The following is a 115,343-nucleotide window of genomic DNA, read 5'->3' as shown; positions in this document are numbered from 1 at the left end:
GGTCTGACCAAAGCAGAATAATGTTTATTCTCTCTTCAGAGAATTTCCTACAGGCATACAAACGTATTCAGTACATGAAGCAGTATGCCAATTTCAGGAAAATGCAGGCAGAAGAGCTTAAGGAGAAAATGGCTGAACTCGAAGCCCTGTTGGAAAAACTGAAAGAACAGAAAAAAGAAAAGGAAAACCTGCTCGCTGAAACAGAGAAACAGAAGAAAGAGCTTGAGGCTGATAAAAAGGGACAGGATGCGCTTGTTAAGGTAATACAGAAGGATAAAAAGAAATATGCCGCTGATATTAAGAAGAGGCAGCAGGACGAAAAGAAACTAGAGCAGCAAATACAGAAACTTATACGAGAGGCGATTGCTGAAGAAAACAGAAAGAGAGCTAAGGAAAACGGAAAAAGCACTGCTAATGTTTCTAATACAAAAATTGAGCTTACTAAAGAGGGTAAGATTATTTCAGATAACTTCAAAGCTAACAAAGGCCAGTTACCATGGCCGGTTGAAAGAGGTTATGTTTCTCAGCCTTATGGGCCTTACAGAGGGCAGGCAGATGGAGTAAAAGTTCACAGTAACTTTTTTAATAATGGTCTTGATATCGCTACCTCGAAAGATGCCGATGTTAGATCGGTATTTGGAGGAGAAGTAACCCTTGTAACACACGTTGGGACATTTGATAAGGTTTACACTGTTTTGGTGCGCCATGGTAGTTATGTTACTTCATATACTAATTTAAAAAGCGTTAATGTAGTTAAAGGTGATAAAGTGGGTATTAAACAAACTTTAGGTAAAGTTTGGACAAATGAAGCAACGGGCGAAACGGTGCTTAAGTTTTATATTATTCAGGATGTTAGCCTGTTAAATCCGCAACAGTGGCTTAATCCGTTAAAATAGTAGTAGGGAATATTAGATAAAGATAATAAGCAAAAAAGGAAGCCATTGGCTTCCTTTTTTTATTCTATAAATAATGCTTTCAGTTCGGTTGCATCATGCGGACTCATTTTTCCGGCAAGAACAAGGCTTAGTTGTTTTCTTCTTAATGCCGCTTCAAAACGTTGTTTTTCCAGTTCTGTTTGAGGTTCAATAGGAGCAATCTCTACAGGACGTCCTGTTTCATCAACAGCAACAAAGGTATAAATAGCCTCGTTTGCTTTTGCCCTAACGCCCGATTCACGGTCTTCTGTCCATACATCAATAAAAATCTCCATAGATGTTTTAAAGGTGCGTGAAACCTTAGCTTCAACGGTTACCACACTCCCTAAAGGGATAGATCTGTTAAATGCAACATGGTTAACCGATGCGGTAACTACAATTCTCCTTGAATGTCTCCTGGCGGCAATACTTGCAGCGCGGTCCATACGCGCCAGTAGCTCACCACCAAAAAGGTTGTTAAGCGGGTTAGTTTCTCCGGGTAAGACCAAATCGGTCATAATGCACATAGAATCAGAAGGATATTTTGCCTGCATGTAATTGTTTTTTGGCAAAGATAGTGCAGAAAAGGCAAAAAAAATCCCACGCTTTAGCATGGGACGGTATTTTTATAAATCTTTAACAAGAAGCCAAGCTTCTTTGTTATATTCCTTTCTTATTCTGTTAAGATTTTTATGAGCTGCCTCATAAGTGGTATGACTTTCATAAAGCACCGGGTATAAACCATACTTGTTTTTGTCCAGTTTTCTTGCTTTAAAGCCCTGAGCTTTTAATTGGTTTACCGCTTTATTAGCGTTAGCCTCACTACGAAAAGCATTGGCAACAATATGGTAATAAAGTTCCTCATCTGCTTCAGCAGTATCTTCCTTAACGGTAAGTTTTACTGCCGGCATAGGATCAAGGAAAAACGTTGCTGTTTGTATTTCCTGATTTACCTGTTCCTGTACATGCTGTTCGGCAATACGGGTTTCGGTTATTATCTTATTGTCGTAGTATACTTTAAAACCAGCACTTCCTATAGATAATGCTGCAACAAATACTGCTGCATATTTAAGGAAAGAGTAGTTTTTCTTTCTTTTTTCAGGAGTGAACAGTACCGGAACTTCTTCTTCAAGCTCTTCAATTTCTGCTTTGTAAACTTCACGTTTAATAGCAGGAGAGGTAAAGCTGCCTAAACCGAAAGAATCGGTAAGGTAGTTAACCGGAGTGTTAGGATAGAACACAAGGCTGCCTTCGTTGTTATAAGTAAGGTCACCAATGTTTTTAAGTATAAGCTTATCGCCGTTTTCAAGTTGGTCTGTCCAAACGGTAACCATCTTTTTAATGTCTTCTACAGCCTGTTCGTAAGAAATTTTTTCCTGTAAAGCGATATGGTTGGCTAAAAGCCCGTCATTATTCTTTAAATTCGCATTAAAAGAAATCAGCTTTTTAGGAGGATAGAACGTATTAGTAGCTGTATCTATGCTGGCCGACTTGGTTTCGGTTAAAAATGCACCGAAGCCCGGAACGATAACGCACTGGTAACGATATAGTAGCGCCGATATGTGTTTCTCTATCATCATAACAACAAATTTAACGAATCAACTGCAGTTGCAAAATTTTATTCACAAATTTTATTAACAATTGCGCCAAACCAATTTTATTCGCAACCTTTAAAATTACTAATGACTGACAACGAATTGTTTAACATACTGGCCCTGCTCAGGATTGATGGTGTGGGGGATATAGTGGCAAAAAAACTTATTAATCATTTGGGGAGTGCCCAGGCGGTTTTTGAGGCAAAAAAGCAACAGCTTACTGCTATAGAGGGTGTTGGCGAGGTGCTTTACAAAAGCCTCCAGGATAAGGAGGTTTTTAAGCTAGCCGAAGCCGAAATGAAATTTATACAGGAGGAAAAAATAACTCCTTTATTATATACAGAAAAGAAATATCCCGAGAGACTGAAACACTGCATAGACGGACCAGTACTGCTTTTCAGTTCGGGGAATATAAACCTTGAGGGCAGGAAAACCATAAGTATAGTAGGTACAAGGCAAATGACATCTTATGGTGCTGATTTTTGCCGTAAGCTTATTGAGGATATTGCTCCGCTAAACCCTGTAATTATAAGTGGGTTTGCTTATGGGGTAGATATTTTTGCACATCAGCTCGCTATGGAACACAACCTGCAAACGGTAGGAGTACTGGCACACGGACTGAACCAGATATACCCTAAAGTACACAAAAAGTACATGGCTAAAATGGAGGAGAACGGTGGATTTTTTACCGAGTTTTGGAGCAGTTCTAATCCTGATAGGGAGAATTTTGTAAAGCGTAACCGGATTGTAGCTGGATTATCTGAAGCGACTATTATAATAGAAAGTGCTGATAAGGGTGGTTCACTTATTACGGCAAATATTGCTAACGATTATAACAGGGATGTTTTTGCCGTGCCGGGACGTATAACCGATAAATATAGTGCAGGCTGTAACGACCTGATTAAAAGCCAAAGGGCGCACTTGCTAACCGGAGCTGCCGATTTGCTTTATATGCTTAACTGGGATATTGAAGAGCAGAAGCCTGCCGCTGTGCAAAAACAACTTTTTATTACCTTGGAAGATGAGGAACAGAAGGTGTATGACTTTTTGCAGAAAAACGGTAAGGAACTAATGGATATTATAGCGCTGGAATGTGGTATGCCAGTATTCAAACTTTCGTCACTATTACTTACTATGGAGCTTAAAGGTGTAATAAGACCGTTGCCCGGAAAACTTTTTGAGGCAATATAAGTCCGTATTCCGTTAGCCTGTCATTTCGACCGGAAGGAGGAATCTCTATAAAAAACAAAAGCCCGACATTCATCGGGCTTTTGTTTTATGTTGAAGTGTATTAGTTGAAACCTAATTTCTCACGTACTCTTCCAAGTACACCGTTTGCAATAACAGCAGCTTTTTCGGCTCCTGATTTTAGAAGAGCCTCTACTTCATTAAGGTTTTCCATATAGTATTTGTACTTCTCTCTTGGCTCTTTGTATTTCTCAACTATAAGTTCAAACAAAGCCTGTTTGGCATGACCATAACCATAGTTGCCTCCCAGATAGTTGCCTCTCATCTCTTCGGTTTGCTCTGGTGTTGCCAGTAATTTATAAATGGCAAAAACATTACAGGTATCAGGATTTTTAGGTTCCTCCAGTGGAGTACTGTCGGTCTCTATAGACATTATTTGCTTTCTAAGCGGTTTGTCTTCCTGGAAAATATTAATAATGTTGTTGCGTGACTTACTCATTTTTTCCCCGTCGGTACCCGGTATGATTTTAGTTTCCTCGCTCGAAATAGCTTCCGGTAAAACAAACGTATCACCCATTTGGTGGTTAAAACGTGAAGCCACATCGCGGGTAATTTCAAGGTGCTGTAGCTGATCTTTACCTACAGGTACAAACTCGGCGTCATACAATAATATATCGGCAGCCATAAGCATAGGGTAAGTAAACAGTCCGGCATTCACATCGGCAAGTCTGTCGGCCTTATCCTTAAAGGAGTGTGCCAGTGTTAATCGCTGGAAAGGGAAAAAGCAGCTAAGGTACCATGACAGTTCGGCTGTTTGAGGCACGTCGCTCTGGCGGTAAAAAATTACCTTATTTATATCAAGCCCAAACGCAAGCCATGTGGCAGCAACACTATACGTGTTTTCGCGCAGGGTTTTTCCGTCCTTAATCTGGGTGGTAGAGTGAAGGTCGGCAATAAATAAAAACGATTCGTTCTCTGGTTTGTTAGCCATTTCTATGGCTGGTATTATAGCACCTAAAAGGTTGCCTAGATGAGGGGTTCCCGTACTTTGGATACCAGTTAATATTTTTGCCATGATATGCTTTTAAAATTTACACAAAGGTAAAAGGTTTTACCAAAAAATAGGGATTGAATTCTTACATTTGGCAGCATGAAAATACTAAAGGTGATTTTTTGGATACTTTGGCGCATCTGGTTTTATATCCTGATGGGTGTTCCTATAATCATAATGTCGCCTTTACTTATACTTACCATCATTTCAGAGAAAACCTATCCGCAGTTTTTCAGGCTGGCTAGGGTATGGGCAAAAATCATACTTTTCGGGATGGGCTTTTACTACACCGTTAAGCGTGAGCAAAAGTTTGTAAAAGGGGAAAGCTACATGCTTGTGGCTAACCATACCTCTATGACCGATATAATGCTTATGCTTATAATCTCTAAAAATCCGTTTGTTTTTGTAGGGAAAAAGGAACTGGTTAAAATTCCGGTTTTCGGGTTCTTTTACAAGCGTACCTGTATATTGGTAGACAGGGAAAGTTCCAAAAGCCGTTTTGAAGTGTTTCAGCGTGCGCAGGCAAGGCTGCACCAGGGATTGAGTATATGTATTTTTCCCGAAGGCGGTGTGCCCGATGATGAGGATATACTTCTTGATGAATTTAAAGACGGAGCTTTCCGTCTGGCAATAGAACACCAGATCCCGATTGTGCCCATGACGTTTCCCGACAATAAAAAACGATTCTCGTTTACCTTCTTTAGTGGGACTCCAGGACTTATGAGAGCTAGGGTTCATCACTTTATAGAAACAAAAGGACTTACCCTTGACGATAAAAAACAACTGAAAGAGAGAACCCGGGAGGTGATTTACCAGCAGTTGCTTCAGTTTCAAAAACGAAAAGCTTAACACTTCGCTTAAAAAGTATTTGGCTAAAAAATATGTATCTTTGTAGTCAGTTTAAATAACTTTTTTAAAGAATAAATATATTATGTATCCAGAAGAACTAGTAAAACCAATGCGTGCCGAACTATCGGAAGCAGGTTTTGAAGAACTATATACACCAGACGCGGTTAAAGAAGCGATTTCTAAAGAAGGTACTACATTAGTAGTAGTAAACTCTGTTTGCGGATGTGCTGCCAGAAATGCAAGACCTGGTGTGAAAATGAGCCTTGATAACGGTAAAAAACCAAGTTCGCTTGTTACTGTTTTTGCAGGTGTAGACAGAGAAGCTGTTGATGCAGCGAGAGAACTTATGTTTCCTTTCCCTCCGTCATCACCAAGTATGGCATTATTTAAAAATGGTGAGCTTGTGCATATGCTTGAGCGTCACCATATTGAAGGGCGTCCTGCTGAAATGATTGCAGAGAACCTTAAAGATGCTTACGACGAACATTGCTAATAAAAGCTCTTTTAAAGTTTAAAGCCGCGCCCTTGGTGCGGCTTTCTTTTTTACATTAGTATGCCTGCATACTAAATGTTTTTATTATTAACCAAAAAGACTGTACTTTTACGCGAATTTTTTAAAAACATATATGGGCAAAATATTGTCATATCCTATATCGATACTATATTACCTGGTTTTTCTGCTGTTTCTACTGATATTTCATCCGGTGCAGTGGGTTTGCCTTAACGTATTTGGTTATCAGGCACATAAAAAGAGTGTTGATATACTTAACTTCTTTCTGGTAAGAACAACACATATATTAGGTACTAGCTACAAGTTTGAAGGGATAGAAAAAGTGCCCGCAGGTGTACCACTTATTATAGTGGCCAATCACCAAAGTATGTATGATATTCCTCCCATTATTTGGTTTATGAGGAAATTTCACCCTAAATTTATAAGTAAGAAAGAATTAGGGAAAGGAATACCAAGCGTGTCTTACAATTTAAGGCATGGGGGTTCCGTTTTAATAGATAGAAAAGACCCAAAGCAAGCCTTACCTGCCATAAAACAGATTGCTACCTACATTGAAAAGAATACACGATCGGCAGTAATTTTTCCTGAGGGGACCCGCAGTAAAAACGGGAAACCGAAAAAGTTTTCGGAAAACGGGCTTAAAATACTTTGTAAGTTCGCACCAAGTGCTTACATTGTGCCTGTTAGTATTAATAATTCCTGGAAACTGAACCGTTACGGTCAGTATCCGTTAGGATTAGGTGCCCGAGTTACTTTTACAGTACAGGAACCTTTTGCCATAAAAAATATTCCTTTTGAAGAGGTAATGGAGAGAACAGAGAACGCAGTTGTACAAGGAATAAAAAATTAGAAATTATGTCTATAAAAAACGTCCGCTTAGAAGTAATGCACTTTTTGGAAAAGAACATTGATTCTTTTGTGGAAAACTATCTTATACCGGTAGAGAAGATATGGCAGCCATCAGATATGTTGCCTGATACGCAGAGTGAGAGTTTTGAGGAAGACCTTAGGGAGCTTAGAGAGATCGCTAAAGATCTTCCGTATGATTTTTGGGTGGTATTAGTGGGTGACACTATTACCGAGGAAGCACTGCCTACCTATGAGTCATGGCTAATGGATGTGGAAGGTATTGAACAGGTAGAGAAAGGCCCGGGCAACGGATGGGGTAAATGGGTAAGACACTGGACTGGAGAAGAAAACCGCCACGGCGATTTACTTAATAAATACCTATACCTTAGCGGAAGGGTAAATATGCGTGAAGTGGAAATGACCACACACCACCTTATTAATGATGGTTTTGATATTGGTACCGACAGGGATCCGTACAAAAACTTTGTTTATACAAGCTTCCAGGAGCTGGCTACTTATATTTCACACAACCGTGTGTCGCAGCTGGCTAAAAAATACGGAGATAATAAACTGTCTAAAATGTGTAAGCTTATTGCGGGAGACGAAATGCGTCACCATATGGCATACAGTGAATTTGTAGACAGGATTTTTAAAGTAGATCCAAGCGAAATGATGTTGGCTTTCCAGCACATGATGAAGCTTAAGATTACCATGCCTGCCCATTTTTTAAGGGAGTCGGGTAATGCTTTAGGAAGTGCTTTTGAGCAGTTCTCTGATTCGGCACAGCGCATAGGGGTATATACTGCTATGGACTATGTGGATATACTTAGAAAACTGATTGCCAAATGGCAAATTGATAAAATTGACGGTCTTACTGCCGAAGCTGAGAAAGCAAGGGATTACCTTATGAAGCTTCCGGACAGGATGGCAAGAATATCTGAAAGAATTGTAATACCGGAGGAGTCACACATTTTTAAATGGGTGCAGCCTGCACTAATAAAATAACATATAAAGCTGCTTTCGGGCAGCTTTTTTATCTTATATAGTTTCCTGCCATGAGTAATCTTATAGAAAAAACAAAAACATTTGTAAAACAGCAATTACAGGGTGCCGAAGGCGGGCATGACTGGTTTCATATAGAGAGGGTGTATAACAATGCCCTGCTTATTGCAAAAGGTGAAAAGTGTGACCCTGTTGTTGTACAGCTGGGGGCTTTACTGCATGATATAGCCGACAGCAAATTTCATGATGGTGATGAAACCGTGGGGCCGGAAACGGCACGTAAGTTTTTACAACAGGAAAATGTAAGTGAAACTATAATCGACCAGGTGGTAGGTATTATAGAGAACATATCGTTTAAGGGTGGTAATTTTGATAAGAAATTCTCATCGGTTGAGCTGGATATTGTTCAGGATGCCGACAGGCTGGATGCGCTTGGTGCTATAGGCATTGCCCGAACCTTTAATTACGGAGGCTTTAAAAACAGGACGTTGTATGACCCTGACATACAGCCTAACCTAAATATGACCAAAGAGGAATATAAGGCCAGTACTGCGCCAACAGTTAATCATTTTTATGAAAAACTGTTACTGCTTAAAGATAGGATGAATACTCCAACAGGTAAACAACTTGCCGAAGAGCGCCACAGGTATATGGAAGATTTCCTGTCGCAGTTCTATGCCGAATGGAACGGTGAGAAATGATTGTTTATCAAACTAAGAATGGTAGGGTAAACCTGTTTTTTGTGTACGGTTGCCAGTAACCATCCTATAAAACTAAGTACGAATACATCACCACTTTCGGTAATGGCATGTTGGGTTAGTAAATCCAGTTGCTGTTTAAAGGTGTTGTTTTGTGCTATAGATTTGTCCAGTATATATTTCTCTACTAATGCTGCATATAGCAGTACCCTTTCTTCATTTACTTCCTTTAGGTATTTTTTGTAGCGTCTTTTAAAACCTTTTAGTCGGGAAAGGGCAAGTTCTGTATCTTCCAGTTCGGTATGCATTACAATTTCCACGAGGCTGCGTTTTATGGCCCAGTCCATACCCATTCTTTTTTCATACCAACTGTCACTATGGATAAACTCACGCATATACCTACGGGCTTCGCGGGCATTGTTGTGTTGTAACCAGTATATCACTGCAAAAAATATAAGGTCATTTCTGTCGGTAGGGTCGGCTTTTTTTGTTTCTGCCAGTGCTTTTGTCATCATTGCCAATGTAGTTTTGTCGTTTCCGCTGTAATTTTCATTAAGCAGATACAGCAAATAGTAGCGGGCAATAAAACGGCTGTAGTATTTTTTATTTTGTTTTTGCATTTCGGCAGCCATTATCTCCAGGTATTGCGAACACAACGTAAATCTCCTGTTTCTAAAATGGATGTTAGCCATAAAATACAATATGTATATATGGTAGTATAGGTGCTTTTGCGCCAGTTCCTGGCGGGTAATGATAAAACGGTAGCTTCTTTCCAAAAAAGGCTCTATTAGGCCGTAGTTGCTGTTTATGGAGGCATATTCGTTTGCAATAAAAAGCATTTGGTACAGCGATTTGAAAGTAAGCACTTCCCTTAACGATATCCCAAACGATTTCATGGTGCTGGTAATTAACTGTTGCAGGTCGGTAATTTTCCCTTTATGATAAATTTCGCCCAGTTCCCGGCGCATAACCGCATAGGCAAGATTAAGCTGTTCCTCGTTTCGCAGTTTTTTATTGTTGGCCGAAAAACCTGCGATTGCCTTATCCAAATTAAACGAGGGGTCAAAATGAGCAAATTGTATCTGGGTTTGGTAGATTTCGTTAAGCAGGGAAAAATGCTCGGTAGCCAGGGCTTTACTCTCGGCTTTGGCAAGGCACTTAAAGGCTTCTTTGTATAGTTTGTGTTCAAAAAATACTCTGCTAACCATAAGCAGGCGCATTATTTCGTGCTCATCATCGGTATTACTTTCAAAGCTTCGGTTAGCCATGAAACTAATAAGGCTGTCGTATACTCTTTTGCGTAACGCATGGTAGGCATCGGTGTTTTTTGAAGTGCCGTAAAGCTTTTTTTTAATATTTATATCATCAGTTTCAAGTAATTTAAACAAATCAGTGTTAAGGGTGTCTTTCCGTTTGTTTTTGTTGTTAAGATGTTTTATAAATGCTGATTTATCATCTGTTGACATTATAGATATAATTTCTCCTAATGCATTCATATTAAAATTACTTAAGCGGTTAGTGGTGTAAATATAAATAATATATCATCAGTTTTTGTTATTTTTTGGGTTTTGTACCCTGTTGTTTTATGTGAGATTTGCCTCATAATCAAAAACCAAAAATTATGGATCCGCTAAAAACAAACGAAGGGAACGATACCTTCACACAGGAAAACAAATTCAGGAAAACAACAACTGCACAAGGAGCAGCAAAACCAAGTAATGCCTTTGTGGGCGCCTCATGGTGTGCCCTTATTATAGGAATGGCTTCTTACTGTATAGGACTTTTTAATGCCGGGGCAATGCTGCTTAACGAAAAGGGATACTATTTTACCATATTGCTTTTCGGACTCTTCTCGGTAGTATCGGTACAAAAAAGTGTAAGGGATAGGCTGGAAGGCATCCCGGTAACCGATATGTATTATGGCATAAGCTGGTTTACCACATTTGCATCGGTAATACTATTGATAATAGGACTATGGAATGCCGACCTTGAACTTAGCGAAAAAGGCTTTTACGGAATGTCGTTTGCCCTGAGCCTCTTTGCTGCTATAGCCGTACAAAAAAATACCCGCGACTTAAAGACATTTGAAAAGGAGAATCCAAACGCTTAGCGGACGGCCCTGTGGTAGCTTTACCTTACCGAAGCTACTGCGGGGCTTAATTTTTTAAAACGATATTATGAAAAAACAAATTCTTATTTTATTATTCGGACTGGGTACGTTACTGTTGGCATCAGCATCTTTCTTAATGTATTTATGGTTTAGAGCCTGTGCACAATATGACAGTTTTGAAGACACCAAACAGGCTTATCTTGACAACTTCCCTGCATCATTGCAGGATGCGACCATAACAACCGGAATCACGATTTTATTACTATCGGGTTCTCTGGTATGTTTTATAAAAGCCATAAGCGCCAATTTTCTAAAGCCTGCAGCCGTTGTGTTTGTGGTGATTTCGGGTTTATTGTTGTCGTGGAATATCTTTTCGCTTATGTAAACTCATATAAAAACATTATGCTAACCGTTATATTTATTTCGTTTGGGGTTTGCTTCTTAATAGAGAGGTTTAACCTTGGCTGGAAGCTGCCGCAGGTGCCTACCTGGACAATTAGGGTTCTTGGAGTTAATTTTATTCAGCTTGGGGTTGTATTACTTGCCGGTATAAGTTGGGAAAAATGGCTTTCTTCCTCTTCCCTGTTTTGCCTTATAGATTATGTCTCTCCGGTTTGGGGAGGTATTATCGCATACTTTATTGCCACATTTATATTTTATTGGTGGCACAGATGGAGACACCGTATTGATTTTTTATGGACTCATTTTCATCAAATACACCATAGTCCGCAACGAATAGAGGTTATTACCTCCTTTTATAAGCATCCGCTTGAAATGTTAGTCAATTCCATAATAGGGAGTTTGTTGGTTTATACATTGCTGGGGCTAAGTTTAGAGGCGGTAGGGATATATACGGTTTGTACTGCCCTTGGAGAATTTTTTTATCATACCAATATTAAAACACCGCAATGGGTAGGTTATATTTTTCAGCGTCCTGAAATGCACCGCATTCATCATGAGTATAATAAACATACTAACAATTATGGGGATATAGTTTGGTGGGACATGCTTCTTGGGACTTATGAAAACCCTAAGGAGTTTAAAACTTCCTGCGGGTTTGACAACGAGAAAGAACAGCGGTTATTTGATATGCTGAAGTTTAGGGATGTTCATAAAGAATAAAAATCTTACTTTTAATTTAAAACCAATCACCTATGAGTTCTATAATTAAAGATTTGCCCGAACTGATAAGCAACAAGATTATCAGTGAACAAACGGCAAAAGACATAGAGCGGTATTATGCCGCAAAAAAAGAGGATCAGGGGAGTAACACCCTGATGATTTTTGGGAGTATTGGCGCCATACTTGTGGGGCTGGGCATTATTTTGATATTTGCCCATAACTGGGATAATTTTTCAAAATCCGTTAAAACCCTATTGGCAATAGCACCTTTATTGTTATGTCAGGTTGCTGCCGGATATGCTATACTCAAAAATAAGAGTCAGCTTTTTAAGGATATAGCAGGTATACTGTTGTTTTTTACGGTAGGTTCGTCAATAGCACTGGTGGCTCAAATTTACAATATACCCGGTGATCTTGAAGGTTATCTTTTAAGCTGGACACTGTTGTGTATGCCTTTAATGTACTTGTTGAGGTCTAATATGTTAGCCTTTTTGCATTTGGGCTTCATTACCTACTATGCCGTTGTAGCGGGCTATTTTGAAACCGAAAGACCATGGCCTTACCTATTACTATTAGGAGCTTTTATTCCGTTTTATTTAAGGAGGTTAAAAGAGCATCCATTTGGCAGGATAACATCGCTGTTTAATCTGCTTTTTCCATTAAGCCTTATCATAACCCTTGGGGCTTTTATTGCAGGGGCAGGAGAGTTTGGTTTCCTTATTTACATGGCATTGCTGGGCTTTATTTATAATACCGGACTTTTACCTAAACTGGAAAGCCGTAATGATTATTTAGGGCTGGGATCGGTTGGTATTGCCTTTATATTGCTGCTTTCTTCCTTTAAATGGATATGGGAAGCTGTGGAAACGCAACAGTTTGTAGACAGTTACTATATCATACTTTGGGTAATATTGTTTGCAGGAATGGTATATATGGCGATAATAAACGGAGGGAAACAGTTTTATAAAAATGCCTTTCAGGCTGTAACGGTACTATTTCCGGTGGTGTATCTTATAGGTATGGGAAACAGTGTACTGGCGGCAATATTAGATAATGTAATGGTTTTAGCACTTGGGGTAATAACCGTAAAACACGGTATTGATAAGGTTGATTTCAGGAAGCTTAATTTCGGGTTAACAATTATCGCGGCGCTTATCATCTGTCGTTTTTTTGATACTAATATGACTTTTGCCGTGAGAGGTGTATTGTTTGTTTGTGTGGGTGTAGGTTTTTTTGTAGCCAATTCCATGCTTGTTAAAAAGAAAAGAGCTAATGTTTTAAATACGACAGAAGATGAAAACTAAAAACATGTTTATAGTATTTGTGGTTGTGGCGGTGGTTCAGGCATTTGTTCCGCTAAAAATGATATATGATACTGAGAAGATAAATGATGAGGGTACGGTTTATAAATTTAAAACTGAACCCATTGATCCTAATGACCCTTTTAGGGGTAAGTATATCACCCTGCGTTTTGAAGCGGAAAATTTTAAAACCACCGATTCTCTTATGGATATGAGACAGGATGTATATGTTAGTGTTGAAAATGACAGTGAGGGGTATGCCCGGGTAAAGGAAGTTTTGAGAGAAGAGCCAGAAGAAGGAGATTACTTTAAAGCTAAAACAGGTTATTTGGTATCAGATGAACTACACCTTGATTTTCCTTTTGACCGCTTTTACATGGAAGAAAGTAAAGCGCCTCAGGCAGAAGTTACTTACAGGAAATACAGTGCTGCCGGAAACCCTAAACCTGCGTATGCATTAGTAGCCATAAAAGATGGTGAAACCTATTTAAAGGATGTTATTGTAGATGACAAACCCATAAGGGAATATGTTATGGAACAGCAAGAATAAAGAAGCCCCTCAATGAGGGGCTTTTTTATTATGGTTTGATTTTATAGATTTCCTGATAGGTATCTACTTTTCCAGAAGGATGTTGTTTTCTTTTGGACGAATAAAAGTAAATACTATTCTCACTGTTAGGTGTTGCTCCTACAAACGGATGAATATAACTTTTAACTTCGTTATGGTCTAAAAGAGTTTTATAGGTGTAATTCCCTTTTGCATCAAATTTTAAAACTGTAAAATCGGCATCTTCTGCCTTGTCTGCTGATATTTTAATTCTTCCGTTTTTAGCTACTTTAATTTCTTCAGTATTAAGAAATACATACAATTCATTATCCTTAAATAAAGTAGAAAAAGAAAGATGAGTACTACCCTTATGTCCGGATTGGGATTTTTGTATTCCTCTAAGCCAAATTAAATTCCCTTCAGAATCAATTCTTGCTGCATAGATATTACCATAAGACGTATAAAAATAGGGTTTAATAAGTCGGTTTTGTCCATCTGTCATATTGCTTTGAACTTTAGATCTGATTTCAAAAGTAATAAGGTTATCTCCGTTATCAGCAGTATGAACTCCTTTTATTAAATCTGGCCAATATATATGTTTATCGTTAATATCAACGTTAAGCTGAGAAGATATAGCTGAGAAATTACTTGATTTTACAGAAAATGAATTGCTGTCAATATTAAAGAAACATACTCCTTTTAAACGAAATTTATTTGTCTGGGAGTAAAAACCAAATAGTTTTATATTGTCATTTTCCTCAATCATTGTTAGTGTTCTTGGAGAGGAAGACCCGGTTGTGAGAATCTTTTTTTCAAACCCGGAAGAGGTTAAGCGTTCTATTTCATAATGCGAGTAACGGTTGTCATACCCATCTGTTTTTGTGCTAAACGGATTGTTTGGTCTTATTGTAATTTTGGCTAAAAGAATTGCCGTTTTCATATCATCTTTAAGAGTAAAGGCTTTATAATGATAAATAAACTTTTTATCATCCTCATCATTAAAAGTGTGTTCCAAAATCGGATCAAGAGTTTCGCTGCTGTAAATTATCAATTTACTCTTTGTATCATCATTTTTAGTATCACCAGGTGGTAAACAAAATGCAAAAGCAGAATGATCATTACTAACCACAAGGGCATTGCCTACCATCGATGATCTTACGGGAGTAGTATAATCTATGTCAATATCTTTTAATTCCTGAAAATGACCTACTTTGCCGGTAAATATTTTTTTTGATGTAAAATTAAGTGTATCTATATCTGAAGATGAAGCATAAATACTTGATGTTTTTTTATCGTAATGTATATATATAATGTAGATCTTGTTTTTAAAAGTGTAAAGAGAAATTAATTCATTATCTTCACCTATTGTATATTTTTCTTGTTTTATTAAGTTGTTATCTTCATCAACAATATAGAACACAATTTTTCTATAACCATCGCAAATAAACAATTTTTCTCCATTGGGTTTTTCAATTACCTCACGGGCATAGTATGAGAAATTTTTAGAATTGTTAATGTCTATTGTTTCAATAGCACAGTTAATATCCTGTGCGTTTAAGCATAGGGATAGTAATAGGGATAACCCTAATAAGATTTTTTTCATTAGTGATAATAAGTTGGTTTGTTGGTGAGGCAAAAATAATAAAATAAAAAAGCCCCTCACTGAGGGGCTTTTTTATTTTATAAGGAAAATTTAACCAGCTGTTTTTTTCTGCCTTTCCTACCTAAAAAGTAAATGTTGTTACCTTTTTTAGTAGTGGCTCCATATGCTACCATAAACGGAACTTCATTATCCTTATCATCAAGTATTTCCTTAAACTCAAATTCACCGTTATGATTAATTTTAATTACATTAAGGTTTGATTTTTTGGCTGATTTTTGTCCAAACTGTATCCTGTCGTTACGAAGTTTTTTTACCTTTTCTCCTGTATTAATAAAGAAATAGGTATCATTATTTATAATCATTGAGGTGTATGAAATGTAAGATTCGTCACCACTTGTTTGTTGACGCTTGTTAATATTTCTTGCCCAAAGTAATTCTCCGTCATGTGAAATTTTTGCTGTAACAATATCATCATAGTGATAAATATAATATACGCCTGTGCTCATGCCGTTTTGACCTGTTCTGTGATGGGTCGTTATATAATACTCTTCAGCATTAAATACAATGTCATTATCAGGGGTTAAAAATATATCCCTGTAAGAGATGTTTTTAAGCTCTTTTTCTTTTTTCTTTCCATATTTATCTATTAGAAACTGCTCTGTAAACTCATTGAATTTGGTGGTTTTTTTATCGAGGGTTACAGGATCCATATCAAAGTAACAAAGACCTTTAAAACGGTTATCGTTTCTGTCAGAATAAAAACCTACACAGGAAATTTTGTCGTTTTTATAAACCGTTTTAAGAGATTGTGCGTAATGCTCATCGGTGTCAAAAGTTTGTATTTTAGCATCGCTTGAGGTAATACGGGTAAGCTCATAATGGTATTTTTTGCTTCCGCCTTTTTTTCCTTCTTTTTTATCTTTTACCCTGCCCAAAACATAAACTACTTTTCCGTCTTCAGATATATCTATGTTTTCGTATTTATATTTCCTGTCTTTTACCTCTCTCTTAAATTCATGTTTAAGGGTAGGGTTAAGATTGTTGTCAAATACATGTATCAGGTGTTTTTCCTTATCATTTTTATCTTCAACATCAACAGTTACAGCAAAAGCGGTTTTGTCGTTATTTGTTATAAAGTTCGATATGTAATCATTATCAATACTTCCGAAATTAAATAACCCCGGAGTTTTAACTTCATCCCATTCCAGTGAGAAAAGTTCTTTTTTTGTAAACTTGAAGTCTTTAATATTGGCTGAATTAGCAGAACATACATATTGTTTTTTCTTTTTATCATAGCCATAATCAATCATGTGTACAATATCATTATTCACAACAATACCTATTAGTACACCTAGTTTAAGCTCATATTCATATTCTTTAATGAGTTGCAGATTGGCATTATAATGTTCAAAATAAAATCCACGTGTTGCTCCTGATAAAAGACTACCCTGATATGCACGTACAATAAATACCCCGCCGTTTGAATCTTCTTCTACTAACAGAATTTTTGAATGTTTGTATTCATCTTTAAATACATCGCTTTTCTTCACATTACAGGGAATGTCAGCTTCCTGAGCAGCAGTGTGAAAAATACTCACAATAAACGAAATAATTAGTAATATGTTTCTCATAAAAAAAATGTTAATACGCAAATATATTCTTACTTTTTTAAATAGGAAACAAAAAAACCAGACATTTGTCTGGATTTTTAACATAATTGATTTGTTTGTATTATTTTCCTGGAAATTCGGCTTTTCTCTTTTCAAGGAAAGCGGTAGTTCCTTCTTTAAAATCGGCAGTGCCAAACGCTTCACCAAACGCTTTTATTTCTGCTTTATATCCGTTAACACCGTCTGTGAAGTTAGCATTGATAGCCTTAATAGCTGCTGATATTGCAACAGGTGAGTTTTTCATGATTTTTGAAGCAATACCTTTACAAAAATCTACAAGCTCTGCCTGCGGCACTACGTGGTTTACCAATCCGTAAGCCTTAGCGTCTTCGGCACCTATCATTCCTGCTGTCATAATCATTTCCATAGCACGGCCTTTACCCACAAGCTGAGGTAAACGTTGTGTACCGCCATAACCCGGTATAACACCGAGAGATACTTCCGGTAATCCCATTTTAGCATTGTCAGACGCTACTCTGAAGTGTGCTGCCATGGCAAGCTCCAGCCCACCACCAAGAGCAAAACCGTTTACTGCGGCAATAACCGGAGTAGAAAGGTTCTCTACAAAATCGAATAACAGTTCCTGACCTTTAGCTGCTAGTTCGCCACCCTGAGCCACATCAAAATCGGCAAATTCCGAAATATCGGCTCCGGCAACAAAAGCCTTCTCTCCGCTTCCGGTTATAATAATGGCTTTTACTTCTTTATCAGCATCAAGGGCTTTAAAAGCTTCATGAAGTTCCTGTATAGTAGTCTTGTTAAGTGCGTTTAGTTTAGTAGGCCTGTTAATGGTAATTACAGCAAGCCCGTTTTCTTTTTCCGCTAAAATATTTTCGTAGTTCATTTGAGTTTATTTTAGTTATTGTCTGTTTCTTTAATAGGTAAATCACTGTCGGTAATCGGTAGGGAAACCATGAATTTGGTGCCTTTACCAAGTTCACTTTCAAAGGAGATGGTTCCGTGGTAATTTTCCACGATATTTTTAATAATCCCCAGTCCAAGTCCCATTCCGCTTGATTTGGTAGTGAATTTAGGTTCAAAAATACGATTTTTATTCTCTACGCTTATTCCCTTACCGTTGTCTTTAACCGTTATTTTTACAAAATTCCCTTCACGGTAAACACGTACCTGTACAATAGGATTGTGCTGATCTTCCGGTATGGCCTGTATTGCATTTTTAACCAAATTGGTAATAATACGTATCAGCTGGGTGCGGTCCATACGGGTAGTGATATCCGGTTCTTCGGTGACAAAGGAGATAAACCCTTCGTTAAATATTTCAAGTGCGAGCTGGACAATCTTAACGATATTAACCGTTTCGTTTTGCTGTGCAGGCATTGAGGCAAAGCTGGAGAACGCCGATGCCACCGAACTCATAGTATCTATTTGCTGAATAAGTGTTTTAGAAAACTCATCCAGTTTTTTCTTAATATCAGGGTCATTAGGGTCAAACCTGCGTTGAAAGCTCTGTACCGTAAGGCGCATAGGGGTAAGCGGATTCTTAATTTCGTGTGCTACCTGTTTTGCCATTTCTCTCCATGCCTGTTCCCTTTCGCTTTGTGCCAGTTTTGTGGCACTGTCTTCCAGGTCGTCTACCAGTGCGTTATATGATTTTACAAGCTGGTTAATTTCCTGTGGGGAATCGTCCATGTGTATTCTTTCGTTTGTCTGGCTCAGTCGGGTTTCGGCTATCCTTTCACTAATGGCCTTGAGCGATTTGGTGATAAAGCTGGAAAGGAAATAGGCTACAATTATAGAGATAAGCAACATGAAGGAGTATACCTGACCAAAGCGCATAAAGAAATTGCGCTGTTCTTTTTCATAATATCCTTCGTCCTTTATATAGGGAAGGTTAAGTATTCCCAGTGGTTTGAATTTGGTATCGTTAAGGTAGCTGTAAGAGGAACGGAACTTTTGCCCGTCAATATTTTTAAGATCTACATAGCGTTTTTCGGCAGTACTGCGCAGTACCCTCAAAATATTTGGAGGTATGGTAGTATTGTCTACAGTATCTACCGAGAATCCGGCTTTAGACGATTTTAATAAATGTCCGTTAAGGTCATAAATGTTTACTTCCAGCCCGTGGATATTTGCCAGTTCATGAATCCTTTCCCTGAAAATAAGCGGAAGGTTTTCGGTAGAAAGCGGGTAGGTAGTGGTAGAAAGGATGTAGTTAATATGCTCCTTTATGGCATTTTCCTTTCGCTCCAGTCTGTCTTCATGGTATTCTTTTGCCTCTTTTCCAAACTGATAAATGGAAACCGCAGCAATAAGTAGCGAGGCTATAAGGGTCACCAATATCATGGAAAGGAATATCCTCACCCTTAGCGACCATTTTCTTATCTTAAACTGCTGCTTCATTTAACGCATTACGAGTTGTTTTTCTCCCTAATCCTTTTATAAAACTTAAAACCAAGCATTATTAGTATGGAGAATAGTAAAATACCTACCACGCCATAAATCCAGTTTACGGCGTTTTTTAAAATTACTAAAAAAACAACGGCAAATAAAATTATGGTAGCCCCTTCGTTCCAAATACGCATAAAGTTTGAGGTATGTTTTATCTCGTCACGCTGCAGTTGTTTGAAAATGGAGTGACATTTTAAATGGTACAGGTATAACAGGAGTACAAACCCCAACTTAACATGCATCCAGGGTTGTGACAGCCAAGCGTTACCCGTAGGGGTAAAAAACAGCATCCAGTAGGCAAAAATACTTGCCAGTACTGCTGATGGCCAAGTGATAATATACCACAACCTGTAAGCCATAATCTTGTATTGTTTGATAAGTATTTCTTTTTCGGGCGAAGGCTTATCATTAGCCTCCAGGTGGTATACAAATAGCCTCACTATGTAAAAAAGCCCGGCAAACCAGGTAATTACAAAAATGAGATGCAGTGATTTTATGTAGTTATATTCCATTATTCTTTTTTAAGATGGTGTGTCATTTCCTGCCTTAAAAACAGTCCTGTTACTATGGTAGAGAGCACGTCTGCAATGGGGAATGAAACCCACACACCAAAAATACCAAAAAACTGTGGTAAAATAAGCACTAGCGGGATTAAGAAAAAGCCCTGCTTGGAAAGTGTTAGTAATAGGGCTTTTGTAGCCTTACCGGCTGCCTGAAAATAAGCCGCCCCTATAAGTTGTACCGCTATAATAGGCGATGCAGCAAATACCCAACGCAAAGCGCCAGGAGTATCAGCAATTACAACGGCATCAGTAGTGAATACCGATACTATAGGTTTGGCAAAGGTGAGAACGACTATAAAAACGATTACAGCAAAAAGTGCTGCATATTTTATAGAGGTAAAAATGGTTTCCCTAACCCTGCTGTAGTTTTCGGCACCATAGTTATATCCTGCAATAGGCATAAACCCTTGTGTAATTCCCAGTACCGGGAAAAGCGCAAACATTAGCATACGGCTTATAATACCATATACGGCAACGGCATGTTCGCCGCCTTCGGCATATAAGGTATGGTTAAGAATAATTGCCAGTATACTTATTACACCCTGCCTTGCAAAGGTTACAAAGCTTAAGGATAGTATTTCGCGGGCAAGTTTCTTATGGAAAACAAAATGCTTTAGTTCCAGTTTCAGTTCGCTTTTGTAAATAAAGAACCAAAGGATATATAAAAAACAAAGAAAAAAAGAGAATGAGGTTGCCAGTGCGGCACCAAACACGCCAAGGTTTAATACCTTTATGAATACAATATCGAGTATAATGTTTGAAACTGCCGAAATGATCATGGCCACCATAGCGTGGCGGGATTTGTCTTCAGCACGTATAACGTTGTTACCCGTCATACAGAATGCCTGAAAAGGTACGGCAAAAAGTATGGGTAAAAAGAATTCTTTAGCCGGAGCCATAATATCTCCGTTAGCACCAAAGGCAAAAAGTACCTCTTCACTAAAAAAGAAGCCTATAATTACAAATAACGATGCGATCCCAAAGGTCATCATGATTTGATGGGCAAAGGTGTTAAGGGCTTTTTCACGATTGCCCTTACCCAATGCACGGGAGAGTACAGAACTACCCCCTATACCGATGGCCATACCCATAGAGGATATGAAAAAGGTAATGGGCATAACAACCGAGAGGGCTGCTATGGCCAGCGCACCTATCCAACGGCCTACGAATATGGTGTCAATAAGGACATTAACTGTCATGAACAGGATACCTATGGAAGCAGGAACCGACTGCCTGAAAAGCAGTTGCTTAATGTCCTTATTGGCTAAATCCGTAGAGGTTATAGACATTATACCACAGGTTTTTCTGCGTTAGCCCACTCGTTTATCCAGTTTGCCACCACATCAACCCATTCATTATTATCATTAAGGCAAGGAATAGCATGGAAGTTTTCACCTCCGTGCTCTTTAAAGTCTTCGTTGGCACGCATGGCAATTTCTTCCAGCGTCTCAAGACAGTCTGCTACAAATGCAGGGGTAACCACGGCAAGGTTTTTAATTCCTTTTGCAGGCATCTTGTTTATTTCGATGTCGGTATAAGGTTCAAGCCATTTGTCTCCTGCCAGTCTTGACTGGAAAGTAAGCGAATATTTATCTTCAGGGATACCCAGTTGTTCTACTACCAGTCTGGTCGTTTCATAACACTGGTGACGGTAGCAGAATTTATGTGCTGCCGATGGTGTTGTACAACAGGTATCGTTTATTTTACAATGTGATTTGGTCACATCGGTTTTTCTTATGTGGCGTTCCGGTATACCGTGGTAAGAGAATAGCAGGTGATCATAATCAAAACCTTCCAGTGAACTTTTAATGGAGTTTGCCAGTACTTTAATATAGTCGGGCTTATTGTAAAACGCAGGGACATCGGTTAATGTCATTTGCGGGAATTTCTTTTTACGTATTTCTTCTGCCAATACTAAAATAGTAAGGGTAGAAGCCATGGCATATTGCGGGTAAAGCGGGAAAAGCAGTACCTCGGTCACACCCTGGTCTGCCAGTTGCTGTAACCCGGTTTCTATAGATGGTTTACCATAACGCATAGCCAGTGCTACAGGAAGTTCGGTTTTTTGTACCACTTTTTTGTGCATCCTTTCAGAAAGCACAATAAGCGGAGACCCTTCGTCCCACCATATTTTTTTGTAGGCTTCTGCCGAGTCTTCCGGCCTTTTTCTTAAAATGATACCCCTAACTAAAAGTGCTCTTAGTAAAAAAGGAACATCTATAACATACTTGTCCATAAGGAACTCGTCCAGATATGGCTTTACGTCTTTTGGTTCCGGACTGTCCGGAGATCCAAGGTTAACTAACAATACACCTTTCATGTTTATCTTACTGTTGTTGTTTTTAGTGTTTGTCCGGCAAAGGTCATCAAAAACCATGCTCGGAATATCAAAAATTTTATTTTTAACGAATGTTGAATGTTACGGTTTTAAAAATCGTAAACTGTAACAGCAATATCTTTTTCTGATAGTGCCGAAATGATTAATGGCTCAATTTTATCCCAGGTCCCTCCGGCAAGACCACAACCTATTCTTGGCATGTGTACAGAAGCATTTATTTGCTGAGCAAAAGCGCCGGTTTTTTCCAGTCCGCTTAAAACAGCTTCATAACGTATGGGCGGATTACCGCTTTCGTCTTTATTTATTTTATGCTGACCAATTATGTTGGCGACCCATGTGTTTTCGTTAGCCTGAACAAACTGGGCTTCACCTAAATTAAAATTCTCACCAGATTTGTGCCATTCCCTGTATTGTTTTTCCGGTTCGGGCCATCTTTTGGAAACAGCCATTACAAAACCTTTGCCCCATCCGCCTATATCATTACAAATGTGTACTATAATGCGGTTGCCTTCATCCTGAGGGCTAGTGGCATCGCCTTTTATATAATTTATATCTTTCATTGGTTTGTGTTGGTTGCAATTTTACTTTAGCGAATACTTAATTTTTAAAGTCCTTTGGGTTCGCTTCTATTAAATGACTTTTTATTGTTGTGCAAGTTTATTAAAACGTGCTTAAGCTCATCCTGGTTACAATAGTAATAATCTATTTCACCATAGACAGTGTATGATGATACATTAAATCCTTCCTCAATATCATTATACCAGATAACTTTTTTTCCAAAAATTGCCACAACCCAAAAACCACCACCCTCATTACCATATTTTGATTCCTGCCATTTTTCGGGTTCTGTTTTTATGAGTTCCCATAACTGTTTAACGGATAAATCAAATTCTTCCGGTTTAATAAGACTGTTTAATTCGGCTAAAGTTATTGGTGTCCACATTAGGCATTAGGGTTTATAGACATCAGGTATTTTTTAGGGGTAGTGCCAAACTTCTTTTTAAAAGCAGCGATAAAATGGCTGGCAGTACTGTAGCCTATTCGCAAACCTACTTCGTTTACATTATAAGTGCCGCTATCCAATAGCTTGCGGGCATATTCCATTTTATAGTCAAACAAAAAGCTGTACACACTATCGCCATAAATTTGCTTAAAGCCCATTTTTAGCTTTTTCAGGTTAATGCCTACCTGGTCTGCCAGTTCCTGCAGTCCCGGTGGTTCGGCCATGTTGGCAATAACAATATCCTTTGCTTTCCTTATTTTTATTACGTTGTCCTCGTCTACCAAAAACGGACACTGCTCGGTATTGGCATCCTCATTACGGTTAAAATACAGGCTAAGCAGCTCGTATACCTTTCCTTTAAAGTACAGTTTCCTTATGGACTGGTGCAGGTTAAAGTTAAAAAGCTGGTTTAGCGCAATGGCCATAGACGGGTTAATCTTATCGTCCTTATAGTATTTCTTGTCAATGTTCTCTGAACTCAGGAACGGAATATAATCGGCTTCTTCCGAGAAAAAACTGTGAAACTTTTTGATAGAAATAAGTACCGAAATTACCCACGAATGTGGTGCAATTTCAAGATGTACCGGCAGTTCTTTTTGCGGATTGTACAGAAAAAGAGATACCTCTTCCCTTAGGTCTAAGGCATAACGCCCCTGGTTGAATATAAACTTAGCCCTGCCTTTTAATCCAAAGTGAAACTGAATTAAATCGGTGTTTACATCCCTTTCAAAATGAGAGGTTTCGTCACTGTCGTTCTGGAAACGCAGTACAAAAAAATCATCCTCAATTTTAATTTCCTCGTGAGAACCCATAGCGATATTTTTTTAGCGGGATTTTTCAAAATATAAAATCCTTTTATTTAGAATTGTTCTAAACTATATTTTCGCAAAACATTGATTTCATTGCAAATTTAGGGTATTTAAGGATTAAAAATGCATTTTGGTCTAAAATATCCCACAGCGATACAAAAAGAACTTTGAGCGTTATTTTTTAATAAGCCTTAATGATAATTTTGTGATACTTTTAGGAAAGTGAGTACTATGGAGAATAATAACTTATCGAGGCACCTATACTTTTATGCAATAGGATTGAGCTACAAAAAGGCAGATGCCGAGATTAGGGGTAAGTTTAGCCTGGGCAACGAAGCAAAGACTGATGTGCTTGAGCAGGCTAAAAATGAAGGGATAAGCAGTCTTGTTGTAATATCTACCTGTAACAGGACAGAGATATACGGGTTTGCTCAGCACCCGTTCCAGTTAATCAAATTACTTTGCGATAACAGTCAGGGTTCTGTAGAGGAATTCCAGCAGGTAGCTTTTGTTTTTAAAGGTAAAGAAGCCATTAATCATATTTTTAGGGTAGGTACCGGGCTTGACAGCCAGATACTGGGAGACTTTGAAATTATAAGCCAGCTTAAAAGCGGCTTTGTGGAATCTAAATCAAAAGGACTTGCAAACGCCTTTATGGAAAGGCTGGTAAACAGTGTTATACAGGCAAGTAAGAAAATAAAGAATGAAACGGAACTTAGCTCGGGAGCCACTTCGGTTTCTTTTGCATCGGTTCAGTACATAATGAATAATGTGCAGGATGTTTCCAATAAGAACATACTGCTTTTCGGTACCGGGAAAATAGGCCGTAATACCTGTGAGAACCTTGTTAAGCATACCAAAAACGAACACATTGTTTTAATTAACAGGACCAAGGAAAAGGCAGAAAAGGTTGCCGGTAAGTTTAACCTCGTGGTAAAGGACTATGACGTGCTTCCGCTGGAAGTGCCAAAGGCCGATGTACTTGTTGTGGCTACAGGAGCACCTGTGCCAACCATAGATAAAGATATTCTGGTATTAAACAAACCGCTTTTAATACTGGATTTATCCATACCTAAAAATGTTCATGATAATGTAAGGGAGCTGGACAATGTTACTGTTGTGCATCTTGATGACCTCTCTAAAATTACTGATGGCACACTGGAGAACAGGAAAAGACACATTCCTGCTGCCGAACTGATCATTGAGGAAATTAAGGATGACTTCATTAACTGGATGAATGCCAGAAAGTTTGCTCCTACTATCCATGCCCTTAAAGAAAAGCTTAACTCAATAAAAGAGACCGAACTTAGCTTTCAACGCAAAAAAATAAGTAATTTTGATGAGGAACAGGCTGAGATAATCAGTAAACGATTAATTCATAAAATTACAACACATTTTGCCAATCACTTAAAAGACAACGATACCATGGTAGATGAGAGCATTGAGTGGATAGAGAAAGTCTTTAAGATTGAAAATACTTCGAAATGAACAAAGCCATCAGAATAGGCACAAGAGATAGTGAGCTTGCCCTTTGGCAGGCTCATACTGTAGAAAAGAAGCTGAATGATTTAGGATATGCTACCGAGATTGTAGCGGTAAAATCAGACGGCGACGTTGTTTTAGATATTCCCCTTTACGAGTTTGGGATAACAGGTATATTTACCAAAACCCTTGATGTCGCTATGATAAAAGGGCAGGTAGATATTGCTGTACATTCCATGAAAGATGTACCAACAGCCCTGCCAAAAGGTATAGTGCAGGCTGCGGTTTTAGAGCGTGCCAATGTGCGTGATATACTGGTGCATAAAGGGAACCTTGATTTTTTACACGATGCGGGTACTATTGCTACGGGCAGCCTTCGCAGGCAGGCACAATGGCTTAACAGGCACCCTAACCACAAGGTGACCGACCTGCGTGGTAACGTGAATACAAGACTTAGAAAACTTAGTGAGAATGACTGGAACGGTGCTGTATTTGCAAGTGCCGGACTGGAACGTATAAACCTGCTTCCTGAAAACCACCTGGTACTGGACTGGATGATACCGGCCCCTGCACAGGGTGCCATGCTTGTTGTGGCTATGGAGGAAGATGCCTACACAAGGGAAGCAGTTGCAAAACTAAACGATAATAAAACCGAAGTGGCTACCCATATAGAGCGTCAGTTTTTAAAGAAACTGGAGGGAGGCTGTACGGCTCCTATAGGTGCTCTGGCTACTATTGAAGATAACGAGATTCGCTTTGAAGGTGTACTGCTTTCTATAGACGGGAAGCAGAAAATACACGTTGAGAAAGCTATGGCGGTCTCGGGAGACTTTAGTAACTTTGGTAATGACTGTGCTGAAGAAGTGCTTGCGAATGGCGGAACGGATTTAATGGCGGAGATACGCGAAAAACTTAAAAAATAGGCAATGGCTAGAAACCTGTCATATACATTATCAAAAATATACGGTTTTATTGACATCCTCTTAATAGTCTTCCTGATTTTTGATTTTGGCTATGAGAATATCATAACAGACTGGCTTAATCATAAAACACTTTATTTAACCTTTTTGGTACTGCTCCTTATAGGTTTTAATGTGCTTAGGATTAAGCATGCTTACAAACCGGGCAGGCGTAAAATGTTTAAGGCCAATATGCTGGTGCTTGTAGTTACCTTTATACTGGCGTGTATAGCTTTTATAACCGGCGACGAGTACGGGCGGCTTAATGATGTAAACTTTATACTCGATACAGGCCTTATAATTTACTTCTTTTTAAGGCTTACCAATCTTATCCGTAAGTTATACGACATTTACTATAACCCTACCATCTTGTTTGTGGGGAGTTTTGCCATAGTAGGGCTTATAGGGGCTTTTTTATTAATGCTGCCTAATGCCACAACAAACGGTATAACCTTTACCGATGCCTTTTTTACCTCAATTAGCGCAGTATGTGTTACCGGACTCGTAGTGCTTGACACGGCAAAGGATTTTACCTTTATGGGTAAAACGGTAATATTGGTACTTATCCAGGTGGGTGGTATAGGGATGCTTACTTTTACCTCTTTCTTTGCTTACTTCTTTAAGCAGAGTTCTTCGTTTAGGGAGGGGATGAATGTGAGTAGTTTTGTGGAGAGCGAAGGGCTTCATGATGTAATGCGCCTGGCTATGCGTGTGGTGGTATTTACCCTTAGTATAGAGATAGTGGGTGCCTTTTTTATTTACTACAGTATTAATGATGTTGCCGAGATAAAAAACAAGTTTTTCTTCTCACTATTCCATTCCATTTCGGCTTTTTGTAATGCGGGGTTCTCTACGCTTTCCAGCGGACTGAACGATACATCATTGCAGGAAGCATACCAGTTCCAGTGGATTATAATGCACCTTGTTATACTGGGCGGATTGGGTTATAATATAGTATTTAACTTTTTGCGCTACATAAAACGATTTGTAATGAGTATGGTAGCAAACAGGAGAATGTATACCACAGTAAGGGTTATTACATTAAACTCCAAAATAGTGGTAATTACCACAGCCATACTGTTAACGGGAGGTACGCTGTTTTTCTTTTTTGCAGAGAAAGGACACCTGTTTCAAAACGAATCGTTTTACGGTAAGGTTACATCGGCGGCGTTTACCTCGGTTACAGCCAGAACTGCCGGATTCAATACTTTTGATTTTGCCGATCTTTCCATGCCGGCCATCCTTTTTGTTATCTTCCTAATGTGGATTGGTGCCTCACCGGGATCTACCGGAGGTGGTATAAAAACCAGTACCTTTGCACTGGCTACACTAAATATAGTGGCTATTGCAAAAGGTAAGGAACACATCGAATTAAGAGGCCGAAAAATAAACAATCAGTCGGTTAAACGTGCTTTTGCCATTATATGCATATCGTTAATGGTAATAGGTTTGGGTATTTTAATGATACTGTTTTTTGAGAAAGATTTTACCCTTATACAAATAGCGTTCGAAACGTTCTCGGCCTTTAGTACCGTTGGGCTTAGCCTGGGTATAACGGCAGGGCTTAGTGTAGGCAGTAAATATGTTTTAATATGTGTAATGTTCTTTGGTAGGATAGGTTTACTCAACCTTTTAATAGGTATGATGAAACGACTGCATACGCAAAACTATAACTACCCTGAAGAGAACATTTTAATTAACTAAAATAAAAGAATATGAAGATTATCATCTTTGGATTGGGAAATTTCGGGATGTCACTGGCGGTAAACCTGACAGACACCGGAAATGAGGTTATTGGGATTGATAATAAGATGGATAAGGTAAATATCGTTAAGGATAAAATTTCGCATGCCATATGTATGGATGCCACTAACGAGCAGGCCTATAAAGCACTACCTATAAAGGATGCCGATATTGCTGTTATCGCCATTGGTGAGAACGAGGGAGCAGCCATTATTGCTACAGCGGTAGTTAAAAAGCTTACCAATGCAAAAATCATTGGGCGTTCGCTATCTCCTATTCACGATACGGTACTTAATGCAATGGGTATTGAGAATATTATTCACCCTGAGCAGGATTTTGCCGACAGACTCGCTAAGAAAATCAACCTTAAGGGGATAGTAGATAACTTTAATATCGATAAGAACTATTCGATATCAGAACTTAAAGCCGGACCAGAATTTGCCGGAAAAACACTGGAAGAATTAAACTTTCAGGAAAAGTTTACGCTTAGGGTTATTACCATATTAAGGAGAAAAGTAAGAAAAACCATTTTGGGTACTACAAATTTCGTACAGCAGTCGGAAGGATTTGTAGATAAGAATACGGTTATAGAAGAAGGCGATATACTTGTGGTATTTGGTCTTAATAAGGATGTGGGCAAGTTTTGCAGCCGCAGGTAAAATAGTAAAGGTTTGGAAGGCGGTATCCGTATATTATCCACTAAAAAGCTGCAGGGAAACCACAGGCAGTACCTGCTTAATGCAGGGCTTAGTGTTTTGGAAGCCGACTTTATCACTACGGTAAACAAACCTTTTGAATTGGGTGATATACCCCATAACCTGATTTTTACCAGTCAGAATGCATTTAAAAGTTTCCTTCTTAACGGCAGGAGTACACAATATAAAAGGAGTAGTATTTTTTGTGTGGGAACCAAAACAGCCGAACTCGTAAAACAGCACGGATATACGGTTGAGGTTTGTGCCGATTATGCTAAAGACCTTTCCCGAATAATACTACAGCAGTATAAGGAAAGGGAGTTTGTATTCTTTTCGGGAAATCTGAGGCAGGACACTTTGCCGCTAGCCATTAAAGAGGCAGGAATAGCGTTTACCGAAATACAGGTGTATGAAACGGCACTAACGCCACATAAAATAAATGCAGAACTCAACGGAGTACTGTTTTTTAGTCCGTCGGGGATAGAAAGCTTCCTTCAGGAAAACGAAATAAGCAATACTGTTTGCTTTTGCATAGGCACAACCACTGCAAAGGCTTTACAGGGAATAACAGAAAATATAGTGGTCGCAAACCACCCTTCGGTGGAAAATGTGATTATACAATGTATTAATTATTATAAAGATAATCCTGCAAGGTTTTAAAAACCTTGTGAGAGGAAAAGTAATAAACAGAAAAAATGATCAAGAACGACTTATTTTTAAAAGCGCTACGCAACGAAACAGTAGAAAGGCCACCGGTATGGATGATGCGCCAGGCAGGAAGATATTTACCTGAGTTTCGTGCACTAAGGGACAAATATGACTTTTTTACCCGTTGCCAGACACCGGAACTTGCAGCCGAAATCACGGTTCAGCCAATACGTATCGTTAAGCCGGATGCAGCCATCTTATTTTCTGATATCCTTGTGGTACCACAGGCTATGGGTATTGAGGTGCTTATGAAAGAAAATATAGGTCCGTTTTTACCAAACCCTATACGTACAGCACAGGATGTAGAGCAGGTGCGCATACCGGATATTCATGAGTCACTTGGTTATGTTATGGATGCCATTAAGCTTACCAAAGAGATGCTTAATGATGAGGTGCCGTTAATAGGTTTTGCGGGATCACCATGGACCATTTTCTGTTATGCTGTAGAGGGTAAAGGTTCTAAAAGCTTTGATACGGCAAAAGGATTTTGTTTCTCTCAGCCGGAAGCTGCCCATGCACTGCTTCAAAAAATAACCGATACTACCATAGCTTATCTTAAAGAAAAGGTAAAAGCAGGTGTAAATGCCGTACAGGTGTTTGACAGCTGGGGAGGTATGCTTTCACCGGTAGATTATCAGGAATTCTCCTGGAAATACATTAACCAGATTGTAGAGGCTCTGGCTCCCGAAACTCACGTTATCGTGTTTGGTAAAGGGTGTTGGTTTGCCCTTAACGAAATGGGACAAAGTAAAGCTTCGGCACTTGGTGTAGACTGGACCTGTTCGGCACGTAATGCACGTTACCTTTCGGGTGGACAGATAACACTACAGGGTAACTTCGATCCTTCACGATTACTATCACCTATACCAACCATTAAGAAAATGGTACACCAAATGATTGATGAGTTTGGTAAGGACAATTATATCGTTAACCTTGGTCATGGTATATTACCAAATATTCCGGTAGATCATGCCAAGGCATTTATAGACGCAGTAAAAGAATATCGTTAATAGTAGTATTCAGGAACAGTAGCAGGCTTTAGGGCAGGCTACTGTACACTGATTACGAAACACCACAATGTTATGCCGCTTAGTTTAGGTTTAAGGGATGAAGACAACGAAAGGATTAATAATCAGCTTAAAAAACTGATATCCCTTGTTTTTGTGCCCGACGGATGGAGTGATGATGATGCAGATGCCCAGCTTGAAGGGATAGGTTTATCATTAGAAAAACTTAAAACCATTACTCCGGAAGCGCTTAATAACCATTTGACAGAGGCCGGTACAGACTGGCAGAATATGGAGCTTTTTGCCGACTTCCTGGCGAAGCTTTCCGAGAATGAAAACTACAGCGAACTAAAACAAAAGGCTGTATCTTTATATAGTTACATACAATCAGGGAGCAAAGTTTTTTCTTTTGATATTGCAAACAAAATATCCCGGTTAAAATAGCAGGCCATGGAAACCGTAAGCTGGAGAACAGACCGTATAGCACAAATACTTCCGCAGGAGTTTTTTAACCTTGTGGACAGGAACAGGGAGCACATACGCAAAACATTTCCAATTACGGCTTTTGCCAATTCTGATCTTGAGAAAACCGAACAGTTCCTCACCCAGGCACTGGAAACCGAACAGAAAAAGGAAGGTTATTACTTTTACCTGCGCAGTCCGCTTACTACAAAACTTATAGGTTATGTGGTGGTTAAAAATATTTCTGTAAGGACCAGTAAATGTGAACTGGCCTATTTTATAGATATGGATTATGAAGGTAAAGGGATAATAACCAAAGCGGTTGCTAATGCTGTTGATTTCTGTTTTACAGAAATAGGGATGAATAAGGTTTTTATATGTACCTCTCCGGTAAACAGGGGTAGCCAGCGCATTGCCGAAAAGAACGGGTTTGTAAAGGAAGGCATACTTAGACAGGAATTCAGGAACGGATATGGCGAGTTTGAAGATATTATTTATTTCGGACTATTAAAATCAGAGTACTACAATGGGAAATAGCAATTGCCTAAAAGGGTTAAATTTTTTCATGCTGGTTTTAATCAGTGTGGTTAATATACACGTTGTATATTCTCAGGATATGAAATCAGACAGCAGTAGGATTAACAGTATAATAGCCGATATAAGTATGGGGCGTGAGGCTACTCAGCTTTTTGTTATAACTGATAGAGAGAATGTGGCATTAATAAACCGTTACATTGATGCCCGAAACAGGGAAAAGGAAATAAAGGAAAATGAACTGAAGCTTGCTAAGGAAAATATGCTTGGTGAGCGTTATAAAAAAGGGGATAAAACAACTATTCCGCAAATTATCGCAATACTAAAAAGCCGTGACGTTATAGCAATTAGTGATTTGTTTAATGAGTTAGAACTGGAATATGATGCTACTAAGAGAACAACACTTTTTTTAGACGATTCAATTAAAAAAGAGCTGTTTCCTTTAATTGAAGAACCTGAGCTGGAGCATACAATAGTTCAGTTTTTAGGTTATAACAGAGTAGAGGGATATATTAAATTGTTTGAGGAAAGGTTGCTATCGGGAAAATCGACAAATGAAGACCGTATTTTATATTGGCTGGGTAGTGACGGAACAAGTGAAAAAACAGTAGACTATTGTATTAATCCTAATGAGGTAAAAAGCAGTGCTCTGTTTGGAGAAGACTTAAGTCTTTTCCTTCAAAACGGAACGCCGGAGATAAAAGTTAAAATCCTCAATTTTATGACGGAAATAGTTTTGAAAAATCCGGTAAAGGAAAGTTTTTTTTATGACACACCATCAGAAGATACATATCTTCCATCTGATTTTATAACGGTAGAAATTCATACTTCAGGAAAAACTTATACTATAACCGGCTTTTCACAAAAAAGGAAAGAGCTTCTTATTATGAATTGTATATCAGAAGTTTTTGCACATGGGAATACAGAACAAAAAGAAAAAGTAAAAAAGGCTTTTCTAAAAAGTATAGATAATTTTGAAAATGAGGAACTCAAAGCTACGTTGAAAAATAATTTTAAAATAACTTTTTTTGAAACGTATGACCCCTCAAAGCAAATTGAAATAATTGAGAATACGCACCAGTTTACTGTACTAAATAATTTTAATCGATTGTGTCATAAGATTTCTGAGGAGAAAAAGCTTGCACCGGAAGTATATGTAGCTCTTTTCAAAAAGTTTGATTTAATTGAAAAAATAAGACGAAAAGAAGCATGGTTTTTTACAGATATATTTAAGTATTTACCCAATTTTACAGAGTTGACCCAAGCATATATTGAAGACGATATTACAAAACAGGAAATGCTTGAGCGCTACGACAGGGTTAATCAAACAGAGGAGTATACAGATAAATATATTAGGGATATAGGTCTTGTTGACAATGATTTTGATGCTGTTGTTTTTAAGACAAATGATTTTTCTTATGATGATTTGGTTATATACAAAAGTTTATATAAAGCTGGTATAAGTATAGAATTTGATACGGAATCATCTGCTTACCCTGCAGATCACGACAACCTGATTTTAGAGTTTGTAAAACATACAAGGGGTAAATTATCAGGGGTAAAGGCTTATCAGGAAACCAGATTTAATGCTCCGAAAGACAGTACAGACACTCAGTTGTTTGTAACCTATAAGGATAAATGTTACGTTATGTTTCCCGAAAATTTCGGAGACTGGTATGACATGGATACTTTTTTGAATTTGTTAAATACCATTGTAAAAGAGGCTGGGATTAAAGAGGAATTTGTTGCTGTTTATACCGGAGACCAATATGCTAACTACATATTTGGAGAGAGAAAAAAAGTAGAAAAATTAAAAAAAGACTATAAACTAGATTATACTTACGAGGAAGAAGGTTATTAATCATGAAAGATAAATTTTACCAATACATACAGGATTTACAGGATACCATAACATCAAAGCTGGAAGCGGTAGACGGCAAAGCAAAATTTAGGCAGGACCTATGGGAACGCCTTGAAGGTGGCGGTGGTCGTACCCGTGTTATAGAAAACGGGAATGTGTTTGAAAAGGGAGGAGTGAATATCTCTGCCGTACACGGTCCGTTACCTAAGGCAATGCAGACTTATTTTAATGTAGGCGATGTTGATTTTTTTGCCTGCGGACTGAGTCTTGTAATACACCCTAAAAATCCGTTTGTACCTACAGTGCATGCCAACTGGAGGTATTTTGAAATGTATGATAAAGAAGGTAACCTGGTAAACAGTTGGTTTGGCGGTGGTCAGGATTTAACGCCTTATTACCTTTTTGAGGAAGATGCAAAACACTTCCACCAAACCTGTAAAACAGCCTGCGACAAGCATAATCCGGAATTTTATACTAAATTTAAGCAACAGTGTGACGACTATTTCTGGAATGCACACCGCAATGAGGCGCGTGGCGTAGGCGGACTGTTTTTTGACCACTGTAAGGCTACCGATAGCTTTAGTATGGAAAACTGGTATGGCTTTGTGACCGAAGTGGGTAACAGTTTCCTTGAGGCGTATGTGCCTATTGTTGAAAGAAGAAAAGATACAGAATATACAGAAGAGAACAGGACATGGCAGGAAATACGCCGTGGCCGTTATGTGGAATTTAACCTGGTACATGACAAGGGTACGCTTTTTGGGCTTAAAACCAATGGTAGAATAGAGAGTATCCTTATGAGCTTGCCGCCACATGTACAATGGGTATACGACCACCATCCTGAAAAGGGTAGTGAGGAAGAGAAATTGATAGAAGTATTAATGAAACCGGTTAATTGGGTATAAAAGGATTTATAGGGGCGCTATTGCTAACTGGCTCGGGTTGCTTTGCACAGGCCGACAGTATTACCAGTGCCTATATCCAAAAATTTCCAGATAAGTTATCGGTACAGCTGTTTACGCTCAATACCTCAAATCAGTTTACCCTTGATTATGAAGATATAGGAACAACTATAAATATGGTTCCTAATGAAAGAAGGACACTGGGCGTATCGGTTCAGTACGATTTTATATCGTTTAATTTGGGGTTTGCCCCTAAGTTCTTTGCAGAGAATAAGGATAACAGGGATAGTAAGATGACTTCATTCGGGCTTAACCTGTTTTTAGGGAAGTGGATGCAGCATTTTGACCTGTATTATCAAAAAGGTATTTCGCTGGAGGTAGATGATTATGAAAGCGTATACCTGTCGGGATTAAAAACCATAAAAATAGGCGGTAGCACCAGTTATGTGTTTAACGATAATTATTCGTTTAGGGCACTGGCTTTTCAAAACGAAAGGCAGCTTAAAAGTACGGGGAGTTTTGCGCCGTCACTAAGTTATTATTATACCGAGTTTAACGGTAGGAAAGAACCGCAACTGGGAGGTAAAAGTTATTTTCTGGATGTGGCACTATCTCCGGCTTACAATTACAACTGGGTAGTGGCAAAAAACATACTTATTGCCGGAGGCCTGTCGCTAGGTGCCGGGGTGACGTACACTAAAGACGGTAGTATTAGCGATACCGATTTTTTGACACAGGCAGGTTTAACACTATCATTGGGATATAATTCTGAAACCTTTTATGGCGGGGTTTATGCTAAAGTTTTAGCATCTAACCATAATGCCGATACGGCTGTAAATATGGACGATACTATTGCTTACGGCACGGTGTTTTTTGGTTACAGGTTTGATCCGCCAAGATTCCTGAAGGAAAAAACAGAAGAGATAAAAGAGAAAATAAAAATTTAAATATACAAATACATGTTCCCTATACACAGAAACAGGAGATTAAGAACAACCGAAGCCATGCGTGCGCTGGTAAGGGAAACAGTTCTTACACCAAACGATTTTATGTTCCCTATGTTCATTGCCGAAGGGCAAAATGTAGAAATCCCTATACCGTCTATGCCGGGTATTTTCCGTCGTTCCATAGATCTAACGGTTAAGGAAGTAAAAGAGCTTTGGAGTCTTGGGGTAAAGGCAGTAAATATTTATGTAAAGGTTAGCGATAACCTTAAAGATAATACCGGTAAGGAAGCCTGGAATCCAGACGGACTGATGCAGCAGGCCATTAAAGCTATAAAAGATGCTGTGCCGGGTATGGTAGTTATGCCTGATGTGGCTCTTGATCCATATTCTATTTACGGTCATGACGGTATTGTGGAGAACGGAGAGATACTTAATGACCCTACCGTTGATGCACTTACCCGTATGAGTTTAAGCCATGCCGATGCTGGTGCCGATTTTGTTGCACCAAGTGATATGATGGACGGTCGTGTGCTGGCTATCCGTAAGGCGCTGGAAGAAAATGGGCATCACAATGTGGGTATCATGAGTTACAGTGCTAAGTATGCTTCATCATTCTACGGACCGTTTAGGGACGCACTTGATTCTGCTCCCGGGTTTGGAGATAAGAAAACCTACCAAATGGATTATGCCAACCGTATTGAGGCTATTAAGGAAGCCTTGCATGATGTGGAAGAAGGAGCCGATATTGTAATGGTAAAACCGGGTATCGCTTATCTTGATATTGTACGCGAGGTTAAAAATGCGGTTAATGTTCCGGTATCGGTATATCAGGTTTCGGGAGAGTATGCCATGGTTAAGGCTGCTGCCGAAAAAGGCTGGCTGGACCACGACAGGATAATGCTGGAGCAACTGCATTGTATTAAGCGTGCAGGAGCCGATATTATTTCGACTTATTTTGCTAAGGAAGCCGCTATACTTTTAAACAAATAACATTATATTGCCTCATCACAACCTGTTGGGGCATATTTTTATACCATGAAAAAATTACTACTACTGCTATTAACTGTTTCGCTGTTTTCATGTAAACAGGAAGAGAAAAAAGAAACTATTGTTACCACTAAATCGTCTGATGAAGGAGCTGAAGCTGCGGGTATATCCCAAGACCCTTCAGTAGCTTTAGGGCGTGATATTTTTAACGGCAAGGGGAATTGTTTTTCCTGTCACAAACCCGATAAAAAAGTGATTGGGCCAAGCATAGCTGAAATAGCCCGGATATATAAAGAGAAAAACGGAGATATGGTTCAGTTTCTAAAAGGAAAAGGAGAACCATTGGTAGATCCGTCACAATATGAGGTAATGAAAACCAACTTTTTAATTACCAAAAACTTTTCAGACAAAGAGCTGAAAGCACTGGAAGATTATATGTACAGTATTATTGAAAAGTAATACAGGTATTGGTGTTCGGTAATTGCTGTGCCGGTTATCGAACACTGATTACTACTCGGGGGCTACCAGTTTAAACCCTATTCTTGGTATGTTCTCTATACGGATGCTTTCATCTTCACGGAAAATTTTCCTTAATCGGGAAATAAACACATCCATACTTCGTCCCATAAAATAATCATCTGTACCCCATAGCGATTTGAGTATCACTTCACGTTTCAGTATGGTATTTTTATGTTCTATAAACAGTTTTAGTAGTGCCGATTCTCTTTCGGTTAGCATTATGGTTTCTTTCCCTTTGGTCAGGGCATAATTTTCAGGATCAAATACAAAAGCACCAATGGTGTGGGTACTATTTTTTGCTGCCACGTGCTTTTGGCTACGTTGCAGGAACACTTCAATTTTTAAGATAAGCTCCTCAATACTGTAAGGCTTTACAAGATAATCGTCGGCGCCCAGTTTAAGTCCCTTAATACGGTCTTCCTTAAGGGTTTTTGCCGAAAGGAAAATAATAGGGATTTCCACATCCAGTTCGCGTATTGCTGCAGCGAGGTCAAACCCGTCCATTCCCGGTAACATAATATCCAGTACACACAGGTCGAAAGCATTTTTCTTAAAAGCTTCAAAAGCCTCATTTCCGTTAGCGAAGTGTACCACTTCATAATGCTGTTCCAAATTGTCTGATGTGAGGAAAGCCAGAGTGTTATCGTCTTCTACGTAGAGTATTTTTTTCCTGCTCATAGTATGCTCTTTTTAGGTATGGCAATGGTTACGGTAATACCTTTATCAGGGTTGTTTATAATACTGATTTTCCATTTATGAAGATCACATATTTTTTTTACATAAAATAATCCGAGACCAAAGCCTTCAACCTCCTCTTTGTTTTCACGCGGTACACGGTAAAATCGGTCAAAAACATAATCCAAATGGCTTTTAGGGATACCCGGACCGTTATCGGTAAAACGTATTTCCAGTTTTTTAGGTGTTTCCACAAGGTTAATATTTACCTGTGTACTTCCGTTAGGACCATATTTTACAGCATTTTCCACTATATTAAAGGCTATATTATAAAAGTGGAATTCATCGGCATATATATTGTAATCGCCCCTAGCGCTGTTAAGATTTATGGTAGCATGATTGTATTTAAGCAGGGCATTATCTTTAACCAACTGTAGGGAGTCCATAATGTTGAATTCCTTTTTATGAATACCGCGGTGCATTCCGTCAGACTTCGCCACGTTCAATACCTTCTCCACATGTTGGTTGAGCTTGTTGCTTTGCTCAATAATAATGTCTAAATATTTATTGAGCTTTGGGTTAGCTTCTATTTCCGGTTGTTTTACTGCATAGTTAGACGCAATAAGTATGGACGACAATGGCGTTTTAAATTCATGCGTCATATTATTGATAAAGTCCTTTTGGAGCTCGCTGTACTTTTTTTGCTTCAGCATTAGGAAAACGGAATATACATAAATAACCAGTACCAGGAACAGTACTCCTGTGTATATCCAGTATTGCTGTAGTGACGAAATATAACTGTATTTAAGATCGGGGAAACGCACGGCAAAGTAATATACCAGCCCTTCTTTTTTAGTAAAGCAGTTTTCACACTTCTTTTCGTTTTTGACCGAAGTGCCGTTGTCTGTAATATATTCTCCATAAACCATCTCGTCTGACGCGCAGTCGTAAATGGCATATTCATAATCCATGTCCAGTTTTACCTTTTGGAACTCCAGGTTAAGATAGTATTCCAGTATAGGAGCCTCAAAGGCATCATCTACGTTTACCACATAATAATCTTCCGATACTTTTTTAATAGGAGAAGCAGCAGGGAGGTCACTGTTATTGTCGCGGTATATTTTATTTACCACATCCTGCAGGGCAAAGTGTATTTTTTCGCCAATTTCCTTTTTCTCAAAAGTATAGGCCTGATTTAGCATAAGCAGCTGCATGATTAGTACCCCGGCTATGGCGATAAATCCTATAAATACGACTATATTTAGTTTGCTGAATTTCAAAACACCCATTTTATAAGGTCGATATTACTCTAAAAAACGCTACTGTACAACACGTTAACATGTTATTAACAAGAGTTTGAAGCTGATTAACAAATTTGTGGATTTTAGTAAATATATTTGTGATATTACAAAGCGAAAAACAGTATTAACCAAATTTAATAATTCAAATTATGAAAACATTAAAACTTTCATTATTTGCAGTGGTAGGAGCGTTATTTTTTGTTTCTAACTCAGCAAATGCTCAAACAGCGACTGCTAAAAAAGTGACGAACCTTACAGAAGCTAAAACTTCTGAACCATCAAAAATCACCTGGACTGAAGACGTATTCAACTTTGGTGAGGTAGAAAAAGGTCATCCTGCATCTCACGAGTTTACATTTAAAAACACTACAGATCAAACTATATTAATTACTCACGTAAAAGCATCTTGCGGATGTACAGCTACTAACTATACTAAAACTCCTATCAAACCGGGAGAAACAGGTAGCGTAACTGCAACTTACAATGCAGCTAATCCGGGTAACTTTACTAAAACTATTACAGTTACTACTAACGATAGCGACGTGAAAAAAGTACTTACGATTAAAGGTAAAGTTGTTGCTCAGCAATAACTAAGTTTTCATAGCAATTCGATAAGAAACCATCAGGGAACTGATGGTTTTTTTTACCCCATAATGTAAAGTTTGTTTTACATTATGAAAAATTTGTTTTACATTTGGTTCTTAACTTAAAATCAATCAACATGAAAACGAACTATTTATTTCCGTACAGGCTAAAAAAGATTAGTGGTATTATTTTCCTGATTTCCTTTATTGTTTTAACACTGCTTTATTTTTTAGATGGGTTTGAAAAGTTTCCTATAAAGACAAAGGTCTTTGCTATAGTTGCAGATTACGGACTATTAGGTGAAACAAAAAACTTTGGCTGGATAGAAGACTCTGTTACAGATGAAATACTTGTTATACTTACAATTGTATTTGGTATAATATTCGCCTTTTCTAAAGAGAAATATGAAGATGAAATGGTAACATCTGTACGTTTACACAGTTTGGTATGGGCCACAATAATAAACTATGCTCTTATTGTATTGAGCTATATGTTTATTTACGGAATGCCATTTCTAACAGTGATGAGTGCCATTATGTTCTCACAGCTTCTTATCTTTATCATCCTGTTTCGCTACAATATTTATAAACTTAACAAGGCAGGGACAGATGAAGAATAATATAAAAGTACAACGCGCTATACATAATTTTACACAACAGGATCTTGCCGATAAAATAGGTGTGAGCAGGCAAACCATTAATGCTATGGAAAAGGGTAAATATGTACCTTCAACCGCATTGGCATTAAAGCTGTCACAGTTGTTTAAAATAAGTGTAAACGAAATATTTGAACTGGAAGCCGAAGATTAAGTAGGTTTCCTTAATCCTTTAAATATCCTTATCATGGCAGAAGCATATATAGAATCACCTCTTGGTATTACCCTTATAGAAGGGGATGTAGAGGGTGTGTCTAAAATTTCTGTTCTGGATGATAAGGATATCAAACAATCTGAAACCATACCGCAGGAACTACAAGAGGTAGCCCGGCAGCTACAGGAATATTTTAACGGCACGCGAACTGATTTTAGTTTTAAGCTCAACCCTCACGGTACCGATTTCCAGAAAAAGGTATGGAATGCCCTGCTGGAAATACCTTTTGGTAAAACCACTTCTTATCAGGATCTTTCCATAAAACTGGGAGATATAAAAGCTATAAGGGCAGTGGCGAGTGCTAATGGTAAAAACCCGTTATGGATAGTAGTACCCTGCCACCGTGTTATAGGGAGCGATGGTTCACTTACAGGGTATGCGGGCGGACTGTGGCGTAAAAAATGGCTGCTGGAGCATGAAAATCCTGTAAAGCAACAGTCCCTTTTCTAACTCGGTTTTTTCTTAACACAATCCGTATACCGGTTTGGTGCTATGGTAGCAAAAATTATGTAAATTCGTAACCATAGTCATTAAAACCAACCTAATGAGATTTCTTAAAAAATTCATTATATGGCTTGTTGTAGTCATTGCAGCCATAGTAGCATTACTATATATATTTAATGTAGATTATTTAATAAAAGCGGTAAGGGTAGTTTACCTTAACGGTAAAACCACCGCCTTTTTAGATGATTATGAGTACTTTGATAACCGTGTGGTGGAAAACGGTACAGGGCAACCCTGGGCAACCCACATAGATTATAACAAAGTTCCTGCAACCGAAAGACTGGAGGATACCCACCAAAAACTGGGGACGGTAGCCTACCTAATTATTAAAAACGACAGTATTTGGCATGAAAGCTATTACGACGGTTATGGTAAGGACTCCAAGACCAATTCGTTCTCCATGGCAAAAAGTATTGTTTCGGCAGCACTTTTTAAAGCCATTATGGAAGGAAAGATAAAAGGTGTTGACCAAAAGGTGTCTGATTTTTATCCTGAATATAAAGAAGGTTATGCCGCCGAACTTACTGTGGGCGACCTTTCGTCTATGGCTACAGGTTTGGACTGGGGTGAGCAGTACAGCAGTCCGTTTTCGGTAACTACCCGTGCCTACTTTGATGACAACCTTCCTAAAACGGTGCTTGATGTTAAAGTAACCCAGGAGCCGGGTAAAGAATTTGTGTATGTAAGTGGTGCAACCGAACTGCTGGCCATGGTGATTACCAAAGCTACGGGGCAAACACTGTCTGAATATGTGTCGGATAAATTCTGGAAACCTATGGGTGCAGAAAATCCTGCGTTATGGCAGCTTGATGAACCAAACGGAATTGAAAAAGCCTACTGTTGTTTTGCCAGTAATGCGCGTGATTTTGCCCGTTTTGGTAAACTGTTTCTGCATGAAGGGAACTGGAACGGTAACCAGATTATCGATTCGGCTTACGTGAACAAAATGGTAACACCGCGCTTCCCGCAGTCACCACAATACGGTTATGGTTGGTGGATAAACCAGTACCTAAATAAAAAAATGTATTACATGCGTGGACATTTGGGGCAGTTTGTAATTGTAGTACCACAGGATAATGTGATTATCGTACGCTTGGGGCATACAAAAGGATTACAAACAGCACAGGACCCACATAGTAACGACTTTTATGTGTATGTAGATGAGGCTTATAAAATGATGGGAATGCTTAAACCTGACGAGGGTAAAGGCAACAGCCTGCAAATGACTATGGAAGAAGCCCAAAAGGAGGAATAATTTATGATAGAGAGGATAAACCTTGAAAATATACTTTTTTTAGATATTGAAACCGTTCCTGAGGAAAGGCACTTTGGTTTGCTGGACGAGGAAACACAATCGCTGTTTGAACAAAAAACAGCTTACCAGCGTAAGGATGAATACACTCCCGAGGAATTTTATGACCGTGCCGGTATTTGGGCTGAGTTTGGTAAGATAGTTTGTCTTTCGGCGGGGTTCTTTACTTTTCGTGGTGACATAAGGCATTTTAGGGTTACTTCCTTTTTTGGGGAGGAAGATAAGATATTAAAGGATTTTAGTAACCTGTTAAACAATCATTTCAGTCAGCCACAACACATTATGTGCGGGCACAATGCTAAGGAGTTTGATTTTCCCTTTATAGCCCGAAGGATGATAATAAACGGAATCACCATCCCTAACAAACTGAACCTTTTTGGTAAAAAACCGTGGGAAGTACCACATTTGGATACCATGGAGTTGTGGAAGTTTGGTGATTATAAAAGTTTCACCTCATTAAAACTGCTTACCAAAGTATTGGGTATACCCTCTCCAAAAGGAGATATAGACGGTAGCCAGGTAGGCGAGGTGTATTATATAGAAAAAGATATAGACCGTATTGTAACCTACTGTGAAAAGGACGTTATTGCGGTAGCACAGATATTACTGCGTTTCCGTCGTGAGGACCTTTTAATAGAAGAGGAAATAATACACGTATAAAAGGTTACTTTTGTTACAAACCCATTTTTAGGAAACCTTTAATTTTACCACATGAGCGATAGCCTGCTAAATATAAACCATATTACAATCTCGGCCAGAAAAGAAGGACAATGGACGCCCATTGTGCACGACAGTACCTTTACATTGGAACAAAACGAGATACTGGGTATAGTGGGCGAGTCGGGTAGCGGTAAGTCGGTTACCTCACTGGCAGTGATGGGACTGCTGCCCAAAGGCATACTACAGGTAACACAGGGAAGTATTGCTTTTGAGGGCAGGGACATTTCGCAGTTAACCACACGTGAGATGAGGAATATAAGAGGTAATGATATAGCCATGATATTCCAGGAACCGATGAGTTCACTTAACCCGTCGCTTAAATGCGGTTATCAGGTAGAGGAAATATTCAAGGAACATACTTCACTCTCAAAAAGAGAAATTAAGGCTACGGTGCTTTCCCTTTTTGAAAAGGTAAAACTCCCAAACCCCGAAAAAATATACAACCGTTATCCGCACGAGATTTCGGGAGGGCAAAAGCAAAGGGTCATGATAGCTATGGCTATTGCCTGTAAGCCCAAAATACTTATTGCCGATGAGCCAACAACGGCGCTCGATGTTACCGTACAAAAAGAAATAATACTATTGCTTAAAGAGCTGCAACAGGAAACCAAAATGAGTATTATATTCATTTCGCACGACCTGTCGCTGGTATCTGAAATTGCCAATAGGGTACTGGTAATGTACAAAGGTAATATTGTGGAGCAGGGAGTAGCAACAGAGATATTTGAGAACCCGAAACATACCTACACTAAAGCGCTTATAAACTCGAGGCCATCGCTGGATGTACGCCTTAAAAGACTGCCTACCATTCAGGATTATCTTGAAGGGACAGTTGATAAAACCGAGGTGACTCCGCAACAGCGTACGGAAGAGCACGAAAAGCTATACAGCAAGCCACCATTACTAGAGGTAATTAATGTGGAAAAGGAATATGTATCATCATCCGGACTGTTTGGTCGTGATGTAAAATTCAAGGCGGTGAATAATGTAAGCTTTAAAATTTATGAAGGCGAAACATTGGGATTAGTGGGTGAGTCGGGTTGTGGTAAATCTACACTTGGTAATGCCATACTGCAACTGGATAAGGCCACTGCCGGAAGTATTCTCTATAAAGGACAGGATCTTACCAAACTCAGTGCATCTGCGATAAGGGAACTCCGCAAGGAAATACAAATTATATTTCAGGATCCTTATTCGTCCCTAAACCCAAGGATAACTGTGGGTAAAGCCATAATGGAACCTATGAAGGTACACGGGCTGTATAAAAATGATAGGGAACGAAGGGAAAAAACCATCGAAATACTTAAAAGGGTAGGACTGGGAGAAGAACATTTTAACCGTTATCCGCACGAGTTTTCGGGAGGGCAGCGTCAGCGAGTAGGCATTGCGCGTACCATTGCCCTGCAACCTAAACTGATTGTTTGTGACGAGTCGGTTTCCGCGCTCGATATTTCGGTGCAGGCACAGGTGCTTAACCTGTTAAACGAACTTAAAGAGAATTTCGGGTTTACCTATATTTTCATTTCACACGACCTTGCTGTGGTTAAATATATGAGCGACCAGGTACTGGTAATGAATAAAGGACAGATTGAGGAAATGAATGAGGCCGATGCCTTGTATGAACATCCGGAAAAGGAATACACTAAAAAGCTTATTGAAGCTATACCAAAAGGAAACTGATAATGACTACCGAATTTGACAGAAAGAAACACTGGGAAAATATATATACTACAAAACAGCTTAACGAGGTAAGCTGGTACCAGCCCAATCCCGAAACGGCTTTGGGTTATGTACAAAAATTCAATTTACCTAAGGACGCAAAGATTATTGACATAGGCGGAGGAGACAGCTTTTTTGCCGATGCGCTTTTGGAGTTGGGGTATACCAATATTACGGTTTTGGATATTTCTGAAGCCTCTTTAGAAAGAGCAAAGGAAAGATTAGGTGAGAATGCCGGTAAAGTGAACTGGATAGTAAGTGATATTACCGAATTTACCCCTGCCGAAAAATATGATTTTTGGTTTGATCGTGCCGCTTTTCATTTTCTGACCAATCATAATGATGTTGCTAATTATATTAGCAATGCTGTGAAAGCCATTGCTGATAATGGTATTGTAGTTATCGGGACTTTTTCGGAAAACGGACCTTTAAAATGCAGCGGTATCGAAATTAAGCAATACTCCAAAGAAGGTTTGGCTTCACGTTTTGAACCTTATTTTGATACTATAGAATGTATTAACCTGGATCATAAAACTCCGTTTGATACAATACAGAATTTCACCTTTTGCAGTTTCAGAAAGAAGTAATTCTTAGGACTCTGACACAAGATTTTAATTAGTATTCAATTTTATGATTTTGAAATTGAATTTCTTTAAATAATCTTGAGCCATGTAGGTCGTAAATACATTAGGAGAAGGGTCTAGTTCTTCATTATTGGCAAATACATTTGCATAAGATATTATTAATTTACAAGGATATATCTTATGGTTATATTCAACAGCCCACTTTCTTTCTTTTCTTTTAGAATCTATGATCTCACTATCTATACGTTTTATCGCTGATAGTATATGGTCTTTAGTGATGTTTTTAGGAATCATTGAATAAAAATTTAAACCCTACAACTTTAATAAAAACTGTAGGGCTATTTTAAATATTAGTCTATTACCATTTCAGGAATATCACCTTCAACAATCAGGGTTCCTTCGGTAGCGTTTTTAATATCTTCAACAGTTACGCCGGGAGCACGTTCCAATAGTTTAAAGCCTTCCGGTACTATTTCTAGAACAGCAAGCTCGGTAACAATTTTCTTAACGCAGCCTACACCGGTTAACGGTAGCGAACATCTTTTTAAAAGTTTAGATTCACCAGCTTTGTTAACATGCATCATGGCTACGATGATATTTTCGGCAGAAGCTACTAAGTCCATAGCACCACCCATACCTTTTACCATTTTACCCGGGATTTTCCAGTTGGCAATATCTCCGTTTTCAGCTACTTCCATAGCCCCTAAAATAGTAAGGTCTACGTGCTGGCCGCGGATCATACCAAAACTCATTGCCGAATCAAAAAATGAAGCGCCCGGTAATGTGGTTATGGTTTGTTTACCTGCATTGATAACATCGGCATCTTCCTCTCCCTCATACGGGAAAGGACCCATGCCCAGTACACCGTTTTCACTCTGGAATTCTACCGATATATCTTCCCTTACATAATTGGCAACAAGGGTTGGGATACCAATACCAAGGTTAACAAAGTATCCGTCTTTTACTTCTTTTGCTATTCTTTTAGCGATTTGCTCTTTACCTAATGCCATGATTAATTACGTTTTCTGGTTGTACGTTGCTCAATTCTTTTCTCGTATTTTTCTCCTTTAAAAATACGCTTCACAAATATTCCCGGAATATGTATTTGGTTAGGGTCAAGCTCACCTGCGGGAACCAGTTCTTCCACTTCGGCAACAGTTATTGTTGCTGCCCCTGCCATACAGGAGTTAAAGTTTCTGGCAGTGCCTTTAAAAATAAGGTTACCCGCTTCGTCACCTTTCCAGGCTTTTACTATAGCAAAATCGGCTTTATAGGCCTCTTCAAGAATATGCATTTTACCGTTAAACTCTCTCGCTTCTTTACCTTCTGCTACTTCGGTACCATATCCGGCAGGAGTATAGAATGCAGGGATACCTGCCTGCGCAGCACGGCATTTTTCTGCCAGTGTTCCCTGTGGAGTAAGTTCAACATCAAGCTCACCGCTTAACATTTGTCTTTCAAACTCGGCATTCTCACCCACATAAGAAGAAATCATTTTTTTGATTTGCTTTTTCTGTAGTAATAGTCCCAGACCAAAATCATCCACTCCGGCATTGTTTGAAATACAGGTTAGGTTAGTAGTGCCTTTTTTTACCAGTTCGGCAATACTGTTTTCAGGAATACCGCTAAGGCCAAAACCACCCAGCATTATAGTCATCCCGTCTTTTATATCGCGTAAAGCTTCCTCAACGTTTTGTACTTTTTTATTAATCATACAATGTATTTTAGTTTTGAGGGATAAATATATAAAAAAACGCCCTCTTGAAGGGCGTTTTTTTATGAGATTTAGAATTCGCTTAAATCTATTTGTTTTACTGCGGTGGAATCTACTTCTGTTTCTTTCTTCTCTTTACAGTCTACATCTATGGTTAGATTCTCCGGACGTTCAAAGTCTTTATCTGAAACAACAAGGTCAGCATTATTGTAACATTTTTTCATGTATAATGCCCATATTGGCAGTGCCATGGTAGCACCCTGACCGTATGTAATAGACCTAAAGTGGGCAGCGCGGTCGTCGTTACCTACCCAAACCCCTGTTGCTAAATCGGGTACCATACCGATAAACCAACCGTCCGACTGGTTTTGTGTTGTACCTGTTTTACCTGCAATAGGGTTAGAGAACTGGTACGGATGTCCTGTTATACGTTTATAAACCTCGGTGTTTATCTTACCAAATCGAAGCCTTCTACCAGATCCGCTTTGGGTAACACCTTCAAGAAGTTTAATAACCGTATAAGCAATATCTTTATTAAATACCTCTACCGGTTTTGCTACCGGCTGGTAAAGTACCACTCCGTTTTTATCTTCAATACGAGTAATTACTATTGGTTTGATGTATAGTCCCTGATTTGCAAAAGTACTGTAGGCAGCAACCATTTCGCTTACGGTAACATCTACGGCACCCAATGCAATAGCAGGCTGTTCAGGGATGTTTGATGTAATACCCAGACGATGGGTAAGATCTACCACTGTTTTTGGACCTACACGTTCCATAAGTTTTGCCGAAGCCGTGTTTACAGAGTTTGCAAGTGCTTCACTATACGGAATCATACCTCTGTATTTTCCGTCAGAGTTTCTTGGGCTCCAGGGTTGCTCAATACCAAACTTACCTTTTGGCATGGTATAAGGCGAATCATTAATAGAGTCACAAGGCGATATGTGCAACTGCTCTATAGCTGTAGCATATACAAATGGTTTGAAGGTAGAACCTACCTGTCTTGCTCCCTGCGCTACGTGGTCGTACTGAAAGTATTTATAATCTATACCGCCTACCCATGCCATAACATGGCCGGTTTGTGGTCTCATAGACATCATACCGGTTTGAAGGAAGTTTTTGTAATACCTTATGGAATCCATAGGAGTCATAATGGTATCTTTCTCGCCTTTCCATGTAAAAATCCTCATTTTGGTTTTTACATCAAATGACTTGCGTATTTCTTCATCGCTTTTCTCTTCGGCCTTCATCATTCTCCAGCGGTCAGAGTTTTTTGCGGCCCTTTCCATTATCCTTTTTGTCTCTTCCTGAGAGATGTTTCTAAAAGGAGCGTTTTTATTGTTTTTGTTATCAATAAAAAACTGTTCCTGCAGGTTGGCAAGGTGTTCCTGTACTGCTTCCTCAGCATACTTTTGCATGCGGGAGTCAATGGTTACATATATCTTTAAACCGTCTTTGTAAATGTTATATTCGGTTCCGTCTTCTTTAGGATTATCCTTTACCCATTTACCCATAAATTCCCTTAGGTATTCACGGAAGTAAGTAGCAATACCTTCGTTATGCGTTTCCGGGCTATAGTGTAGTTCAATTGGTTTAGCCTGTAATGCTTTTTTCTCCTCCTCGGTAATAAAATCGTTTTTTGCTAACTGATGGAAAACAATGTCTCTTCTGTATTTAGATCGGTCAGGATGTGATTTAGGATTAAATCGGGAAGGGTTGGTAAGCATACCTACAATTACAGCCGACTCTTCTACTGTAAGGTTTTTAGGTTCTTTACCAAAATATATTTTTGCAGCCGAACGTATACCTACGGCCTGATTAACAAAATCTACCGTGTTAAGGTACATGGCAAGAATTTCGTCTTTAGTATATTGTTTTTCCAGTCGGGTAGCAATAACCCATTCTTTTGCTTTCTGGATTATCCTCATGATAAGGTTTTTGGAACCTTCTCCATGAAAAAGGTTTTTGGCAAGCTGTTGGGTAATAGTACTGGCACCACCATCACGTCCTAAAAACACAACGGCTCTCATAGTACCCCTGGCATCAATGCCCGAGTGATCGTAGTAACGCTCATCCTCTGTTGAGGTTAATGCATCAACAAGATTTTGTGGCAAATCGGCAAACTTTACCGGAGTACGGTTTTGGGTGTAGAATTTACCCAGTGTTTCACCATCTGAAGAAATAATCTCGGTAGCAACGTTAGACTCCGGATTTTCCAGCTCCTCGAAGGTAGGCATGTGACCAAACAGCCCCCACGAAGCAAAAAGGAAAAAGAATACAGCCATCAGTACCCCAACGATGTATATCTTCCAGAATGTTTTAATGTACTTGGAGAAATTTTCCGGTTGCTTACTGTTATTTGCAGCACCCTTTTTATTTGTTGCCATAACTATTTTTTTATTCTTCTTTAGATTCTATCCTGAAACCCACTTCGGTAATACCTTCCAGTTCCTCTACACCAGGTATGCTGCCCGCTTTTCTAACCGCCTGCTCAATGCTCACGGTGTAGTTACCGGCCTTAGGGAAATTATAATCTCCATCAAAGCCCTTGTACCAAAGCTTACTTTCCTTAACATCAGAGAAACCTTTACCCATAAGCGAACCGTCTGGGTTTGCCATCATGTATTCCAGCGTATCGGTAACCGTAACACCGTTTGGTTGTTCCAGGTTTACAATAAGGAATATATTATTAAACGGGTAATTGTTGTTGTTTCTTATGTTAACAAACATATTGTAAGGAGAAACGGTATCGTTTTGCTCAAACTGAAACGAAACGATACTGTCTTTATTCCATGTGCCGTTAAAGGCCTTGTAGTCGTCAAATACGCGCTTTTTGTCGCAAGATGCGGTAAGGAAAAGCAGTCCTAAGGCTATAAGGCTATTTCTTATCAGCATTTTTATTATCAGATGATGGTTTATTATTGTTGTTGTTAGAAGGTTTTTTCCTCCTGTTATTATTACCTCCCTGTTTGTTGTTTGGCCTGTTACCCCCCTCTTTAGGAGCGCCGCCTCCCTGTTGTTTGTTAGCAGGTTTATTATTGCCGCCGTTACCGTTGTTACGGTTTTGGTTAGGTTTAGCTGCTTTAGCAGGCTTTTCTGTTGCCGGAGCGTCAGCCGTAACCTTTTTCTTTTTGGAAGAAGGTCTTTTCTTTTTGTTTTTCGGTTTGTCAAAACGCGTAAGACTGTCCTGACCCACCACATTCTGGAAGCTTTTCTCAATACTATCCTCGCTTGTAGTGTCTGGCTCAACAGCATAATCTTCTAGCGCGGCAATACGCTTGTGTTCCTTATTAAGGTCTACAATTTCCTTAACCTGATCGGCACTAATAACATGCCAGTGTGCCATATTGTTAGTATAGGCAAACCACATAAGTCCTTTAAAAATGTCTACCTTCTGGCAAATAGCATCACCTTTTTCGGTATACAGCTTAGTGTCAAGATCCGGTAGCTCTTTAAGTGCATCAAGATAAGTGTCCAGCTCGTAGTTAAGGCAGCATTTAAGCTTACCACACTGCCCGGCCAGTTTTTGCGGATTTAACGAAAGCTGCTGGTAACGCGCTGCAGAAGTGTTTACACTCCTAAAGTCGGTTAACCATGTAGAGCAGCAAAGTTCCCTACCGCAGGAACCGATACCTCCAAGCCTTGCTGCTTCCTGACGGAAACCAACCTGCTTCATCTCGATCCTGATACCAAACTCCCTCGCATAATCTTTAATTAGCTGACGGAAGTCCACACGGTCGTTAGCGGTATAGTAGAACGTAGCTTTAGAACCGTCGCCCTGAAACTCGATATCTGATATCTTCATTTCAAGATTAAGCTTAATAGCCAGCTCGCGGGCAATAACCTTCATAGGTTCTTCCCTGTTGCGTACTTCGCTCCATATATCAATATCCTTTTGGGTTGCTTTGCGGTATATTTTAAGTACCTCCCCGTTAGGATCTACATTCTTTTTTCTCATTTGTACCTTAACCAGTTCTCCGGTTAGGGTTACAATGCCTATATCGTGACCCGGCGAAGCTTCGGTAGCGACAATGTCGCCCATGCTTAGCGTAAGTTTATCGTTATTTCTGTAAAAGTCTTTTCTTCCGTTTTTAAAGCGAACCTCCACACAGTTAAATACCTCTTCACCACCCGGTAGGCTCATATTAGAAAGCCAGTCAAAAACACTAAGTTTGTTACAACTGTCCGTCCCGCAAGTCCCATTATTTTTACATCCTTTGGGCGTTCCGTCTTTGGAGCCCGTAGAACAGTTTGTACATGCCATAATTTCTAAAATATATATTGATCGCGGATGAAACCGCTACTGATTCTTAAATGATTTTGTGTGTAAAGATAGTATTTTTAACCTAATATTTCGTGAATGTAATCATAAAGCGCAAAGCCTGTTGTGAAGCCTGATTATCAGTGCCTGCAATAAAAAAGCCCGCACATTGTGCAGGCTTTTATATGTATTTGGTATATGTTTTATTCTGTTACCTTAAACAGCTTGTCTGAAAGGCGTATCCTGAACGGAACCTCAAAGGTAATTCTGTCACCTTTTACCGCAGTATTACCCTCTTTACCGTTAACAAACATTTTGTTTAAAACCAGTTCCTGCTCCCCTGTGCTAGGGCCAACAATCATGATTTTATCTCCGGTGTTAAGTTCGTGGTTCTCTATGGTAAACTGAGCGATAGACGCTTTTGTGAAGTAGTGGTCTCCCTTACCTACAAGTACTTTTCTTACCTTTTTAACCGTTTTTGCCTTAGCAAGCGGTGTGCTGGTTACGGCATCGCCGGTTTTCTTATAAGTCAGTTTCTCTGATTTTCCTTTTTTGAAGATCATGTTACCGTTCATAATACCGCGGCGAAGTGCTTTTTGCTCCTCTTCCGGCATGTGTATTACTTCTTGGCAGGCTTCGCTACAGCAGTTTTCGCTGGCAGCCTTACACTCGTCACACTGAATAAACAGCAGGTGGCACGCTTCGTTAGCACAGTTGGTGTGGTTGTCACACGGTTTACCGCACTGGTGGCACTGCGATACAATGTCATCGGTAATACGCTCGCCCAAACGGTGGTCAAATACAAAGTTTTTACCTATGAATTTGCTTTCTATACCTTCGGCTTTTACCTGACGGGTGTACTCAATAATACCGCCTTCAAGCTGGTATACGTTTTTAAACCCTTTGTGCTTAAAGAAAGCACTTGCCTTTTCACAACGGATACCCCCTGTACAGTACATTAACAGGTTTTTATCGTCTTTATGCTCGGCTAACTGGTTTTCTATAATTGGCAGGGATTCCCTAAAAGTATCAACATCGGGCTTAATAGCGCCAACAAAGTGACCTATTTCGCTCTCGTAGTGGTTACGCATATCCACCACTATGGTGTTAGGGTCGCTAAGCATGGAGTTAAACTCGTTTGCTTTAAGGTGTACCCCTTTATTGGTTACGTCAAAAGTATCATCGTTAAGGCCATCGGCAACAATCTTACTACGCACTTTGATGGTAAGTTTCAGGAACGAAAGGTCGTCCTGCTCTACCGCTACATTTAGCCTAATGCCTTTCATGAAAGGATAGGTTTCTATAAAGTCCTTAAACTCATAAAAATTATCGGCAGGAAGCGAAAGCTGGGCGTTAATACCCTCTTTAGCCACGTATATCCTACCTAAAACCTCCAGTTGGTTCCAGGCCTTAAACAGGTCGTCTCTAAATTGTTGCGGATCTTGAATGTGCGCGTAAGCGTAGAAAGACAGCGTAAGGCGCTGCTTGCCCGATTGCTCTATAAGCTCGGCTCTTTCTTCGGCGCTTAAAGTGTTGAACAGTTGCATGCTATACAAAAATTTAAGTTTCAGAAAGTTATGTGATATCTATGTATCTATATTCCCGGCTCTAAATGGAAGAACCGGGCGGCAAAGATAGGGAAAATCAGTTAATTGGCAAATTATGCTATTTTTTGAGCGAATTAAGTGAATCAAGTATGTTTTTTACACTTGGAAGGTTTTCAAGATGTGGTTTTACTTTATTCTCTAGTTCAGTAAAACTTGAAGTTCCGTTTAATACTTTTAATGAATATTCTAAAGGATATAAGGTGATTAAAGCCCCGTCTTTATCAAATTTTAAGTTCATGCCACGCAAAGGCGTTTCTGTTTCAGTGTCCTGATAGAGCTCAAAACCGTATTGTTCATTCATGTAACGGCTAAAATTAACAGCTAAAAAAAATAAGATTTCTTTATCTTCCAGTTTGAGACCCTGGCAGTAAAAATGAAACCCTAATCCTTCGTTAACGGCTTTGTCTAAATTTTCGGGGTAATAAATTGGAACATTGGCAGGTTCAATATGCATATCAATGAAGTAGCCTTTAACCATTTTCATCGAGCCCTCTATAATCTCTTCCTCTATTGTATGTTTTAAATATCTTTTTTCGAAATACTCATCAGTCATTATCTCTTTAGGGAATACTGGTTTTTTTTCATCATTTTTTTTATTGGAAGAAAATATTTTTTTAAAGAAGCTCATAATATAGGGTGTGATTTAAGTTTTGCTAAATGTACAAAAAAAAGTCTAACATTTTTAAAAGAAAATTTTCATATAAGATTTTTTTCTATTAATATTGCTACGACAAAAAAAAGCACTAATTTTACTGGAAATTAATAAGCAAAACATGAGCGGAGATAAAGAAGCCAAATTAAAGGCACTGCAGCTAACGCTGGATAAACTGGACAAGGCATACGGTAAAGGTACGGTAATGAAACTGGGCGACCAGGCCGTAGAGGAAGTGGAGGTTATCCCTTCGGGATCGCTGGGTGTAGACCTTGCCCTTGGGGTAAACGGGTACCCGCGCGGAAGGATAATAGAGATATACGGTCCGGAATCATCAGGTAAAACAACCCTTACCCTGCACGCTATTGCCGAAGCGCAAAAAGCCGGTGGTATTGCTGCGTTTGTGGATGCCGAGCATGCTTTTGACCGTCATTATGCCGAAAAATTAGGAGTAGATATTGAGAACCTTATCATATCACAGCCGGACAACGGGGAGCAGGCACTGGAAATTGCCGAAAACCTTATCCGTTCGGGTGCTATTGATATTGTGGTAATTGACTCGGTTGCGGCACTTACGCCAAAAAGTGAGATTGAAGGAGAGATGGGAGATTCAAAAATGGGTCTGCATGCACGTCTTATGTCACAGGCGTTACGTAAGCTAACCGCTACCATTAGTAAAACACACTGTACGGTATTCTTTATTAACCAGCTGCGTGAAAAAATCGGAGTTATGTTTGGTAACCCTGAAACCACTACGGGTGGTAACGCACTTAAGTTTTATGCTTCGGTAAGGCTGGACATTCGTCGTTCGTCACAAATTAAAGACGGGGAGAATGTAATAGGTAACCGCACTAAAGTTAAGGTTGTGAAAAACAAAGTGGCACCACCGTTTAAAACTGCCGAGTTCGACATTATGTATGGCGAAGGGGTAAGCAAAACGGGTGAGATACTGGATCTTGCGGTTGAGTTTGACATCGTTAAGAAATCAGGTTCGTGGTTTAGCTATGGCGACACCAAACTGGGGCAGGGAAGGGATGCTGTGAAGTCCCTGATTAAGGATAATCCGGAACTCGCCGATGAGCTTGAAGAGAAAATAAAAGAGGCAATTAAAGCAAGTGTTGCCTAAATAAAGTTAAAAACCCGAATTTTTTCGGGTTTTTTTTATGTTTAAACGCAACCTTTTGTGCATTTTAGCATCATATTTGTATAATAGAATTGAAAAGGTTTTTATGAGAAAGCTGGTTTTGTTTTTTGTTGCTTTATTTTTAATCACTTCATGCTCAATGGACGAGGATAATCCGCAGTTCCATGTGCAGTTTGTACCTGCCGTGGAAGTAACTATGCCGGAATACTTTGTGCATGGGGAAACCTATGAGATAAACGTAAAGTACAAAAGGCCTACAGACTGTTATTTTTATGATGGGTTCTATTATAGTCAGGATGGTAATGCGCTTGTAATAGCCGTGCAAACACTGGTTATTGAAGATGCCAATTGTGAAAGCCTTGAAAGTTTAGACCCTGAAGAGGCCTCATTTACGTTTTCATGCAATCCTGATTATAACGGAACTTCGTACCTGTTTAAGTTTTATACAGGTAAAAATGCCGACGGACATAACACCTACATGGAGATGGAGGTACCGATAGCACAGTAGTAATAATTGCTAAAATATAAACCTATTGGGGCTTGAGCAGATAATACAGGATTGCCAAAACAACAGTATTAAGGCACAGGAGCAGCTTTACAGGCTTTTTGCCTCAAAGCTGTTTGCAGTATGTCTTAAATACTCGCGCAATTATGAGGATGCTCAGGATAATTTGCAGGACGGGTTTCTGCTTATATTTAAAAAAATAGGCCAATACCGCTTTCAGGGCTCATTTGAGGGATGGGCAAAAAGGGTAATGGTAAACAACGTTCTTCAAAAATACAGGACAGAAGGTGTTGTAGAACTGGTTAACGAAAACATTCCTGACGAGGAAGACAGCCTGGAGATTGAAGATGATTCGGTATCCATGGATTTTCTCCTTTCAATAATACAGCAGTTGCCCGACCGGTACAGGATGGTTTTTAACCTATACGTGACAGACGGTTTTTCGCATAAAGAAATAGCAGAGATGCTCAGTATTACAGTGGGAACCTCTAAATCAAACCTTGCCAGGGCAAGAATAATATTGAAGGAAAAAATTGAAGCTCACAAGAGCGGGACTAAAGCACAGTCGGCAAAATGAGTGAAAAGAAACACATAGACAGATTATTTCAGGAGAAGTTTAAAGACTTTGAGGTAGCTCCGCCCGACGAGCTATGGGGAAAAATTGAAGCCGAACTTCAGCCTGAGAAAAAGAAAAGAAGGGTTATACCTATCTGGTTCAGGATGGGTGGTGTTGCTGCTGCCCTTATAATAGGTATGCTGCTTACGCTTCCGTTATTTACCGGAGGGGATAAAGATGGTAATGGTATTGATACTAATACCAACAAAGTTGTATTAGACGGCGCCAAACAAAATAAACAGGATAATAACAATAATAGCATAGTGCCTGCCACCGATGCTGAAAATGCTGTTGTTACCACAAGTGATGCCACTGATAATACTACGCTAAACCAGAACGGGCAAAATGGTTTTGGTTCTCAAAACAATACGGCTACCGGACAACAGAGGGGCAGTGATTTAAACCCTACAAATAGTAACAATAGCCTTATTAATACCGATAATCCTGTAATTACCAACAGGAGTAACAGTCGTAATAATGCTGTTGCTTATGATGATAACACAGCAAACAAAGCTGGTAATAATACAAATCAGACTTTAAACACTGATAAATCAGGGAACATCACTAACCGTAATGCGATTATTACAGAGAACGGTATGCCTGCCACTCAGCAGGGTGCTAACCGTACTGTTGCACAACACAACAACAATAGCAGGACTTCAGGTTCGGGTAATGATATTGGAGGTGTTTCTCCTTCAAACCAGGAGAGGAATAATGGTAACCTGACCGATACTAATGGTATTATCAATAGCGGTAATGATACCGAAGTTGCGGCTAATAATGAAACACAAAATCAGCAAAATACTAGTGGTATTGTATCGGGTAGCGATACAAACGGAAATACTGTTGGCAGAGAAAATAATCTTATAAATACCCAACAGGGTGAAGATTTACTGAACAATCAGATAAATGCACAAAACAGCGAGTTGGCAGATGCTACTGATGAAACAGATACAACTGCAGTTGCTGCCGAAACGGAAAACGAACTGGATAAAATACTTCGTGAACAACAGGAAGGTAAAGATGAGGATGAAGCTATAGCCGATGCGGTTAAAAACTACAAATGGAACATTAAGCCACAGGTAGCACCGTTATTTTATAGCTCCATGTCTCAGGGTTCGCCTATCGATGCGCAGTTTGCCTCAAACAGTAAAAACTATGATGCCGATATGAGTTATGGTGTAGGTATTGACTATGCTATTACCGACAGGCTTTCGGTACGTTCGGGGATTAATACGGTAAATCTTAGCTACGCTACAAATGATGTAGCCTATTATGCTTCTATGGATGGAGGTACTAATAATATTGCAGCAGCAGGAAGGGCTGCTAACATTGTGGTACAAAGCCAGAATGTAGCGCCTAATAACGGAGATGTACAGGGTGTTATTGCTAGTGGTCCGGGTGCGGGTACATCAATTACATTTGCATCCAATATTTTCTCTAACCAAAGTTTTGAAGGACAAATGGTACAGAAAATGGGTTACATAGAGGTGCCGCTTGAGATGTCATACAAATTATTGAAAAGCAAGTTTGGAATTAACCTAATAGGTGGATTCAGTACGCTTTTCCTTAACGATAATAACGTGAGTGTTATATCCAATCAGGGGTATAGTACTGAGGTTGGTGAAGCAAGTAATGTAAACAGTGTAAACTTTAGTACTAACTTAGGAGTAGGGTTTAAGTATAATTTCTGGAATTCGTTTGAAGCCAGCTTTGAGCCAACATTTAAATATCAGGTAAATACCTTTAGCGGAAGCTCGGGTAACTTCAAGCCTTATTTTATAGGGCTGTACTCGGGTATCAGCTTTAAATTCTAAAATATATTTCTGAGGAGGGCCTTTACAAAAAGGCCCTTCGGGCATGTAGCAATTACCATCAGCTCTTCACTAAGGGAGGTTTCCTCATCCAGAAACTTAAATATAAGTGAGGCTTTCCCTTTTTTAAACATAGCCGAAAATATACTACTGCCCTTTTCATTGTTGCGGTACAGTATATCCAGTAACAGTAAATCATAAAACCAAAAACGGTTCTTTTTATAAAATTTCCTGAAATCGTTTTCTTTTTCCAGAAAAGCAATTAGTTCCTCTGTTTTCTTATCGGTATTCTTAAAGGTATAGCCCGTGCTGGCTTTGGTCCATCCTCCGGCGCTGCCTATATTCAATATGTTTTTGGTATTGTTTTTCCAAAACGGATAAGACGTCATAGGGATACAGCCTTTTTCGGTTTCGGTAATTTCATAATCGGTAATACCAAGGCAGGTAAGGTATTCCTCTATAGCTGTATCATATTCCTCCTCCGGTAAAAGATGTTCAGAGAACAGGGTGTATTCCAGTAAGGCTGTAGTAGGGGAGCTGGGTAGTACATACATAAACCTTGTGTTACCCTTTTGCGGAATACTAAAATCCATAAACGTTGCTTTACTATCGTCAAAAAAAGGAGTTTTTGTTTTTATAAACCAGCCTTTAAAATGTTGCTGTAAAACCGGATATTTTCCTTTTGCTGCGGTTTCAGGACTGTAAATACTATTAAACAGTTTGTCGCAGGTGTAGTTTTCTGTTTCTGTATTTACCTGTACATGGGTATCGTGATCGGTAAAGTCAATAACCTTTTGCTGTACAATAGTTATGTTGCTAAGATCAGTTAGTTTAGAAAGTATATGGCTGTAAAAGTCAATCCCTTTTACCATTTTGTATTTATAACTCCCAAAATCCAATTCCTTTTTAAAATTACTGCCATGAAACCACGCACTGTCCCATTGCTTGCTTACAATGGTATTCCATTTGCCGTTTCCGTTTTCCCAAAAACACCAGGTGCGGTCGTTGTGCTGTTTACTGCTACTGTCTAAAAGTAAAATAGGTTTATCGGTTAGCGTTCCTGCCTGTGCCATTTTATAAACGGTCATGAGGGCAGAAAGTCCGTTTCCGGCAAAAATGTAATGGTAATGTTTCATAAAAAGGCTTATCACGATAAAAGTATGAATTTATCCTGATAAGCCCTGAATGTTATTTGGAGGAATTATAACAGATTGGTCCCTATTTTAAGGCCAACAAATATGGTTCTTGGTCGGCCCGGGCCATAAATGTAACTGGCATCACGGTTGGTGCCAAGGTCAAAATCCTTTTGGTAGGCGTTGAATATGTTTTGTATACCGGCACTCGCCTGTAGCTGAAAGCCGTCCTGCAAATCAAAAGTATAGGAGCTTTTCCAGCTTACCTCAAAGAAATCTTTTGATTTGTACAGTTCATCACTGGCAATATATCCGGCATAATGGGGTACATACATGCTTCCGGTATATACTGTTGTAAGGTTGTTTTGGAAATGTTTTACCGGGGCGTAAGTAGCAATCATGTTACCGTAAAAGTTTGGGGAACGGAAGAAATTTTTATTAGTATTGTTTGCTGTATCGCTCCAGTCTACCGCTTTTTCATACATGGCTTTTTGAAGGGTTACCCCTGCCTGAAACTGCCATTGCTCGTGCGGAGCCAGTTTACCTTCAAGGTTTATACCATATACATTTGCCCCGGCACCGTTTCGTTTTTCCCAAATGGTTTCCTCTACTTGTTCCAGTATAAAGGGGTTGTTCAGTCGGGTGTAGAATAATTCAAAAGTAGCACCTGCTTCAAGATGCTCGGTAACTTTACTCCAGTCAAGAGAGGTGAGAAAGCTGTGTGATGTTTCCGATTTCAGACCGTCTGAGAGTCTGATAAGACTAACTTCTCCTGCAGCGATACGGGCGTGAATATCCTCTGAGAAAACCTGTGGAGCCCTAAAGCCTTTGGCGTAGCTCGTACGCCATTGCAGGTTTTTTTTAATATCATATAATATATTAACACGCGGGTTTATAATCACATCTTCCTGAGCTGCATTATGGAAGTCGGCACGTAAACCTCCCAGTAACTTTAGCCTTTTATTTACCTGCCATTCTTCCTGAGCATAAATACCCAGTATGTTTAGCTGCTGATCTACAAAAGCATTATACCCTGGTTTACGGTCGGTCATGTGTTCACTTTTATATTCAGCACCTGTGGTAAAAGTACCCCTTCCGCCTAAAAAGCCCGGTTGGGTATGTATCCACTGTCCCCCGGTAATATAAGTGGTTACCTGAGTGTTTCCAAAACCTCGAATACTTTCCTCATAATCTATATTTCCGAATGCATCATCTACCCTTCCACCATAAAAATTTTCATTTTTTGATTGCTGTGCATTGGCATATAGAGAGAAACTGTTATCCAAGTTTTCGTTAGTAAATTCGTAAGTTAGCCCGCAACCTGTCATTTTAGAACGTATCTGTTCAGTAATATCCGACTGGAAAGGCTGTAGGTCTAACTCATTACCCCCACGCCTAAACTCATTAATGGTGTGGAAATCTATGGTAAGCTTTCTACGATTGAGGTAACGGTGAAAGGCTTTAAAACCAAACGTTCGGTTTTCCATACGGGTAATTTCGGTAAAGCCGTCATCATTGGCATCATATGGATTCCTATCGCGTAACATCCCGAAAAACTGCAGGCCAAGTGTAAGGTCTTCATTAAGCACGGTTCCGTTAAGTGATAAAGCCTTATCGGGTTGTTTGCCATCTATAAGCCCGAAGTGGCTGTTTACTTCGAAGTTATTCTCTACGGGGTCTTTAGTTATAATGTTTATAGTGCCTGCAATAGCATTAGAGCCGTATAGTGCCGAACCGCCACCACGTACTACCTCAATGCGTTCAATCATATTAGCAGGAATCTGATCCAGTCCGTAAATGCCGTTAAGTGCCGAAAATACAGGGCGGCTGTCCAGTAATATCTGGGAATAGGCTCCGTCCAGCCCGTTCATTCGTACCTGACTGAAACCACAGTTTTGGCAATTGGTTTCCATACGTAGTCCGGGTTGGAAATTCAATCCTTCCGAAAGGCTTATCGATTCGGTTTTCTGTAATATTGCTGAGTTGGTAACCGTAACAATAACGGGTGCTTCCTGTCGTCTTTGCTGTGTTCGGCTGGCGGTAATCACTACCTGATCCAGGTTAAGGGACGAGCTTTCCACGTCCACATTCAACACAGTATCAGTATTAGCGGTTATACTAATGTTTCTCTCTTTGGTTTTATATCCTACAGATGACACTATTATAGTGTAATTCCCTTCCGGTAGTTTAAAGCTGTATTTACCATTTTCATCGGCAGAGATGCCATATCCGGTTTCCTTTACATGAACACTGGCAAAAGGCAGGGGATTTCCTTTTTCGGTTATTTGTCCTTTAACAGTGCCTGTTCCCTGAGTTTTTACAACAGGAGTGCTAACCTTACCTTGGGGCAAAGCACTTGCTTCTTCCTGTGCCCAGGAAAAAAAACAGGATAGTATTAAGGAAGAGTAAATTAATTTTTTCATTTAACAAATTATATTTTTAGGCAAAACTAAAAATGTTTTTCAACATAACAAATTAATTATTTATATTTGTTTAATAATTAACATGTAATGACATATTCTGAAGAAAACTACCTTAAGGTTATTTACCATTTATCTACTGGAAATAGCAAGGGTATTACTACCAATGCCATCGCTAATGAAATGGAGAGTAAGCCGTCTTCGGTGACCGATATGGTAAAGAAGCTTGCCGAAAAGGAGCTGGTGGCCTATAAGAAATACCAAGGGGTTTCGCTAACTGAAAAGGGGAGGCAGCATGCCGTAATGATTGTAAGAAAACACAGGCTATGGGAAGTATTCCTTGTTGATAAGCTTGACTTTTCATGGGACGAGGTGCATGATGTTGCCGAGCAGCTGGAGCATATAAAATCAGAGAAACTTATTGATAAGCTTGACGAGTTCTTGGACTTTCCAACAGAAGATCCGCATGGTGACCCTATACCCGACCGTAACGGTAAGATAGCCAAGATGGAAAAACAACTGTTAAGTGAAACCAGCCTTAATACTAAAGTGATTTGTGTAGGCGTTAAAGACAGTTCTTCTTCTTTTCTTCAATATCTGGATAAGCAGCAAATAGCATTGGGATCGGCTATAGAGATTGTATCCCGCGAACATTTTGACCAGTCACTTAGCTTAAAAGTGAACGACAAACCGCTTAGTGTTTCTAATAAAATTGCGGCCAACCTGTTTGTAAAACCGTTGTAGTATGACAAAAAACAGCCACTCCCTGGAGGAAGTACACGAGTCGGTAAATATTGTACAGAATACTTCTGTATGGAAAAAGATACTAGCCTTTTTTGGTCCGGCTTATATGATAAGCGTGGGGTATATGGACCCGGGCAACTGGGCGACCGATATTGCCGGTGGTAGTCAGTTTGGTTACAAACTGCTTTGGGTACTGCTTATGTCAAACATCATGGCACTGCTTTTACAAAGCCTTAGTGCGAGGCTAGGGATTGTTAGCCGTAGGGATTTGGCACAGGCATCGAGGGAAACCTATCCTAAAGGAGTCAATTATATATTATACGGACTTGCCGAAATAGCCATAGCGGCCTGCGATCTTGCTGAAGTACTCGGTATGGCTATAGGTTTACAGTTGTTGTTTGATATTCCGTTATTATGGGGGGTAAGCATTACCATGCTGGATACTTTCCTATTACTCTTCCTTTTAAATAAAGGAATTAAAAAAATGGAGGCGTTTATTATAGCGCTTATCGGTATTATAGGGTTTTCTTTTTTGGCAGAGATGTTTTTTGCTAAGCCCGAAATGGGTGAGGTAGTGAAGGGGCTCGTACCTTCCATTCCTAACAGTGCTGCACTGTATATTGCCATAGGTATTATAGGGGCAACGGTTATGCCGCATAACCTGTACCTGCATTCGTCATTAGTGCAGACCCGAAAGTTTGACCGTTCGTTTAAAGGAATAAAACAGGCGCTTCGTTATAATTTTATTGATTCGGTTATAGCACTTAACCTTGCATTTTTTGTAAATGCAGCCATACTTATACTCGCTGCTGCTACCTTTTTTAACAGCGGTATGCATGAGGTGGCCGATATTCAGGATGCCCATCAATTGCTTGCTCCGTTACTAGGGACTGACTGGGCGTCGGTACTGTTTGCCCTGGCACTTATTGCTGCGGGTCAGAGCTCCACCATTACCGGTACGCTTGCCGGACAGATTGTTATGGAGGGCTACCTTAGCCTTAGGATACAGCCTTGGGTAAGGCGTATTGTTACCCGCCTGCTGGCTATAGTACCCGCTTTTATTGCCATAGTATATTTGGGAGAAGAGGCAACAGGAGAACTTCTTTTACTTAGTCAGGTAGTGCTTAGCCTCCAGCTTGGGTTTGCCATTATACCGCTTATCCATTTTGTAAGCGATAAAAAGAAAATGAACGAGTTTGCTATTGGACCGTTTACCAAAATTGCTTCGTGGATAATTGCGCTGGTAATTGTGGCGCTTAATGCCAAACTAGTTTATGATGAGATAGGATCTTGGGTAGAGTCGTCAGAACATCCTGTGTATATATGGTTGCTTGTAGTGCCTTTAGCTGTTGGAGCTGCCATATTATTACTATATATTATTTTCAGGCCGTTAATCCATAAAAAAGACAAACACGAAAAACTGGTTCCGCATATTGATGAAATTATCGTTAATGAGGAGAATGGTGTTAAGGAGTATAAGAGTATTGCACTGGCACTTGATTTTTCCAGAACTGATACCCGTGCCATATCCAGCGCACTGCAAATGGGTGGTAAGGATGCCGAATATACCCTAATCCATATAGTGGAAACGGTGGGGGCTATGATGTATGGCGATCAGGCGCATGACTATGAAACCTCAAGCGATAAGGATTACCTTAAAGCCTACAAAAAAAGCCTTGAGGAAAAAGGCTATAAGGTTAAAACCGAACTGAGCTTTGGTAGCCCTAAACGACAAATTCCGGCTATTATCAATAAGGAAGGATCACATTATGATATCCTGATACTGGGAGCTCACGGGCACAACTGGATTAAGGACATTATATTTGGAACTACTGTAGATGCTGTAAGGCATAAGGTTAAGATACCGGTACTTATTATTAAAGATTAAACCGTATTATGCTTAAAAAAGAATGGCTCCATATAAAGTTTAATGGCAACCACAATCGTCACTGCCGCAACTGCCTGATTTCTTTTTCTTTTTAAAAAAGAATTTCTTTACCAAAAAGGCTGCTGCCCCGGCAACGAGTATATATACTATTATATCCTGTATATCCATAATTACAAATAAATGCCACCGCCTACGGTTGCAAAGTTATAATTGGGTGAAGCAATATCAAGGTGCTCAAAGCCTACGCTTATAAAGTAGTTTTTGCGGTGAAAACGTCCTTCAATTTCGAAGGCATGTACCGGTTTGTTGTTAATAAATGACCATTTGGCTCCTGCGAGGAAGCTTACATTCTTTTTACTGAAATATTCCGCATTGGCACCAAACGAAAAACCAAACTTGTTTACATCGTTAGCTATGTATGAGGCTCCTATTGTCCATCCTAAATTAAAACGTCTTAAACGTATCCTGTCGTATCCCAAATTAAAATAGAACAGCGAAAGGTTGTCTGACGTGTTTTCCTGAAATTCAAACAACTGGTAATAGTCGGCTTTCACATAAAAGTAATGAAAAGGTCTTAATTTGGCCTCCAGGTGATTACCAAACAGGTTACCGTTGTTGTAAAGAAACTTATCTTTAAGGTCAAACCTGAAATTATTTATATTTCCGTTATCATGCAAACCGGCATTAAAATAATTACCGTGTTCAGGCAGGTAGTACGGATACTCCGTTTGTTCAAAGTGTAAATGATCTTCAACGCCATAATGCCCTATAATGGCTATGCCTGCAGTAAAGGCGACAGCTTTTCCCATAAGTCCTAAAAACAGGAAACCGATTCCTTCGTCTCCTGAAGACGACGAAGACGAGCTTGTTGTTTTTTGCTGACCGGTACCGGCATTAGAACTTTCCTTTTCGTTTAATTCACTTTTTGATTTGTTCAGTTTATCCTGAGAGTATCCTCCCGCAACGATCAGTAAGGTGCAGCAATACGCTAATATTGTTTTTTTCATCGTTATTTTAAAAGCTGGTAGGCTACTAACGATACTATGTAGGCAAAGGTACTCATGCCAAACAGTTGTATTAGGGGCCATTTCCAGGAGTTGGTTTCTTTTTTTGTTATTGCCAGTGTGCTAATGCACTGCATGGCAAAAGCATAGAACAATAGCAATGACACTCCTGTGGCAAAATTAAATACCTTATCTCCTGTTACCGGATTAATCTCGGCATCCATTCGCTGCTTAATAGTAGCTTCATCATCACTGCTGCTTCCTATGTTGTATATGGTTGCAAGTGTACCTACAAATACTTCCCTTGCAGCAAAAGATGATACAATAGCTATGCCAATTTTCCAATCATAACCCAAAGGTCTTATAACAGGTTCAATAGTTTGTCCTATTATACCTATATAAGAGTTTTCTAACTGATAAGCAGCAACTTCGTTATCAATCTCATCTTGGGAAAGATTCATGTATTGGGGCTGTTGTGTTATATAAGCCTCGGCATTTTTAAAGTTATCGCCCGGCCCGTGTGAGCCTAAAAACCATATTATTATAGATAGTGCAAGGATAATTTTACCGGCACCAAATACAAATGCTTTTGTTTTCTCTATAACGTTAATGGCAACATTTTTAAACAAAGGCATTTTATAGTTCGGCATTTCGGCTACAAAAAAGCTTTTATACCTTGTTTTGAGAATTTTGTTAAGAAGATATGCTGAAAGTATGGCTCCGCCGAAACCTAAAAGATATAACAACATAAGAGTTAATCCCTGAAGGTTAAAAAAGCCCAGTGCCATACGGTTAGGTATGATTAGCGAAATAAGGATAGTATATACAGGCAGTCTTGCCGAGCAGGTAGTGAACGGTGTAACCAGTATGGTAATAAGCCTTTCGCGCCAGTTCTCTATATTCCTTGCCGCCATAATAGCAGGGATGGCACAGGCCGTACCTGAGATTAACGGAACAATACTTTTTCCGCTAAGACCAAAGCGCTTCATTATCTTGTCCATAAGGAATACCACGCGGCTCATGTAACCACTCTCTTCCAGTAATGATATAAACAGGAAAAGGAAAGCAATTTGCGGAATGAAAATTACCACACCGCCTATACCCGGTACAATACCATTTGCAATAAGCTCTGTAAGCTTACCGGGCGGTAATGATTTTGAAGCCCACGAGCTAAGTTTGGTAAAACTCTCATCAATAAAATCCATCGGGATGGCAGACCACGCGAAGATAGACTGGAATATAAGCATAAGGATACAGAAGAAAATAATGTACCCAAATACTTTATGCGTAAGCAGCCTGTCCAGTTTTGCCCTAAGGTCTTTTGCCTTAGAGGAATCTACTGTAAGTCCGCTTTTCAATACATCGTTTATAAACTGGTAGCGCTTAATGGTCTCCTTTTGCTGAAGCCTTTTAAGTTCTGACTTGGTTTTGGTAAACGAGCTGTTTTGTATTTCGTTTCTTTCCAGTGCGCCAAAATTCACATCCTGTGTAATAACCAACCATAGCTTGTACAGCAACTGGTTTGGGAAAGCATTCCTTAGTTTATTAAAATACTCAGGATCTATGCTCGATGCGTTAAGGCACGGTTCTGTAGAAAGGTTTTTGTAATCCAGTATAAGTTTTTTAAGGGCATCAATACCAATTCCTTTACGGGAACTAACCAGTGCTATTTTGGTATTAAGGTGCTCTTCAAGATAAGGGATATCAAGGCTAATCCCTTTACGGTCCATCCTGTCGGCCATATTAACCACCAGTATGGTAGGGATTTCAAGATCTTTAATTTGGGTAAACAGCAGCAGATTACGTTTTAGGTTTTCCACATCGGTTACCACTACGGCCACATCGGGGAAATCCTTATCGTTACGGTTAAGCAGCAGTTCTATAACAACGTTCTCGTCAATAGAACTGGCATTAAGGCTGTATGTTCCCGGTAAATCTATAACGGTACCTTTAATGTTTCCGGGTAATTTTACCGATCCCTGCTTTCGCTCTACAGTAATACCGGGGTAGTTACCTACCTGCTGGTTGAGTCCTGTGAGTTGGTTGAAAACAGACGTTTTTCCGGTATTGGGATTACCAATTAAAGCTATCTTTATAGTAGGGGCTGCCATTAAATAGTATCAGTTATTATTTCGACATCAATTTCTTCGGCAGTTTCCATGCGAATTGCCACATGGCTGTCGTTCACATTGATGTAGATTGGATCGCCCAAAGGGGCAATTTGTAAAAGCTCTACAACATTGCCGGGAAGGCACCCCATTTCAAGTAACTTTAACGGGATGGCATCGATATTAAAATCGGTTATAATGGCCTTTTGTCCTTTTTTTAGCCCTGCAAGTGAAGTTTTCAAAGCTTATTTAGAATAAATTAAGACTGCAAAATTATGAATTAATATTCAAATAGCCTCACTTTTCGTGTTCGCAAAGCCAATTAATATCTTCAAGCAGTTGTTTTACGTTTTTCTCTCCCGGAACATCCTCATCCAAATTGGTGCCGTTATAAAATCCGCGAATCCTTCCTTCTTGGTCTACCAGTATGAAATTTTCGGTATGTACCATATCATACAGTTCGCTGGAAGTAGTTGTTTTTACTGCTAAATACGATTTTCGGGCTATGTAATAAATGTCTTTTTTGTTGCCTGTAACCAGGTTCCATTTGGCATCAATTACCCCTTTCTTTTTAGCATAAGCCTTAAGTACCGGTACACTGTCAATATCCGGTGTTACTGAGTGTGATAGTAACATCACTTTTGGATTATCTTTAATTTTATCCTGAAGCCATACCATATTATCGGTCATAATAGGGCAAATAGTAGGACAGGTAGTGAAAAAGAAATCGGCTACATATATTTTTCCTTTGTAATCATTTTGGGTTATGGTATCACCGTTTTGGTTTACAAATGCAAAGTCGGCAATTTTATGATTGCGTGCCACATACTGTATGGTGGTGTCTACCAGTTCGGGGTTTACGTCAGACGGACTGTAAACTTTTAGTGTTTTTGCCGGCTTTAGTGCATTGTAAAAAAGGGAAAGTATAATGGCGGAAATTATGAAGAATACAATGAAAAAAATCCTGTATTTTTTAAAGAATGAAAGCATGTTTGGGTAATTTTTTTGCAAATTTACAAAACGGGGCTTGATTGTTGCTCTTTTATTAATAGTTATGCATTGTTAAAGTATCGAAAACGATATATTTAACATGTTTATGCTATGCTATTTATGTTAACTTTATATTTTTGTAACCCAAGGTTTAAACTTTAAATGATGAAATTAAACAGAAATGTAAAAATCGCTACAGCAGCCCTATTTTTAGGAACAGCGGTTTGTAGCGCTCAAAAATCAGACAGTCATGGTATTAACCTTTCTTATATGGATAAGAAAGTAAGTCCGGCAGATGATTTTTTCAGATATGTTAACGGAACCTGGATTGACCAGACCGAGATTCCCGGAAACAAAACCCGCTGGGGTAGTTTTGATGAGCTAAGGGAAAATACAAATAATGACGCTCTTGAAATTTTAAAGACTGCGGCGGCAGACAAAACTCTTAAAGCCGATACCGATGAAGGTAAGGCAGCACGTCTTTACAGAACTATTATGGATACGGTTACCCGTAACAGAATGGGAACTGAGCCTTTAAAACCATACTTAAGAAGAATAGATCAGGTTAAAAACGTACACGATCTTCAGCAGTTATTAAGCGACATGGAGCCGGAAGGCGGAATGGGCTTTTTTGGTATTGGTGTAGGTGCTGATGCTAAAGACAGTAATAAGAACACTCTTTACCTTGGTATAGGTTCACTTGGTTTACCGGACAGGGATTATTATGTTTCTGACGACGAAGATTCAAAAGAGAAAAGAGCTAAGTATGAGGAGCATGTTGCCAGAATGCTTAAGTACATTGGTTACAACGACAAGCAGGCTAAAAAAGCAGCAGCAAATATTCTTGCCTTTGAAACGGCTATGGCAGAGCCAAGACTGGACAGGGTAGAGCGTCGTGACAGCAGGAAGACCTATAACCCAATGGCGATTGAAGATTTGCAAAAGCTTACTCCAATAATCAGATGGGATAAATTTCTTAAAGATACAGGTATAGGAAATGTAGATACTATTGTAGTGTCTCAGCCAAGATACATGAGAGCTTTACAGAATATTTTAGCTAAAGGTGATGTGGATACATGGAAGGATTACCTGAAATGGACCCTTTTAAATAAATCTACCGGATACCTTACTACTGATATTGAAACTGCTAACTGGGAGTTTTACAGTAAAACATTAAGAGGTGCTCTTAAAGAGGAAACCCGCGATAAAAATGCACTTCAAACCATTAACGGTACTGTAGGTGAGGCTTTAGGTAAGCTATATGTTGCTAAAAAGTTCCCTGCAGAGGCTAAGGAAAAAGCAGAGAGCATGATTAAAAACGTTATGCTTGCTTATGAGAACCGTATTAACAACCTTCCGTGGATGGCAAAAAGTACAAGACAAAATGCTATTGATAAACTTAGAAGGTTAAAAGTGAAAATTGGTTACCCTGACGAATGGAAAGACTATTCTGAGCTTACTCTTAAAGGCCCGGAAGATGGTGGTACTTTCTTTTCTAACATGAAGGCTGTTGCCCGTTGGAGATTTGAGCAGGATAAAAAAGACCTTAAAAGACCGGTAGATAAAAACGAGTGGCACATGGCTCCTCAAATTGTAAATGCTTACTTTAACCCTTCATACAACGAGATTGTTTTCCCGGCAGGTATATTACAACCTCCGTTTTATGATTATAAAGCAGATGAGGCTGTTAACTATGGTGGTATTGGGGCTGTAATAGGTCACGAAATTTCTCATGGTTTTGATGATAGCGGTTCACGTTATAATGCAGATGGTAACCTTGTTAACTGGTGGAGTGACGAAGACCTTGAGAAATTTACAGGTCTTGGTGGTGCACTTGCCGATCAGTACAGCCAACTGCAGCCATTACCGGGTATTTATGTAGACGGTAAATTTACCCTTGGTGAAAACATTGGTGACCTTGGTGGTGTAAATGCTGCTTACGATGGTTTACAGCTGTACCTTAAAGAGCATGGTAATCCGGGTCTTATAGATGGGTACACGCCAGAACAGCGTTTCTTTATCTCATGGGCAACTATATGGAGAACAAAAATGAGAGATGAAGCGATTAAGAATCAGGTGAAAACCGACCCTCACTCTCCGGGTATGTACAGAGCTTATGTGCCATTGCAAAATATTGACGCTTTCTATAAAGCATTTGATATTAAACAAGGCGATGGTATGTATGTTGAGCCGGATAAACGTGTTAAAATTTGGTAGTATAAAATCTACAAATTGCATACAAACAAAACCCTACGGATTCCCGTAGGGTTTTGTTTTTCAGATAAAAACATAATCATGTGTTAAATGCGGGTTTCCCGTAACGCCATTAGTTATTTAACATTTAATTTTGTTTCACCTGAAAATAAATGATATAGCCGTATTGAAAAATTCCTTACACGTTCTTGCTATTGATGATCATGTGGTAGTCCTGGAAGGGTACCTCTCCATATTTAAGAATCTTGAGATAGCACAGCCCCACAGGTTGAAGTTTACTAAAGCAACTGACTGTAAAACAGGATATGAAGTTATAGTAAATCAAACCGAACCCTTTGATGTCGCTGTTATTGATTACAGCATTCCTAATTTTCCCGAGAAGAAACTTTTTTCGGGGGAAGATATTGCCATGCTTGTACGTAACCGGATGCCTAAATGCAAAATTATTATGATGACCATGCATAAAGAAATGGACATTATGGAAAGGATATTGCATAAAGTGAATCCTGAAGGTTTTATAAACAAAAGCGATTGTAGTACAGATGAACTTATTGATGGTTTTAATAAGGTGATGAAAAACGAAGTTTATCACTCAAAAACTGTTAGTGACCATATTAAACGCATAGAAAAAGGCATAGTGTTTGATGCTACAGATCTGAAAATAATTCAGCTACTTTCTAAAGGGATCAAGAATAAAAACCTTGAAAAGTATATACCGTTATCTTCCAGTGCAATAGAGAAGAGAAAGTATAAATTAAAGCGTGCCCTGGATGTAAAGGGTGACGATGAAGATCTTATAAATACTGCGAGAAAACTAGGCTACATATAGGTAGGGATAATTGCCATTTCTGATTTGTTATAAAAAGATTATTCCTGTTAAAAAAAATATGTAAAAATAAGGAAAACCTTACAATTTGGTTTTCCTTAAGCCGTTTCTATATCTAAATTAACCATCACCTTACTTTAATTTATTAGTTCACCGCACAAACATGTACATGTTTGTGCGGTTCTTTTTTTATAGGCTGTAGCCTAAAGCCGTTTTTATTTTTTGTGACGATATTATTTTTCCTGCAGTATTATTGTCTTCCGTAAATTCAGGCAAAGGGAGTTGCATTTCCTGCGCTTTTTGAGTGTAGTACTCCTTTCGTGTAGGATGCTGGGATAAGGCTGCATTGAAAACTTCTCCCCAACTGTTTTTGTTTATAATAGCCTCTATAACCCCTATACAGCTATCACGATCTATTAAATTTACCGGAGCATTAGGCTGTTGCAGGTTTTGTTTGCCGGCTAAATGATATACCGGATGTCTTTCTCCTCCATATAGCCCGGCAAAACGTAGTGCAGTTGTTTTAAAATTTGGGTTTGAAGCAAGGAGTTTTTCGGTTTCCAGTAGTTGCCTGCCCGATTCGGTATCAGGAAACGGAAGAGTATCTTCGGTAACAATACCATCATTTTTTTGTCCGTAAACCGATATAGAGCTTACAAACAAAACGTTACTTATCCCTGCCTGTTCTATATAAGGAATAAGCTGTTCTATTTTTTTGGTAAAATTTTCGCTTCCTTCCGTTCTTAATTTTGGCGGAATATCGATAATTAAAATATCACTTTTGTTAAGAAACTCTGCCACATCTCCATCTACTGATGTTGAGGTTAGGGAAATTAAATAAGGCTGTATGCCTTTGCTGTTTAATAGTTCCAGCTTTTCGGGTGAGGTAACCGATCCTTTAACGGTAAACCCTTTTTCTATAAATGATTCGGCAAGCGGTAGCCCCAGCCATCCGCAGCCTAATAATGAGATCTGCATTATTGTGAAATGTCTTTTTTAACCAGTATATAATAATCGTTTTCAAGTGGCATGTATCCCTGTTCGTAAACAAAGTAATAGGTGTTGCCGTTTTTGGTTTGCAGCAGGTTAGTAAAATAATCAAAATCAAACCCCTTTGATAAAAGCTTTGCCTTTGTTGTTTTGGTTTTACCCTCTACATTAATCCCTGCAAGTATACGGTAGTTTTTGCGCAAACGGTTATTAATGTTGCGCATATAATTATTACTGTCTTTGTTTATTTTGTTATTGTAGGCGTTGCGGCAGGCATCGCTGCAAAACTTTTTATCTTCACGACCTACAATAATATCTCCGCACTCTGGACAGGTTCTGGACATTGCATTTATTTTTTGGTTGATGTGTTATCAGTAGGAGCCGGTTTGGTAATGTTTACCTTTTTAATTTTATATAAATCGTCCCTTCGGTCTTTTAAAATACGAACGCTACCATACTCATGTAGTTCTTTTAAAAGGTTGAGGTCAACGTCTACAATAAGCGTCATTTCGGTATTCGGTGTTGTTTCGGCTTTCACCCCGTTTGAAGGAAAGGCAAAGTCAGACGGAGTAAACACAGCTGTTTGTGCATACTGAATATCCATGTTGTTTACCCCCGGCAGGTTACCCACACATCCGGCAATGGCCACATAACATTCGTTTTCAATAGCCCTGGCCTGTGCACAGTGTTTTACTCTGGTATATCCGTTTTGTGTATCGGTAAGGAAAGGTACAAACAATATATCCATACCCTCATCAGAAAGTAGTCGTGACAATTCCGGGAATTCCACATCATAGCATATCATAATACCTATTTTTCCGCAATCGGTATCAAAGGTTTTGATTTCGTTACCGCCTTTCATACCCCAGTAATGTACCTCATTCGGCGTAATATGTATTTTGGCATACATTTCACTACTACCATCTCTTTTACAAAGGAAACCTACATTATACAGATTACCGTCTTCAAACATTGGCATGCTTCCGGTAATGATATTTATATTGTAGGATATAGCCATTTCCTGAAAGCGTTTCTTGATAGGTTCGCAATAGCGGGCAATTTCCCTAATAGCATCGGCTTCACTAAGATGGTTAAAGTCGGCCATAAGCGGAGCCACAAACAATTCCGGGAAAAGCGCAAAATCACTACCGTAACCCGATACCGCATCGATAAAAAACTCTGCCTGCTCAAACAGGGCTTCAAGATTAGCCAACGGACGCATTTGCCACTGTACCAACCCAAGGCGGATGACACTCTTTACGGTATTAATAAGCTTAGGGCTTTTATCGTAATAAATGTTATTCCATTCCATTAGTACGGCATATTCCTGCGAACTCTTATCACCTTCAAGGTAGTTGCGCATTACGCGTATAACGTGGAAGTCATTACTCAGCTGGAAAGACAGCACAGGGTCATGTAATTCTTTAAGCCGTACCTTGTCTATATATTCTTTAGGGGTAAGGTCTTTGGAATGTTCGTTATAATTAGGAATCCTTCCGGCAAATATTATAGATTTAAGATTTAATTGTTCGCACAGTTCCTTCCGGGCATCATACAAACGCCTGCCTAATCTAAGTCCGCGATATTCAGGGTGTATAAACACATCAATACCATAAAGTACCTCTCCGTCATAATCGTGTGTTTTGAACGACGAGTTTCCGGTAATCTTATCATAGGTATGTGTGGAAGTAGCCTTTTTATAATCGACAATAAGTGAAAGGGCAGATCCCACTACTTTGCCGTCTACCAAAATAACAAGTTGGCCTTCGGGGAAAATCTTCAATAGTTTTTCTATATCCTTTTCTGTCCAGTAAGGCTCTTCCATGTCATTGTATGCATGCTGCATGGAAATTTTTAACTGTTTGTAATCCTCAATCTGAAGGTTGCGTAATTCAACCTTATTTATCTCAATCTGCATAAATTTTTGGTTTTAAGTAAATATACGACAAAAAGCCATTTACAAACGTTTACAAATAGTTATAACCGACAGTAAATAGTTAAAAACCGGTTAAAGTTTTAAGGTTGACACATCTTTGTACTGTACAGTTCAAATAACATTAACATTAAAAAAAGTATACGCCATGAATGCATTAAAAAACAAAGTACAGTTAATAGGTAACGCTGGTATCGACCCGGAGATTAAAATTTTTGAGGGCGGTAAGAAATTAGTCCGATTGATTATTGCTACAAACGAAACCTATTATAACGACAAAGGTGAAAAGAAAACCGATACCCAATGGCATACAGTAACCGCCTGGGGCAAAACTGCTGAGATTATAGAGAAATATGTAAAGAAAGGGAAAGAGGTAGCTATAGAAGGTAAGCTCACACATAGAACTTATGATGACCGTAACGGGGATAAACGGTATATAACCGAAGTTATAGTAAGTGATGTTTTGCTTTTCGGTAAATAAAAAAGGCGCTTTCAATAAGCGCCTTTTCTATTACCATGGTTTTTGCCTTAATGAGGCTATAGTATTTTCCATTTGCTGTAGTCGTTGTTCCAGTGCATTGTCTCCGCTGTGCATGGTGTAGCGAAAAACATGTACTATTCTCCAGGCCGCTTTAATATCTCCGGTACTTATTAGCACAGGTTCCACGCCGGGGTGATTTGCTGTTAGCATTACCGTATTATTATTGTAGGTAAGTTTCCTAAAGTAAATTTGATTGTTAGCAACAATTACGCTTAGCTCGCCTGCCAGAGTTGCTAATTCGGTTAGCGCAACCGTGACTCCTATTATAGTATCTTTTGGGAAAAAGCCGTTAGATCCGCCACTCATAGTGAGGTCATCTATCACAAAAGCCATCTTGTCCTTGCCCGAAACATGAGGTAGTTTTATAGTTGGTAAATTTTCATTGCTAATATTATTAGCAAAGTCATTCAAAAAATGTTGTTTTGCCTCTTCAGTTATACAAGGTATACCGTCAAAGCTATCGCTATTGTAAGATGATTCTGTAGTTATAGCTTCGTTAAAGCGTAATAAGCGGTTTACTGTTAGTTCTGTTGTGAGTAGTTCATCTAACCCAATGCTAAAATAATTAGCAATTTTTACAGCTGTATCTATTTTAGGATTACTTCGTCCTTCTTCATATGCTCCAAGCGTAGCACGCTTTAAATCAAATAGATCGGCGAATTCCTGCTGACTCATATTCCTTACACTTCGTATCTTTTTTAGGTTCTTTCCAAACATACTAAAAATATTTTTGCTAATTTTATTTGCAAATTATGTTAATTGTTGTAAATTTGTACTAACAATATTAGCAAATGTAATAAATAATGCTAATATGGTGAGCATGTTAAGTTAAAAAGTTGTAAAAAATGTTTAAAAAACCTTTGAACTTAACTTGGTAAAAAACGGAAAAACAACGAGTTTTATAAAATTATTTAATACCTGTAAGATGAAAGATTATTTTGGAGTGGTAAAGAATTACCTGAATGAGCTTCAGCTGGAAATAAAATACGAGAATGCCAAAGACGGTGTTTTTGTTGTAAACAGCGAGCAGGACGGTATTGTTAACCTTATTATATGTGTAGCGCATCCTATCGTTATTTTTGAGCAGTTCCTGTTTGAGATAAAGCCCGATGCTGTGAATGTATTTAAGGAGCTGCTTCAAAAAAACCGCGATATTATTCATGGGGCTTTTGTTCTGGATGATACAGGTCGAAAAGTAATTTTCAGAGACTCACTTCAACTCGAGAATTTAGATCAGAATGAGTTTGAGGCAACATTAAATTCGCTCAGCCTGCTGTTGAGTGAGTATTCGGAACAGATTATTAACTTTTCAAAAAACTAAAAGCTATGAAATTTCTAAGAAGATTATTTAAAATCGGGCAGGCCGAAGTGCATCATACGATTGACAATATGGAAGACCCTATAAAAATGACCGAACAGGGAATTAGGGATATGAAAGATGATCTTGATAAAAGCCTGGAAGCACTGGCTCAGGTTAAGGCTATGAGTATTCGTGCTAAAAACGAAGTGGAACAATACGGCAATACTGCCGAGGATTATACCGAGAAAGCCATGCTTATTTTAAAGAAGGCACAAAAAGGTGAAATGGATACAACTGAGGCCGACAGGCTGGCTACCGAAGCGCTGGTTAAAAAAGAAGAGGCGCTGGGTCACCAGAAAAGAGCCGAAGGCGACAAAGAGAAGTTTGACCAAAATGTGGTACAAATGGAGGCCAATGTGCAAACCATTAAGCATAATATAAGCAAGTGGGAAAACGAACTTAAAATATTGCGTTCAAGGGTTAAGGTGGCCGATGCTACTAAGAGCCTGAACAAGCAAATGGCAAAAATAGACAGCAACGGTACTATATCACTGCTGGAGCGTATGAAGGAAAAAGTGAATCAAGAAGAGGCACTTGCCGAAGCTTATGGTGATATTGCCAGTGCATCTAAATCAGTAGACGATGAAATTAACAGGGCTGTTGATGTTAAAAAAACAAAAGCTACCAGTGAACTCGAAAAGTTAAAAGAGCAACTGGGCTTAGGTAACAGTCCGCAAGAGTAGTAAACAAAAAACAATGAAGGAATTAATAGAAATTTCTTTTTCACCTGTCAATGCGTTTTTCTCCATTATGTCAATCATAATGGTACTGTACTGGCTATTGGTTATCATAGCGGGACTGGATCCTGATTTGTTTAGCGTTGATTTTGACGCGGCAGATATTGATACTGATTTTAACAGTGATGTTACCGGGAGTGAAAACGCGACAGAAGGCAGCGGATTTATGAGGGTGCTGGAGTATTTTAATTTTGACGAACTCCCGCTCATGTTCATAATAACCATTATCTTTTTTTCTATGTGGTTTATAGGGGTTAACGTTACCTATTACATCGGGATAGAGAGTATATGGCTGGGAATACTGCTGCTTATTCCAAATTTTGTACTGAGCCTTTTTATTGTAAAGCTTATAAGCAAACCTCTGGGATACCTATACAAACAGGTAAACCATAAAGGTGAGCCCGAAATAGATTTTTTAGGAAGAAGATGCAGTGTTGTATCTGCCATAGCAAACGATAAGATAGGCCAGGTGGAACTGACGGTAAACGGAGATCCCATAAAGATTTATGCTAAAAGCAATACTGAAGAAAAACTAGTAGCAGGACAGCAGGCGGTTATAGTGGGAGAAAGTGAAGACAGGAAATTTTACCTCGTTGAAAAATTCGAATATTAAAAACTAACCAATCATGTTATCAGTTATCTTTCAATTTATTGCGGCCGTTACGGCTGTGATACGGACTATTATTGAATATATTTTTTAACCAATTATTATACAAACACTTTAAATTAAAATGGCAGGAAATGCATTACTCATTGGTATGATTGCCGGAATCATAGTATTCATTGGCGCTTTGGTATGGATAATATCCATGTACAAAAAAATTATACAGGGCAAGGTACTGGTACGAACCGGTGCCGGAGGAACTAAAGTATTCTACAATGCCGGACTGGTAGTTCCGGTACTTCACAAAATGGAGATCATGGATATCTCTGTTAAAAAACTGGATGTAGAACGTACAGGGGCAAACGGACTTATTTGTAAGGATAACGTGCGTGCAGACATTAAAGTTACATTCTTTATCAAAATCAACAAATCTACTGCCGATATTATCAATGTGGCACAAACCATTGGCTGCGAGAGGGCATCGGAAATAGATGTACTTAGAAACCTGTTTGATGCCAAGTTTTCGGAAGCATTAAAAACAGTAGGTAAGAAATTTGATTTTGTTGAACTGTATGAAGCACGAAGTGAATTCCGTGAAGAGATTATCTCAATTATTGGTACCGATCTTAACGGGTATATACTTGACGACTGTGCTATAGATGATTTGGAACAAACTCCAATAAGTCATCTAAAAGCAGATAACATTCTTGATTCTGAAGGTATCAAGAAAATTACCGAGCTTACTGCGGCACAAAACATAAAATCTAACCTTATCAGGAGGGATGAGGAGAAAACCATTCGCAAGCAGGACGTTGAGGCACGTGAGGCTATCCTTGCGTTAGATCGTCAGTTGGCAGAGAAGGAAGAACAGCAAAAACGTGAAATTGCAAATATCAAAGCCCGTGAAGAGGCAGAGATTGCTAAAGTAGCCGAAGAAGAAAGACTTAAATCGGAAACAGCAAGAATCGCTACTGCCGAGAAAGTTCAGGTGGCTGAAGAAAACAAAGACAGGCTTGTAATCGTAGCGGCTAAGAACAAAGAGCGTACTGCGGCTGTAGAAACCGAAAGGGTAGAAAAAGACCGCGCGTTGGAGCAAACCGAAAGAGAGCGTATCGTTACACTGGCTCAAATTGAGAAAGATAAAGCTGTTGAGGTAGAGCGTAAAAACATACAAAATGTTATCCGCGACAGGGTTGTGCTTGAAAAAGGTGTGGTTCAGGAGCAGGAAAACATGAAGGATATCGAAGCTTTCAAAGAGGCAGACAGAAGGAAAAAAGTGGCTGTTACTCTTGCAGAGAAAGAAAGTGAAGAGATGTATATTAAACGTCTTAAAGCTGCTGAGGCTGAGAAAGAGGCTGCTAAGCAAAAAGCAGAAGAAATTAATATTGAGGCTGCCGCTAAAATGGCTGCCAGCGAGAAAGAGGCTGAGGCAAGAAAAATACTTGCAGATGCTAAAGCTAAGGAAGATGCTACTTTAGGATTATCTGAAGCTCAGGTAATGCATGCTAAAGCTGAGGCTAGTGAAAGACAGGGTATTGTTGAAGCTATTATTATCGAGAAAAAAGCCCTTGCAGAAGCTGCCGGTATTAAAGCGAAAGCAGAAGCTGAAAAACAACTTGGTGTTGCTGAGGCCGATGTAATAAAAGAGAAAGCTCTTGCAGAGGCAAGCGGTATTGAAGAGAAAGCAGAAGCGATGAAGAAACTTGACGGTGTAGGTAAAGAGCACGAAGAGTTCAAACTACGCCTAAACAAAGAACTTCAGGTAGACCTGGCTCATATAAACATCCAGAAAGATATTGCCGATGCACAGGCTAATGTGATTGGTGAAGCACTTAAAGCTGCTAAAATTGATATTGTAGGTGGTGAGACTATGTTCTTCGAGCAAATTGTTGGACAAATCACTAAGGCTAAAGGGTTTGACAGGCTTGTGAACCACTCTGAAAACATTACCGAGATTAAAGATGCGGTACTGGGCGAAGGAGGCGAAGGCAGTGAGAATCTTTTAGAGAGAATAAAAGGTTTTGCAGATAAATACGGAATCACATCTGAAGATATTAAAAACCTTACAGTAGCCGGATTATTAATGGAACTGCAAAAACGCAGTAACGACGAAGGTGAGCAGGGCTTGTTCTCAAAACTTATGGATATGGCTAAAAACCTTGGCCTGTCTAACAAAAAGCTAGGATAAGTTTTTATTTGATTTTTTATATTTTTTTCCCGCACAACTTGCCACTGTGCGGGGATTAACCCTTCTTTTTCAAAGACATTGCGCCCCGGCGCAGTACTTAACTTATTAAAACTAAACCAACCATGAGTACACTGGAAGGCGGTACATATGAAATTATACGCAGCCGTCTTGAAACCCAAAAAAACGACCTTTTGGGCAGGCTGCACAAACTTAATGAGGCACGGAAAGAGGTTTTTGGCAGCATAGAAACTAAACTTATAGCCAACAACAGGATTATTACCGATAACAGCTGTATTCCCAGTGATATAGTAACCATAGGTGATAAATGTATTTTTGGCTACAATGTGCACTTCGGGCTGCGCACTGATATTAAGACCGAAGACGTATTCAGTATCTATTCTTATCAGGACGGGGAATTCGTTAAGCAGGGGCTTGACCTTATTGCAGACGAGACTTTCCTTACAGATTTTTTTAACCTGTACAAATACTACAGGGATACTGAGTTCCGTAAGTTCTTTATAACAGGAAACTACCTGCACATGGTTTTCCAGATAAGTGACAGGATAAGTGATGTAAAAACTTTTAAATGGCTAATTAAAGACAATAGCCTGGTCTACCAGGATAACAGGAGCGATCATGAATATCGTTTTCCAAGGCAGCATGATTTTAACTGGCAGGAAACCACCCGCGATATGCATAGGTACGGCAAGCATCCGCACGTGTCCATACTGGACAGGATGTTTGTAGAAACTGTGGGCGGAACGCTAACCATAAAAATTGAAGATAATACTGCTACGGGTAAAGGGATTTATGACGAAGAAGTTATTCATCCTGACCAAACATTAGACGACGGAATCTACAAGTTTGCCGATTTGGGTAACCTTGTCACCTTACAGATTAAGCCGTTTCAGGAGGAGGCCAGGTTTTTTATCTATAATCATAAACTGCAGGAGGTTAGAAAGGTAGACAGTCTTGCTACATCGGCAATACTTTTGCCCGATGAGCATGGTGTCATTTTCTCTAACGGATATTACCTGCAAACAGGCGAGTATAAAATTTTTGAAAACAGTTTGGAAAATCTGCTGTTTCAGGAAAGGATAGCCTCGCCAAACGGAGAAGATTTCCTGTATGTGTTTTATGAGGAAAAATACGGGCAGTATGTATTAATGTCCTATAACCTTATTACACAACAGGTAAACACCCCTATAATCTGTAACGGTTTTACACTGTTGGAAAACGGGGAGCTGTGCTACTTTAAGGCTTCGGAAGAGCAAACTAAAAACCACCTTATACAAATTTGGCAAACGCCTTTTGTTAAGGGAGATATTATGCCTTCTCAGCACAAGGACAGTTACATTTACAAAATAGGCAATAAGGATATTGTTAAGGCCATGGCCGACAGCCAGTCTATTATTACCCTGCTTAATAAGGATGATGATTATGACGGGTTGTATGCCGACCTTACCAGGCTTTCACGAAACATTCTGGATACCTATTACTGGATTACGTCAAAAGAGACTTTTGAACTCAACCTGCCGCTTACCGAGATACGCAACACGGCAAACGCAGCGATAGACGAGTTTGAAAAGGTAGTCCAGTTAAGGCAAAATGCCCAAAAGCTTACAGATGAGCTGAAGCAGAAAGCCCAAACGTTATTTGAAAAAATAAAGAGTTCGCCGCTTGACGACATAGATGTTTTTGTGGAAGATCTTGCCGGGTTACGCACACTTCGCGGGGAGGTAATCAGCCTGAGGGAAGTGCGCTATACCGATGCCGACTTTATCAATAAGCTGGAAGAGGAGATTGTAGAGCAAACCGAGGTGATTTCGCAAAACTGTGTACAGTTCCTAATGGACGAGAAAGCGCTTGTACCTTACCACAAGCGTGTAGAGGAAAGGCAGGGAGAACTGGAAGACATCGCTACGGTTATCGAAGCGCGTAAACTGGAAGATGAGGTAAACGGTATTACTGCCGACTTGGAAATGCTGATTGACATAGTGTCCAATCTTAAAATTGAAGATACTTCTCAGTCTACCCAAATTATTAATACCATATCCCTGATTTTTGCCACTCTTAACAGGTTAAAGGCAGAGATAAAGAACAAAATATCCTCTTTGGGAGGTAAAGAGGCGAAGGCCGATTTTGCAGCCCAGATCAAACTGATTGACCAGAGTATTGTTAATGCACTGGACAGGGCAGATACTCCGGAGAAAACAGAGGAACTGCTTAATAAGATATCAGTTCAGCTTGAGGATTTGGAAGCACGTTTTGCCGATTACGAGGAGTTTACCGAATCGATAATTGAAAAAAGGGAAGAGGTTTATGCTGCTTTTGAAGCAAAAAAGAACGGACTTACCGAAGCCCGAAACAAAAAGGCTGTTGCTATTGAGAACGCTTCGCAGCGTATTCTTAAAAATGTGGCAGCAAAGGCACTTACATTTAATTCGGTTGAGGATATAAACGGCTACTTCGCTTCCGACCTAATGATTGCCAAGCTTCGTGATTTGGTAAAACAACTGGTGGAACTGGAAGATACCGGGAAAGCCGAAGCGATTGAAACCGAACTGAAGTCAGCTCGTGAAGATGCCCTTCGCAAGCTTAAAGACAGGCAGGAACTGTATGAGGACGGAGATAATATTATCCGTTTCGGTAACCACAGGTTTGCGGTAAACAAACAACCGCTGGACCTTACCATAGTGTACAGGGACGGAAGGCTGAATTACCACTTAACGGGAACCGATTTCTATCAGGAACTGAAAAGCGAGAGCCTGCTTTCGTCACAAAAATACTGGAATCAGGAACTGGTTTCAGAGAACGATAATATTTACAGAGGTGCTTACCTGGCGTATAAGATATTCAGGAATTACAATGCTGAAGAGTTAAACGACTTTACCGATGAGCAACTGGCAAAACTGGTTAGTGATGAAACCTCAAAAAACTATACCGAAGGTTATGTAAAAGGGGTTCATGATGCCGATGCCAATAAGCTTTTAAAGGTACTGGTAACCAAGCATCATAAATTGGGACTGTTACGCTACAGTCCGGTGGTTAGAGCCTATGCACAATTCTTTTGGTATAGTTTGCCGGAAGAGCAACGCAATAAGCTAAACAGTAAAATAAAAGCTGCGGGAGGGGTTTTAAGTATCTTCCCAAATAGCACAGAGTTTGATTATATAGTTGAAGAACTTACGCAGGAAACAGAAAAATTCCTGACTAAGGGAACCTTAAACAAAGCAGGCAGTACAGATGCATATACCATTGCCGGTTACCTGTTTGAGGAACTTAAAAATGATGATGCCTTCAGTATAAGCCATAAAGCTTCGCAACTGGCCGATAGCTTTATAAAAATGCTGGAAAACAGGGGTGCAGCTGTGGCTTTTCGACATAATATTGAAAATGCCCCCGATACCGAAGCCGCCATACAGCTGGCAACCCAATGGGTGTCGTCGTTCCTGAGTCAAACAGGACAGCAGGACAGTAACGAATACATTAGTGAGGTAGCAGCATTGCTGTTATACAGGCATGAGCTTGCTGAGAAAAAAGTAAGCATTGAGCCCGATGAGGATATAGCAGGGCTTGCAGGTTCTCATAATACGATAACCGATGGGGTTTTCAAATTCCATTACCATCGTTTTACCGAACTTATGGAAAGGCATTTTACTGTTGATGTTCCTGCATTTGAGGCTTTCAGGGCAGAGCGGCATAAGCTTACCCAGCAGCTTAAAACCGATTTGAGGCTTAATGAGTTTATGCCAAAGGTATTGACCTCGTTTGTGCGTAACAAACTTATCGATCAGGTGTACCTGCCGCTATTTGGTGATAACCTTGCCAAGCAGTTGGGTAGTGCAGGCGAGAACCGCCGTACCGATCGTTCGGGGATGCTCTTGCTGGTGTCGCCACCGGGGTATGGTAAAACTACCCTTATGGAATATCTGGCAAACAGGCTTGGGTTGGTGTTTATGAAAATAAACGGACCCGCCATAGGTCATGAGGTAACCTCGGTAGATCCTTCGTCGGCAAATAATGCCGCCGCAAGGGAAGAACTTAAAAAACTGAACCTTGCTTTGGAAATGGGTAATAACGTGATGCTGTATCTGGATGATATTCAGCACTGCAGTCCGGAGTTCCTGCAAAAGTTCATTTCGCTTGCCGATGGTACCCGTAAGATTGAAGGTGTGTATAACGGACAGCCTAAAACGTATGACATGAAGGCTAAAAAATTCTGTGTGGTAATGGCGGGTAACCCGTATACCGAAACAGGAGAGAAGTTCCGTATACCGGATATGCTTGCTAACCGTGCCGATATTTACAATCTGGGTGATGTTATTGGCAATACAGCACAGCTGTTTGAACTGAGCCTTATCGAAAATGCGCTTACTTCAAACCCGGTACTGGCACAACTGGCATCAAAAAATATGGACGACCTGTATCCGCTTATCACTATGGCCGAAACCGGTCAGCGTGACGGGTTGGAGCTAAAGGGCAACCACACCAAACAGGATATTGAGACTTACATCTCACTACTGGATAAAGTGATTAAGGTACGCAGGGTGGTGCTTAAAGCTAATGCAGCCTATATAGCATCGGCAGCGATGGAAGATGCTTATCGTACCGAACCGCCTTTCAGGCTACAGGGATCGTACCGTGATATGAATAAACTGGTGGGTAAAATTGTACCTGTTATGAATGATGCCGAGATAGATACCTTACTCTTATCGCATTATCAAAACGAAACGCAAACGCTTACCAGTGCGGCAGAGGCAAACTTGTTAAAGTTTAAGGAAATGACAGGTATGCTGAACGAAGAAGATAAAGAGCGATGGACTTCCATTAAGGAGACCTTCGTGAAAAATAACAAGCTGAAAGGCTTTGGAGACAAGAACGAGATGGCGCAGATGCTTTCGCAGGTAATGGAATTTACCGAGCATATAGAAGGCATAAAAGAAATACTGCGCCAGGGGCTGAGGGAGAAATAGTTATGAAAGAGAAAGCGGGGCAATTGCCCCGCTTTTTTTATACATATATATGCCTTGCCGTTCTGTAAGTATTGGTATGTGCTTCAATGATAATTTTAATATCGGGACTGTAACCACCACCCATACTGCATTGCACAGGTATATTCAGTTTGTGGCACAGTGAGAGTACATATTCATCACGTTGTCTGCATCCGTCAATAGTACAGCCTAATTTTCCCAACTTGTCCGAAGCCAGTATATCTACCCCACTCAGGTAAAAAATAAAATCGGGCTTTTCGGTATCAATCAATTTCGGGAGTGTTTCTTCCAGTATGGAGAGGTATTCACTGTCATTGGTATTATCCGGTAGGGCAATATCAAGATCAGACGTTTCCTTTTTAAAGGGATAGTTACTTTTGCCGTGCATTGAGAAGGTAAATATATCGTTGTTGCCTTCAAATATTTCGGCAGTACCGTTACCCTGATGCACATCCAGGTCTACTATCAGTACTTTTTTAGCCAGTTTGTTATTGATGAGGTATTGTGCTCCTATCGCTTGGTCGTTAAGCAAACAAAAAGCCTCACCCCTGTTGCTGTAGGCGTGGTGTGTGCCTCCGGCTATATTAAAGGCAATGCCATATTCCATAGCCTTGTGGCAGCCCCAAATGGTACCTTCGGCAATACGCAGTTCCCTTTCTACCAATTCTGCTGAAAGGGGGAAACCTATCTTTCTAACCGCACGCGGATCGAGTGTAAGGTTAACCAACTCGTCCACATATTCCTTTTTATGTACGGCAAGTACATGCTGCATATCGGGAAGGGAAGGCGAATAGAAATCACTTTGTACAGCCGTACCTTCATGCAAAAGCTGTTGTGGCAGCAATTCATACTTTATCATGGGAAAGCGGTGACCTTCCGGTAACGGGTGTTTGTAAATAGGGTGGTAAGCTATAGGTAACATTAATAAAAAGAGAACATTTTCCAGAGTAAAAAAATGGCCAGCAGCACCGCAAAGGTCGCTCCAACTATTTTAGCAAAATTGGTTCTGGCCGAACGAATAAAATAGAGTGAAGCAAAAATAAGCAATATCATTGGGAATAGTACAAGCCCCTGAGTGTTTCTGATAGTGTCAGGATAATACCTCATATAAGCCGAACACATTTCGGGCTCGGTTTCATAGGTGTTGGCCACATTAACCCATAAAAAGATGTCTGCCAAAACGAAGATAATGCAAAGCAGAGCGATAAAGGTCAGGAATCTTCGGGTATTATTGCTCATAACGGTTTGATTTAAAATAATCTGCCTATATAAAGTTAACCAATTTATTTTGCTTTTAAGGTTTTGTTTGTTGTGGTTTTGCCATAATAATAAGCCGATTGGTTAAATAAAGCTAACTTTATGGTACATTCCTATATATCGTTGTATTTTTGCAGGGAAAATGAGAAGACAGGTGTTTGTGTTTTACGGTTGTAAAAAAGAACCCTGCACTCGTAAAAACAATATATATGGAATTTTTAGAACATTTAAACTGGAGATATGCTACCAAAGCCATGAATGGCGAAAAAATAGCAGACGACAAAATAAATAGGATTTTAGAAGCAGTAAGGTTGGCGCCAACTTCAAGCGGATTACAGCCTTTTGAGGTACTAGTGGTAAAGGGTGAAGAACTTAAAAACAAGATAATGCCTGTAGCCAACAACCAAACGGTAATAAGGGATTGTTCGCACCTGCTTATATTCGCAGCATGGGACAACTATACCGAAGAACGTATTACAGAAACCTTTAAGAGCATGTATGCTGTGCGTGGTTTTAGCGAAAAATGGGATGAGTACCGTCAGTTTTTAATCAAGTCGTATGTAAACCGTCCGGCTGAGGTTAACTATAATCATGCGGCACACCAGGCATATATCGCTTTTAGTTTTGCCATTGCGGCAGCGGCTACCGAAAAGGTAGATGCTACCCCTATTGAAGGCTTTAATCCTGAAGCGTTAGATGAACTTTTAGGACTGGATAAGCAGGGCTTTAAGAGTGTGCTGTTACTGCCTTTAGGGTATCGTGATGAGGAAAAAGACTGGTTACTTACCATGAAAAAAGCCAGAAAGAGTAAAGACGAACTGATTAAGGAATTAGACTAATCATAAAAGAAAAGGCTCCCAATTGGGAGCCTTTTTTATTTTGTTGTCATTCCGACGGATGGAGGAGTCCAGATTCTTCGGCTCCACTTCGTTGCGCTCAAAATGACAGGATGTATAGTTTTCTGTATAGATTAACTAATCATTTCGCCATTGTTTACACCATCGGCATCCGGGTTAATGAAAACCAGTTTACCGTCTGTGTTTTCAGTCATTAGTATCATACCCTGGCTCTCCACACCACGCAGTTTACGAGGAGCAAGGTTAACAAGTACACTAACACGTTTACCAATAATATCTTCCGGCTTGAAGCTTTCTGCAATACCTGAGACAATAGTACGTACATCAATACCAGTATCTACCTTTAATACTAAAAGCTTATTGGCTTTTGGCATTTTTTCGGCTTCAAGAATAGTGCCCGTACGGATGTCCATTTTGGCAAAATCTTCAAATGCGATAGTTTCTTTTTGAGGCTCGGCTTTTTTATTAGCAGCATTGTTAGCTGTTTTTGTAGCCTCAAGTCTGTCTACCTGTTTTTGTATTTCTTCGTCTTCAATTTTAGCAAATAGCAGCTCTGCCTGTCCTATTTGGTGGTTGGCAGGGATAAGTTGGTGCTTAACGGCAATGTCATTCCATGAAAGTTTATGAGACGATCTTTCGGCATCATTAAAGCTTAGGGTCTCGTCAACAATTCCCATAGTCTGTACAGCATTAGGAACATCATCTAACTTAAGGATACCTTTAAGCTTTGCGGCTGTAAACGGCAGGAACGGCTCAGAAAGTACCGATAGGGCTGCGGCAATTTGTAATGCCACATACATTTGTGTTTTTACCCTTTCCGGATTTTCCTTAACCATTTTCCAAGGCTCCTCATCGGCCAGATATTTGTTACCAAGGCGGGCAAGATTCATCAGCTCACCAAGAGCTTCCCTAAAGCGGTAACGCTCTATAGAGCTTGCTATAACTGCAGGGTAGGCACGCATTTCGGTAAGTGTAGCCTCATCTACATCGCTAAACTCGTTTGGAGCAGGTATAATACCGTTGTAATACTTGTTGGTAAGTACAACCACACGATTAATAAAGTTACCAAAAATAGCAACCAGCTCGTTATTGTTTCTTGCCTGGAAATCTTTCCAGGTAAAGTCGTTGTCTTTTGTCTCAGGAGCATTTGATGTAAGTGCATAGCGCAGTACATCCTGTTTCCCAGGGAAATCTTCAAGGTACTCATGTAACCATACTGCCCAGTTTTTAGAAGTAGACAGTTTGTTGCCCTCAAGGTTTAGGAATTCGTTTGCCGGTACATTGTCAGGCAGTATGTACGATCCTTCGGCTTTAAGCATAGCAGGGAAAATCACACAGTGGAAAACAATATTATCCTTACCTATAAAGTGTACCAGTTTGGTATCGTTGCTTTTCCAGTAAGGTTCCCAGTCTTTACCTTCACGCTGAGCCCACTCTTTTGTAGAGGAAATGTAACCAATAGGTGCATCAAACCAAACGTAAAGTACTTTACCTTCGGCACCTTCTACAGGTACAGGGATACCCCAGTCAAGGTCGCGGGTTACCGCACGTGGTTTAAGTCCGTCGTCCAACCATGATTTTACCTGACCGAATACATTAGGTTTCCAGTCGTTTTTATGTCCTTCCAGTATCCACTCTTTTAAAAAAGCATCATACTGATCCAGCGGAAGGAACCAGTGTTTGGTTTCCTTTAAAACCGGTTTAGAGCCTGTTATGGTCGATTTCGGGTTAATGAGATCGGTAGCGTTAAGTGATGAACCACATTTTTCACACTGGTCACCATAAGCCTCCTCGTTACCACATTTAGGGCAGGTACCCGTTACAAAACGGTCGGCCAGGAACTGGTGAGCTTCCTCATCATAAAGCTGCTCGGTCACTTCCTCAATAAACTTACCGTCATCATACAGCTTTTTGAAAAACTCACTGGCTGTTTCATGGTGTACTTTTGCCGAGGTACGCGAATAGTTGTCAAAAGAGATTCCAAAATCTTCAAAAGACTGTTTGATAATACTGTTGTATTTATCAATTACCTGTTGTGGGGTAATGCCTTCTTTTTTCGCTTTCATAGATATGGCTACACCATGCTCATCACTTCCGCATATAAAAGCCACGTCTTTGCCCTGTAACCTCAGGAAACGCGAATAAATATCAGAAGGAACATAAACACCCGCCAGGTGGCCTATATGTATAGGGCCATTGGTATAAGGCAATGCTGCCGTAACAGTATATCTTTTTGGATCTTGTAACATCTCGAAAATTTAAATTGAAACGCAAAAGTACAAATAATTAGCGTTATTTATTCTACCTTATTATAGTAATACCGCTCTGCTTAATTTTGTATAATTGTTAAGAATTGGGATCGGGCTTAGTCCATATTTTTCGTTAAGTTTGTTTAACTGAAAAAATAAACGAATGCAAAGGAGAATCACGATTTTAAAAGCCGTTTTAGTTTTAACAGTAATACAGTTCACATCCCAAATACAAGCACAAAACCTTATGAAAATTCCGCCATATCTTACTAAAGGAGATACTGTGGCTATTGTTGCCACTGCCCGTAAAATTGAAGCACAGCACCTGCAGCCAGCTATAGATTTACTTAAAAGCTGGGGGCTTAACGTGGTACTGGGAAAAACCATAGGTAAAGAAAACAATCAGTTAGCCGGGGCCGACTGGCAGCGCGCTACCGATTTTCAGGAGATGATAGATGATCCGTCCATAAAAGCCGTATGGTGTGCCAAAGGAGGCTACGCTACCGTGAGAATGATAGACAGGGTAAAGTTTGATAATTTTAAAAAACATCCTAAATGGATTATAGGGTTTAGTGATGCTACCGTACTGCACAGCCATATCAATAACATGGATATAGCTACCATACACGGTATTATGTGTGTAAGCACTTTACATGCTACCAGTGAGGCTAAGGAGACCCTTCGCAAAGCTTTGTTTGGTGAAAAGCTGGAATATAATATTGAACCACATGAGTTCAACAAAGCAGGCAAAGCAACCGGTGAGCTTGTAGGGGGTAACCTTTCGGTGCTGTATAGTATTGTAGGGTCTGAATCGGAAGTGGATTATAAGGGTAAGATACTATTTATTGAAGACCTTGACGAGTACCTGTACCACATTGACCGAATGATGATGAACCTAAAACGAAACGGTTATTTTAAAAACGTAAAAGGTATTATTATAGGTGGGATGACAAAAATGAATGATAATGACATTCCTTGGGGTCATGACGCTCTTGAAATTATTAAGGATATTACCAAAGATTACGATATCCCTATCTGTTTTAATTTCCCTGCCGGACACATGAAAGATAACAGGGCACTTGTTATGGGTAAGGAAATTACCCTTGAGGTAACTGCCAAAGGCACTAAAGTGGTATTTGAATAATGGCAGAGCATAACGACCTTGGTAAACAGGGCGAAGAGTTTGCTGCCGACTTTTTACGCAAAAACGGCTATGATATACTGGAAACCAACTGGGTGTATCAAAAAGCCGAAATTGATATCATTGCCCGTAAAGAGGATACGCTTGCCATAGTGGAAGTAAAGACCAGATCGAGCCTTGATTTTGGGCTTCCGCAGGATTTTGTAACTCCAAAAAAGATAAAATTACTGGTAAAAGCTGTAGATGAATATGTTACAATAAATGACCTTGATGTAGAGATACGTTTTGATATTATATCAATTTATAACAAAAAAGGCGATTTTGTTATAGAACATATAGTTGACGCTTTTTTTTATTTTTAGTTGTTAAATATTTAACAATTATTTTTATTTTTTATATTTGTTACGGGAAAAGACTTTACGTAACAACCATTTAAGCTATGAAAACTATTTCTTCTGTAGTGGAACACTACATTAAGACCAAGCCCTTTTTATTAAGTGCTTTGTCACAAGGGATCATTAACCTTACCTCCCTTGCAAGGACCATGATGCCGGAACTTGAACAGGAGATAGGGAAAGATGTAAAACAGGGAGCCGTTGTAATGTCCCTTAAACGACTTTCTGAAGACCTTGATTTCAGGGTGAATCACAAAATTGTAAAAGTACTGCGATCTATTGGCGAGATTACAGTAAGGTCGTCACTGACTGATTATACTTTTGCTATTTCCGACACGATTTTAAACAAACAGGCCGATTTGATATCAAATATCAATTCGTTCCCTGAGGTTTTCTACACCTCTTCAAGAGGTGTAAACGAAACCAATATCGTGGTAAGTTCATCTATTAATCACATCGTTGAAAAACTTTTTGCCGACGAAAAACAAATTGAACGTACCGATAACCTGGCCTCTATTACGGTAAAACTTCCAAAGGATAATATTTCCACTCCTGGGGTTTATTACTACATTTTCCAGAGACTGGCGTGGGAGGGTATTATTATCAACGAGGTTATTTCAACTTCTTATGAGTTTACCATACTGGTAAGCGAGCAGGAAGTAGATGTTGCCTTTAAGGTTATTAAAGACCTAAAGAATCTAAGCTAATCAAAGTAAAATGATTATTGCAAAATATTACTTTCAATAAACCCTTTCTAAAAAAGAAAGGGTTTTTGTTTTATTGAATAATTAAATATATTTTTGTAGAGTGATTAGTCGGTCAAAACAAAATGGATAAACAGGAAATTATATTAACTACAGCTTTAAGGCTTTTTGTGCAAAACGGGTTCCATGCAACCCCTACCAGCAAAATAGCTAAGGAGGCCGGTGTGGCAAATGGTACCCTGTTCCATTATTATAAGACCAAGGAGGATCTTATTGTTTCGCTTTACCTATATATAAAGTCAAAGATGGGGGCTTACATAGATGAGCAGGTTAAGCCCGATACTGATGCTAAGACTTATTTTAGGGGTCAGTTTAAAGCAGTAGTAGAATGGTCTATGGAAAACAGGGATGAGTTTTATTATGCCCAGTTGTTTACCAATTCGCCATTTGCAGCATTACTGTCTCCGGAAGAGGTAAAGAAATCACTTAAAAAGAGTTGCGACCAGATACAGGAGGCTATTGATGCCGGAGTAATAAAGGCACGTGATGTCGACTTTATCTATACTATTATGGGGAGTCATATTTTTGGATTATATACCTACCTTATCAAAAACAATTTCAGCAAAACAAAACAGCAGCAGATAATACAGGATAGTCTGGATATGCTTTGGGGTATGTTATCGTAAAAAAATTTAAATATAAATTAGAGTGAGTAGTCAATCTATATAATGAAAAGAGTCAAAAAAATAATTAAAAGGATATTTATGTCAATACTAATTGTCATAGCGTTGCTGGTAATAGCAATAGCTATTTTTATGCAGCAGCCACAGTTTGGTAAACAACCGGAAGGAGCAAGATTGGAAAGGATTAAACAGTCTCCCAACTATAGGGGCGGAAAATTCCAGAACCTTAGCCATACGCCCGATTTGGCTGAAGGCACCAGTTACTATACTGTATTTAAGGAGTTTTTCTTTGGGAAAGAGGAACGCAATAAACCAAAGGATAGTATCCCTACCAAAAAGGAAGACCTGCTACAGTTAGACCCTGAGGAAAATATTTTGGTATGGTTTGGGCATTCGTCCTACTTTATGCAGGCAGACGGTAAAACCATTTTGGTAGACCCGGTATTTAGCGGAAGCGTATCTCCTATTAGCTTTACCAATAAGGCCTATCCGGGTAGTGATGCCTATACAGTAGAAGACCTGCCGGAGATAGATATACTTTTTATAAGCCATGACCATTGGGATCATCTGGACTATGAAACTGTTTTGAAACTGAAACCAAAAGTAAAAAAAGTGATTACAGGATTAGGTACGGCACAACATCTTGAATACTGGGGCTATGATACTACGATTATTGAGGAAAAGGACTGGGGTGATCATGTGGATTTAGGCGACGGGTTTACGGTAGACGTTACTCCGGCAAGACACTTTTCGGGTAGGAGCTTTACCAGAAATAAGGCACTATGGGTATCTTTTGTGTTTAAAACACCAAGCATGAAACTGTTTTTGGGAGGAGATTCGGGATACGATTATTTCTTTAAGGAGATAGGCGATAAGTACGGTCCGTTTGATCTTGCCATACTGGAATGTGGACAGTACAATGAGTACTGGAAATACATACACATGATGCCTGAACAGGTAGCACAGGCAGCAACCGACTTGAAAGCCCAGAGGCTAATGCCGGTACACTGGTCAAAATTCTCACTGGCACTTCATGCGTGGGATGAATCCATAAAAACGGTAACCGAAGCAGCAGCAGAAAAAGATTTGCCTTTACTAACACCAATGATTGGCGAAAAAGTAAATATTATAGGGGAACCTGTTAAAGAAGAATGGTGGAATACTATAGAGTAATAAAAAAAGCGGTCTTAATTTTCCATTTCGAGCGTAACGCAGTGAAATCGAGACACGAGGCTGTAAGCCGAACTGATGAAATAAATCTCAATATAACTTTGTCAGATTTCTCCACAAGGTCGAAATGGAAGAAATAAACCTTCAAAATTAAGACAGCTTTTTATTTTATTCAAAAACCATATCAAGAAGCTCTTTGGCTTTCTTCACTGATTTTACATTATCAAAAGTAATAAGTAATCGCAACCCGTTTTTGGTTTGTTTTTCCTTCATACGGATAAGCGTTGGGTTTTTTTGTACAAACTGAAGTACCTTATGGAAATTGCCCGACTGGTAAAAGGCCGATTGTTGGTCTGACACGAAATAACCCAGCATTTTACCCTGTTTAAGTACCAGTTTCTCAATACCCATTTTTGTAGCGACCCATTTAATACGCATACTGGTAAGCAGTGCTTCGGCCTGTTTTGGCAATGCCCCGAAACGATCCGTTAACTTTTGCTCAAAAGCTACCAGTTCTTCTTCGTTCTTAATATTACCCAACTCGTTATACAGGTTAAGCCTTTCGGTAATATTGTTCACATACTCGTCCGGGAACAGTAGTTCGAAGTCGGTATCAATCTGTATGTCTTTTACATATTCTTTTTCGGTAGTGCCTTCCACTTCCTCATACAGGTCTTTAAACTCATTTTCCTTAAGTTCCTCTATGGCCTCGTTCATAATTTTCTGGTAGGTTTCAAAACCTATCTCGTTTATGAACCCGCTTTGTTCACCACCCAATAAGTCTCCCGCACCTCTGATCTCAAGGTCTTTCATGGCTATGTTAAACCCACTGCCCAAATCACTAAACTGCTCCAGTGCCTGTATACGCTTACGGGCATCTTCGGTCATGGCAGAATATGGTGGCGTTATAAAGTAACAAAAGGCTTTTTTATTGCTTCGGCCTACACGCCCGCGCATTTGGTGCAAGTCGGAAAGCCCAAAGTTATTCGCATTATTTATAAAAATAGTATTGGCATTAGGAACGTCAAGTCCGCTCTCAATAATGGTAGTGGCTACCAGTACATCAAAGTCGCCATCCATAAAGGCAAGCATAAGCTCTTCCAGTTTTTTACCTTCCATCTGGCCGTGACCAACGCCTACTTTGGCTCCCGGCACAAGGCGCTGTATCATTCCGGCAACCTCCTTAATATTCTCAATACGGTTGTTTATAAAGTAAACCTGTCCGCCACGCTGTATCTCATACGAAATAGCATCGCGTATAATCTCCTCATTAAAGCCCACAACCTGTGTTTCTATAGGGTAACGGTTAGGCGGTGGCGTGGTGATTACCGAAAGATCTCTTGCCGCCATAAGGGAGAACTGAAGCGTTCTTGGAATAGGGGTTGCCGTTAGGGTAAGGGTATCTACGTTTTGGGCAATGGTTTTAAGTTTATCCTTTACGTTTACACCAAACTTTTGTTCCTCGTCGACTATTAGAAGTCCAAGGTTTTTAAACACTACGTTTTTATTGGTAAGCTGATGTGTACCTATAATAATATCCAGTTTACCGTCGGCAAGGTCTTTAAGCGTTTCGCTTTTTTGTTTTGCTGTACGGAAACGGTTTATGTAGCTTATGGAAACAGGCATGTCCTTTAAACGCTCGCGGAATGTTTTATAATGCTGGAAAGCCAATATGGTAGTAGGTACCAGTATGGCAACCTGCTTACCGTTATCTACCGCTTTAAAAGCAGCACGTATGGCAACTTCTGTTTTACCAAAGCCCACATCACCACACACCAGGCGGTCCATTGGGCGCTCACTTTCCATATCGGCTTTTACATCACGGGTTGCCGTAATCTGATCCGGGGTGTCCTCATAAATGAAAGATGATTCCAGTTCGGCCTGCAGGTAACTGTCGGGAGCATATTGGAAACCTTTTTCCAGTCTGCGTTTTGCATACAATTGTATAAGGTTAAACGCAATATGCTTAACCCTTGCTTTGGTTTTCTGTTTAAGGGTTTTCCAGGCACTCGATCCCAGTTTGTAAATTTTGGGAGGTGTGCCGTCTTTCCCGTTGTACTTAGATATTTTGTGTAGCGAGTGTATGCTCACATATACAATGTCGTTATCGGCATACACCAGTTTTATGGCTTCCTGTGTTTTGCCTTCTACCTGTATTTTTTGTAATCCGCCAAACTTACCAATACCGTGGTCAATATGGGTAACATAATCACCTACCGATAAAGAGTTAAGCTCTTTAAGCGTAATAGTTTGTTTTTTGGAATACCCGTTCTTGATATTAAACTTATGGTAACGCTCAAATATCTGGTGATCGGTATAACAAACCAATTGATTTTCTTCGTCTATAAATCCTTCGTAAATAGGGAATACAACGGTTTTATATTGCTTACGGATGTCTTCATGATTTGCTTCGTCAAGACTTTCAAAAATATCATGAAAACGCTTGGCCTGCGATTCGCTCGCACAAAACAGGTAATTTTTATATCCGTTAGTATGATTGTCGTTAAGATTGTTAAGCAGCAGGTCAAACTGTTTGTTAAACGATGGCTGTGGCTGTATGTAAAACTCAAAAGTTTTTTGGGTTTTAAATACAGGTTTGGAGCCCATCTCGGCAATGGTAAAATCCAAAGCCTTTTTTATGAACGATTGCTGGTTAAGGAAAAGCTCTTCGGGTGAAGCGTGCTTAATATCCTTACTTAGCTTCTCGAAGGCATCGCCGGCCTTGTTGAACAGGTTGTCCAGCTGGCTTAAAAGTCCTTCGGTATTTTGTATAAAGAGTACGGTTTTTTCGTTTATGTAGTCTAAAAAGCTTTCGCGGCTTTCCTGCATAAACTTATTTTCCATGTTAGGGATAACCGTGATTTTTTTCTGCTTTTCGAGCGACAGCTGTGTTTCAACATCAAAGGTACGGATGCTGTCTACCTCATTACCAAAGAATTCTATACGGTAAGGGTTATCGTTAGAGAACGAGAACACGTCTACAATACCACCACGAACGGAGAATTCTCCGGGTTCGGTTACAAAATCCACACGGCGGAACTCATACTCAAACAATACCTCATTTATAAAATCGATAGATACCTGGTCGCCCACAGCGACCTTAAGGGTGTTCTTGTCAAGGTCTTTACGGGTAACTACCTTTTCAAAAAGCGCTTCAGGGTATGATACGATAACAGCCGGTTTTTTACGCGAATTGATTCGGTTAAGCACCTCGGCCCTTAGTAGCACATTAGCATTATCGGTTTCCTCTATCTGATAAGGTCTGCGGTAAGAGCCCGGGTAAAACAATACATCATCTGTACCTATAAGCTGTTCCAGGTCGTTGAGATAATAGGCAGCCTCTTCCTTGTCTTTAAGTATAAGCAGGAACGGAAGTTGGGTGAGCCTGAATAACGGAGTGGTAACAAATGAAAGTGACGAACCTACAAGCCCTTTTACATGCAGTTTGTTTTCACGTTGCTGCAGGCTTTCGCTAATTTGTTTTACTTTGGCCGACTGGCTGTATTTTTCTAAAATTTCCGGTTTCAATTTTCTGATTTCGGTTTTAGATCTCTTTTAAATGGAGATACAGGAGTTAAAACTTGAGGTTTTTGAGTTTTTATCTGTGGTTTTTGTTTGGTATCTTTTCCGTCGGGTATCATATCCGGGTTAGCCATACGAATGGTGTCTAAAGCCTTGAGAAGGTCTTCTTCGCCTTTTTCTTTAGGTATTTCGCTTAGCTTAACCAATTCATCCAGCTGGTTTTGAAGTGATATAGTCTCTTTAGAAATTTCACCAATGGCAGTAATAATTTTATCCTTTTGTACCACATCAAGATTAATGTAAGTGTAAAGGGTTCTTATTTTAGTTACCACTACCATAATGCGACTTTTTACCTGTGGTTTATTAAAAAACGGAGGTATGTTTTTGTTTAGCTCATCGGCTTTTTCGGCTATGGCTTTTACTTTATTTCGGTATGCAGTTAGTGAGCCTGTAGGTTTATCGGCAAGTTCACTTTTAAAACTGTGCCATTCGTTCCAGCCGTCCAGTTTGGTTTTTACACGCGGTGTTACTGCCGGGACATTAAATTTCCAGTTTTCACTTATAACCTTTAAAATGGCTTCACTCTGTTCTTTTGTCTTTAGTGCTTCGGCTTCCCTTATTTTTTCATCGTCATTACAGGACAGGGCAAGAGAGGTAAAGCAAAATAGTATAATGAGTTTTAAATACTTCATAGCGTTTTTATTGCAAAGCAAATTTACAAATGTTAGGCCAATATGCCTGCGTGCCCATAAAATAATTAGCATGAAATAAAAACCGACTTCATTTTAAGAATATGGCAATAAGGTTGATAGGTAAATCACAATCTTTAAAAAAATTGTTTTATATAGCAGGTAAATAAATGGAATTGATAATGCTAAAACGTTATCTTTGCAGCCACTAAACTTAAAATTATGGGTGCTATTCTAATTATTGGAGCCTGTGGGCAAATTGGGACAGAATTAACCAAAAAGCTGAGAAGTATTTACGGTACAGATAATGTAATCGCTTCAGACGTAAGGAAGACAGATCCTGAGTTTGTTGAGTCGGGACCGTTTGAGGTTGTAAATGCTCTGGATTTTAATCAGATTGAACAGGTTATTGAAAAATATAATGTGACCGATGTTTACCTGATGGCTGCACTACTATCGGCTACTGCTGAGAAAAACCCTGCCTTTGCATGGGATTTAAACATGAACTCTCTTTTCCATGTGCTTAACTTAGCCAAAGCCGGGAAAATCGAAAAAATATTCTGGCCTTCAAGTATTGCTGTGTTTGGGCCTACAACGCCTAAACAAAATACACCACAGTATACTGTAATGGAGCCTTCTACCGTATATGGTATCTCTAAACAATCAGGTGAAAGATGGTGCGAATACTACCATAACCTATATGGAGTGGATGTGCGAAGCATCCGTTACCCTGGCCTTATAAGCTGGTCTACATTACCGGGTGGTGGTACTACCGATTATGCGGTTGATATTTACCACAAAGCACTTGAAAACGGTACGTACAACTGTTTTCTTAGTGAGGAAACAAGACTGCCTATGATGTACATGGATGATGCTATTCGTGCTACTGTAGAGATTATGCAGGCACCAGCCGAGGATATCAAAATACGCTCTTCATACAACCTTTCGGCGATGGATTTTACCCCGAAAGAGATTACAGAATCAATTAAGAAACACATGCCGGATTTCACCATCTCTTGTGAGCCTGACTTCCGCCAGAAGATAGCCGACAGCTGGCCGCAAAGTATTGACGACAGCAGTGCAAGAGAGGACTGGAACTGGAAACACGAATTTGACCTTGATGCCATGACAACAGATATGTTAGAGCATTTAAGTGCTAAAGCTGAATAATAAAAAAGCCCCGATACATCCGGGGTTTTTTTATTTCCAATTTCGACTGAAAAGTAGTGAAATGGAGAAATCGTGATTGTAAATAGCTGAGATTTCTCACTTCACTATGCTGCGTATCGAAATGACAGAATATTTTCGTTTACTTTTTCTCTTTCAGTTTCTCGATATAGGCATCTTCATATTTTGCCTTTAAAGGAATTATCTCTGCGGTAACTTCGTTAGGTATGGTCATGGAAAGTACATAGTGTTTTATTTTCCATTCGCCGCCCTGTTTTTCCAACACGCCCGATCCGCGGCAGCCTTTCATCCAGGTATCAAGCAATTCATCAAACCAAGCAGTTTTACCATTTTTACTAAAGTAAATATTACGCTCAACAGCTTTAAAATCCCATGCACGGCCTTTGTCAAAGTAAGGTTTAGAAAAAGCAGCAAAGGCTTTTTTGTCCCAGTTCTCGCCTGCATCGGTACCTATGTAAATGCCATCGTCGGCTATTTTATCAAAGTATCCGTTATAGTCGGCTTTAGCAGCTGCAGCATGCCAGTCATTTAGTAACTGGTTAATAACGGCTTTTTCTTTCTCGGGTGGCAAGGAGGTATGTTTGGGTATAAGTAGTGTTGTTCCTATAGATAAAACAGAAAGCAACAGAAATAATTTTTTCATAAATACGTTTTACGTAAAAATAGTAATTAATGAGACACCTTTACTTTATACTGCTTTTTAGTTATGCAGCCTGTTTTTCACAACAGGTAAAAATTATGGCTTACAGGCTTATAAATGAAGATAACGACGGTCCATGTTCAATCGCTGCCTATCTAAAAGAAGCTGGTACAGATTATTTTTATAGTTATGTCACAGCACAGTCAACCGACACCATAATGGCAAACAGACTGCTTGCAATAAACAGGGAGGCAAAAAAGAAAAAGGGAGTTGAATTTTGGTGCGAGCCGGGTACTTTAGGCGGAGATATGATTCACAATATGATAGTTATTGAAAAGGATGCCGTTAGAGATACTATTTATTTAACCCGACAAAATACTTATATAGTTTTTCCTGATGAAGATAAGGCATATCCTGATAATAAACTTGTTTTAAGAAAATCGCTTACAGGGACTATTAAAGAATTTTTTGACTTTGACTTCCAGAAAGATTTACGGTCTATGTTTATGAGTGATGTAGAAAAGATACCTTTAAATAAGGTATTCTTTAAAGGTAAAAACATCAAAGGTTTTACTAAAAATAAATTTGAAAAAGAGTTTGGAAAGCTCAATAAACTGGATGAAAATAAGAGCTATGACGGACTTGTTGTAAACTATAGTTTTGAAGGAGATATATATAGTTTTACTAATGATGTACTGGATAGTGTTGAAGTAAATAATCCAGATTCCGGATGGGAAATAGATGGTTTATACATAGGTAGTAAGCAGGAACTATTTTTAGAAAATTATCCCATATCAATGTCTTTTAATGTTATTAGTTCAAAGAAATTTGAAGACTACAAAAAAAAGCAGTTACACTGGCTTCGTTTTAATGAGAGCACAGGTTCTATAGGTTACTGGATTAAAGACGGTGTTTTAGACCGATTTTCAGTTTTTTATAATTAAAACCCTAATATCGCCCTTGCGATAGTGAAATAAATAAGGATACCACAAATATCGTTACTGGTAGTAATAAACGGACCCGTAGCCAAAGCGGGGTCAACTCCCACTTTATTTAAGAGGATAGGTATAAATGTACCTATAAGCGAGGCAATAATAATAACCGAAATTAAGGAGATACTTATGGTTAAGCCCAGGTCATAATCTACATCTAAAAGGAAATGACTTCCCAAAATTAAGATTATGGCAAGTATAGTGCCATTAAGAAGGCTTAACGAGACTTCTTTAATAAGCCTGCTGAAAAGTGAGCCACTAATGGTATTGTTAGCAATACCCTGTACGATAATCGCAGACGACTGTACGCCTACATTACCTGCCATTGCAGCAATAAGCGGAGTGTAGAAAAACAGCTCCCCATGTGCTTTCATGGCGGCATCAAAAAGTCCCATTACTTTTACGGTAATAAATCCGCCCAAAAGGGCTAGAACGAGCCACGGCAGTCTCGCGCGGGTAAGTTCGATTATGCTGTCATCGGCCTCTACGTCTTGCGAGATACCTGCTGCCAGCTGATAATCCTTGTCGGCCTCTTCCTTAATAACGTCTACGATGTCATCAATGGTAATACGGCCCACGAGCCTGCCCAGCTCATCTATAACCGGAATCGCTTCCAGGTCATATTTTTGCATTATACGTGCTACCTCCACATCGGGGGTATCCACTTTTACAAAATCCACTTTAGGGATATAAACTTCACTAATTGGGGTTTTGGTAGAGGTAGTAAGCAGGTCTTTTAGGGAAAGTCTTCCCTTTAGCCTGTTCTCATCGTCTACCACATAAATGGAGTGTACACGCTGCACGTTTGCAGCCTGTTCTCTCATTTCTTTTACACAGGTAAGTACGTTCCAGTTTTCGTTAACCTTTACAAGTTCCTTACCCATCAAACCACCGGCACTGTCTTCATCATAGCGTAAAAGATCAACAATGTCTTTTGCGTGCTCTACGTCTACAAGTTCAGAGATTACCTCTTCCTTACGATCCTGAGGCAGTTCGGCAATAATATCGGCAGCGTCATCGGTACTAAGTTCGTCAAGCTCTTCGGCAATTTCTTTTGATGAAAGTTCGCGAAGGATTTTCTCCCTTACTTCTTCATCAATTTCCAGAAGTATCTCGGCCGTCTTTTCGCTGTCAAGTATGTGGAAAATATAAATAGCGCCGGAGTCGTCCAGCTCGCCCATAATTTCGGCGATATCAGCATAGTGAATATCCTCAAGGAGATCCTGTAATTCCTTTTCACGGTTTTCACTTATTAATTGCTCTATCTGAGCAATAAAATCCCTGCTGATTTTAAACTCCATTAGCCGCTATTTTTTTTGTTAGTTCAATAAAATCTTCCGTAGACAGTTGCTCCGGACGAAGGTCAAAGATACTATCTTCCTTTAAATTATCAGAAAGATTAAATGTTTTTAAACTGTTACGAAGTGTTTTTCTGCGCTGGTTAAAGGCAGTTTTTACCACATTAAAAAACAGTTTCTCGTTTACAGGAAGTTTATAGTTTTCCTTTCTCTTTAAACGCAACACGCCCGATTTTACCTTTGGAGGTGGGTTAAATACGTTTTCAGGTACGGTAAACAGGTATTCTGCCTCATAAAAAGCCTGAGTTAATACTGATAGGATTCCGTAGATTTTGCTGCCTTTTTTCTCACAAACACGTTCGGCAACCTCCTTTTGGAACATCCCTGCAAATTCAGGAATACGGTCGCGCATTTCAAGCGCACGGAACACAATTTGAGATGAAATGTTATAAGGGAAGTTTCCTATTATAGCAAAAGGTTCATCGCCAAAAACCTTGGTAATATCATATCTTAAAAAATCTTCAGATATGATTTTTCCGTGTAGCTTAAAGTAATGTGCGTTAAGATACTCAACCGATTCGTTATCAATCTCAATAACATAGGTCTCTATAGGCTTTTCCAAAAGATATTTGGTAAGTACGCCCATACCGGGACCTATTTCCAGTACTTTTTTATACCCTTCCAGTGTTAGGGCATCGGCGATGTTCTTAGCAATATTTTCGTCTGTAAGGAAATGCTGCCCAAGGTGTTTTTTGGCTCTAACTTTATCCATCTTCATTTATATATGAGCCTGCAAGCTGTACAGGCTACAGGCAGCGGGTTGTTTATTAACGTTTAAACTCGTGTACTAGTTCAAGTTCGGTTCTAAAGGCAAGCATCTTGTCGCCAAAAAGCCTCATGCCTTCTTCCCTAAACTTAGGCGCATCTTCCTGATAGTACCTTTCCAGCATTTCTTTACTCTCTGTAAAGTATTGTATAGAGTAGGTAGTACCACCCATTTCCTCAACGATTAGCACTCGTACCATTTTAGCTTCGGTAAACTTCCCGGTAGCCAGTATTTCAGGAATATGTTTGTCTTTCATCCAGTTAACCCACTGGTCGTGTACAGAATCGTCTATATTTATTGTTACGTTGTATATTATCATGAAATGTAAGTTTGGTGATTTGCTATTCCCATTGTTGGGCAGAATCAATGCAAAGGTACAATTAATAACTAACTATTTGCATCACCGCGAAGGCGCCTGTATTGTTTTCGGGCTTCAACAAAGTGAATACTGTCTTCATGATTAAAAATGACCTTTTCATACAGGGGCATTGCCTTTTCGGGGTCTTCCAGTATTTTGTTGTATATCTCAGCCGAATAGAATAGGGCTTCATCAATATAAATCCCTTCGGCATAATTGTCAATTATCTGTTTGTAGTATTGCAGGGCAAGATCGTACTGTTTTAAATCTTCATACATACGACCTATACGCAGCAGAGTAACATCCTGTATGCTTTCGGTTTTATCGTTAGCCAGTATATCCTTAAAACCGTTAAGGGCTTCCTGTTTTTTGTTTTGGTACAGTTTATAGTCGGCACGGGCAAATTTCTTTAAAGCCGTTTGGGTGCTGTCTTCAACCGTGTTATCTATAATCAATAAGTAAAGTTCAAGCGCATCGTTTGCAATAAGCTGTGATGACGATGATTTTAAAACTTTAAGCTGTTTTTGAGCCCATTCAAAATCACCTTTAAAGTAACTGGCTTTTGCAACTTTGAGACTTGCTTCGTGTGCTACCTCATCGTTTTTAAGTTCGTCTTCAATCTGGGCATAATAAATAATTGCCTGGTTAAATTTTTCATCCAGTAATAATATATCTGCCAGTTTCATTTTTACTTCGGCCTTCTGGTAACGGTTAAGTCCAATTTCCAATGCCTGATTAAGCGTGGCAATACCGGTATTGCTCTCTTTAAGATGGAAAGCCTCAAAGTCGGCTTTGAGTATTTGCAGATCAAGGGTGTTTGGGCCGCTGCCATATTGTTCCAGCAGGTCGTTTATACGTTGTTTTATCGCAGCAAAATCACTTTCGTTAGCCTCTCTAATATCGGCAGAAATCAGGTATTGGTGTGCATATAATTGTACCGATGCAACATCACTGTTTTCAAGAATGTAAGTGAAAATCTCCCTTGCCGTCTCCGTTTCATTTTCTTCGGCAGCAAGCCTTGCCAGTGTAATGATGCTGCTAAAGGTGTTTGGGTCACGCCTGAAAATTGCTTTTTGCTGAATGAATGCCTTACCGTAATCTTTTTGCTGAACATAGTACCAGCTTAAAAATTCGTTCCAGAAAATATCCTGATTTTTTTGAGTGTTTACCAACAGGGCTTTGCGAAGAGCTTCGTTAAAGGACTCCTGAGCATCCTGCATCATAAACCTTGAAAGCTGGTTTTTTACAATAGGCAGGTTATGCGGGTTGTTATAAGCGAAACTAAGCAGTTTTTCAATCATCAAGTCCATATTACCCAGCTGTCCCTGTAATATGGCTGTTTGGTAATCGAAGTTCATGCTTTTGTTTATGGCTGTAGCCGTTTCATAGGCCTTAATGGCTCTTTCGGGCAAAATTTTCTGTTCAAAGTTTTGGGCTACTGCATATACGTTTGTGGCATTTTCATTGATTGAATTAATCGCTTTTTCGTAATTGCTTTCGGCTTTTTCAGTATTGCCCTGTAACTGGTAGTTATACCCCAGTTCTACATACAAAAATGGTCTTTTTGTTTTTTCCAGCCTTTCATTAATCAGTTCCTCAGCCTTATCATATTGTTGCATTTGCTGATAGCAGGCTACGGTTTTTTGAAGAAAAAAGGTATTACCCGGATGTGAAGCCTCTAAATCCTGGTATATAAGCAGGGCTTTTTCAAACTCGCCTCTCTCAAAATAGTTTTGAGCCAGCTGTTCGTTTTGGGCAAATACCGCAATCGACCATATAAGGGCTATAAAGGCAAATACTTTTTTCATAATTAAAACTCAATTTCGTTAGGCCACTTCAGATTTGCTAAGTTAATCAATTCATTGATTTGTACATCCTCCCAAACAGTTTGATGTTCATTTTGATTGTTTTCTTCAAAAAGATTTTCTCCTGTAGTGATGCTTTTCTTTTTGGTAAGGAAGTTAATACTGGTTTCCGTTATGTCGCCGGCGTTTCTGCTGGACTCCCACAAGTCATAGCCTATAAGTACAAAATGGCTGTCCTGATAGCGTAGTTTAAAGGTTTCATTACTTATACCATAACTCCCGCAGGATAGCCAGGTACGAAAGTTTATGCTGAGCACCTCTTTTGTAATAGTCATTTCATCGGCAGTGGTAAAAGGATCATCAAGGCAGGGACTCTCGGTAGTATTAGCCGATGGAATGAAGGTTTTGTTTACCGTATTAAGCGTGTAGCCATTTTTGTTTTTAAACAGTATAAGCAGGTAACGCGGATTGAGATTTAGGGTTTGTGGGCCAAGATTTTCATTAGTGGTAAAGTTGGCGGGATCTGTATTTTCAATCACTATTGCTACATCCTCTGCTTTATCCTTATTAAGGTCGCCAAAAGCGGTTGATATAATTTTCCAGCCTTTAGGTATAAAATCCTCTGTGGTTTTACCCTGTTGGGGTATAATCGTTTCGGTACTTTGTGTAAAACCGGTGGTATATACAAAAAGGATAATAAAGCAAAGTAAGTTTTTCATAGCACTATGGTGTAGTAACAAATTTACTTATTAAATATGTATACTTAGCTTCTGATTACAGCTCCTGATTGGTAAAGAGGTTTTTAATAAGCTTTTTTTATGTTTGGTTACTTTTAATCTCTTTAAACTTTTCAAGCAATTCGTAAAATAAATTAAAGGCTTTCTCTTCATCTCCTCCTGTTTTTTCTAACAAAAACTTTGAAAATCTGGGGCCTTGTGATAATTCAATATAAGGAAGGCCCTGAATCCAAAGCCTAAATTCATTTAAATCAACATCACCCTCATTATAAATTAATTCAGGTTTATAAAATCCCCATCTGCCAAATATCATATAGCCTTTAATATAATTTTCTAAAGCTGAAATTGATTTAATAGTTAAAACTAAATGTGTCCTTAATTTGATGTACTCTAATACATCATGTATTTTTTATGAATAATAATTTTTCATAATAATATTAAGGCTATTATTTTTCTGAATTAAATTTATAAGTATTTGAAGCATTACAGGCTTGAAAAAAATCGTGATTCTCAATTTTACATTGACGATAACTAAATTTATTCTTCATTGTGTCAATTTTTATCGGATGGATTTTCTCAAAATTTACAGCAATACAGGAGTCGTTTATCATAGTTGCATACGTTCGTCCTATAATGTACTCCTCAATAATCGCTTCATCTTTGTAATAAAAAGTTGATTTTGGGAATTCTTTTAGCATAAGTAAATTATTATCTCTGCTTATGAATGAGATGTTAAATATCGTATCATTCCTAATGCCTTCAATGACTCCTGCGCAGAGGTTGTTACTGACTTTACCACCTGCTACTCCTATAAACTTGTCATTATATTTTTTAAATAAGTTTGTCCCTAGTAACTGATTAAGTTCATTCTTATAAATAAGTTCCATCAGTTCTATTTTTTCAAGTAATTTTTCAGATTCTACTTTCTTTTGAGTGAATTTAGCAGAACAGAAAGTAAGAGTTGAAACGGCCAGAATGATTATTATGATTAAATGAATTGTTTTGCTCATAGTTTTATAACATAAATGTATCATCGTTTGTATTTAATATATAAAGAATTTCATCTGTTATTTGGTTTACATAGAGCTGAAAATACTCATAGATTAACGGTGCTTAATACAAATTGTAATCCTCAATCCATTATAATAGTTCCGGGATAAACGCTTTAATTTCACTAACCTCTTTTTCTCTTAGAAAATTAATAAAATTAATGTCTTCATTGACTTTGGAGTAAAAACTTTTTAATCGGCAAAATTTGAGGGGTTGAATTTACTTAGTTGTAAATTATTTTTTTTAACAGGAATATATTTATTAGGAATGTCTTGTGGAAATTCATTATTAAGTCCTATTGTATGGCTACAATTATCACAACATAAAACTAAATCTTGCGAATTTTGTAAAGATTCGAACAACCGATATTCATCCTGACCACAATTTTCACATAGAATATCGGTCTTAAAAGCGATTATCTCCCATAGTATGTCTCTAACAATTACAATAGGTCTACGATAATCATTTGTATTAGTGCCTAAAATCGTATCTAACAATTCATCTAAATCATACCATTTTTTGTGAAAATTATAGTCATGAGGATTAAGCCGTTCATAATACTTAAAGTAATCGGCATACAAATTACAAATGACTTCATTATTAGATTTTTTAAACTTTAAAGCCCAACCTAATAGTGCGAGGCTTAACTCTAAGCTGTTAATTAAATTTCTTCTAACCAGGATTTTTTCCTGTAATGATTTCCATTCTTTTATAATCAAGTGGCTCATAGTTTTTTTCTGTAGAAAACGTTTTATGTCAATTGCTTTGTCCCAGTCCCATCTTCAGTAAATGAACAAAATTGTATAGTAACAAATTTACTTATAAATTAAGCTACCTTTTACAGTAGCTTTTGTGTACTAATTTTTTATTGAGTTTTGATAAAACTAGCTGCCGGTCAATTCTGTTAAATTATAACCGCCACATTCAACATAAAACAGATTATCAAAGCTATTATTGTTTTTAATATAATTGATAAGCTCGTTTAGTTTTTTTGGATTGGAACAAAAGTTAGATGATATAATTTTAATCATAGACTGACTTTTATTTAGTATTACTATTTTTCCTGGTTTAAAATAAAAAAGTTCTTCCATATATTTTTCCCAATCATTTTGCTTACATAAATCCAGTAATTTATCGTAAACTTTTTTATGATAATTATCCTTATAGTAAATCTCTATGATGGAAGCTCCCAAATCTACTTTCTCAATACCTTTTTCATTAGTCTTAACAGTAGAACATTCGATTTTAGCATTAATAAAGTTTATCTTATTTGCCTCAATTAAATCTCTGTATTTCATCAAGAAGGTTCCTTTAAAAGCATATTCTAGTTTAATGATGTTCTCACAAACTTCATTATTGCCAAATATAATCTTGTCTTGTGCATTAACATAGTTAACACCAATCACGAAAAAACAAATTAGAATAATATATTTCATCATAATGAATTATCTTTTAAGTTAGCTCCAACAACTAATGTAGTTATAATTTCGACCTATTGTATCTCCTTCACCACGTATTCTCTAAAGGTAGATTGACTTAAAATATTCATTTTTTATTCTAAAATGAACGTACATTTTATTTTTTTATTTCTGTAAACTGTAACAGTTTTGCTGTTTTTATCTTTGTATATTGAATCACCTATTTCTATAAACGATCCTATTGAACCTCTTTCTTTATCGTAAGAAAGAGAGCTTTCGGTTATTAAAAACATATTTAGAGAGTCATTGGATATTCCAAGAAAATAGCCATATGCTTTGTTATTATGATAATGACCTTCTCTATTAACTAATCCATTTAACTGATAGTCAACAGTATTTTTAATATAAACATTTTCATCTTTATGTCTGCAATAACCAATAATGACTGCAACTAGTGCAAATAGCATGAGTATAAAATAAATTACAAGCAATATTTTAAATCTTAATTTCATAAATAAAATTATTATTCTAGACTACCACCGGCTAAAAGGTTAATAAAAAAACCGAGCTAATACAAGCTTAGCATTATCGGAGTTTTGGTGTAGCAATAAATTTACACCTTGGCTTTTATATATATTATCATTAAGAAGAGCTGTAATAGTGTTACAATTATGTAAAAATGATTTAATTTAAAACTATAATACAATAGTTGAAAAGGATTAGGTGCTTCATAATTTAAAGACTTAGAAATTATATTTAATAGTTTATTGACTAGCGAGAATAGGAATGAAAATAAAATAAGAAAATAATCAATATTTAGAATCATTGGAATAATTCCTTTATCGCTATAATTTACCGTAAATACAGTTATACCTATTGAAAATATAAGTACAATAAACCCTATAATTATAAATATATATTTTGGGAAATAGTTCTTTTTTAATATAAAAAAGTAAATAAGGTTTTTTAGTAAACAACCTATTATAAAAAAGTATATGTACATCTTAGTAAAAATTCATTTCTCAAAATTAAATTTTAATACCTAAATTACTATATAAAAAACGCGGGCAATACCTGTTTTAGCATTACCCGCGTTTTAAATATAGTAATAAGTTTATTAATCGATTATATCGAAACCGGTGTACGGACGTAAAACTTCCGGTACTACAATACCTTCCGGAGTCTGGTAGTTTTCAAGTATACCTGCCAGTACCCTAGGCAATGCCAGTGAACTTCCGTTTAGTGTGTGTGCCAGTTGGTTTTTACCATCCTTGTCACGGAAACGAAGCTTAAGCCTGTTTGCCTGGAACGTCTCGAAGTTAGAAACCGAACTGATTTCCAGCCAACGGTCCTGTGCGGTTGAGAATACCTCAAAGTCATAAGTAAGTGCCGCTGTGAAGCCCATATCGCCACCGCATAGGCGTAATATTCTGTAAGGAAGTTTTAATTCCTGTAAAAGCATTTTTACGTGTTCTACCATTCCGTCAAGAGCAGCATAACTGTTATCAGGGTGTTCTACCCTTACAATTTCTACCTTGTCAAACTGGTGTAAACGGTTAAGTCCGCGCACGTGTGCACCATACGATCCTGCTTCTCTCCTAAAACACGGAGTGTAAGCAGTACAAAGTACAGGCAGTTCGTTTTCCTGAACAATAACATCTCTAAAGAAGTTGGTTACAGGAACCTCAGCCGTAGGAATAAGGTACATATCATCCATACCTACATGGTACATTTGTCCTTCTTTATCCGGTAGCTGCCCGGTACCATAACCCGAAGCCTCGTTAACAAGGTGAGGTACCTGGTATTCTTTATAGCCTGCTTCTGTGTTTTTGTCTAAGAAATAGGTAATAAGCGCACGCTGTAGCCTTGCACCCTTGCCTTTGTATACAGGGAAACCTGCTCCGGCAATTTTAGTACCCAGTTCAAAATCAATAATGTCATATTTTTTTGCCAGTTCCCAGTGTGGTAATGCACCTTCAAAAAGAGTAGGGATGTCACCTTCACTATAAACCTCTTCGTTATCATCGGCGGTTTTTCCTGACGGAACAATATCTGCCGGAATATTAGGTATTTTGTAAAGCAGTTGCTGTAACTCTTCAGATACTCTGTTAAGTTCGTCACCAAGATCTTTACTCTGCTCTTTTAACTGACCTGTTTTTTCTTTTAAAAGCATGGCTTTTTCTTTTTCGCCTGCTTTCATCAGTCCACCAATGTCTTTTGACAGCTTATTGGATTCGGATAAAACAGTGTCAAGCTCCACCTGTGTGGATCTTCTTTTCTCGTCAAGGGCAATTACTTCGTCTACCATCCCGGTAGCATCTAAACCTCTTTTGCCCAAAGCCTCAATTACTTTCTCTCTGTTTTCTCTAATAAATACTGTCTGTAACATGGATATGGTTTTTAATAAAGTGAGCAAATTTAATGAATTGTTTTAATTATTGCTTGTGCTTTACCAAAGTTTAAAAGTTTGCTTTTTTATTATTAACGCTTTAGAAAACAGCAATTTCTGTTTACTTTTGAAAAAATTGCCGTAATGAAACAAAATATACTTGCCCTTTTGTGTGCTTTTGCGCTTTATACAGCCTATGCGCAGGAGACTGATATACAAACACAGCAGATAGCCGAAGCCGAAATGAAATCGACCTTTCAGCTTAAGGATCTTACCACAAATCCCAACACTGCTAATTATGATATTACTTACCACATGTTGCAGTTTGAGGTAGATCCTGCCGAGTTTTATATTTCGGGGGTTGTTACTACAAATTATACCGCACTGGAAAATATGACCTCCATAACGTTTGACCTTACCAGTCAGTTAAACGTAACCTCGGTAACAAGCAGTGAAAATAACCTTATGTATACTCAAAACGGAAACGAACTGGTAATAACACTGGCACAACAGTTAAACGAGGGGGAAGAGGGTACGGTTACCGTAACCTATTCGGGAACGCCATCCACACAGGAACAGGCTTTTAACCTGGCTACACACAACGGTATTCCTGTTATGAGTACGCTTTCCGAGCCTTATGGAGCGAAAGATTGGTGGCCATGCAAGCAGGATTTAAATGATAAGATAGACAGTATTGATGTTTATATAACTTCACCACAGGAATACACCAGTGTCTCTAACGGGGTAGAGCAGTCACAGGAACTGGACGGCGAAGGCAATAAAACAACCCATTTTAAACATGAGTATCCTATTCCGGCTTACCTTATAGCCATAGCGGTTACCGAATATAGTGTGTATACACAACAGGCGGGTACAGCTCCTAATACGTTCCCGATAGTAAATTATATTTATCCTGAAAATTATGATGCTTCACTGGATCCACTGGCAGCAACCCTGCCTATAATGGATTTGTATGAAAGCCTTTTTGGGACTTATCCTTTTGCTAACGAAAAATACGGGCATGCCCAGTGTAACATTAACGGTGGGATGGAGCATACCACGGTTTCTTTTATGGGGAATTTTGACAGGAATCTTGTAGCACACGAACTGGGACATCAGTGGTTTGGTGATAAGGTAACCTGTGGTACATGGAGTGATATATGGCTTAACGAAGGTTTTGCAACCTACCTTTCGGGTTTGGTGATAGAAAACCTTGATGGTAATTATAATTTTATAAACTGGAAAGCCCAAAGGATTATCAGTATTACATCGGCACCCGATGGGACGGTTTACGTTCCGGAAGCAGAGCTGAATAGTGTAGGGCGTATTTTTAGCAGCAGGCTTAGTTATAATAAGGGCGCTATGGTAGTGCATATGCTTCGTTACATTATGGGTGATGAAGATTTTTATCAGGGACTGCGCAATTACCTTAACGATGAAAATCTGGCTTTTGGATATGCCACTACTCCCGATTTGCAGGCGCATCTTGAAGCGGTATCGGGAATGGATCTTACCGGATTTTTTAACGATTGGATATACAGTCAGGGATACCCTATTTATGATGTAACTACTCAGGATATAGGAGGCGGACAGGTACAAATTACCATTAATCAGGATCAAACCGGGTCTATGGTTGATTTCTTTGAAATGCCTGTAAAAATAAGATTGCTTAGTGCCGATGGTGAAACATTTGATGTAAAACTGAATCATACCTTTAGCGGACAACAGTTTGTGGTAGATGCTCCTTTTACAGTGGCAGGATTTGAGTTTGACCCGGAGAGAGATATCATTTGTTCTAATAGTGCCAGTCTTGCTACTTCTCAGTTTAAACTGTCTCAGGTAAAGCTGTTCCCTAATCCGGTTAAAGATGAGTTACAGGTTACACTGCCTCAAAATGCCATAGTGCAAAAAGCAGTGTTTTATAATGCTTTAGGGCAAAAGGAGTTTGAAACAGGACCGCAAACACAATGGAATGTGTCTCAGTTACCATCGGGTATTCATTTTATTAGCCTGATTACAAACGGGGGTAAAACAACCCTTAAATTCATAAAGGAATAAAAAGATGATACATAACTGTCATTCTGAACGTAACGTAGTGAAGTGAAGAATCTCTTACTGTTATAACCGGAGATTCTCTCAGTCGTCAAAATGACAAAGAGATAAAAAAAAGAGGCTCAAGGCCTCTTTTTTTATTTTATCAGTTCAAGCTTGTTAAGCTCAGTCGTAATAAAGTCTATTTCTTCTTTGGAAAGCTTTACGTTAATCGCTTTTGCATTTTGAACCGACTGTTCTGCATTCCTTGCTCCGGCAAGAGCAATGGTTATACCCGGCTGCTCTATGGTCCAGCGAAGTACCAGTTGGGATAATGTTGCATTTTTATCACTGGCTAACGGTCGAAGTTTGTCTAAAAATTCGGCGGTACGTTTTAGGTTTTCATCCTTGTAAAAGTATAGGTTGGCACGGTGGTCTCCTTCTTCAAACTTGTGTCCCGGCTGCATTTTTCCGGTTAGTAATCCACGTTCCAGCGGGCTGTAAGCAATTATGGATTTGCCCGACTCTATGGTGTAAGGAATAAGTTCCTTTTCAATATCACGTTTTACCATACTGTAGGGCACCTGGTCTGATATTATATTTACATATTTATCGGCTTCCTGTAGCTGTGCTGCGTTGTAGTTACATACTCCGGCATAACGTACTTTACCTTCTTTAATAAGCTGTGCTACGGCCTCCATACTTTCCTGAATAGGAGTAGTGCTGTCCGGCCAGTGTATTTGGTACAGGTCAATATAGTCGGTTTTTAATCGTCTAAGGCTGTCTTCACATTCCTTAATGATACTTTCTTTGCCGGCATATTTGTAGATGTCTATATCCTGACCCATATTGTTTTTGCTTTTCATAGCAAAATCGCCTTTTGCCAAATCCCAGCGCATACCGTATTTTGTAATGATCTCTACCTTATCACGCGAAATGGCCTGAATAGCTTCAGCAACAATCTCTTCGCTATCACCCTGTCCGTAAATTGGTGCAGTGTCTATAGAGGTTACACCTTCATTGTATGAAGCCTGAATAGCGTGTATGGCATCCTTACGTTCGGTGCCGCCCCACATCCATCCTCCGGCAGCCCATGCCCCAAAGGTTATTGCAGATAGTTTTAAATCAGAATTTCCTATTTTTCTGTATTCCATTTTAGCTGAATGTTTTTAGTTGTTATGTAAATGAGTAAACCGATAGTGCTTTATCGAATAAATAAATCACTTACCGATTTGATGCGGCTTACCATTATGGTAATGATAAATCCAAAGATACCAATTATGGCAAAAGATAATTTAAGTCCCCAGGCTTCGGCGATGTAACCGATAACCGGAGGCCCAAGCATAAAGCCTAAAAAGCTGATGCTTGAAACCATTGTAAGGGCTATACTTGGGGCAATGCCCTCAGTTCGTCCTGCCAGGCTATACACACTTGGTACTACTGTAGATACCCCAATACCCACAAGCATAAAAGCAAGTGCGGCTGTTACCACGTAGGGTAATAATACGGCACTGAATAACCCAAGGGATATAAGGCAACCGCTAACCTGTAATACTTTTTTACGCCCAAACTTTTGTACTACCCAGTCGCCCAAAAAGCGTCCGCTTGCCATCATGAGCATAAATGAGGTGTAACCCAGTACCACGAGTTTTTCGGGAGCTTTAACTACATCTTTAAAATATACGCCACTCCAGTCAAACATTATACCTTCGCTCAGCATACAGCAAAACCCTATGATACCCAGCCATAGCAGGGCAGGGTTTAGTTTAGGCAATCCTTTTTTCTTTTTCTCTTCGGTTGGTTTGTTTTTAACCCTTACCAGGTATTTATAGTTGGTCGCTATTACAACCAGCAGTATAGCCGAAACTATGGCAAAGTGCAGTAGCGGACTCAAATTCAAAGCTGTCATGCCAAGGCTTATAACCGCCCCTGTAAACCCGGCAATGCTCCATGCCCCGTGAAAGGACGACATAATGGCGCGTTTGTACAGGCTTTCGGCATAAATACCCTGAGTGTTTATAGAGATGTTGGTAAGGTTACTAAATACCCCAAAAAAGAAAAGTGCTAGTAGTAAATGATCACGCTGTGTAGCGAGCCCTAACGTAACAAGGCTTATAACATAAAGGCTAAGCCCTGCAACAGCGGTTTTATGACTGCCGTATTTTGTAGCCAGTGTCCCCGAAAAGGGCATGATAAACAACTGCCCGAAAGGGATGGCAAAGAGTACAGTACCCAAATCACCTTCGGAAAGGTTCAGCATACTTTTAATATCGGGAATACGGCTGGCCCATGTGGCAAAACACAATCCCATGGCAAAATAGTATAATGATACGGCCCACCTAACCCTGTTGAGGTAATAGGACTTTACATCACTGTAGTGCTTTTTGTATTGCAGTACACCTGTTGCCATAGTATTGCGATTTTACTTTAGGTTGTGAATGAATTGTATATAAAGGGAATAGTCTGCTTTTGTAACGGGCTTTTTTTACAGGTTAAAAGTAAAAACTTACTTTGGTTTTTAATTATACAATTTTATCATAATGTTGTGGCATATTAATGCCATGCACTTTCTTTAGTAAGGAAGTCCAATTGTTGCTGTGTTATAGCCAAATCAGGAGCTTTGGTAATGCTTTCTAACTGCTTTAGGCTTGTAGCACTAACAATAGGTGCGGTTACCGACGGGCGGTGTATAAGCCATGCCAGTGCAACGGTTGCCTGAGAGGTGTTTAGTTCGGCAGCAACCTTGTCCAGAGCGGTTAGTATTTTCTGGCCTCTTGCATCTAGGTATTTTGCTACTCCGCCACCACGCTGACTTTTACTCAAATCGGCCTCGCTGCGGTATTTTCCGGTAAGGAAACCACTGGCAAGCGAATAATAGTTTATTACACCCAGTTGGTGCTCAAGGCATACCTCTTCCAGACTTTCTTCAAAAACTTCACGTTCATAAAGGTTATAATGTGGCTGAAAGGTTACATAGGCTGGTAATTTCTGTTCAAAGGAAATACGCATGGAAGCCTGTAGCCTTTCGGTAGAAAGGTTTGATGCTCCAATAAAACGAACCTTACCTTCTTTTATAAGTTGGTCATAAGCCTCAAGAGTTTCCTCAATTGGAGTAGTAGGATCGTCCCAATGGGTTTGGTAGAGGTCTATATAATCTGTTTGCAGTCTTTTAAGGGAATCTTCGGCAGCTTTTATAATGTATTTTTTGGAAAGATCCTTTTTACCGCTTCCCATATCGCTGCCTACTTTTGTGGCAATGATAACTTTATCACGGTTGTTGTTCTTTTTAAGCCAGTTGCCTATTATGATTTCCGACTCTCCTCCCTGGTTTCCTTCTGCCCAGCGGGAATATACATCGGCAGTATCTATAAAGTTGAACCCCGATCCTACAAAGGCATCAAGTATCTCAAATGATGTTTTTTCATCTATAGTCCATCCAAACACGTTTCCTCCAAATGTTATGGGGTAAACCTGCAGATCAGACTTTCCTAATTGTCTTTTTTGCATTGTTATTTATTTTAGTTGGATTACTTTTTTCTCTTTGCTGCTTAGTAGGGCAGCATCAATAATTTTCATTACCTGCAGGGCTTCATCGGCAGTAACGGGTTCGGGTTTGCCTTCGGTAATCGAGTGATAGAGTGCATCAAACAGTCCGTAGTAATTCCCGGGGCGTGTAGGGATGTGCCCGCGAAATACTTCGCCGTTCTTTTCGGTATGGAGTATTCCTGCCTTTTCTTCGGGCTCTATGCC

At 39.2% G+C, this 115,343-nt stretch carries 111 protein-coding genes (2 of these 111 cut by a window edge); 56 read left to right on the top strand and 55 right to left on the bottom strand.

Features of this window, described 5'->3' with window-relative positions; genetic code table 11:
- A protein-coding gene (locus Q763_RS04415) for a murein hydrolase activator EnvC family protein (RefSeq protein ID WP_035131621.1) crosses the window boundary here: on the top strand, positions 1–896 show its 3' portion. The gene continues 358 nt to the left of window position 1, outside the view; 896 of the gene's 1,254 nt are visible here — the last part of the coding sequence; the start codon falls outside the window, past its left edge; the stop codon is at positions 894–896.
- 59 nt (positions 897–955) lie between these two features.
- Here Q763_RS04415 and Q763_RS04410 read toward each other — a convergent pair whose 3' ends face one another.
- Both Q763_RS04410 and Q763_RS04405 read right to left on the bottom strand, forming a co-directional pair.
- Positions 956–1,468 carry an acyl-CoA thioesterase gene (locus tag Q763_RS04410; RefSeq protein WP_035131619.1) on the bottom strand — a complete coding sequence of 171 codons (513 nt, stop codon included), beginning with the start codon at positions 1,466–1,468 and terminating at the stop codon, positions 956–958.
- A gap of 72 nt (positions 1,469–1,540) precedes the next feature.
- Positions 1,541–2,494 carry an HU domain-containing protein gene (locus tag Q763_RS04405; protein ID WP_035131618.1) on the bottom strand — a complete coding sequence of 318 codons (954 nt, stop codon included), beginning with the start codon at positions 2,492–2,494 and terminating at the stop codon, positions 1,541–1,543.
- Positions 2,495–2,596: 102 nt separating this feature from the next.
- Here Q763_RS04405 and dprA point away from each other — a divergent pair, with 102 nt between their 5' ends.
- A complete protein-coding gene (gene dprA, locus Q763_RS04400; RefSeq protein WP_035131617.1) occupies positions 2,597–3,700 on the top strand; it encodes a DNA-processing protein DprA in 1,104 nt (367 codons plus the stop codon).
- A 100-nt stretch (positions 3,701–3,800) separates the two neighbouring features.
- On the opposite strand, the gene trpS is transcribed toward dprA, so the two are convergent.
- Positions 3,801–4,772: a tryptophan--tRNA ligase gene (gene trpS / locus Q763_RS04395; protein ID WP_035131616.1), complete on the bottom strand. Its 972-nt coding sequence runs from the start codon at positions 4,770–4,772 to the stop codon at positions 3,801–3,803.
- A 75-nt stretch (positions 4,773–4,847) separates the two neighbouring features.
- Here trpS and Q763_RS04390 point away from each other — a divergent pair, with 75 nt between their 5' ends.
- The 5 genes from Q763_RS04390 (at position 4,848) to Q763_RS04370 (ending at position 8,660) form a co-directional block, all read left to right on the top strand.
- On the top strand, positions 4,848–5,597 hold the full coding sequence (locus tag Q763_RS04390) for a lysophospholipid acyltransferase family protein (RefSeq protein WP_035131615.1): 750 nt from the start codon (positions 4,848–4,850) through the stop codon (positions 5,595–5,597).
- Between the two features lie 82 nt (positions 5,598–5,679).
- Positions 5,680–6,090: a BrxA/BrxB family bacilliredoxin gene (locus tag Q763_RS04385; protein WP_035131614.1), complete on the top strand. Its 411-nt coding sequence runs from the start codon at positions 5,680–5,682 to the stop codon at positions 6,088–6,090.
- A gap of 133 nt (positions 6,091–6,223) precedes the next feature.
- Entirely contained in the window at positions 6,224–6,958 is a 735-nt protein-coding gene (locus tag Q763_RS04380) for a lysophospholipid acyltransferase family protein (protein WP_035131613.1), read from the top strand.
- A 5-nt stretch (positions 6,959–6,963) separates the two neighbouring features.
- Complete coding sequence (locus tag Q763_RS04375; protein WP_035131612.1) at positions 6,964–7,962, top strand: acyl-ACP desaturase; 999 nt, start codon at positions 6,964–6,966, stop codon at positions 7,960–7,962.
- Positions 7,963–8,012: 50 nt separating this feature from the next.
- Positions 8,013–8,660, top strand: coding sequence for an HD domain-containing protein (locus tag Q763_RS04370; protein WP_035131611.1), 648 nt, complete (start codon positions 8,013–8,015; stop codon positions 8,658–8,660).
- Here Q763_RS04370 and Q763_RS04365 read toward each other — a convergent pair.
- Positions 8,633–10,153: a hypothetical protein gene (locus Q763_RS04365; protein WP_035131606.1), complete on the bottom strand. Its 1,521-nt coding sequence runs from the start codon at positions 10,151–10,153 to the stop codon at positions 8,633–8,635. The genes Q763_RS04370 and Q763_RS04365 overlap by 28 nt on opposite strands.
- Before the next feature lie 125 nt (positions 10,154–10,278).
- Here Q763_RS04365 and yiaA point away from each other — a divergent pair, with 125 nt between their 5' ends.
- The 5 genes from yiaA (at position 10,279) to Q763_RS04340 (ending at position 13,740) form a co-directional block, all read left to right on the top strand.
- Positions 10,279–10,767 (top strand): inner membrane protein YiaA, encoded by a 489-nt coding sequence (yiaA, locus tag Q763_RS04360; RefSeq protein WP_035131604.1) that lies wholly within the window; start codon positions 10,279–10,281, stop codon positions 10,765–10,767.
- Between the two features lie 67 nt (positions 10,768–10,834).
- Positions 10,835–11,152 carry a hypothetical protein gene (locus Q763_RS04355; protein WP_035131603.1) on the top strand — a complete coding sequence of 106 codons (318 nt, stop codon included), beginning with the start codon at positions 10,835–10,837 and terminating at the stop codon, positions 11,150–11,152.
- Between the two features lie 17 nt (positions 11,153–11,169).
- Positions 11,170–11,889, top strand: a complete 720-nt coding sequence (locus Q763_RS04350; RefSeq protein WP_035131602.1) for a sterol desaturase family protein — start codon at positions 11,170–11,172, stop codon at positions 11,887–11,889.
- Between the two features lie 32 nt (positions 11,890–11,921).
- Positions 11,922–13,193, top strand: a complete 1,272-nt coding sequence (locus Q763_RS04345) for a DUF2157 domain-containing protein (RefSeq protein WP_035131601.1) — start codon at positions 11,922–11,924, stop codon at positions 13,191–13,193.
- Complete coding sequence (locus Q763_RS04340) at positions 13,183–13,740, top strand: GDYXXLXY domain-containing protein (RefSeq protein ID WP_035131600.1); 558 nt, start codon at positions 13,183–13,185, stop codon at positions 13,738–13,740. Before Q763_RS04345 ends, Q763_RS04340 begins: the two co-directional genes overlap by 11 nt.
- Positions 13,741–13,768: 28 nt before the next feature.
- On the opposite strand, the gene Q763_RS04335 is transcribed toward Q763_RS04340, so the two are convergent.
- The 10 genes from Q763_RS04335 to Q763_RS04290 all read right to left on the bottom strand — a co-directional run bounded on the left by Q763_RS04335 (position 13,769) and on the right by Q763_RS04290 (position 24,135).
- On the bottom strand, positions 13,769–15,340 hold the full coding sequence (locus Q763_RS04335; RefSeq protein ID WP_035131599.1) for a hypothetical protein: 1,572 nt from the start codon (positions 15,338–15,340) through the stop codon (positions 13,769–13,771).
- Between the two features lie 77 nt (positions 15,341–15,417).
- Positions 15,418–16,971, bottom strand: coding sequence for a hypothetical protein (locus Q763_RS04330; RefSeq protein WP_035131598.1), 1,554 nt, complete (start codon positions 16,969–16,971; stop codon positions 15,418–15,420).
- Positions 16,972–17,071: 100 nt separating this feature from the next.
- The gene (locus tag Q763_RS04325; RefSeq protein ID WP_035131597.1) at positions 17,072–17,854 is read right to left on the bottom strand and encodes an enoyl-CoA hydratase/isomerase family protein; all 783 of its coding nucleotides are present in this window, start codon (positions 17,852–17,854) and stop codon (positions 17,072–17,074) included.
- 11 nt (positions 17,855–17,865) lie between these two features.
- Positions 17,866–19,371: an ATP-binding protein gene (locus Q763_RS04320; protein WP_035131596.1), complete on the bottom strand. Its 1,506-nt coding sequence runs from the start codon at positions 19,369–19,371 to the stop codon at positions 17,866–17,868.
- 8 nt (positions 19,372–19,379) lie between these two features.
- Positions 19,380–19,931 carry a CopD family protein gene (locus Q763_RS04315; RefSeq protein WP_035131595.1) on the bottom strand — a complete coding sequence of 184 codons (552 nt, stop codon included), beginning with the start codon at positions 19,929–19,931 and terminating at the stop codon, positions 19,380–19,382.
- Positions 19,931–21,271 (bottom strand): MATE family efflux transporter, encoded by a 1,341-nt coding sequence (locus Q763_RS04310; protein WP_035131594.1) that lies wholly within the window; start codon positions 21,269–21,271, stop codon positions 19,931–19,933. Before Q763_RS04310 ends, Q763_RS04315 begins: the two co-directional genes overlap by 1 nt.
- A complete protein-coding gene (hemH, locus tag Q763_RS04305; RefSeq protein ID WP_035131824.1) occupies positions 21,271–22,302 on the bottom strand; it encodes a ferrochelatase in 1,032 nt (343 codons plus the stop codon). Before hemH ends, Q763_RS04310 begins: the two co-directional genes overlap by 1 nt.
- A 107-nt stretch (positions 22,303–22,409) precedes the next feature.
- Positions 22,410–22,880, bottom strand: a complete 471-nt coding sequence (locus Q763_RS04300; protein ID WP_035131592.1) for a macro domain-containing protein — start codon at positions 22,878–22,880, stop codon at positions 22,410–22,412.
- A 44-nt stretch (positions 22,881–22,924) separates the two neighbouring features.
- Entirely contained in the window at positions 22,925–23,263 is a 339-nt protein-coding gene (locus tag Q763_RS04295; protein ID WP_035131590.1) for a hypothetical protein, read from the bottom strand.
- Positions 23,263–24,135: a helix-turn-helix transcriptional regulator gene (locus Q763_RS04290; protein ID WP_035131588.1), complete on the bottom strand. Its 873-nt coding sequence runs from the start codon at positions 24,133–24,135 to the stop codon at positions 23,263–23,265. Before Q763_RS04290 ends, Q763_RS04295 begins: the two co-directional genes overlap by 1 nt.
- A 228-nt stretch (positions 24,136–24,363) precedes the next feature.
- Between Q763_RS04290 and hemA the strand changes: the two genes are divergently transcribed.
- The 13 genes from hemA to Q763_RS04225 all read left to right on the top strand — a co-directional run bounded on the left by hemA (position 24,364) and on the right by Q763_RS04225 (position 36,878).
- A complete protein-coding gene (hemA, locus tag Q763_RS04285) occupies positions 24,364–25,620 on the top strand; it encodes a glutamyl-tRNA reductase (protein WP_035131586.1) in 1,257 nt (418 codons plus the stop codon).
- Positions 25,617–26,537: a hydroxymethylbilane synthase gene (gene hemC / locus Q763_RS04280; protein WP_035131584.1), complete on the top strand. Its 921-nt coding sequence runs from the start codon at positions 25,617–25,619 to the stop codon at positions 26,535–26,537. Before hemA ends, hemC begins: the two co-directional genes overlap by 4 nt.
- Positions 26,538–26,540: 3 nt before the next feature.
- Positions 26,541–28,277: a TrkH family potassium uptake protein gene (locus tag Q763_RS04275; protein ID WP_035131583.1), complete on the top strand. Its 1,737-nt coding sequence runs from the start codon at positions 26,541–26,543 to the stop codon at positions 28,275–28,277.
- An 11-nt stretch (positions 28,278–28,288) separates the two neighbouring features.
- Positions 28,289–28,975, top strand: coding sequence for a potassium channel family protein (locus tag Q763_RS04270; protein ID WP_035131573.1), 687 nt, complete (start codon positions 28,289–28,291; stop codon positions 28,973–28,975).
- A 12-nt stretch (positions 28,976–28,987) separates the two neighbouring features.
- Complete coding sequence (locus Q763_RS04265) at positions 28,988–29,671, top strand: uroporphyrinogen-III synthase (RefSeq protein WP_035131571.1); 684 nt, start codon at positions 28,988–28,990, stop codon at positions 29,669–29,671.
- Between the two features lie 35 nt (positions 29,672–29,706).
- Entirely contained in the window at positions 29,707–30,729 is a 1,023-nt protein-coding gene (gene hemE, locus Q763_RS04260; protein ID WP_035131569.1) for a uroporphyrinogen decarboxylase, read from the top strand.
- Between the two features lie 72 nt (positions 30,730–30,801).
- Entirely contained in the window at positions 30,802–31,170 is a 369-nt protein-coding gene (locus tag Q763_RS04255; protein WP_035131567.1) for a hypothetical protein, read from the top strand.
- A gap of 6 nt (positions 31,171–31,176) precedes the next feature.
- The gene (locus Q763_RS04250) at positions 31,177–31,725 is read left to right on the top strand and encodes a GNAT family N-acetyltransferase (RefSeq protein WP_035131565.1); all 549 of its coding nucleotides are present in this window, start codon (positions 31,177–31,179) and stop codon (positions 31,723–31,725) included.
- 28 nt (positions 31,726–31,753) lie between these two features.
- On the top strand, positions 31,754–33,583 hold the full coding sequence (locus Q763_RS04245) for a 26S proteasome non-ATPase regulatory subunit 2 (RefSeq protein ID WP_157499314.1): 1,830 nt from the start codon (positions 31,754–31,756) through the stop codon (positions 33,581–33,583).
- Between the two features lie 2 nt (positions 33,584–33,585).
- Positions 33,586–34,488 carry an oxygen-dependent coproporphyrinogen oxidase gene (gene hemF, locus Q763_RS04240; protein ID WP_035131561.1) on the top strand — a complete coding sequence of 301 codons (903 nt, stop codon included), beginning with the start codon at positions 33,586–33,588 and terminating at the stop codon, positions 34,486–34,488.
- A complete protein-coding gene (locus Q763_RS04235; protein WP_035131559.1) occupies positions 34,479–35,432 on the top strand; it encodes a DUF4421 family protein in 954 nt (317 codons plus the stop codon). Before hemF ends, Q763_RS04235 begins: the two co-directional genes overlap by 10 nt.
- A gap of 12 nt (positions 35,433–35,444) precedes the next feature.
- Positions 35,445–36,422 (top strand): porphobilinogen synthase, encoded by a 978-nt coding sequence (gene hemB, locus Q763_RS04230; protein ID WP_035131558.1) that lies wholly within the window; start codon positions 35,445–35,447, stop codon positions 36,420–36,422.
- A gap of 45 nt (positions 36,423–36,467) precedes the next feature.
- Positions 36,468–36,878: a c-type cytochrome gene (locus tag Q763_RS04225; protein WP_035131556.1), complete on the top strand. Its 411-nt coding sequence runs from the start codon at positions 36,468–36,470 to the stop codon at positions 36,876–36,878.
- Between the two features lie 51 nt (positions 36,879–36,929).
- Here Q763_RS04225 and Q763_RS04220 read toward each other — a convergent pair whose 3' ends face one another.
- Both Q763_RS04220 and Q763_RS04215 read right to left on the bottom strand, forming a co-directional pair.
- Positions 36,930–37,616, bottom strand: a complete 687-nt coding sequence (locus tag Q763_RS04220; RefSeq protein ID WP_035131554.1) for a response regulator transcription factor — start codon at positions 37,614–37,616, stop codon at positions 36,930–36,932.
- A complete protein-coding gene (locus Q763_RS04215) occupies positions 37,613–38,893 on the bottom strand; it encodes a sensor histidine kinase (RefSeq protein WP_035131821.1) in 1,281 nt (426 codons plus the stop codon). Before Q763_RS04215 ends, Q763_RS04220 begins: the two co-directional genes overlap by 4 nt.
- Positions 38,894–39,063: 170 nt before the next feature.
- Between Q763_RS04215 and Q763_RS04210 the strand changes: the two genes are divergently transcribed.
- From Q763_RS04210 to Q763_RS04175, 8 genes are all read left to right on the top strand, one after another.
- Positions 39,064–39,504 (top strand): DUF1573 domain-containing protein, encoded by a 441-nt coding sequence (locus Q763_RS04210; RefSeq protein ID WP_035131552.1) that lies wholly within the window; start codon positions 39,064–39,066, stop codon positions 39,502–39,504.
- A 131-nt stretch (positions 39,505–39,635) separates the two neighbouring features.
- Complete coding sequence (locus Q763_RS04205) at positions 39,636–40,118, top strand: hypothetical protein (RefSeq protein WP_035131550.1); 483 nt, start codon at positions 39,636–39,638, stop codon at positions 40,116–40,118.
- Complete coding sequence (locus Q763_RS04200; RefSeq protein ID WP_035131548.1) at positions 40,108–40,308, top strand: helix-turn-helix transcriptional regulator; 201 nt, start codon at positions 40,108–40,110, stop codon at positions 40,306–40,308. Before Q763_RS04205 ends, Q763_RS04200 begins: the two co-directional genes overlap by 11 nt.
- Positions 40,309–40,341: 33 nt before the next feature.
- Positions 40,342–40,818: a methylated-DNA--[protein]-cysteine S-methyltransferase gene (locus tag Q763_RS04195; RefSeq protein WP_035131547.1), complete on the top strand. Its 477-nt coding sequence runs from the start codon at positions 40,342–40,344 to the stop codon at positions 40,816–40,818.
- A gap of 94 nt (positions 40,819–40,912) precedes the next feature.
- Positions 40,913–42,127 (top strand): serine hydrolase domain-containing protein, encoded by a 1,215-nt coding sequence (locus tag Q763_RS04190; protein ID WP_035131545.1) that lies wholly within the window; start codon positions 40,913–40,915, stop codon positions 42,125–42,127.
- 3 nt (positions 42,128–42,130) lie between these two features.
- Positions 42,131–42,844: a 3'-5' exonuclease gene (locus tag Q763_RS04185; RefSeq protein ID WP_035131543.1), complete on the top strand. Its 714-nt coding sequence runs from the start codon at positions 42,131–42,133 to the stop codon at positions 42,842–42,844.
- Between the two features lie 51 nt (positions 42,845–42,895).
- Positions 42,896–44,584 (top strand): ABC transporter ATP-binding protein, encoded by a 1,689-nt coding sequence (locus tag Q763_RS04180; RefSeq protein ID WP_035131541.1) that lies wholly within the window; start codon positions 42,896–42,898, stop codon positions 44,582–44,584.
- 2 nt (positions 44,585–44,586) lie between these two features.
- Positions 44,587–45,210, top strand: a complete 624-nt coding sequence (locus Q763_RS04175) for a class I SAM-dependent methyltransferase (RefSeq protein WP_035131539.1) — start codon at positions 44,587–44,589, stop codon at positions 45,208–45,210.
- 347 nt (positions 45,211–45,557) lie between these two features.
- Here the strand turns inward: Q763_RS04175 and Q763_RS04165 are convergent, their stop codons facing one another.
- From Q763_RS04165 to Q763_RS04135, 7 genes are all read right to left on the bottom strand, one after another.
- Entirely contained in the window at positions 45,558–46,217 is a 660-nt protein-coding gene (locus Q763_RS04165) for a CoA transferase subunit B (RefSeq protein WP_035131535.1), read from the bottom strand.
- Between the two features lie 2 nt (positions 46,218–46,219).
- Positions 46,220–46,921: a CoA transferase subunit A gene (locus Q763_RS04160; protein WP_035131533.1), complete on the bottom strand. Its 702-nt coding sequence runs from the start codon at positions 46,919–46,921 to the stop codon at positions 46,220–46,222.
- 71 nt (positions 46,922–46,992) lie between these two features.
- Positions 46,993–49,308, bottom strand: a complete 2,316-nt coding sequence (locus Q763_RS04155; RefSeq protein WP_035131531.1) for a penicillin-binding protein 1A — start codon at positions 49,306–49,308, stop codon at positions 46,993–46,995.
- 10 nt (positions 49,309–49,318) lie between these two features.
- On the bottom strand, positions 49,319–49,816 hold the full coding sequence (locus Q763_RS04150; protein ID WP_035131530.1) for a gliding motility lipoprotein GldH: 498 nt from the start codon (positions 49,814–49,816) through the stop codon (positions 49,319–49,321).
- Positions 49,800–51,185 carry a PSP1 domain-containing protein gene (locus tag Q763_RS04145; RefSeq protein WP_035131528.1) on the bottom strand — a complete coding sequence of 462 codons (1,386 nt, stop codon included), beginning with the start codon at positions 51,183–51,185 and terminating at the stop codon, positions 49,800–49,802. Before Q763_RS04145 ends, Q763_RS04150 begins: the two co-directional genes overlap by 17 nt.
- A 200-nt stretch (positions 51,186–51,385) precedes the next feature.
- The gene (gene trhO, locus Q763_RS04140; RefSeq protein WP_035131526.1) at positions 51,386–52,729 is read right to left on the bottom strand and encodes an oxygen-dependent tRNA uridine(34) hydroxylase TrhO; all 1,344 of its coding nucleotides are present in this window, start codon (positions 52,727–52,729) and stop codon (positions 51,386–51,388) included.
- Between the two features lie 118 nt (positions 52,730–52,847).
- Positions 52,848–53,417 carry a hypothetical protein gene (locus Q763_RS04135; protein ID WP_035131524.1) on the bottom strand — a complete coding sequence of 190 codons (570 nt, stop codon included), beginning with the start codon at positions 53,415–53,417 and terminating at the stop codon, positions 52,848–52,850.
- A gap of 145 nt (positions 53,418–53,562) precedes the next feature.
- Here Q763_RS04135 and recA point away from each other — a divergent pair, with 145 nt between their 5' ends.
- The 4 genes from recA (at position 53,563) to Q763_RS04115 (ending at position 57,523) form a co-directional block, all read left to right on the top strand.
- Positions 53,563–54,567 (top strand): recombinase RecA, encoded by a 1,005-nt coding sequence (gene recA, locus Q763_RS04130; protein ID WP_035131522.1) that lies wholly within the window; start codon positions 53,563–53,565, stop codon positions 54,565–54,567.
- 103 nt (positions 54,568–54,670) lie between these two features.
- Positions 54,671–55,093: a hypothetical protein gene (locus Q763_RS04125; protein ID WP_157499312.1), complete on the top strand. Its 423-nt coding sequence runs from the start codon at positions 54,671–54,673 to the stop codon at positions 55,091–55,093.
- 25 nt (positions 55,094–55,118) lie between these two features.
- The gene (locus tag Q763_RS04120) at positions 55,119–55,667 is read left to right on the top strand and encodes an RNA polymerase sigma factor (protein WP_035131519.1); all 549 of its coding nucleotides are present in this window, start codon (positions 55,119–55,121) and stop codon (positions 55,665–55,667) included.
- A complete protein-coding gene (locus tag Q763_RS04115; protein ID WP_035131517.1) occupies positions 55,664–57,523 on the top strand; it encodes an outer membrane beta-barrel protein in 1,860 nt (619 codons plus the stop codon). The genes Q763_RS04120 and Q763_RS04115 overlap by 4 nt, the downstream gene beginning before the upstream one ends.
- Here the strand turns inward: Q763_RS04115 and Q763_RS04110 are convergent.
- Together Q763_RS04110 and Q763_RS04105 are read right to left on the bottom strand one after the other, a co-directional pair.
- A complete protein-coding gene (locus Q763_RS04110) occupies positions 57,520–58,656 on the bottom strand; it encodes a lycopene cyclase family protein (protein WP_035131515.1) in 1,137 nt (378 codons plus the stop codon). The genes Q763_RS04115 and Q763_RS04110 overlap by 4 nt on opposite strands.
- Positions 58,657–58,721: 65 nt before the next feature.
- On the bottom strand, positions 58,722–61,076 hold the full coding sequence (locus Q763_RS04105) for a TonB-dependent receptor (RefSeq protein ID WP_035131513.1): 2,355 nt from the start codon (positions 61,074–61,076) through the stop codon (positions 58,722–58,724).
- An 87-nt stretch (positions 61,077–61,163) separates the two neighbouring features.
- Here Q763_RS04105 and Q763_RS04100 point away from each other — a divergent pair, with 87 nt between their 5' ends.
- Together Q763_RS04100 and Q763_RS04095 are read left to right on the top strand one after the other, a co-directional pair.
- Positions 61,164–61,817 carry a metal-dependent transcriptional regulator gene (locus Q763_RS04100; RefSeq protein ID WP_035131511.1) on the top strand — a complete coding sequence of 218 codons (654 nt, stop codon included), beginning with the start codon at positions 61,164–61,166 and terminating at the stop codon, positions 61,815–61,817.
- Between the two features lies 1 nt (position 61,818).
- Complete coding sequence (locus Q763_RS04095; protein WP_035131509.1) at positions 61,819–63,705, top strand: Nramp family divalent metal transporter; 1,887 nt, start codon at positions 61,819–61,821, stop codon at positions 63,703–63,705.
- A gap of 39 nt (positions 63,706–63,744) precedes the next feature.
- Here Q763_RS04095 and Q763_RS17680 read toward each other — a convergent pair whose 3' ends face one another.
- The 5 genes from Q763_RS17680 to Q763_RS04075 are packed head-to-tail and all read right to left on the bottom strand — an operon-like array spanning position 63,745 to position 67,807.
- Entirely contained in the window at positions 63,745–63,873 is a 129-nt protein-coding gene (locus Q763_RS17680; protein WP_084596003.1) for a FeoB-associated Cys-rich membrane protein, read from the bottom strand.
- A 2-nt stretch (positions 63,874–63,875) separates the two neighbouring features.
- Complete coding sequence (locus Q763_RS04090) at positions 63,876–64,712, bottom strand: hypothetical protein (RefSeq protein ID WP_035131507.1); 837 nt, start codon at positions 64,710–64,712, stop codon at positions 63,876–63,878.
- Positions 64,713–64,714: 2 nt separating this feature from the next.
- Positions 64,715–66,820, bottom strand: coding sequence for a ferrous iron transport protein B (gene feoB, locus Q763_RS04085; RefSeq protein ID WP_035131506.1), 2,106 nt, complete (start codon positions 66,818–66,820; stop codon positions 64,715–64,717).
- Positions 66,820–67,059 (bottom strand): FeoA family protein, encoded by a 240-nt coding sequence (locus tag Q763_RS04080; protein ID WP_035131503.1) that lies wholly within the window; start codon positions 67,057–67,059, stop codon positions 66,820–66,822. Before Q763_RS04080 ends, feoB begins: the two co-directional genes overlap by 1 nt.
- 55 nt (positions 67,060–67,114) lie before the next feature.
- Positions 67,115–67,807 (bottom strand): SCO family protein, encoded by a 693-nt coding sequence (locus tag Q763_RS04075; protein ID WP_035131502.1) that lies wholly within the window; start codon positions 67,805–67,807, stop codon positions 67,115–67,117.
- A gap of 165 nt (positions 67,808–67,972) precedes the next feature.
- Between Q763_RS04075 and Q763_RS04070 the strand changes: the two genes are divergently transcribed.
- Both Q763_RS04070 and Q763_RS04065 read left to right on the top strand, forming a co-directional pair.
- Positions 67,973–70,024: a M13 family metallopeptidase gene (locus Q763_RS04070; protein WP_084596002.1), complete on the top strand. Its 2,052-nt coding sequence runs from the start codon at positions 67,973–67,975 to the stop codon at positions 70,022–70,024.
- Positions 70,025–70,187: 163 nt separating this feature from the next.
- Complete coding sequence (locus Q763_RS04065; protein ID WP_035131498.1) at positions 70,188–70,850, top strand: response regulator; 663 nt, start codon at positions 70,188–70,190, stop codon at positions 70,848–70,850.
- Positions 70,851–71,036: 186 nt separating this feature from the next.
- Here the strand turns inward: Q763_RS04065 and Q763_RS04060 are convergent, their stop codons facing one another.
- From Q763_RS04060 to Q763_RS04050, 3 genes are read right to left on the bottom strand one after another with little or no spacing between them, the layout of a single operon-like run.
- Positions 71,037–71,825: an SDR family oxidoreductase gene (locus tag Q763_RS04060; RefSeq protein ID WP_035131496.1), complete on the bottom strand. Its 789-nt coding sequence runs from the start codon at positions 71,823–71,825 to the stop codon at positions 71,037–71,039.
- Positions 71,825–72,181 (bottom strand): hypothetical protein, encoded by a 357-nt coding sequence (locus Q763_RS04055; RefSeq protein WP_035131494.1) that lies wholly within the window; start codon positions 72,179–72,181, stop codon positions 71,825–71,827. The genes Q763_RS04060 and Q763_RS04055 overlap by 1 nt, the downstream gene beginning before the upstream one ends.
- Before the next feature lie 5 nt (positions 72,182–72,186).
- Positions 72,187–73,755 (bottom strand): bifunctional GNAT family N-acetyltransferase/carbon-nitrogen hydrolase family protein, encoded by a 1,569-nt coding sequence (locus Q763_RS04050; RefSeq protein WP_052123218.1) that lies wholly within the window; start codon positions 73,753–73,755, stop codon positions 72,187–72,189.
- Positions 73,756–73,918: 163 nt separating this feature from the next.
- Between Q763_RS04050 and Q763_RS04045 the strand changes: the two genes are divergently transcribed.
- The gene (locus Q763_RS04045) at positions 73,919–74,251 is read left to right on the top strand and encodes a single-stranded DNA-binding protein (protein WP_035131492.1); all 333 of its coding nucleotides are present in this window, start codon (positions 73,919–73,921) and stop codon (positions 74,249–74,251) included.
- 30 nt (positions 74,252–74,281) lie between these two features.
- Here the strand turns inward: Q763_RS04045 and Q763_RS04040 are convergent, their stop codons facing one another.
- A complete protein-coding gene (locus tag Q763_RS04040) occupies positions 74,282–75,028 on the bottom strand; it encodes a helix-turn-helix domain-containing protein (protein WP_035131490.1) in 747 nt (248 codons plus the stop codon).
- Positions 75,029–75,236: 208 nt separating this feature from the next.
- On the opposite strand from Q763_RS04040, the gene Q763_RS04035 reads away from it, so the two are divergent.
- From Q763_RS04035 to Q763_RS04015, 5 genes are all read left to right on the top strand, one after another.
- Positions 75,237–75,632, top strand: coding sequence for a YbjN domain-containing protein (locus Q763_RS04035; protein ID WP_035131488.1), 396 nt, complete (start codon positions 75,237–75,239; stop codon positions 75,630–75,632).
- Positions 75,633–75,637: 5 nt separating this feature from the next.
- Positions 75,638–76,354, top strand: a complete 717-nt coding sequence (locus Q763_RS04030; protein ID WP_035131486.1) for a PspA/IM30 family protein — start codon at positions 75,638–75,640, stop codon at positions 76,352–76,354.
- Positions 76,355–76,367: 13 nt separating this feature from the next.
- Positions 76,368–77,021 (top strand): OB-fold-containig protein, encoded by a 654-nt coding sequence (locus Q763_RS04025; RefSeq protein WP_157499310.1) that lies wholly within the window; start codon positions 76,368–76,370, stop codon positions 77,019–77,021.
- 145 nt (positions 77,022–77,166) lie between these two features.
- Entirely contained in the window at positions 77,167–79,200 is a 2,034-nt protein-coding gene (locus Q763_RS04020; RefSeq protein ID WP_394331007.1) for a flotillin family protein, read from the top strand.
- A 122-nt stretch (positions 79,201–79,322) separates the two neighbouring features.
- Positions 79,323–84,176 carry a DNA repair ATPase gene (locus tag Q763_RS04015; protein ID WP_052123217.1) on the top strand — a complete coding sequence of 1,618 codons (4,854 nt, stop codon included), beginning with the start codon at positions 79,323–79,325 and terminating at the stop codon, positions 84,174–84,176.
- Between the two features lie 37 nt (positions 84,177–84,213).
- Here Q763_RS04015 and Q763_RS04010 read toward each other — a convergent pair whose 3' ends face one another.
- Both Q763_RS04010 and Q763_RS04005 read right to left on the bottom strand, forming a co-directional pair.
- A complete protein-coding gene (locus tag Q763_RS04010) occupies positions 84,214–85,116 on the bottom strand; it encodes a histone deacetylase family protein (protein WP_035131478.1) in 903 nt (300 codons plus the stop codon).
- Positions 85,116–85,433, bottom strand: a complete 318-nt coding sequence (locus Q763_RS04005) for a hypothetical protein (protein WP_157499308.1) — start codon at positions 85,431–85,433, stop codon at positions 85,116–85,118. The genes Q763_RS04010 and Q763_RS04005 overlap by 1 nt, the downstream gene beginning before the upstream one ends.
- Positions 85,434–85,660: 227 nt before the next feature.
- On the opposite strand from Q763_RS04005, the gene Q763_RS04000 reads away from it, so the two are divergent.
- Positions 85,661–86,290 (top strand): nitroreductase family protein, encoded by a 630-nt coding sequence (locus tag Q763_RS04000; protein ID WP_035131817.1) that lies wholly within the window; start codon positions 85,661–85,663, stop codon positions 86,288–86,290.
- A gap of 131 nt (positions 86,291–86,421) precedes the next feature.
- Here the strand turns inward: Q763_RS04000 and metG are convergent, their stop codons facing one another.
- On the bottom strand, positions 86,422–88,557 hold the full coding sequence (gene metG / locus Q763_RS03995) for a methionine--tRNA ligase (RefSeq protein WP_035131474.1): 2,136 nt from the start codon (positions 88,555–88,557) through the stop codon (positions 86,422–86,424).
- 247 nt (positions 88,558–88,804) lie between these two features.
- Between metG and Q763_RS03990 the strand changes: the two genes are divergently transcribed.
- The 5 genes from Q763_RS03990 (at position 88,805) to Q763_RS03970 (ending at position 92,653) form a co-directional block, all read left to right on the top strand.
- Positions 88,805–89,701: a S66 peptidase family protein gene (locus Q763_RS03990; RefSeq protein ID WP_084596005.1), complete on the top strand. Its 897-nt coding sequence runs from the start codon at positions 88,805–88,807 to the stop codon at positions 89,699–89,701.
- Positions 89,701–90,060: a YraN family protein gene (locus Q763_RS03985; RefSeq protein ID WP_035131470.1), complete on the top strand. Its 360-nt coding sequence runs from the start codon at positions 89,701–89,703 to the stop codon at positions 90,058–90,060. The genes Q763_RS03990 and Q763_RS03985 overlap by 1 nt, the downstream gene beginning before the upstream one ends.
- 77 nt (positions 90,061–90,137) lie before the next feature.
- A complete protein-coding gene (locus Q763_RS03980) occupies positions 90,138–90,800 on the top strand; it encodes an aspartate kinase (RefSeq protein ID WP_035131468.1) in 663 nt (220 codons plus the stop codon).
- A 122-nt stretch (positions 90,801–90,922) separates the two neighbouring features.
- Complete coding sequence (locus Q763_RS03975) at positions 90,923–91,483, top strand: TetR/AcrR family transcriptional regulator (protein WP_035131466.1); 561 nt, start codon at positions 90,923–90,925, stop codon at positions 91,481–91,483.
- 78 nt (positions 91,484–91,561) lie between these two features.
- On the top strand, positions 91,562–92,653 hold the full coding sequence (locus Q763_RS03970; RefSeq protein WP_035131815.1) for an MBL fold metallo-hydrolase: 1,092 nt from the start codon (positions 91,562–91,564) through the stop codon (positions 92,651–92,653).
- Between the two features lie 165 nt (positions 92,654–92,818).
- Here Q763_RS03970 and mfd read toward each other — a convergent pair whose 3' ends face one another.
- Positions 92,819–96,127 (bottom strand): transcription-repair coupling factor, encoded by a 3,309-nt coding sequence (gene mfd / locus Q763_RS03965; RefSeq protein WP_394331006.1) that lies wholly within the window; start codon positions 96,125–96,127, stop codon positions 92,819–92,821.
- Positions 96,128–96,174: 47 nt separating this feature from the next.
- On the bottom strand, positions 96,175–96,864 hold the full coding sequence (locus Q763_RS03960) for a hypothetical protein (protein ID WP_052123215.1): 690 nt from the start codon (positions 96,862–96,864) through the stop codon (positions 96,175–96,177).
- Positions 96,865–97,083: 219 nt separating this feature from the next.
- Here Q763_RS03960 and Q763_RS03955 point away from each other — a divergent pair, with 219 nt between their 5' ends.
- Positions 97,084–98,031, top strand: coding sequence for an L-threonine 3-dehydrogenase (locus Q763_RS03955; RefSeq protein WP_035131465.1), 948 nt, complete (start codon positions 97,084–97,086; stop codon positions 98,029–98,031).
- Positions 98,032–98,170: 139 nt separating this feature from the next.
- Here Q763_RS03955 and Q763_RS03950 read toward each other — a convergent pair whose 3' ends face one another.
- Positions 98,171–98,692 carry a nuclear transport factor 2 family protein gene (locus Q763_RS03950; protein WP_084595998.1) on the bottom strand — a complete coding sequence of 174 codons (522 nt, stop codon included), beginning with the start codon at positions 98,690–98,692 and terminating at the stop codon, positions 98,171–98,173.
- Positions 98,693–98,721: 29 nt separating this feature from the next.
- On the opposite strand from Q763_RS03950, the gene Q763_RS03945 reads away from it, so the two are divergent.
- Positions 98,722–99,633: a hypothetical protein gene (locus tag Q763_RS03945; protein WP_035131463.1), complete on the top strand. Its 912-nt coding sequence runs from the start codon at positions 98,722–98,724 to the stop codon at positions 99,631–99,633.
- On the opposite strand, the gene mgtE is transcribed toward Q763_RS03945, so the two are convergent.
- From mgtE to serS, 11 genes are all read right to left on the bottom strand, one after another.
- On the bottom strand, positions 99,630–100,982 hold the full coding sequence (gene mgtE / locus Q763_RS03940; protein WP_035131461.1) for a magnesium transporter: 1,353 nt from the start codon (positions 100,980–100,982) through the stop codon (positions 99,630–99,632). The genes Q763_RS03945 and mgtE overlap by 4 nt on opposite strands.
- Positions 100,972–101,751, bottom strand: coding sequence for a 16S rRNA (adenine(1518)-N(6)/adenine(1519)-N(6))-dimethyltransferase RsmA (gene rsmA, locus Q763_RS03935; RefSeq protein ID WP_035131452.1), 780 nt, complete (start codon positions 101,749–101,751; stop codon positions 100,972–100,974). Before rsmA ends, mgtE begins: the two co-directional genes overlap by 11 nt.
- Before the next feature lie 55 nt (positions 101,752–101,806).
- Positions 101,807–102,124 (bottom strand): DUF4286 family protein, encoded by a 318-nt coding sequence (locus tag Q763_RS03930; RefSeq protein ID WP_035131450.1) that lies wholly within the window; start codon positions 102,122–102,124, stop codon positions 101,807–101,809.
- Between the two features lie 68 nt (positions 102,125–102,192).
- The gene (locus Q763_RS03925) at positions 102,193–103,971 is read right to left on the bottom strand and encodes a tetratricopeptide repeat protein (RefSeq protein WP_035131448.1); all 1,779 of its coding nucleotides are present in this window, start codon (positions 103,969–103,971) and stop codon (positions 102,193–102,195) included.
- 2 nt (positions 103,972–103,973) lie between these two features.
- The gene (locus Q763_RS03920) at positions 103,974–104,687 is read right to left on the bottom strand and encodes a hypothetical protein (protein WP_052123214.1); all 714 of its coding nucleotides are present in this window, start codon (positions 104,685–104,687) and stop codon (positions 103,974–103,976) included.
- 97 nt (positions 104,688–104,784) lie between these two features.
- Complete coding sequence (locus tag Q763_RS03915) at positions 104,785–105,018, bottom strand: hypothetical protein (RefSeq protein WP_035131445.1); 234 nt, start codon at positions 105,016–105,018, stop codon at positions 104,785–104,787.
- A gap of 133 nt (positions 105,019–105,151) precedes the next feature.
- Positions 105,152–105,715: a hypothetical protein gene (locus Q763_RS03910; protein WP_157499304.1), complete on the bottom strand. Its 564-nt coding sequence runs from the start codon at positions 105,713–105,715 to the stop codon at positions 105,152–105,154.
- A gap of 231 nt (positions 105,716–105,946) precedes the next feature.
- Entirely contained in the window at positions 105,947–106,483 is a 537-nt protein-coding gene (locus Q763_RS03905) for a hypothetical protein (protein ID WP_035131441.1), read from the bottom strand.
- A 156-nt stretch (positions 106,484–106,639) separates the two neighbouring features.
- A complete protein-coding gene (locus tag Q763_RS03900) occupies positions 106,640–107,194 on the bottom strand; it encodes a hypothetical protein (RefSeq protein ID WP_157499302.1) in 555 nt (184 codons plus the stop codon).
- 113 nt (positions 107,195–107,307) lie between these two features.
- Positions 107,308–107,685, bottom strand: a complete 378-nt coding sequence (locus tag Q763_RS03895; RefSeq protein WP_035131428.1) for a hypothetical protein — start codon at positions 107,683–107,685, stop codon at positions 107,308–107,310.
- A gap of 605 nt (positions 107,686–108,290) precedes the next feature.
- Positions 108,291–109,562 carry a serine--tRNA ligase gene (gene serS, locus Q763_RS03885; RefSeq protein ID WP_035131423.1) on the bottom strand — a complete coding sequence of 424 codons (1,272 nt, stop codon included), beginning with the start codon at positions 109,560–109,562 and terminating at the stop codon, positions 108,291–108,293.
- Between the two features lie 144 nt (positions 109,563–109,706).
- On the opposite strand from serS, the gene Q763_RS03880 reads away from it, so the two are divergent.
- The gene (locus Q763_RS03880) at positions 109,707–111,620 is read left to right on the top strand and encodes a M1 family aminopeptidase (RefSeq protein ID WP_035131421.1); all 1,914 of its coding nucleotides are present in this window, start codon (positions 109,707–109,709) and stop codon (positions 111,618–111,620) included.
- 131 nt (positions 111,621–111,751) lie between these two features.
- Here Q763_RS03880 and Q763_RS03875 read toward each other — a convergent pair whose 3' ends face one another.
- The 4 genes from Q763_RS03875 to Q763_RS03860 form a co-directional block, all read right to left on the bottom strand.
- Positions 111,752–112,747 carry an aldo/keto reductase gene (locus Q763_RS03875; protein WP_035131420.1) on the bottom strand — a complete coding sequence of 332 codons (996 nt, stop codon included), beginning with the start codon at positions 112,745–112,747 and terminating at the stop codon, positions 111,752–111,754.
- Positions 112,748–112,797: 50 nt separating this feature from the next.
- Positions 112,798–114,003 (bottom strand): MFS transporter, encoded by a 1,206-nt coding sequence (locus tag Q763_RS03870; RefSeq protein ID WP_035131418.1) that lies wholly within the window; start codon positions 114,001–114,003, stop codon positions 112,798–112,800.
- A gap of 143 nt (positions 114,004–114,146) precedes the next feature.
- Complete coding sequence (locus tag Q763_RS03865) at positions 114,147–115,100, bottom strand: aldo/keto reductase (protein ID WP_035131416.1); 954 nt, start codon at positions 115,098–115,100, stop codon at positions 114,147–114,149.
- A gap of 6 nt (positions 115,101–115,106) precedes the next feature.
- A protein-coding gene (locus Q763_RS03860) for a Gfo/Idh/MocA family oxidoreductase (RefSeq protein ID WP_035131414.1) crosses the window boundary here: on the bottom strand, positions 115,107–115,343 show its final stretch. Its footprint extends 807 nt past the window's final position; 237 of the gene's 1,044 nt are visible here — the last part of the coding sequence; the start codon falls outside the window, past its right edge — the gene reads right to left on this strand; its stop codon occupies positions 115,107–115,109.

It is taken from the genome of Flavobacterium beibuense F44-8 (genome assembly GCF_000769915.1).
GTDB classification, from domain to species: domain Bacteria; phylum Bacteroidota; class Bacteroidia; order Flavobacteriales; family Flavobacteriaceae; genus Flavobacterium; species Flavobacterium beibuense.
The sequence above is the reverse complement of the archived record's forward strand: the minus strand, read 5'-3'. Positions and strand labels throughout refer to the sequence as shown.

What these genes read in the sequence shown, in the direction of transcription:
- Q763_RS04410 (WP_035131619.1), bottom strand. Translation starts at nt 1,468, where the DNA reads ATGCAGGCAAAATATCCTTCTGATTCTATGTGCATTATGACCGATTTG.
- Q763_RS04405 (WP_035131618.1), bottom strand. Translation starts at nt 2,494, where the DNA reads ATGATGATAGAGAAACACATATCGGCGCTACTATATCGTTACCAGTGC.
- dprA (WP_035131617.1), top strand. Translation starts at nt 2,597, where the DNA reads ATGACTGACAACGAATTGTTTAACATACTGGCCCTGCTCAGGATTGAT.
- trpS (WP_035131616.1), bottom strand. Translation starts at nt 4,772, where the DNA reads ATGGCAAAAATATTAACTGGTATCCAAAGTACGGGAACCCCTCATCTA.
- Q763_RS04390 (WP_035131615.1), top strand. Translation starts at nt 4,848, where the DNA reads ATGAAAATACTAAAGGTGATTTTTTGGATACTTTGGCGCATCTGGTTT.
- Q763_RS04385 (WP_035131614.1), top strand. Translation starts at nt 5,680, where the DNA reads ATGTATCCAGAAGAACTAGTAAAACCAATGCGTGCCGAACTATCGGAA.
- Q763_RS04380 (WP_035131613.1), top strand. Translation starts at nt 6,224, where the DNA reads ATGGGCAAAATATTGTCATATCCTATATCGATACTATATTACCTGGTT.
- Q763_RS04375 (WP_035131612.1), top strand. Translation starts at nt 6,964, where the DNA reads ATGTCTATAAAAAACGTCCGCTTAGAAGTAATGCACTTTTTGGAAAAG.
- Q763_RS04370 (WP_035131611.1), top strand. Translation starts at nt 8,013, where the DNA reads ATGAGTAATCTTATAGAAAAAACAAAAACATTTGTAAAACAGCAATTA.
- Q763_RS04365 (WP_035131606.1), bottom strand. Translation starts at nt 10,153, where the DNA reads ATGAATGCATTAGGAGAAATTATATCTATAATGTCAACAGATGATAAA.
- yiaA (WP_035131604.1), top strand. Translation starts at nt 10,279, where the DNA reads ATGGATCCGCTAAAAACAAACGAAGGGAACGATACCTTCACACAGGAA.
- Q763_RS04355 (WP_035131603.1), top strand. Translation starts at nt 10,835, where the DNA reads ATGAAAAAACAAATTCTTATTTTATTATTCGGACTGGGTACGTTACTG.
- Q763_RS04350 (WP_035131602.1), top strand. Translation starts at nt 11,170, where the DNA reads ATGCTAACCGTTATATTTATTTCGTTTGGGGTTTGCTTCTTAATAGAG.
- Q763_RS04345 (WP_035131601.1), top strand. Translation starts at nt 11,922, where the DNA reads ATGAGTTCTATAATTAAAGATTTGCCCGAACTGATAAGCAACAAGATT.
- Q763_RS04340 (WP_035131600.1), top strand. Translation starts at nt 13,183, where the DNA reads ATGAAAACTAAAAACATGTTTATAGTATTTGTGGTTGTGGCGGTGGTT.
- Q763_RS04335 (WP_035131599.1), bottom strand. Translation starts at nt 15,340, where the DNA reads ATGAAAAAAATCTTATTAGGGTTATCCCTATTACTATCCCTATGCTTA.
- Q763_RS04330 (WP_035131598.1), bottom strand. Translation starts at nt 16,971, where the DNA reads ATGAGAAACATATTACTAATTATTTCGTTTATTGTGAGTATTTTTCAC.
- Q763_RS04325 (WP_035131597.1), bottom strand. Translation starts at nt 17,854, where the DNA reads ATGAACTACGAAAATATTTTAGCGGAAAAAGAAAACGGGCTTGCTGTA.
- Q763_RS04320 (WP_035131596.1), bottom strand. Translation starts at nt 19,371, where the DNA reads ATGAAGCAGCAGTTTAAGATAAGAAAATGGTCGCTAAGGGTGAGGATA.
- Q763_RS04315 (WP_035131595.1), bottom strand. Translation starts at nt 19,931, where the DNA reads ATGGAATATAACTACATAAAATCACTGCATCTCATTTTTGTAATTACC.
- Q763_RS04310 (WP_035131594.1), bottom strand. Translation starts at nt 21,271, where the DNA reads ATGTCTATAACCTCTACGGATTTAGCCAATAAGGACATTAAGCAACTG.
- hemH (WP_035131824.1), bottom strand. Translation starts at nt 22,302, where the DNA reads ATGAAAGGTGTATTGTTAGTTAACCTTGGATCTCCGGACAGTCCGGAA.
- Q763_RS04300 (WP_035131592.1), bottom strand. Translation starts at nt 22,880, where the DNA reads ATGAAAGATATAAATTATATAAAAGGCGATGCCACTAGCCCTCAGGAT.
- Q763_RS04295 (WP_035131590.1), bottom strand. Translation starts at nt 23,263, where the DNA reads ATGTGGACACCAATAACTTTAGCCGAATTAAACAGTCTTATTAAACCG.
- Q763_RS04290 (WP_035131588.1), bottom strand. Translation starts at nt 24,135, where the DNA reads ATGGGTTCTCACGAGGAAATTAAAATTGAGGATGATTTTTTTGTACTG.
- hemA (WP_035131586.1), top strand. Translation starts at nt 24,364, where the DNA reads ATGGAGAATAATAACTTATCGAGGCACCTATACTTTTATGCAATAGGA.
- hemC (WP_035131584.1), top strand. Translation starts at nt 25,617, where the DNA reads ATGAACAAAGCCATCAGAATAGGCACAAGAGATAGTGAGCTTGCCCTT.
- Q763_RS04275 (WP_035131583.1), top strand. Translation starts at nt 26,541, where the DNA reads ATGGCTAGAAACCTGTCATATACATTATCAAAAATATACGGTTTTATT.
- Q763_RS04270 (WP_035131573.1), top strand. Translation starts at nt 28,289, where the DNA reads ATGAAGATTATCATCTTTGGATTGGGAAATTTCGGGATGTCACTGGCG.
- hemE (WP_035131569.1), top strand. Translation starts at nt 29,707, where the DNA reads ATGATCAAGAACGACTTATTTTTAAAAGCGCTACGCAACGAAACAGTA.
- Q763_RS04255 (WP_035131567.1), top strand. Translation starts at nt 30,802, where the DNA reads ATGCCGCTTAGTTTAGGTTTAAGGGATGAAGACAACGAAAGGATTAAT.
- Q763_RS04250 (WP_035131565.1), top strand. Translation starts at nt 31,177, where the DNA reads ATGGAAACCGTAAGCTGGAGAACAGACCGTATAGCACAAATACTTCCG.
- Q763_RS04245 (WP_157499314.1), top strand. Translation starts at nt 31,754, where the DNA reads ATGCTGGTTTTAATCAGTGTGGTTAATATACACGTTGTATATTCTCAG.
- hemF (WP_035131561.1), top strand. Translation starts at nt 33,586, where the DNA reads ATGAAAGATAAATTTTACCAATACATACAGGATTTACAGGATACCATA.
- hemB (WP_035131558.1), top strand. Translation starts at nt 35,445, where the DNA reads ATGTTCCCTATACACAGAAACAGGAGATTAAGAACAACCGAAGCCATG.
- Q763_RS04225 (WP_035131556.1), top strand. Translation starts at nt 36,468, where the DNA reads ATGAAAAAATTACTACTACTGCTATTAACTGTTTCGCTGTTTTCATGT.
- Q763_RS04220 (WP_035131554.1), bottom strand. Translation starts at nt 37,616, where the DNA reads ATGAGCAGGAAAAAAATACTCTACGTAGAAGACGATAACACTCTGGCT.
- Q763_RS04210 (WP_035131552.1), top strand. Translation starts at nt 39,064, where the DNA reads ATGAAAACATTAAAACTTTCATTATTTGCAGTGGTAGGAGCGTTATTT.
- Q763_RS04205 (WP_035131550.1), top strand. Translation starts at nt 39,636, where the DNA reads ATGAAAACGAACTATTTATTTCCGTACAGGCTAAAAAAGATTAGTGGT.
- Q763_RS04200 (WP_035131548.1), top strand. Translation starts at nt 40,108, where the DNA reads ATGAAGAATAATATAAAAGTACAACGCGCTATACATAATTTTACACAA.
- Q763_RS04195 (WP_035131547.1), top strand. Translation starts at nt 40,342, where the DNA reads ATGGCAGAAGCATATATAGAATCACCTCTTGGTATTACCCTTATAGAA.
- Q763_RS04190 (WP_035131545.1), top strand. Translation starts at nt 40,913, where the DNA reads ATGAGATTTCTTAAAAAATTCATTATATGGCTTGTTGTAGTCATTGCA.
- Q763_RS04185 (WP_035131543.1), top strand. Translation starts at nt 42,131, where the DNA reads ATGATAGAGAGGATAAACCTTGAAAATATACTTTTTTTAGATATTGAA.
- Q763_RS04180 (WP_035131541.1), top strand. Translation starts at nt 42,896, where the DNA reads ATGAGCGATAGCCTGCTAAATATAAACCATATTACAATCTCGGCCAGA.
- Q763_RS04175 (WP_035131539.1), top strand. Translation starts at nt 44,587, where the DNA reads ATGACTACCGAATTTGACAGAAAGAAACACTGGGAAAATATATATACT.
- Q763_RS04165 (WP_035131535.1), bottom strand. Translation starts at nt 46,217, where the DNA reads ATGGCATTAGGTAAAGAGCAAATCGCTAAAAGAATAGCAAAAGAAGTA.
- Q763_RS04160 (WP_035131533.1), bottom strand. Translation starts at nt 46,921, where the DNA reads ATGATTAATAAAAAAGTACAAAACGTTGAGGAAGCTTTACGCGATATA.
- Q763_RS04155 (WP_035131531.1), bottom strand. Translation starts at nt 49,308, where the DNA reads ATGGCAACAAATAAAAAGGGTGCTGCAAATAACAGTAAGCAACCGGAA.
- Q763_RS04150 (WP_035131530.1), bottom strand. Translation starts at nt 49,816, where the DNA reads ATGCTGATAAGAAATAGCCTTATAGCCTTAGGACTGCTTTTCCTTACC.
- Q763_RS04145 (WP_035131528.1), bottom strand. Translation starts at nt 51,185, where the DNA reads ATGGCATGTACAAACTGTTCTACGGGCTCCAAAGACGGAACGCCCAAA.
- trhO (WP_035131526.1), bottom strand. Translation starts at nt 52,729, where the DNA reads ATGCAACTGTTCAACACTTTAAGCGCCGAAGAAAGAGCCGAGCTTATA.
- Q763_RS04135 (WP_035131524.1), bottom strand. Translation starts at nt 53,417, where the DNA reads ATGAGCTTCTTTAAAAAAATATTTTCTTCCAATAAAAAAAATGATGAA.
- recA (WP_035131522.1), top strand. Translation starts at nt 53,563, where the DNA reads ATGAGCGGAGATAAAGAAGCCAAATTAAAGGCACTGCAGCTAACGCTG.
- Q763_RS04125 (WP_157499312.1), top strand. Translation starts at nt 54,671, where the DNA reads ATGAGAAAGCTGGTTTTGTTTTTTGTTGCTTTATTTTTAATCACTTCA.
- Q763_RS04115 (WP_035131517.1), top strand. Translation starts at nt 55,664, where the DNA reads ATGAGTGAAAAGAAACACATAGACAGATTATTTCAGGAGAAGTTTAAA.
- Q763_RS04110 (WP_035131515.1), bottom strand. Translation starts at nt 58,656, where the DNA reads ATGAAACATTACCATTACATTTTTGCCGGAAACGGACTTTCTGCCCTC.
- Q763_RS04105 (WP_035131513.1), bottom strand. Translation starts at nt 61,076, where the DNA reads ATGAAAAAATTAATTTACTCTTCCTTAATACTATCCTGTTTTTTTTCC.
- Q763_RS04100 (WP_035131511.1), top strand. Translation starts at nt 61,164, where the DNA reads ATGACATATTCTGAAGAAAACTACCTTAAGGTTATTTACCATTTATCT.
- Q763_RS04095 (WP_035131509.1), top strand. Translation starts at nt 61,819, where the DNA reads ATGACAAAAAACAGCCACTCCCTGGAGGAAGTACACGAGTCGGTAAAT.
- Q763_RS17680 (WP_084596003.1), bottom strand. Translation starts at nt 63,873, where the DNA reads ATGGATATACAGGATATAATAGTATATATACTCGTTGCCGGGGCAGCA.
- Q763_RS04090 (WP_035131507.1), bottom strand. Translation starts at nt 64,712, where the DNA reads ATGAAAAAAACAATATTAGCGTATTGCTGCACCTTACTGATCGTTGCG.
- feoB (WP_035131506.1), bottom strand. Translation starts at nt 66,820, where the DNA reads ATGGCAGCCCCTACTATAAAGATAGCTTTAATTGGTAATCCCAATACC.
- Q763_RS04075 (WP_035131502.1), bottom strand. Translation starts at nt 67,807, where the DNA reads ATGCTTTCATTCTTTAAAAAATACAGGATTTTTTTCATTGTATTCTTC.
- Q763_RS04070 (WP_084596002.1), top strand. Translation starts at nt 67,973, where the DNA reads ATGAAATTAAACAGAAATGTAAAAATCGCTACAGCAGCCCTATTTTTA.
- Q763_RS04060 (WP_035131496.1), bottom strand. Translation starts at nt 71,825, where the DNA reads ATGCAGATCTCATTATTAGGCTGCGGATGGCTGGGGCTACCGCTTGCC.
- Q763_RS04055 (WP_035131494.1), bottom strand. Translation starts at nt 72,181, where the DNA reads ATGTCCAGAACCTGTCCAGAGTGCGGAGATATTATTGTAGGTCGTGAA.
- Q763_RS04050 (WP_052123218.1), bottom strand. Translation starts at nt 73,755, where the DNA reads ATGCAGATTGAGATAAATAAGGTTGAATTACGCAACCTTCAGATTGAG.
- Q763_RS04045 (WP_035131492.1), top strand. Translation starts at nt 73,919, where the DNA reads ATGAATGCATTAAAAAACAAAGTACAGTTAATAGGTAACGCTGGTATC.
- Q763_RS04040 (WP_035131490.1), bottom strand. Translation starts at nt 75,028, where the DNA reads ATGTTTGGAAAGAACCTAAAAAAGATACGAAGTGTAAGGAATATGAGT.
- Q763_RS04035 (WP_035131488.1), top strand. Translation starts at nt 75,237, where the DNA reads ATGAAAGATTATTTTGGAGTGGTAAAGAATTACCTGAATGAGCTTCAG.
- Q763_RS04030 (WP_035131486.1), top strand. Translation starts at nt 75,638, where the DNA reads ATGAAATTTCTAAGAAGATTATTTAAAATCGGGCAGGCCGAAGTGCAT.
- Q763_RS04025 (WP_157499310.1), top strand. Translation starts at nt 76,368, where the DNA reads ATGAAGGAATTAATAGAAATTTCTTTTTCACCTGTCAATGCGTTTTTC.
- Q763_RS04020 (WP_394331007.1), top strand. Translation starts at nt 77,167, where the DNA reads ATGATTGCCGGAATCATAGTATTCATTGGCGCTTTGGTATGGATAATA.
- Q763_RS04015 (WP_052123217.1), top strand. Translation starts at nt 79,323, where the DNA reads ATGAGTACACTGGAAGGCGGTACATATGAAATTATACGCAGCCGTCTT.
- Q763_RS04010 (WP_035131478.1), bottom strand. Translation starts at nt 85,116, where the DNA reads ATGTTACCTATAGCTTACCACCCTATTTACAAACACCCGTTACCGGAA.
- Q763_RS04005 (WP_157499308.1), bottom strand. Translation starts at nt 85,433, where the DNA reads ATGAGCAATAATACCCGAAGATTCCTGACCTTTATCGCTCTGCTTTGC.
- Q763_RS04000 (WP_035131817.1), top strand. Translation starts at nt 85,661, where the DNA reads ATGGAATTTTTAGAACATTTAAACTGGAGATATGCTACCAAAGCCATG.
- metG (WP_035131474.1), bottom strand. Translation starts at nt 88,557, where the DNA reads ATGTTACAAGATCCAAAAAGATATACTGTTACGGCAGCATTGCCTTAT.
- Q763_RS03990 (WP_084596005.1), top strand. Translation starts at nt 88,805, where the DNA reads ATGAAAATTCCGCCATATCTTACTAAAGGAGATACTGTGGCTATTGTT.
- Q763_RS03985 (WP_035131470.1), top strand. Translation starts at nt 89,701, where the DNA reads ATGGCAGAGCATAACGACCTTGGTAAACAGGGCGAAGAGTTTGCTGCC.
- Q763_RS03980 (WP_035131468.1), top strand. Translation starts at nt 90,138, where the DNA reads ATGAAAACTATTTCTTCTGTAGTGGAACACTACATTAAGACCAAGCCC.
- Q763_RS03975 (WP_035131466.1), top strand. Translation starts at nt 90,923, where the DNA reads ATGGATAAACAGGAAATTATATTAACTACAGCTTTAAGGCTTTTTGTG.
- Q763_RS03970 (WP_035131815.1), top strand. Translation starts at nt 91,562, where the DNA reads ATGTCAATACTAATTGTCATAGCGTTGCTGGTAATAGCAATAGCTATT.
- Q763_RS03960 (WP_052123215.1), bottom strand. Translation starts at nt 96,864, where the DNA reads ATGAAGTATTTAAAACTCATTATACTATTTTGCTTTACCTCTCTTGCC.
- Q763_RS03955 (WP_035131465.1), top strand. Translation starts at nt 97,084, where the DNA reads ATGGGTGCTATTCTAATTATTGGAGCCTGTGGGCAAATTGGGACAGAA.
- Q763_RS03950 (WP_084595998.1), bottom strand. Translation starts at nt 98,692, where the DNA reads ATGAAAAAATTATTTCTGTTGCTTTCTGTTTTATCTATAGGAACAACA.
- Q763_RS03945 (WP_035131463.1), top strand. Translation starts at nt 98,722, where the DNA reads ATGAGACACCTTTACTTTATACTGCTTTTTAGTTATGCAGCCTGTTTT.
- mgtE (WP_035131461.1), bottom strand. Translation starts at nt 100,982, where the DNA reads ATGGAGTTTAAAATCAGCAGGGATTTTATTGCTCAGATAGAGCAATTA.
- rsmA (WP_035131452.1), bottom strand. Translation starts at nt 101,751, where the DNA reads ATGGATAAAGTTAGAGCCAAAAAACACCTTGGGCAGCATTTCCTTACA.
- Q763_RS03930 (WP_035131450.1), bottom strand. Translation starts at nt 102,124, where the DNA reads ATGATAATATACAACGTAACAATAAATATAGACGATTCTGTACACGAC.
- Q763_RS03925 (WP_035131448.1), bottom strand. Translation starts at nt 103,971, where the DNA reads ATGAAAAAAGTATTTGCCTTTATAGCCCTTATATGGTCGATTGCGGTA.
- Q763_RS03920 (WP_052123214.1), bottom strand. Translation starts at nt 104,687, where the DNA reads ATGAAAAACTTACTTTGCTTTATTATCCTTTTTGTATATACCACCGGT.
- Q763_RS03915 (WP_035131445.1), bottom strand. Translation starts at nt 105,018, where the DNA reads ATGATATTTGGCAGATGGGGATTTTATAAACCTGAATTAATTTATAAT.
- Q763_RS03910 (WP_157499304.1), bottom strand. Translation starts at nt 105,715, where the DNA reads ATGAGCAAAACAATTCATTTAATCATAATAATCATTCTGGCCGTTTCA.
- Q763_RS03905 (WP_035131441.1), bottom strand. Translation starts at nt 106,483, where the DNA reads ATGAGCCACTTGATTATAAAAGAATGGAAATCATTACAGGAAAAAATC.
- Q763_RS03900 (WP_157499302.1), bottom strand. Translation starts at nt 107,194, where the DNA reads ATGATGAAATATATTATTCTAATTTGTTTTTTCGTGATTGGTGTTAAC.
- Q763_RS03895 (WP_035131428.1), bottom strand. Translation starts at nt 107,685, where the DNA reads ATGAAATTAAGATTTAAAATATTGCTTGTAATTTATTTTATACTCATG.
- serS (WP_035131423.1), bottom strand. Translation starts at nt 109,562, where the DNA reads ATGTTACAGACAGTATTTATTAGAGAAAACAGAGAGAAAGTAATTGAG.
- Q763_RS03880 (WP_035131421.1), top strand. Translation starts at nt 109,707, where the DNA reads ATGAAACAAAATATACTTGCCCTTTTGTGTGCTTTTGCGCTTTATACA.
- Q763_RS03875 (WP_035131420.1), bottom strand. Translation starts at nt 112,747, where the DNA reads ATGGAATACAGAAAAATAGGAAATTCTGATTTAAAACTATCTGCAATA.
- Q763_RS03870 (WP_035131418.1), bottom strand. Translation starts at nt 114,003, where the DNA reads ATGGCAACAGGTGTACTGCAATACAAAAAGCACTACAGTGATGTAAAG.
- Q763_RS03865 (WP_035131416.1), bottom strand. Translation starts at nt 115,100, where the DNA reads ATGCAAAAAAGACAATTAGGAAAGTCTGATCTGCAGGTTTACCCCATA.